The organism is Leclercia sp. GLN_9 (assembly GCF_043105735.1).
GTDB classification, from domain to species: domain Bacteria; phylum Pseudomonadota; class Gammaproteobacteria; order Enterobacterales; family Enterobacteriaceae; genus Enterobacter; species Enterobacter adecarboxylatus.
In genome coordinates this window covers 230,687-341,217 of sequence record NZ_JBICLV010000017.1, presented here as the reverse complement: position 1 = coordinate 341,217, position 110,531 = coordinate 230,687, and the positions used below count along the sequence as shown (strand labels likewise).

Below are 110,531 nucleotides of genomic sequence, written 5' to 3'. Positions count from 1 at the left end.
CAGCGTCAGCGGCAGCAGGATACGGATAGTGGTACCGGAACCCTGCTTCGACTTGATCTCAACGTGGCCGCCCATCTCCTGGATGTTACGTTTTACCACGTCCATGCCCACGCCACGCCCGGAGACATCCGTCACCTGCTCGGCAGTGGAGAAGCCCGGCGCAAAGATCAGCATGCCCACTTCTTCGTCGGTCATGTTTTCGTTGACCGCCATCCCCTGGGAGATGGCTTTCGCCAGGATGCGCTCACGGTTCAGGCCTGCGCCATCGTCGGTCACTTCGATACAGATGTTCCCGCCCTGGTGCTCCGCAGACAGGATCAGGTTCCCGACCGGGGATTTCCCTGCGGCCACGCGGTTTTCCGGCAGCTCGATCCCGTGGTCGAGGCTGTTACGTACCAGGTGCGTTAAAGGGTCGATAATGCGTTCAATCAGGCTCTTATCCAGCTCGGTGGAGCTGCCCATCAGCGTCAGTTCAATCTGCTTATTGAGCTTGCCCGCCAGGTCGCGCACCAGGCGCGGGAAGCGGCTGAAGACGTACTCCATCGGCATCATACGGATGGACATCACCGATTCCTGCAGGTCACGGGCGTTGCGCTGCAGCTGGCCCATGCTGGTGATCAGATCCCCGTGGTTTACCGGATCCAGTTCGTTAGAACGCTGGGCCAGCATCGACTGGGTGATCACCAGTTCGCCGACCAGGTTAATCAGCTGATCCACCTTCTCAACGGCCACACGGATACTGGTTGATTCACTGGAACGGGCGGCCGGTTTTTCGCGCTCGGCGCGGTTTGGCGCAGCCGTTTCGCCCGGCACCGCCTTCAGCGCTGGCGCAGCAGGTGCCACTGCGGGTACGGCAGGCGCGGCTTCAACGACTTCCGCCACTTCAGCAGCCGGCGCATCCGTAACCGCTTCAAAGTCGATCTGTTCAGGTTCAATCACGAAACAGAGTACGGCGACCACGTCATCTTTGCTGATGCCGCCGTCGAGGGTAGCTGCCAGTGTGCCCTGACCTTTCACGACGTTGCTCAGCGTGGCAAGATTGCTCAGCTCCTCTTCCAGCAGATTCACTTCACTCTCTTTCAGACCAGACAGCACCACGCGCACGCGGTCGTCAGCGGCCGGTGCCGCCGCCGGAGCGGCGTCCACGACGCTCAGTTTCGCCGGGCTGACGGCAACGGCTGCCGTTTCACCTTTGGCTTCCAGCGCGAGCTGACGCAAAGCCTGGCAGATATATTCGAAGCTGGCTGCATCCGGCTCTTGCGAGCTTTTATAGGCATCGAGCTGTTCCTGCATAATATCTTTCGTTTCCAAAAACAGGTTAATAATGTCGGTATTGAGCTGCATCTCACCGCGTCGGGCCTCATCCAGCAGGTTCTCCATCAGATGGGTGGTCTCCTGCAGAATGGTAAAGCCAAACGTACCGGCGCCCCCTTTTATGGAGTGGGCAGCACGAAATATGGCGTTGAGCTGCTCTGAATCCGGTGCCTCAGGCACCAGGTCCAGCAGGTGTTGCTCCATATCCGCCAACAGTTCGTCGGCTTCATCAAAAAACGTCTGGTAAAAATCGCTAATATCCATGCTCACGCTATCACCTCGGATTGGCTGGTGGCGATGTTGGAACGGCAGCCGACGGCACAGGGCCTGGCTGTTTTAAATCATCCAGTGACTCATTCTGGCTTTCGGCGTTTTCGTGCAGGATGGCCTGCTCCGCCTGCTTGTTGAGCACTAAAAGACTAATACGACGGTTGATGGCATCATCCGGTCCGCGGTCGGTCATGCGCATGGTTGCAGCCATGCCCACCACCCGCAGCACCTTGCCATCGTCCAGCCCACCGATCACCAGCTCACGACGGGATGCGTTAGCACGATCCGCAGAAAGCTCCCAGTTGCTGTACCCTTTTTCGCCACCGGCGTAAGGGAAGTCATCGGTGTGACCGGAAAGACTGATTCGGTTGGGGATCCCGTTCAGCACCGGGGCAATCCCGCGCAGAATATCGCGCATATAGGGTTCCACGTCGGCGCTGCCGGTTTTAAACATAGGACGGTTCTGGCTGTCGATAATCTGAATGCGCAGACCCTCCTGAACAAGATCGATCTTCAGGTGTGGACGCAGGGCGCGCAGCTTCGGATCCGCTTCGATCAGCTGATCCAGATCGCCGCGCAGTTTCTTCAGGCGCGCCTGTTCCATGCGTTTTTTGAGCTCGTCAATGTTCGGCTCGCGCTTCACTTCACCCTGCTTCTGGGTGTAATCATCCCCACCGCCCGGGATCGGGCTGTCGCTGTTGGAGATTCGCGGCCCGGTCGAAACGGCGGTCGCCAGCGGAGTACGGAAATATTCAGCTATCTGAATCAGCTCTTTCGGGCTGGAGATAGAGATCAGCCACATCACCAGGAAGAATGCCATCATCGCGGTCATAAAGTCCGCATAGGCAATTTTCCAGGAGCCACCATGATGACCCCCGTGGCCTTTGTGCTTGCGCTTTTTGACTATGACGATGGGATGGGCCTGATTTTTCATGCGTCCTCAGTGCTCGTCTGCTGGTTTGGGTTCTTCACCGCGCGCACGTGCTCTTCGAGTTCGATAAACGACGGACGCTCGCTGGAGTACAGGGTCTTACGGCCAAACTCTACCGCGATTGGCGGGGCATAACCGTTCAGGTTGGAGAGCAGCGTGATTTTGACGCACTGCATCATTTTGGTGGTTTCAGCACTCTTCTGACGTAAAACGGTCGCCAGCGGAGAGATAAAACCATACGCCAGCAGGATCCCGAGGAAGGTCCCCACCATGGCGTGGGCAATAAGCGCCCCCAGCTCAGCCGCCGGACGATCCGCAGAGGCCAGCGCGTGGACTACCCCCATCACCGCCGCCACGATACCGAAAGCGGGCAAGGAGTCCCCGACCATCGCCAGGCTGTTCGCCGGGACTTCCGCTTCGTTTTCGTGGGTTTCGATCTCTTCGTCCATCAGCGCTTCGATTTCGAAGGTGTTCATGTTGCCGCTGATGATCAGACGCAGATAGTCGACGATAAATTCGAGCATCATCGAATCCGCAAGGATCCGCGGATAGCTGGCGAAGATCTCGCTCTCTTTCGGATTTTCAATATCGCGTTCCAGGGAGAACATCCCCTGTTGACGCGACTTGGCCATCAGGCGATAGAGCAGCGCCAGCAGGTCCATATACATACTTTTGGTGTATTTCGAACGACGGAACAGTAACGGCAACGCTTTTAACGTTCCCTTGATCGCCTTGCCGTTGTTGCCAACGATAAATGCACCCACCCCTGCACCGCCGATTATAACCAGCTCGGCCGGTTGATAGAGTGCCCCAAGGTGCCCGCCGGTCATCATGTAACCGCCGAAAACTGTACCGAGAACTACCAGGTAACCTAATACGATAAGCACGACATCATCCTTCCGCTAGTGACTTTAGCCAGGAGACACAGGTCGAGGGTTTACCTGACCGCGGGGCAAAAAAAAGCAGCGGTAATTGCTTACCGCTGCTGGAGTCTTGCCCGTACGTTCGGGTTAAACAGCCTGTTCGATCTGTTCATCCAGCAGTTGTGGATTACTATCGGCAACATCCCGGGAAAGTTTACGTCTTTTTACCGCGCGAGATGGTGGTTGGCACAAACTGCAGGCAAAGCTGCCGGCCGGCTGATGAGCGTGGGTGATAAAGTTACCGCCGCAGGAGTTGCAACGGGACAACTCAAGCAATCCGCTCTCAACAAAACGCACCAGCGTCCATGCCCGGGTCAATGCCAGCAAAGGTCCCTCTTCAGGCTGCGGGCACTGCTCGAGATAAAGTTTGTACGCTTTAATCACTGCATCAACACCGCTGCATAAGCCGGTTTTGAGCAGGTACTGCCAGGCATTACAGAACATGGAAGCATGAATATTCTGCTCCCACGTCATAAACCAGTCAGTGGAAAACGGCAGCATGCCTTTTGGCGGCGGGCTACCGCGTAATTCTTTATACAGTTTGATAAGACGACCACGGCTCAGCTGTGTCTCGCTTTCAAGCATCTGCAAACGAGCACCAAGCGTAATCAGTTCCATGGCCAGTTGAATGTCACGCGCTTCCTGAACAATGCTCTTCTCACTCATTGTCAGGCTCTTTTCTTACGGGCTGCGTCATCAGGCTGACTGATGTCGTTAAGCAAACGGGTGGAAAGCAAAATACCGGTGTGAACCTGCTGCAGATCGTCCACGCGGGATTCCTGCGTCAGTTGGGTCACGGTCTGGTGATTATCGAAACGGAACTGACAGACTAACTGGTTAGTTTCAGCCAGCTTAACCATCTGCGGCAGCGTTAACGCGCCAAGTGTTGTCGCCATCTCTTCATGAATACCCAGACGAAACATCGCAGAGGCTTTGTCCTGGCTAATCAAACGTTGTGCAAGCAATAAATATGACAGGTTGATGTCATAAATGTGTTTTAGCAATTCGGATGTGTTCATTTATCCCTTCCCGAATAACACTATATTCTTGTGCGGTAGACCGCACCCCGTGATGTCGCCGGGAAAACCCCGGTAAAAAAAAGAAGAAAAGGCTTAAACGCATAGTTGAATTAAGTTCTGTATTGAAGAATCACGTAATGAAAAACAATAATTGCTTCCTGACAGTTATCACTTTTTACAATTAACTAAGATTTTTCCTAATTCGGTGCAACTCTACCCGTCCGCTGTAGGACATACAATGTGGCCTCGCCTGAAATTTAAAATAAATGTGATCCAGGTCACATAATTTAGGTGAATTTGAACCAAAAATCCATCAGTATCACTTCTAAATTGTCCATTTAATGAACAAATAACACTCAGATATATTCTGTATTGCCGAATAATCATGCACAAGTATGAACTAACCCGGCACGTTACTTGCCGGGGGTTGACAAGTTACAAATTTCAAAAACACTCAACATATCTAAGATAGAAACACCCAAATAAATCATTGAAAAACAAAGAATATTATCAAGGTCAATACGTAAGTATTTTCTTACGTTTTCGGCGGGGTAATTGTTGCGAAGGGGTAAAAACCCTTGTTTTTGAGGGGGATATATTTGTATGATTTCCGTTAAGATAGCGCTTTCACTCACCTTATGCGGGTTTAGCGCGATTCATTACATAAGAATATTTAATGAATAATTATGATAAGCATCACATGAATGTCATCTTCCCCCCTTGCGCGTGCTAAAAAATCGCGCTAATGCTGAGGAAAAGCTAATGTACAGATACGTTCGGAGGGTACCATGAGTTACTCCCATATCCTTGTTTCTGTTTCTGTTTCTCCCGAAAGCCATCAACTGGTCGCCAAAGCGGTTGCCATCGCCCGACCGACCCAAGCACGCATTACTCTCGTCACGCTGTCTGCTGACCCTGAAATGTACAATCAACTGGCTGCGCCAATGCTGGAAGATATTCGTGATGTGATTCAGGAGGAAACCCAACAATTTCTGGATGAACTTATCGCTCGGGCAGAATATCCCATCGCACAAACACTTTGCGCGTCCGGCGAATTAAGCGCGAGGATACTTGATATATGTCACAAACAGAATGTGGATCTGGTGATTTGCGGAAACCATAACCACAGTTTTTTCTCTCGGACAGCCTGTTCCGCTAAAACAATTGTTAGCAACAGTAAAGTAGATGTGCTGTTAATTTCACTCAGCGCAGCGTAATGCGCTGAGTGAAATTATATTCAGGCAAGTTTAGGGAAAGTTGCGACCTTTTTTTGCAGGTTGCTCTCCACACTGCGAGGCGTGATATGGTTCAGGTCTTCAATAAAGCGCGCCTGCCAGTGGTCGATATCGTTCTCGCGGATGACTTTCATCATATCCGCATGGCGTGAGATACGCTCCGTGAGCGGCATATTCAGCGCCCGGTGCAAGGCGTTAGCCACGTCATCCCGATCGTATGGATTGACGATCAGCGCAGAGGTCAGCTCATTAGCGGCACCGGCAAACTGCGACAGCACCAGCACGCCAGGGTCAGCCGGATCCTGTGCGGCAACGTACTCTTTCGCCACCAGGTTCATGCCGTCACGCAGCGGCGTGACCAGCCCGACATCCGCATAGCGGAACACTTTCATCAGGATTTTGCGTTCAAAGTGCTGGTTGAGGTAGAACAGCGGCGTCCAGCCCAACTGACCGTAACGGCCATTAATGCGCCCGGCTTCGGTTTCCAGCTGGTGACGAATATCCTGATAAGCCTGCACCTCACCACGTGAGGTTGGCGCGATCTGGGTATAGCGGATCTTACCGTGATGCTCGGGATATTTTTCCAGCAGGGTCTCGTAAGCCAGGAAGCGTTCCGGCAACCCTTTTGAATAATCGAGACGCTCTACGGAAAAGATGTTTTTTACGTTCTTCAGCTCTTCTTTAAGCTGCGCAAGCTTAGGCGGCAGCGGCCCGGATGCCTGTCCGGCAATCTCTTCCGGCTCAATACCAATCGGATAGACCTCGGTGCGGAAGCGCTTGCCCCATGCAGAGTGAGAGTCATCGTCATGAGCCGTCAGCCGCGTTTTGCTGGCCACGCTTTCAAGGAAGGCCAGACGGTCGTTTTCGGTCTGGAAGCCCAGCAGATCATAATCACAGAGATCTTCGAGCAGCTCGTCCCCTGGCGGCAGCGCGTTGAAAATTTCAGGCGTCGGGAACGGGATATGCAGGAAGAAACCGATGCGGTTGTTGACGCCGCGTTTGCGTAGCTCGCTGGCAAACGGCAGCAGGTGGTAATCGTGGATCCATACGACATCGTCCTCCTGCACTAACGGCTGCAGTTTGTCGGCCAGCAGGCTGTTGACCCGCGAGTACCCTTCCCAGGCCTCACGCTTAAACTTCACCAGGTCGAGGCGATAGTGGAAGGCTGGCCAGAGTACGGCATTGGAGAACTGGCAGTAATACTCATCATAATCCTGTTCACTGAGATTAAACGAGGCCCAGGTGATGTTCCCGCGTGTCACCTTTTTTAGCGGTTTATCCTCGTTGCCAATCTCTCCACTCCAGCCAAACCAGAGTCCACCCGTATTTTTTAACGCCCCCAGCACCCCTACAGCCAGGCCACCTGCGCTGGCTTTTTTGTCGTCCGGGGGAGCGATGCGGTTAGAAACTACGATCAAGCGACCCATAAGGTTTTCTCCTGTTAATTTGCGCTATTTCTTTTTCTTGTTGATGATTAGCGGCTTTTATTACCCATTGCCAGACGTCGGATACCGTTGCCAGCCGCCAGCTGGCTTTGGTCTCACCCGCGCCGACTTTCACTGATACCCCTTTAAGCTGATTAACCACTTCAAAGCCATGCTCATCGGTCAGGTCATCGCCAAAGAACACCGGCGTTCTGCCGAGGAAAGGCGCTTCATGCATAAAGGCAGAGATAGCTTCGCCCTTGTGGATGCCCCTCGGCTTAATTTCAACAACACATTTACCCGGCTGCAGTGACAGTTGCGGATTGTCACGCACTATCTGCTCCGCCAGGTTAAGGACTTCCTGCTGATACTCGGGCGCCCGGCGATAGTGGATCGCAAAGGCCATACCTTTGGCTTCAAGTTCGGTGCCAGGCAGCCATAAAAGCGCCGTCGTCAGCTGCGCATGCAGCGTCTGGACCAGATCCGGGGGAAGGGAAACGGATTGCGAATGACCATGGATGTCGCGGCGCTCCGCTCCGTGTACACCGGCAAGCGGGAAACGGTAGGGTTCGGCGAGCTGATCCAGCTCGGCCATTGAACGCCCTGAAATCAATGCCAGTGCTCCCTGATTCATATCTGCAAGCTTCTTCAGCGCCTGTAACACCTCTGCGGGAACTTCTACCTCATCAGGATGCGGCTTGATGGTTGCCAGTGTCCCGTCGAGGTCAAAAAAGTACGCATAGTTTTCAGCAAGTAATGGCGGTGAAGTTAACGTATCGGCCACCCTGATCCTCCTTACAGTTGGCGAGATGAAAAACTGTTAACATCTCAGTAGCCATGTAAGTATAGACAGTGTGACGGCGCTCGCCATTTGACATCCCCCTTCCCGCTGCGGCTGGAAAGGGGGTGAAGGTCGCGACTACACTTAAAAGTTAAGTCGCGGAAGGCAGGAAAAACCTTAAACAGTACGCTTCGCTTTTTGTTTGTAACGGTCGAAGATCACCGCTGCAAGCAGGATCAGGCCACGTACCACATACTGCGAGAACGGGGAGATGTTCAGCAGGTTCATCGCGTTCTCAACCGTGCCCAGGATCAGGATACCTGCCACCACATATGAGATTTTTCCGATGCCGCCTTTCAGCGATACCCCACCCAAAACGCAGGCAGAGATAACAATCAGCTCATAACCGATGGAGGTCATCGGCTGGCCGCTGGTCATACGCGAGGCCAGAATAATCCCCGCCGCCGCCGACACCAGGCCAGAGAGCACGAAGATAATGATTTTGGTGCGTACCACCGGCACACCCGCCAGACGCGCTGCCTCTTCATTACCGCCAATCGCCAGCGTGTTACGGCCAAAGGTGGTTCTGTTCAGCAGGAAGCCAAAAATAATCAGACAGCCCACCGTCAGCCAGATAGGTGCTGGCAGACCGAGCCAGTTTGCATAGCCGAGGGTGAAGAAGCGCTCGTCTTCAATCCCTACCGCTTTACCGTCAGAGATGATATAGGCCAGCCCGCGTACAATCTGCATGGTGGCGAGGGTGGTGATCAGGGCGTTGATTTTCAGCCGCGCAATCACGAAGCCGTTGACCAGCCCGCTCAGCACACCGAGCAGCAACCCGGCCGCCACGCCAATCCACAGGCTTTCGGTCATATTAATGACCACCGCCGTGGTGACCCCGGCACAGGCGATGACCGAGGCCACCGACAGGTCGAAGTCGCCGGACGCCAGACAGAACAGCATCCCGCAGGCGACCATCCCGGACATCGAGATAGCCAGGCCCAGCCCCTTCATATTAATGAAGGTGGCAAAGTTAGGTACAAAGATGGCGCAGCCGAGGAACAGCACGGCGAAGACCACCAGCATGCCGTATTGATCCCAGATCCGCCCAAAGCTGAAGGCCGTTTTCGGCGCTCTGGTTGTAGTGACAGAGGACATCTTATTCTCCTTGCTCAGGCGACAGCCTGGCTGACTTTAGGCATGGCGAGGCTTAACGCCTGTTGTTCATTCGCCTGTTCATGAAGCAATTCACCGGCAATGGCTCCTTCACGCATCACCACGATGCGGTCGGCCACACCCAGCACTTCCGGCAGATCGCTGGAGGCGAAGAGCACCGCCACGCCACGTTTTGCCAGTGCGTAAATCACGTTATAAATTTCGTGCTTCGCCCCCACGTCGATACCGCGGGTCGGTTCATCAAGCAGGATCACCTTCATCTCTTCCGACAGCCAGCGACCCAGGATTGCCTTCTGTTGGTTCCCGCCGGAGAGGTTCATGATCAGCTGCTCAGCGCCCGGCGTTTTGATGTTGAGCGAACGAATGTGGTGATCGGCATTGTCGACCTCCCACGTATCGTTAATCAGACACCCCGCACGGATGGTCTTGCGCCGCGCCGAGATATTGATGTTGTCCCGCACCGAGTGCACCGGGATGATCCCTTCGGCTTTACGGTCTTCCGGGCAGAGCATCATCCCCGCGCGAATGGCGTGCGCCGGTTTTTGAATATCGACCGGTTGCCCGTCGATAAATACCTGGCCGCCGGTAATGCGGGTGCCGCCAAACAGCCCTTTCATCAGTTCGCTGCGCCCTGCCCCCACCAGCCCGAACAGGCCGACGATTTCACCGCTGCGCACGGTAAGGCTGATGGGCGTGCGTACGCCAGGGGCTTTCACCTCTTCCAGACGCAGCAGCTCGCCGCCGTACTGACGCGGTTCCCAGTGGTAAATATCGCCCAGCTCGCGGCCTACCATCGCCTGCACCAGCTGGTCGTGGTTGACCTGCTGCATATCGGTGAAGGTGCGAACATAACGGCCATCTTTAAATACGGTAATGGCATCGCTGAGGGCGAAGATCTCTTCCATACGGTGCGACACATACAGAATGATGCGCCCCTCTTTACGCAGCTCGCGGATTACCCGGAACAGGTTTTCGATTTCGCGCGCCGACAGCGAGCTGGTTGGTTCATCAAAGGCAATGACTTTGGCATTACGCGCCAGCGCTTTGGCAATCTCTACCATCTGCCACTGGCCGATGGAGAGGTATTTCAGCGGGGTCTGCGGGTCAATATCCAACCCGAGATGTTTCAGCTGCAGACCGGCTTCATAGTTGAGCAGCGAACGGTTCACAAACCCGCCCTTATGCGGAAGCTGCCCAAGATAGATGTTTTCCGCCACCGTCATCTCCGGGACCAGGTGCAGTTCCTGGTAGATGATGGCGACGCCCGCGTTCAGCGCGGCGGTGGTGTCGGCAAACGCGACTTCCCGGCCCTGTAGCGCCAGGGTGCCCGTCGTGGGGGCATAGTTACCGCTGAGGATCTTCAGCAGCGTGGATTTTCCGGCGCCGTTCTCCCCCATCAGGGCATGAACCTGACCCGGGTAGCAGTCAAAGCTGATGTCGGTCAGCGCGTTGACACCGGGAAAGGTTTTGCCGATGCCGCGAAATGAGAGATACGGTTCAGACTGTTGCATAACGTCTCCGAGGATCGAGTAGTGAACGTCTGGCCCCCCGCGACTGCCGGGGGGCGCAATCACAGTAAATTACTTATCGCCCAGTCCTTTTTTCTCCAGCTCAGCTTTGAAGTTGTCGCGGGTGATCAGCACCACGTCGGTCACTTCGGTAAATTTCGCTGGCTCTTCGCCTTTGGTTACCCAGTTGTAGAGCATTTCGCTGGATTTGTAGCCGTGTACGTCCGGGCTTGGCAGCAGGGAGCCGTAGAAGCCGGTCGCCTGTGCTTTAGAGAGTTCGCTCACCGCGTCCACGCCGTTGATGCCGATACCGATCACGTCTGCCGCTTTAAAGCCCTGGCCTTCGGTGGCGCGCACGCCGCCGAGCACGGTGTTGTCGTTCATCCCGACCACCAGCCAGTGTTTCACTTCAGAGTGCTGAACCAGCATGGAGTTGGCCGCATCGAAGGCACCCGGGATATCGTTAGATTTGGTTGGCACTTTGTAGATCTGTTTTTCCGGGAAGCCGGCCGCTTTCAGAGCATCCATCGAGCCGGAGGTACGACGGCGCGCGGTATCCAGCTCATCAGCAGTGATGGCCATCACGGCGGTGTCTTTCACATCCCAGCCGCGTTTTTGCATCTCTTTGTACAGCTCCTGACCCTGGCGCTCACCGATTTTGGTCGCGGCCATCATCACCAGCGGCACGGTATCCATTGGCTTGCCTTTGGCGTTAACGAACTGATCGTCTACCGCGATGACTTTCATGTCATAACCACGCGCTTTCGCCACGATGGCGGAGCCGAGCTTCGGATCGGGCGTACAGATAACAAACCCTTTCGCGCCGCTGGCCGCCAGGCTGTCGATAGCGTTAAGCGTTTTTTCACCGTCCGGTACGGCAATTTTGATCACTTCGAAGCCCAAATCTTTCCCGGCTTTGTCAGCGAATTTCCACTCCGTCTGGAACCACGGCTCTTCCGGCTGTTTCACCAGAAAACCGAGCTTTAAGTTCTCAGCCATAGCGGATTGTGACATAACGGCAGCCAGACCGATGGCCGCCAGCGCTTTAGTAAATTTGTGCATGGTTAACTCCAGCTTTAGCGTTCTAATTTGTAGGGGAAACAACATCTCAATTCTATTTAATCGGACTTAAAACAAGGCATTAGCGCCAACCGTGTTTAAAGCGCATTTGCTTGAGATAGTTTTAGCGGGAAATTAATCATCCATAAGAGAGCGCCATCACAACGCAGAATTACAGTAATTGCGTACATACATTCAGCGAAAAATGACATAAATAGAGCGGGATTTGTCAGACAATTAGAAAGAGGGGAAGCAGATTAGTCCATAAGATCAGCTAAGATATCCTTGTGAGCCGGGCGCAGGCGCGCCCGACCATATTACCAGGGATAGTAGATGTGTTCGGCGTGGTCGCGAACCGGTGCGTCATCGCCCAACAGCCGCGCCGAGAGGGTCAGCGCGAAGTCGAAGGCATGGCCCAGACCTTTGCCGCTGATGAGGTTGCCATCTTCCACCACCGGGGCATCGACATACACGCCATCCTGGATCGGCTGCCAGAGATCGCCCGAACAGACGTAGCGACGGCCTTTGAGTAAGCCGTTCCCGCCCAGCACGCGCGCAGCGGCAGAACAGATGGGCGCGATAATCTTGCCCGCTTCGTCATGCGCGGCGACAAAACGCAGGACTTCTGCGCTGGCCGCCAGGTTGACGCTGCCCTGCGGGCCGCCTGGTAATACCACGGCGTCGTAGTACGTTTCGATTTTGTCGCTCAGGGTATGGTCTGCGACCATCGGGATATTGTGGTAGCTCACCACCGCACGCGAATCGGCGCAGGCCAGGGTTTCGACATGAATATTGAGACGGCGCAGGATATCGATAGTGATGATCGCTTCTGCCTCTTCAAATCCGGGTGCCAACAGCACCGCCACGTTTGCCATAAATAACTCCATGAGATAAAAGATAAAACAATGTTTCATTTTCACAGAGTGGAGGACGGCAAACTCCCTGCGGGATCACAAATCGCACTATTTCGGGCAAAAATGATCCGGCGCAAGTTGCGTCGGGTGTAAAAATTGATTAATTATAAGAATTATCTTTATTCCATCTGGCAGGAATAATTTTCCATTATCTTGCTATGCGCATATATCATCGCAACGCTGAAAAACATGAAATACGCCCCTTCATCGAAACGCTTTAATTTTATACAAAAACATGTATAACATAGGGTTAGCTATTACTTACCTTCGCTTCGGTCACGGCAGATGCTTCATTTGTTTTAATTTCTCGTGGTGAGTAAGCTTTAGTAAGAATATATTCATAAGGATTTTCTTATAAACAGTTCGCTGTTATTATTATTTTTACCCGATGCCTGCAATGAATATGGGCTCACATACAGGGAAAACAGAATGCTTTTATTCTGTAGTGAACTATCGTTAATGATGATTATTTTTTAGGTTGCATAAACGAAGAAAAGGGAATGGATATGGCTATCTCGGACATGATTAACAAGCTCAACACGCAAATGAACCTTGAGTTCCAGGCGTCAAATCTCTCTTTGCACCTCAGCGAGTGGTGCTCAGAACATCAGCTAACCGGTTCCGCGACCTTTCTGCGCACCCAGGCACAGAGCAACGTCACCCAGATGATGCGCGTTTTCGATATTCTGAAAGCGTCTGGCGCCATGCCGGTACTTAAGCCGGTGGAGATGACTGATGAAGACTGTAGCTGCCTGGAAGCAGTTTTCCAGCGCTCGCTGGAGGAGTATGAACAACGCTGCCTGACGCTGAATCAATTAACGGATGAAGCGCGTAAAATGCAGGACATCTCCACGCTCAACTTCCTGCACGATATTGAAAAAGAACAGCAGCACGATGGGGTATTACTGAAAACCGTTCTCGATGAAATTCGCCAGGCGCATCGCACCGGTTTGGGTCTGGAACAGACCGATCGTCACCTGCTCAACATTGTTCACTCTCAGCACCACTGATCCTCTGCTTTACGTCACTTACCCGGCCTGCGCCGGGTAATGTTGTTACAGGCTTGTAACCAACTCCTTGCTTTTATTAATCTTTAACAAATCCGATCTGGCTCCCACCCAATAACCCTACTCCGTGTAATGATTTGCGAAAATTTCATTTTCACAGACGAGGGATACGCATGATTACCGTTGAATTTATTGTCATTATTGTGTGCCTGTTAATCGGCACCCGGTTCGGAGGGATGGGACTGGGCCTGATCAGCGGCATAGGCCTGTTTATTCTCACTTTTGTCTTTGGGCTCCAGCCCGGTAAACCCCCGGTGGACGTCATGCTGACGATCCTTGCCGTCATTGGCTGCGCCGCCACGCTCCAGAGCGCCGGGGGACTGAATGTGATGATGCAGCTTGCCGAACGGCTGCTGCGGCGGCATCCGCAACATATCACCCTGCTCGCCCCTTTCACCACCTGGATGCTGACCTTTCTGTGCGGCACAGGCCATGTGGTCTATACCATGTTCCCCATCATTGCCGACATTGCGTTGAAAAAAGGCATCCGCCCCGAGCGCCCGATGGCAGTGGCCTCCATTGCTTCGCAGATGGCCATCACCGCCTCTCCGGTGTCGGTTGCCGTCGTCTCTCTGGTGTCAATTCTTGCTGCGCAGCACGGCGTCGGTCAGGCGTTTGGCATTCTGCAGATCCTCGCGATTTCAGTCCCGGCCTCGCTGGCGGGCGTAGCCATTGCCGCCCTCTGGAGCTTACGCCGCGGCAAGGATCTGGCCGACGACGAGGCGTTTCAGGCCAGGCTAAAAGATCCTGAGCAGCGGAAATTCATTTATGGCAGCACCGACACCTTAATGAATCAGCGTTTCCCGAAGCAGGCCTACTGGTCAACCTGGATCTTCTTCGCCGGGATTGCCGTGGTGGTACTGCTGGGTGCCCTGCCCGAGCTGCGTCCGGCCTTTGAGGTGAAAGGCAAGCTGACGGCGCTGTCGATGAACCTGGTGATCCAGATGATGATGCTGATCGCCGGGGCCGTGATGTTAATGGTGTGCAAAGTGAATGCCGCTGCGATCTCAAACGGCGCGGTGTTTAAGGCCGGGATGGTGGCGATTTTCTCGGTGTTTGGCGTGGCATGGATGAGCGATACCTTTTTCCAGGCGCATCTGGATGAACTGAAGATGGCCCTCGAGGGCGTGGTGAAAAGCCATCCCTGGACCTACGCTATCGTGCTGTTCCTGGTCTCGAAACTGGTTAATAGCCAGGCGGCAGCGTTGACGGCGGTCGCGCCGATGGGGTTAATGCTGGGGGTTGATCCGAAGATGCTGATTGCCTTCTTCCCGGCGTCGTATGGCTATTTTGTTCTGCCGACCTACCCCAGCGACCTCGCCTGCATTGGCTTTGACCGCTCGGGCACCACGCGCATTGGCAGGTTTATCATCAACCACAGCTTTATTATGCCCGGTCTTATCGGAGTAAGCTGTGCCTGTGCGGTGAGCTATCTGCTGGTGCAAACCTTCATGTAACCTGCATTCCGGGCGACCCTGGGTCGCCCGTTCACATTATTCTCACAAAACCATTTCTAAATTCAAAACGTCGGTTTATTTTAGTGAGACTCGCCCTGCGGCGTGAACTTCAGTTCAATCAGCGCAATGGCTTTCTGGATGGCGCGTAGCGTGACCGGGTCGGCTGACGCGGGATTGCTGGCGAAATCGATATTTTTGAGCTGGCTGGACATCTTCTCGCGCACCTCAGCCGGGGCGAGGATTTCAATCACATCAAGGATTTGTTTGATAACCAGCTGACACGCAACAACGTCAGAGATCAGTTCCTGGTCGGCACTCAGGTTTTGAGACATAGGCTTCTCCTGTTTTAAAGGCCGCCATAGTAGCAAAACGCCCGCCCTGATGCGGCCTGCAGGCATAAAAAAACCTGCCGAAGCAGGTTTTTTTATCAGAACATCGCGCCTGGCGGTACGTCCTTGAAGGTCTTGCAGTAGGATTCGAACATGCTTTTAAGGATTTTGCGCAATTTCATTGTTTTACTCCGGCTCTTTGTTATGCAGGTGTTATCGTTGATGCGCCTATAATATGACCGCCATCACAAAAATCAATTATTTTGTGATATTCATCACGGCAGTTTATTTAAAATAAAACAGTGTTCCTGTTAAAAATAAAATCAAATCAGGCAATTAGCAGCGTGCTTGTTCCTGTAAATTTTTAAAAAAATTTTGAAGTGGCAGAGGAAAAATGACCGAAAACATCTCCGGTAAAGCGGCCAGCGGGATCTCCCCCGCTGCGCTGTTAGTCGCGGGCGCGTTCTTTATGGAGTTTCTCGATGGCACGGTGATCGCCACCGCGCTGCCCGATATGGCGAAAAGCTTTGGCGTGCAGGCGGTGGATCTCAATATCGGGATCAGCGCATATCTCATCACCCTGGCGGTGTTGATCCCGGCCAGCGGCTGGATCGCCGACCGGTTTGGCGCGCGCAAAGTCTTTACCCTGGCGCTGGCGATCTTCACCCTCGCCTCGGTGCTGTGCGGCCTCGCCACCAGCGTCGATCAGTTCGTCGCCATGCGCGTGTTGCAGGGAATGGGGGGCGCGCTGATGGTACCGGTTGGCCGACTGGCGGTGCTACGCACCACCCCGAAGCATCTGCTGATCACTGCCATCGCCACTTTGACCTGGCCCGCGCTGGTGGCTCCCATTATCGGCCCGCCGCTGGGCGGGTTTATCACCAGCTATGCCAACTGGCGCTGGATCTTCTTTATTAACGTGCCGCTGGGGCTGATTGCCATCGTGCTGGCGCTGCGCATTATCCCCGATATCAGTGAAGAGACTCGTCGTCCATTCGATACCCCGGGCTTTATCGCCACCTCGGTGGCAATGGTCAGCCTGGTTTGTGCCATGGAGATGATGGGGGCGCAGCAGGTGAATACCACGCTGACCCTTGCTCTGTTGGCGACGGGCGTGGTCACTTTGATGTATGCGCTGCGGCATTTCAGGCGCGCCCGGTGGCCGATGATCCGCCTCGATGCCCTCCAGGTGCCCACCTTTCGCGTGACCATGTACGGCGGCTCGCTGTTTCGCGCCTCCATCAGCGCCGTCCCTTTTTTGCTGCCGCTGCTGTTCCAGGTGGGATTCGGCATGGATGCGTTCCACTCCGGTTTGCTGGTGCTGGCGGTGTTTGTTGGCAACCTGACCATTAAACCGGCGACCACCCCTCTGCTGCGTGGGCTGGGGTTTAAAAAACTGCTGCTGATCAACGGCGCGCTGAACGTGCTGGCTCTGCTGGCCTGTGCGTTCCTGACGCCGCAGACCCCGGTGTGGGTCATTATGCTGGTGCTCTATCTGGGCGGCGTGTTTCGTTCCATACAGTTTACCGCCATCAGCACCCTCGCCTTTGCCGATGTCCCTTCCCCGCAGATGAGCTATGCCAACACCCTGTTCTCTACTGCCACTCAGCTGGCGGTAGGGCTGGGGATCACCCTTGGTGCTATCGGGATCCGTATTGGCGAACTGTGCAGCGAGATGCTGGGGATAGACGCGCTACCGGGGATCAGCTTCCGGCTGGCCTTTGTGGCGATTGCGCTGGTCTGTCTGCTGGGGATGTTCGATACCCTGCGGCTGGTGAAAGATGCCGGCAGTGCGGTATCCAGCAAGCGGGCATAAAAAAAGCCAGCATAAGCTGGCTTTTCCTGGCGTTGGCAACTTAGCCAATAATACCGCGGACAAAAGCTTCGATCTCTTTATCCTGGCAGTTCTCGAAGAAGCACTGCTGGAAACGCTGGCCGGTTACTGCCGTTTTCACCAGCTCTGGATCGATAGCGCGCAGGGTATCGAGATAGTTCTCTTTAACAACCGCGGCTTTCACCTGATTCAGAATACCGGCGTTGCGAACCTGAGGCTCTTTACGCTCTGGCGGATAACCTTCGCCGTTACGGCCAGTGAAGGCTTTTTCAAAGATGAAGCGAACGTTCAGCTCTGCGCCCCAGCCGAAGCCTTTGGCGAACGGCAGGGACAGCGCGTTACCGTTGTTGATCTGGGCGAACAGGAAGGCATCCGCTGGATCGATGCAGTAGCCGCATACCACACCCGGGTGGATGTTCAGGGACATCAGCGCGCCCTGGCCTGTGCCGCAACCGGTCACAACGAAATCAACCGCTTTCGAGTTCAGCAGAATGCTCGCCATGATCCCCAGATGGATGTAGGTCAGGTGGTGATCGTTTTCGTCGCTCATCCCAACGTTGTAGACCGGGAAACCTTTCTCTTCAGCAACGGCGTTCAATTCCTTGAGGATGATGGCGTTTTTTGGCGCCTGGCTGTTTTCCATCATCAATGCAATTTTCATTCTTCGTCTCCTGAATGCGATGCGGGGCATCCCGCTGTGAATAGCTTACCTGTCCAACCTTACTACTAAGCAAACACACTTTCAAATTAAGTGAAAAATAGTTTCAAAAAACAAAGATGCGCTCACAATTTTGTGCTCAGAAGCGTTTTAACCGCCGACCGTTGGGCGGATGGCATAGAATTGAAAGAGCCGGGGGTCGTGGCAAAGAGAAGGGGCAGAACAGGCGTTTAATCCTGGCATTGCGGCACACGTCTGGCGGTAGTATAGATTATTTCAACGCATTCAGAGTGTTCTATGAAGAGATTATGCACTGGCGGCCTGCTCCTGTTGCTGGCGGGCTGTAGCGTTACCCGGCAAGCAGAGGTTAGCAGCGTCGATGTCACCTCAGGCGTCGTCATGCTCAATTACGATCAGGCCATGTTGCAGAACGCCCGCTATGACGATTACGTTACCAGCGGCACGGCGACCCGTGAATGCCAGGCGATGGGATACAGCACGGCCATGGCTTACGGCCAGCCAGTCAAAACCTGTAGTCTCATCAGCGGCTCGCTGTGCCTTAATGAAACCATGACCATTCAATATCAGTGTCATGGCTATGCCCCCCGGCCCATCGTTACCACCTATTATTAATTCCGTTGCCAGCGATCTCGCTGGCAATAATATGTTTAAACACGAAACAGAATAATTCTCATTAATAATGTTGAATTACCCGCAATGCGTTTTATTCCCATTCGTATTGTGATTAATTAAATAATAATTTTACTTTTTGCAAATATATAAATAACAAATTATAGTGTCGCTCTCGTTGGCCAGTGAATAATAAAACGGAGCTACACCATGCTTAAAACCGAAATGATCGACAAGCTCAATGAGCAAATGAATCTGGAACTTTATTCCTCCCTGCTCTATCAACAGATGAGCGCCTGGTGTAGCTATCACAGTTTTGAAGGCGCAGCGGCATTTATGCGCCGTCACGCGCAGGAAGAGATGACCCACATGCAGCGTCTCTTTGATTATCTTACCGATACCGGCAGCCTGCCGCGCATTACCCCGGTGGCATCGCCTTTTGCAGAGTACGCATCGCTGGACGAATTGTTCCGCGCCACCTACGAGCACGAGCAGCTGATCACCCAGAAAATTAACGAACTGGTTCATGCGGCCATGACCAGCCAGGATTACGGCACCTTTAATTTCCTGCAATGGTATGTGGCAGAACAGCACGAAGAAGAGAAGCTGTTTAAATCTGTTCTCGATAAATTGTCGCTGGCCGGGAAATCAGGTGAAGGGCTGTACTTTATTGATAAAGAGCTGTCTACACTCGATGCACAAAATTAATATTACAGCGGCGCCTTCTGGCGCCGCGTTATTATTAATGGCGACAAATTTTACTTTCGTGCGTTGAAAAGCCCGCCGCTGACGGAATAAATTTCCCGCGTGCGGCCAGAAATGCCACCAGCTCTGCCGCCGTCATGTCCGACGCCGAACAGGTGTGAAAACGCGCCGCCTCACCAAACCGCGCGGTGATGGCCGCCACCAGACTCTCTTCGGTGTACTCTTCACCGGAATCAATCATCATCGTCAGCACGTCGTGCCCGTGAATGGATGTCATAAAGCCTCCAGAATAAAAGGCGCAGCCTACCCCTTTGCCCCCCTGCCCGCCTTGCGCTGGCGCAGGTTTACATGCAGCCCGCACAGCTGGTGCAGCGCCAGTCCTGTTTATTGACTGCCTGATAAAACTGGCGATAGCTGTCGGTTTCCAGCGGGATGGCGTGATCGAAAAAGAGATCGGTCAGCCAGTCGACGTTGTCGATAATCCAGTCGTCTTCCGGTAAGCCCTGGGCAAAGGTTTCATCCTCGGGATCAATAATCGAGTAAATCGCCCAGGTCCCCATATCCTTTTCCTGCCGCGCCTCCGGCAAGGTTACGGCCTGCCCCTGCCAGGTGATGATCCAGTGTCCATGACACAATAAATTGCCTGAGCGACTCCATGTTGCACAAAAGGGGTTTTCGCCGGTCATCGCTATCTCACTTTTTTTGATTATTTATAAGAAACGTTTACGTTACGCCTGATTATCGAACGAAAACATTGCTCTTATGTAGTAGACGAATACCCCCACTTTCATGGGCATACGACCAGGCCATCGAAGCCATCAACTTCCGTAAAGATGGATTTACAGCTGTTGTAACGCCGGTTTGACGACGCTGCATTTTTCCCTTACGCTGCGCGGCAGATTTTGTCGCGATAGTGCAAGGCCGTAGAGGAAAACGTGAAGAACAGAACGCTGGGAAGTATTTTTATCGTCGCCGGAACGACGATTGGCGCAGGAATGCTGGCGATGCCGCTGGCCGCAGCGGGCGTCGGGTTTGGCGTGACGCTGGTATTGTTAGGCGTGCTCTGGGCGCTGATGTGTTACACCGCCCTGCTGCTGCTCGAAGTGTATCAGCACGTTCCCGCCGATACCGGGCTGGGAACTCTGGCCGGGCGCTATCTGGGCCGCTTCGGCCAGTGGATTACCGGATTCAGCATGATGTTCCTGATGTATGCCCTGACTGCGGCCTATATCAGCGGCGCGGGCGAGCTTATCGCCTCCAGCATTAACGACTGGTTTAACGCGGATATTTCACCGACCACCGGGGTGATCTTCTTTACCCTGATCGGCGGGGGCGTGATATGCGTGGGCACCTCGCTGGTGGATCTGTTCAACCGTTTCCTGTTCTCGGCAAAAATCCTCTTCCTGGTGGTGATGCTGGTGCTGCTGGCACCGCACATTCATAAGGTCAACTTACTGACCCTGCCGCTGGAGAAAGGGCTGGCGCTGTCGGCTATTCCGGTCATTTTTACCTCGTTTGGCTTCCACGGTAGCGTGCCGAGTATTGTCAGCTATATGAATGGCAACGTGCGCAAGCTGCGCTGGATCTTCATCACCGGCAGCGCCATTCCGCTGGTGGCGTACATCTTCTGGCAGATGGTGACCCTGGGCAGCATCAACTCGTCCACCTTTATGGGGATGCTGGCCAGCCATACCGGTCTGAACGGACTGCTACAGGCCCTGCGGGAAGTGGTTGCCTCGCCGCATGTGGAGCTGGCGGTGCATCTGTTTGCGGATCTCGCTCTGGCGACGTCGTTCCTTGGCGTGGCGCTGGGCCTGTTTGATTACCTTGCCGACCTGTTCCAGCGCAGCCGCACTGTTAGCGGGCGTTTACAGACCGGGGCGATCACCTTCCTGCCGCCGCTGGCTTTCGCTCTGTTCTATCCGCGCGGGTTTGTGATGGCGCTAGGGTATGCGGGTGTGGCGCTGGCGGTGCTGGCGCTGCTGCTGCCGTCGCTGCTGGTCTGGCAGAGCCGTAAGCACCATGCCACCGGCGACTACCGGGTACCTGGCGGCAAACCGGCGCTGTGCCTGGTCTTCGCCTGCGGGATAGCGATAATTCTGGTGCAATTCGGGATTGCGGCGGGGCTGCTGCCGGAAGTGGGATAATAAACGCAGTAACGCCGGGTGGCGCTGTGCTTACCCGGCCTACAGGCATCGTAGGCCCAGGCAAGCGCAGCGCCGCCGGATATGATTAATGCAGACAGCAGTTCTTGAATTTTTTACCGCTGCCGCACGGGCACGGATCGTTACGACCGACTTTGGTACCGTTGATCACCGGCTGCTGGGTGACAGTCGCTTGCGGGTTGGCAATCCAGTAGTTATAGAGGCGCAATGCCGCCGGACGAATATTTTCAATGCTCTGCTGGAACTCCTCTTCGCTGAAGGTATCCAGGCGCTCAAAGTTCTCTTCAGAACCGTGCAGGGCAATAAGATCCAGATCGGCACGCAGCGATTCCGGCAGGGATGACCAGTCGGTCAAGGCCACGCCGCGCATATAGCCGAAGCACCACTCTTCCACCACGGTATAGGTTTCACCGTCGACGTCGTTCATGCCGAACATCGGTTCAAACTGATCCGGGTAATCGCTCAGGCGCTCGGCGATATCGTTCAGATGCTTGAAGCAGAGATCGATAAAGCGGTTCATCTCGCGATCGTTCTTCCAGCGCGGAATGTTTTTCTCGCCGCCCCAGACCGCCACCAGCCAGCGATCCGGCTCCACCACCACCGGGCCGGACAGCACCGCGGTCATCATCCCGTCGAGTTCGGAGACGTCCATAATGGACTCGCCGTCATGACCGTAGGTCATTAAGGTCTCTTCCAGCCATTCCATTTCGGTTTCGTTTAACGGGCCTTCGGTCATGGGTAAATCTCCTGCAGAATAGAATTGCGTGCAGGGTAACACAGAAACCCCGCTAAACGGTGCCCTTCCCCTGCTTATCCCCGGCGCTTTATTGGTGCAAATCTGTCCAAATCGTGACCGCTGCACAACTTATGTGCTTTGTTGTTAATGAGATGTGATCCCCGCTGTAATTTCACTGCATGGTGCCGGGTGGCTTAAAACGGCGCTCTATACTGAAAATTGTCGAAACACAGGCAATACGCTGCCGTTCTGGCAACCATTTTGCTTACTGTTGTACTGAGGATCATCATCCTCAGGCAATCTCGCCTGTTTCTGCGGTATGTCGTCCGTTTTGTGTAATACGTTTTGGATTGGGTACGCCTCCGGCGTTCGACTACACAGGGTTCGTGCAAAAAACCACTCAGAAAAGGTACATAATAATGTCGCTGAAATTGATCAGAAGTCCTCTCTCTCTTGTGCTGGCAGGGTGTCTGGTGACGGCGTTTTCCGCCCAGGCTGATATCGTGATTGGCGTGGCGGGCCCCTTCACCGGGCCGAACGCAACCTACGGGGATCAATACTGGCACGGCGCGACGCAGGCCGCGGAAGACATTAACGCCGCGGGCGGCATTAATGGCGAGAAGATCAAACTGGTGCAGGGCGATGACGCCTGTGAACCGAAACAGGCGGTCTCGGTCGCGAACCGTCTGGTTGACCAGGATAAGGTCAAAGCCGTGGTCGGGCACTTCTGCTCCTCCTCTACCATGCCGGCCTCCGAAGTCTATAACGACGCGGGCGTACTGGCGATCACCCCCGGCTCCACCAACCCGCAGATCACCGAGCGCGGCATGAGCGATATGTTCCGCATGTGCGGTCGCGATGACCAGCAGGGTCAGGTCGCCAGCGATTTCATTATTGATAAGCTGAAAGCCAAACGGGTGGTGATCATTCACGATAAAGACACCTACGGCCAGGGGCTGGCCGATGCCACCAAAGCCGCCCTGGCGAAACGCGGCGTGAAGGATGTGATGTACGAAGGCCTGTCGCGTGGGGAGAAAGACTTTAACGCGCTGGTGACCAAAATCGGTGCCCAAAAGCCGGACGTGGTCTTCTTCGGCGGCTGCCACCCGGAAGCCGGCCCACTGGTGCGCCAGATGCGTGAGCAGGGCGTGCAGGCGAAATTCTTCTCCGGGGACTGCATCGTCAACGAAGAGATGGTCACTGCCGCCGGGGGTGCGCAATACACCAACGGCATCTATATGACCTTCGGTAAAGACCCACGCCTGATCCCGGAAGGCAAAGCGGTCATCGACAAATTCCGCGCCAGTAAATTTGAGCCGGAAGGCTACACCCTCTACGCCTACGCCTCCATTCAGGCCATTGCTGCGGCATTTAAAGGCGCGGGCGGTGCCGATCCGGCTAAGGCCAGCGAATGGCTGAAGGCCAATGCGGTGGATACCGTTATGGGCAAAAAATCCTGGGACAATAAAGGCGACCTGAAAGTCTCTGACTACGTGGTGTATGAGTGGGACGACAAGGGTAAATATAAGGAAGTGCAGTAACGGGACGGAATCACGCTCAACGTCGGTATGGCGACATACCGACGCACTAAAACCAGCGGGCCGCGCCAGCGGCCTAAAACACGAGCGCGCGATGATGGAAACTTTCTTTCTGCAGCAGTTAATAAATGGCTTAACGCTGGGGTCGGTCTACGGATTGATAGCCATCGGCTACACCATGGTTTACGGTATTATCGGCATGATTAACTTCGCCCACGGCGAAGTGTATATGATCTCCGCCTATCTCTGCGCTATCGGCCTGGCGCTCCTCTCCTTCTTCGGGCTGGAATCTTTTCCACTGCTGATCCTCGGCACGCTGGTCTTCACCATCGTGGTGACGGGGGTGTATGGCTGGACCATCGAGCGCATCGCTTATAAACCGCTGCGTAACTCCACGCGCCTGGCACCGCTGATCTCAGCCATCGGCATGTCGCTGATCCTGCAAAACTACGCCCAAATCAGTCAGGGGCCGCGCCAGCAGGGCGTGCCTACCATGCTCGACGGCGTGCTGCGATTCCATATTGGCGAAGGCTTTGTTCAGATCACCTACACCAAAGTCTTTATCCTGATCGCCTCGTTCACCGGGATGCTGTTGCTCACCTGGATCATCAGCAATACCCGACTCGGACGGATGTGTCGCGCCGTGCAGCAGGATCGCAAAATGGCGTCGATTCTGGGGATTAATACCGACAGGATCATCTCCCTGGTGTTCGTGATTGGCGCGGCAATGGCCGGGCTGGCAGGGGTGCTGATCACCATGAACTACGGCACTTTCGATTTTTACGCCGGGTTTATCATCGGGATTAAAGCCTTCACCGCCGCCGTCCTCGGGGGGATCGGCTCCCTGCCCGGCGCGATGCTGGGCGGCTTGATCCTCGGTATCGCCGAGGCGCAATTCTCCGGCGTGGTGAACTCCGACTACAAAGATGTGTTCTCCTTTGGCTTGCTGGTGGTGATCCTGATTTTCCGTCCGCAGGGACTGCTTGGCCGCCCTGTCGTGGCCAAGGTGTGAGGAAAAAAGATGACTGCACAAATCGTTTCGCACACCGTTTCCCAGGACGGTTTTTCGCTTAAACGCTGCCTTCTCGACGCCATTTTTGCAGGCATGGTGGCGTTGATCATTTTTGGTCCGGTGGCAGGCGTGGTCCTGGATGGCTACAGCTTTAACTTCGAAGGGCGTCGGCTGGCTTGGATCATCGCCACGGTGATGACCGGGCGTTTTTTACTGAGCGCCTTTTTATCTACCGCCCCGGGCCGCCGTGTGATGGCCCGTTTCGACAACGATAACGCCGGGGTTTACGTCCGTCCGCCGGAATACAAAAGTCGGATGCGCTGGATCCTTCCGCTGATTATCACCCTGGCAATCTGTTTTCCGTTCGTCGCCACCAAGTACGTGCTGACGGTGGCGATCCTCGGCCTGATCTACGTCCTGCTCGGCCTCGGGCTGAACATTGTGGTCGGGCTTGCGGGGCTGCTGGACCTCGGCTATGTCGCCTTTTACGCCATCGGTGCCTACGGCCTGGCGCTGGGGTATCAATATCTGGGGCTAGGCTTCTGGACCATGCTGCCGCTGGCGGCGCTGATGGCCGCCGCGGCCGGGGCGGTGCTTGGCTTCCCGGTGCTGCGCATGCACGGTGACTATCTGGCGATTGTGACCCTCGGCTTCGGGGAGATCATTCGCCTGGTGCTGAACAACTGGCTGACCTTTACCGGCGGGCCGAACGGTATCTCCGCCCCGCCGCCGACGTTTTTCGGGCTGGAGTTTGGGCGGCGAGCCAAAGAGGGCGGCGTGCCGTTCCATGAGTTCTTCAACCTGACCTTTAACCCGAATCTGAAGTTTATCTTCATCTATGTCGTTCTGCTGCTGGTGGTACTGCTGGTGCTGTACATCAAGCATCGTCTGACGCGGATGCCAATTGGCCGCGCCTGGGAGGCGCTGCGCGAGGACGAAATCGCCTGTCGCTCCATGGGCCTCAACCATGTGCTGGTCAAGCTGTCGGCCTTTACCCTCGGGGCCTCGACCGCGGGGATTGCCGGGGTGTTCTTCGCCACCTATCAGGGGTTTGTTAACCCCACCTCCTTTACCTTCTTTGAGTCGGCTCTGATCCTCGCCATTGTGGTGTTAGGCGGGATGGGGTCTACCCTCGGGGTAGTGCTGGCGGCCTTTGTACTCACTGTCACCCCCGAACTGCTGCGCACCTTCGCAGAGTATCGGGTACTGCTGTTTGGCGTCTTAATGGTGGTGATGATGATCTGGCGACCGCGCGGGCTGATCCGCATCAACCGCAGCGGCTTTGCGGTACGCAAAGGAGTGGCGCCATGAACGGGACCATCTTAAGCGTCGAGCATCTGATGATGCATTTTGGCGGTATCAAGGCGTTAAACGACGTTAATCTCGAGGTGCAGCGCGGCTCTATCACCGCCCTTATCGGGCCGAACGGCGCGGGGAAAACCACGGTCTTCAACTGCCTGACCGGATTTTATAAAGCCTCCGGCGGCAATATTCTGTTCAACACCCGGAGTAAAACCACCAATGTCATCCAGATCCTCGGGCAGAAATTCCAGCCGGGGGACTGGATCAACCCGGCGCAGTTTGGCCAGCGGTTGTTCTACAAGATGTTTGGTGGCACCCATCTGGTCAACCGCGCCGGGCTGGCCCGCACTTTCCAGAACATCCGCCTGTTTCGTGAGATGTCGGTGGTGGAGAATTTACTCGTGGCACAGCACATGCGGGTGAACCGCAACCTGCTGGCGGGCGTGCTCAACACCCCGGCCTACCGGCGGGCAGAAAGCGATGCACTCGACCGGGCCTTTTACTGGCTGGAGGTGGTGGATCTGGTGGATTGCGCCAACCGCCTGGCGGGTGAGATGTCTTACGGCCAGCAGCGTCGGCTCGAAATTGCCCGGGCCATGTGTACCGGGCCGGAGATGATCTGCCTTGACGAACCGGCCGCCGGGCTTAACCCGGTAGAAACCCACACGCTGAGTAACATCATCCGTTTCCTGCGCGACCATCACGACATTACCGTTCTGCTGATCGAACACGATATGGGGATGGTGATGGAGATATCGGATCACATCATCGTGCTCGACCACGGGGATGTGATTGCCCAGGGCAAACCGGCGGAGATCCAGCACGATGAAAAAGTCATTGCCGCCTATCTGGGCACCGATGAGAGCGAGGTCAGTGTATGAGTGAGGCAATGCTGGAGTTTCGTCAGGTGGATGTCTATTACGGTGTGATCCAGGCGCTGAAGCAGGTGTCGTTGCAGGTGAACCCCGGTGAAACCGTGGCGCTGATCGGCGCTAACGGGGCGGGGAAATCGACCCTGCTGATGTCGATTTTCGGCCAGCCGCGGGTGCGCAATGGCCAAATCCTGTTTTGCGGCGAAGACATTAGCCATAAATCGACCCACTATGTCGCGTCGGGCGGCATTGCCCAGGCCCCGGAAGGACGGCGTATCTTTCCTGATATGACCGTGGAAGAGAACCTGCTGATGGGCACGATCCCCATCGGCAACCAGTATGCCGCAGAGGATCTGCAGAGCATGTTTGACCTCTTTCCCCGCCTGAAAGAGCGGCGCAAACAGCGGGCGATGACCATGTCCGGCGGCGAGCAACAGATGTTGGCCATCGCCCGTGCCTTGATGAGTCGGCCCAAACTGTTGCTGCTGGATGAGCCGAGCCTGGGGTTAGCGCCCATCGTGGTGAAGCAGATCTTCCAGACCCTGCGCGAGCTGGCGCGCAACGGGATGACGATTTTCCTCGTGGAGCAGAACGCGCACCATGCGCTGAAGCTTTCCGATCGCGGGTATGTGATGGTCAATGGCCAGATCCGCCTGAGCGGCAGCGGCGAGGAGCTGCTTGGCAATCAGGATGTCAGAAAAGCCTATCTGGGGGGCGTGTAGCCGGGCGCTTCCCGCCAGTCAGGAGACCCTGACTGGCGTTACGGGTGGAGATCGTCAGGAAGCTGGGCGTAATTCACCTTTTCGAGCTTAAAGTTCATCACCCAGGGGGCAGCCGCCGCCTGTTCCGAGACAAAGGGGTATGTTGGATTAAGCTCTTTGGTCTTGATCCCGGTCCAGACGGAGAAGAAATCGAGGAAATCATTGGCAGACCGCCGGGCTTTGATCAGGCGATGCGCTTTGTCGTCGCTCGATATGATCATAAAGGGCACCTGATAGTTTTGCTGGAAGGCATCGCCATGGGCCATATATTGCCCCCCGGTCAGACGGGCTTTATAGGTCAGGCCATGGTCAGAAAAATAGACCATCGAAAAGCTGTCGCCGGTGTTCCTGAGCTGCTGATAGAGCTGTTTTAACAGGCTATCGGTCTGGGTCATGCTGTAGATGTAGCAGGAGGTCTCTTTCGATTGCACAAACTCGACGTATTTCCCCTGGGTGCGCTCACAGGCCTGCGGGTGTGACCCCATCAGATGCAGGACGATCAGCCGCGGTTCGGTACGCGGGGCCGACAAGACCTGCTCCGTCATCTGCAGCAGGGCTTCATCCCGCGGGTTATTTTCATCTTCGTAATACCCTTTACGCAAAAACTGGACGTCATCGGCGCGCTTCGCAACGCTGGCGATGGCGGTATCGTTTTCACCAATTTGCCCCTGATTGGAGAACCACCAGGTGTGGAACCCGGCGCGCTTCGCCAGGGTAACGAAGTTATTCTGATATTCCGGGCGATCCCCGCTCACCCGGCTAAGGGAGAGGCCCAGCGAGGTTTGGGTGGACGCGCTGGAGGAGACAAAATCTGTAAACAGCGTGCCGTTAACGGCGCTGGCGAAAGGCGTATTGTTCCACTGCCCGCCAAAGGCCCCTAAGGCGTCCCGCCGCGCGCTTTCACCGATCACCACCACGTAGTTGTGATAGCGGGGCTTCACCCCCAGCACGGTCCAGCTGTCCTTCATTTTAGCCAACTCCAGCATGTGGGCCTTCTCCTGGACCACCTCCTGGTTATTGATCACCACGTCCTTCACGAAGCGGAACACCGGATAGCCCACGTCCAGCAGCGTGAAGCTGTTCCAGTGAACCAGGTTTTTCACCGGAGTCATAAAGAAACAGGCCACGCTGAAGGCCAGACAGAGTATGTCGAGACGGCGCCAGGGCTGTTTTGGCCCAATTTTGCGTCTCAGCGCCACCCCGCCTAACGCCAGAATGACCAGAGAAACCAGATAGCTGTGCCACGGGAATATCGTCAGGATCTCGACAGATTCCTTGAAGTTGGTGGAGTGTAGCGCCAGCAGGGTATTGAAATTCGGTGCGCCATAGGCCTGCTGAAAGGGGAAGTAGATGGCCGCCAGCAGGCTGCAGAGAAAAATAAACCCTTTTTGCACCCGGGGGGCAAAGCGCCAGAGGACATACAATACGCAGCTGAATGCCACCGAATAGAGCAGGTTAAATGAATATCCAAACGAGTAATTAATCAGCACCGACTGAAGGAAATAAAATGCCACCCATGGATTAAGGGTAATATCGCGGATCCAGAGGGTATATTTACTCGCGGTTATATTCATATTTATCATAATCCACAATAAGCCGCAGCAAAATGCGGACACCAGGGATCAACAAACCGCCGGGAAAGGCGATACAGGGATAAAAAGAGAACGTTACAGGGTGGAACTTATCAAAAGATAGGGCGCGCAGGCGGGAAAATCAACGTTTTGTCATGTAATATTGATTAAACTGAAGCAATATCATAATAATTTATTAATAATTTTGTGGTAGCGCGTCTTTCCCACACGGTGAGAGAGACGCGACGCCAGAAATAATAATTAAGCCATCATGCTTTATTATTATTTTTACGGTTTTTCGATACGGTTCACTGTTGCCGAATAGCCCGTTTTAGCCACCGCCTGTAATAACGTCTCGGTCGGGAAACCTTCCGGGACAATAACGTCGGTTTGTCGTGTCTTTAACGACGCTTTCGCTTTCACCACCCCTTCCGTTTCACGCAGAGCCTGGTTAACCGAAATCACGCACAGCGAGCAGGTCATGCCCTGTACATCCAGCACCACTTTTTCATTCGCGGCCTGCGCGCATAGCGGCAGTAACAGGCTCGCGGTTATCAGCAGTCGTTTCATTCCATCACCTCAAAATACCAGGCCACCACCGTGGGGTAGAACAGCACCAGCAACAGTACCGGCAGTGAGAGCCAGAACAGCAAACGCATGTGCCCCAGCGTCATCCGCCCGGTACACCACGGGCGCGTTGAAAAATAGAGCCGCCAGAACACCCGCAGCATCAGCCCTGACGAGAGCAGGATCATCGGCACCCGCAGGAATTCAAGCTGGCTCAGCCCGGCAAAACCGGCAGCCGAGATACCAAACAGCAGATAGAGCAGCGGCCCGACGCAGCACAGCCCGGCGGTGACGGCCGCTGCGGCCGCCGTCAGCAGGGTCAGCCCCGCCCCTTTAGCGTTGTTCTGTTGAGACATAGTGGTAAGTGAACACCTTTGGATCGTAAAAATTGAGCGGGTCGCCGTCCACTTCGGCATACGGGTAGCCAAAATTATTCACCGCCCCCTGCTCCGTCGCCGGGTACAGCTCAAAATCGCGCCCGTAGTTGAAGCCCACCCAGTTCATCTCCCAGTTGCCAAACAGGTAGGTATTCACCGCCTGTACATCGGGATCCTGATGGGCTTTTTTCTCTGCCAGACGCATTTTGGTGACGTCGGCCGGATCGCACGGCAGCCAGCCGTAGCCCGCCAGATAGAACTCTGCCCGGCAGTGTTGCCCGCCGCTGACGTCAGACACACCTGCGTTGTCGGCCTTGCCGAAGGCGCTGGCGGAGTAACGCTCCAGTTTGTTGGCGCGGCCCAGACGAATACCGAACAGTTCCCGTGCCGGGATGCCGCTGGCTCGCGCCAGGGCGACAAACACCGAGCTGATATCGGTGCATTTGCCGCTGAGCTTGCCGCTTTGCAGAATGGTCGCCACATCGCCGGTGCCACAGCCGATCACGTCGTTATCGCGCTCCATATGGCTGCTCACCCACTCGTAGATCAGGCGCGCTTTCTTCAGCGGATCGGTTTCACCCGCAGTGATTTTTTGCGCCGTTTCGCGCACCAGGCCATCAACCGGGGTGTGCGTTGTCGGCAGCAGGTACGGTTTGACGGCCAGAGGATAGACAATCTGCTCCGGTGCCTGCCAGTTTTTCAGGTCATCATGTTTCAGCGGCTCCCAGTCTGCCGTTTCGATCTCCAGATCGAGCTGCAGCAGCAGATCGCCGTCGGATTTCGGCCAGGTCGCGAACAGCGTTTTTGCCCCGTAGGCGTTGTTGGTGGTGATGTACGCCTGCTGGTAGTTACCGCTGAACGACAGGCCCGTCATCTGCTGAAAAGCCGTATCTTCCGGTAACGGGATCCAGAGCTTGACCACGCCGCTGGAGCCTTGCGGCGGCGCCAGTTTATAGGTTTGCGACAGGACAAAACGACGGCGCATCACCGGTGCGGCGAACGGAGCGCTGTTTTGTACCGTCTGGCTGGCGACGGCCGGGCCGACGATACCTGCGGCAGAAAGAAGAACACTGGTTTTAAGAAATTGGCGACGCTGCATGGCTATCTGTCCCTTGAAAATGAGTTGGGCGACGGCAAGCGCCGACACCACAGAAGAGTGTCACAGCAGACAGGGACTGACGCGGATAGATGGCGTTTATTCATCAATAACAGACCTGTTAACTGTGAATGAAAGAGTTAGCGCCGTTATTAGGCGGCATTCTGGCAGGGTTGTACAGGCATGAGGGCAAAAAATCCAGAATAACCGCAACATTTGCAGGGCTGGGCTGTCAGGGTTGGCTAAAGCGTGTGCGGCCTGCCCTCACCTCAGCCCTCTCTCTCGAGGGAGTGGGGTCGTGGGTGCCGTTTATTTTATTAACCGCCGTATAATTGTGATAACAATCTCAAAATAGAGTATTGGCATAATAGTCCATGCCAAGAGCCGGTAGTTCCATAACATTATAAATATGAAAACCCTACTGTTTATTCATTAAGGAAAGAATATAAAAAATATATATTCCCCTTGCGCGCTCAGGGTTTTCTGGCATGAGGGAATGATTATTCTCACCTAATATTAAAAATGTATACCGCTATCTCAAAACAACACATCCACCCTTCCCTTTAATTTTTTGTCACCCTACAGAGGTATGAGATGAATAAAACAGGCTTAACAAAATTATTCTCCGCGAGTTTGCTCGGGCTGATGATTTTCTCCACCGCTGCGATGGCGAAAGAAATTGAAGTGGTCAATATTTCAAAGATCGATGGCATGCCCTGGTTTAATCGCATGGGTGAAGGCGTGACTAAAGCGGGCAGCGATCTCGGCATTAAGGCCTCTCAGGTTGGGCCATCCAGTACCGATGCGCCGCAGCAGGTTAAAATCATTGAAGACTTAATTGCGAAAAAAGTTTCCGCGATCGGTATTGTCCCCAATGACGCCGATGTTCTCGAGCCGGTATTTAAAAAGGCGCGTGAGGCGGGCATCGTGGTATTAACCAATGAATCCCCGGGACAACCCAGCGCCAACTGGGATGTGGAAATCATCGATAACCAGAAATTTGCCGCCGACAACGTCGAAGAGATGGCGAAAGCCATGGGCGGTAAAGGCGGGTATGTCATTTATGTCGGCAGCCTGACCGTGCCGCAGCATAACCTGTGGGCTGATTTATTCGTGAAATACCAGAAAGAGCACTATCCGGAGATGCACGAAGTGACCAACCGGATGCCGGTAGCCGAGAATATCGACGACGCCCGCCGCACCACCATTGACCTGATGAAAGCCCATCCAGACATGAAAGGGATTGTCTCATTTGGTTCTCAGGGGCCTATCGGCGCGGGCCGCGCGGTCAAAGAGAAACGGGCGAAAGGCAAAGTGTTTGTCTACGGCATGATGATCCCATCCCAGGCTGCCTCGCTGATTAAAAGCGGCGATATCGCCATGGGCATCACCTACGATCCGGCCTCGGCGGGTTATGCCATCACGGCCATTGCCGACAAGGTTCTGAAAGGGGAAGAGATCGCTCAGGGTCTGGAGATCCCGAGCCTCGGTAAAGCTGACGTAGATACCGAAAAACGGATCATCAAATTCCACAAAGTTTTGCGCGTGACGAAAGAGAATATCGATAGCCTGTATTAATCCGTTCAATCTGCATGCCCCTGTTGCGTACATCACGCCAGGGGCATGTTGTCTCAGCCCCTGAGAGGTAGTCATGGAGCCGTTTATTTCACTGGGTAAGATCAGCAAAACGTTTTACGGTGTGAAAGCCCTGGATAACATCAGCCTGACGCTGTTTCCCGGGGAAGTTCACTGTCTGGCCGGGCAGAACGGCTGCGGTAAATCGACGCTGATTAAAATCATCTCCGGTGTCTATAAACCCGATCCCGGATTTGAGATCACCATTGCGGGGAAGCCCTACTCCCACCTTTCGCCCATCGACTCCGTTAAAGCCGGGGTTCAGGTTATTTATCAGGATCTCTCCTTATTCCCCAATTTAACCGTCGCGGAAAATATCGGTATCCACCAGCACCACCACAATCTGCTGGTCAACAAGCGGGAGATTCGCCGCATCGCAGAGCTGACGGTGAAAAGTATTGAGGCCAGACTGGATCTGGATGCAACCGTTGAATCCCTGCCCATCGCCCAGCGTCAGATTGTCGCCATCTGCCGGGCACTGGCGCAGGAAGCAAAGCTCATCATTATGGATGAGCCCACCGCCTCGCTGACCATGCAGGAGGTCAAGGGGCTACTGCGGGTTATCGGCGATCTGAAAAAAAGAAATATCTGCGTCGTTTTTGTCAGTCACCGGCTGGATGAAGTGCTGGAGATCTCCGACCGTATCAGCGTGCTCAAAAACGGTAACCTGATCGGCACTTACCCCGCCAGCGAGATCACCAATAAAAAACTCGCGTTCCTGATGACCGGCAAAGAGTACTCTTATGCTGTCCTGCCGCCGATTGAGAAAATTGGCGAGGTGGCACTCAGGGTAAAAAACCTGACTAAAAAGCAGCAATATAAGGACATCTCTTTTCAAATCCATCAGGGGGAGATCCTGGCCATTACCGGACTGCTGGGTGCCGGACGCACGGAGCTCTGCCTGAGCCTGTTCGGGCTGACCAAACCTGATTCCGGCGAGATATTACTCGAGGGCAAGGCGGTTCAGTTTGCCAGTAACCGGGACGCTATAAAAGCCGGGATAGGCTATGTCTCTGAAGATCGGATGAGCACTGGGCTGGTGATGGATCAGTCGATTAACGACAATATCATCTCTACCGTGCTGCGGCGGCTGAAAACGCCCTTTCGGCTGCTGGACACGGCAAAATCGGACCGCGTCGTTACGGAGCTGGTCGAGCAGCTCAGCATTAAGATTGGCAGCGTGAATCTGCCCGTCAATACCCTGTCCGGCGGCAATGCCCAGCGCGTGGCAATTGCCAAATGGCTGGCCATCAATCCTAAAGTGCTGATCCTCGACTCTCCTACCGTCGGCGTCGATATCGCCAATAAGGCGGGGATCTACCAGATCATCTCTGCCCTGTCACGCAAGGGGATCGCAGTGCTGATGATCACCGATGAGATCGACGAGGCGTTCTTTAACAGCCATCGAATTTTAGTGATGCGCAAGGGCGAGATCGTCGCGGAGATCCTCCCGGAAAAGACCACAGAAGCCGCGCTGGCGGAGGTGGTCAATGGTTAATAAAATCGGGCTGAAAACCCATGAGCTGTTCCTCGGGCTGACCATTATTGTGATTGGCGGCTATCTGTCGTTTGCCAGCGCCGATTTTATGACCCTCGGCAATATCTACGACCTGATCAACAACTACGCCATGTTAACTATCCTGGCCTGCGGCCTGTTTATCGTGCTGATCTCCGGGGGGATCGATATCTCGTTCCCGGCCATGACCATCATCTCCCAGTACGTTATGGTCACCCTGATTCAGGGCACCAGCGGCAATTTTGCCCTGGCGTTTGCGCTCTCCGGGGGGCTGGGTTTATTGCTCGGGTTGGTCAATGCCACGCTGGTTAACCGGCTAAAAGTCCCCTCTATCATCATTACCATTTCAACTCTGAATATTTTTTACGGGCTGCTGCTCTACCTGACCAAAGGGGTCTGGCTCTATAGCTATCCAGAGTGGTTTGAACAGGGGGTGATGCTGTTTAGCTTCACGGCCGCGGATGGTTATGACTATGGTTTGAGCCTGCCGATCATCACCCTGCTGGTGGTCGTTACGTTAACCGGTTTTATCATGAATAAAACCAGCATTGGCCGCATGATTTACGCCATGGGCGGTAACCGCGAAGCGGCCTCTCGCATGGGATTCGGCATTTTTAAAATGCAGCTGTTTGTCTATGGCTATATGGGTCTGATGTCCGGTGTGGCCGGCGTGGTTCAGTCTGCAACCGTATTAACCGTCGCCCCCGATTCCCTGCTGGGTTATGAGCTAACGGTGCTTGCAGCGGTCGTATTAGGCGGAACCAGTATTGTCGGCGGGCGCGGCACCTTACTGGGCACCCTGCTGGGGGTCATCTTACTGGCCATGATACAAAATGGTCTCAATCTGTTAGGGATCTCCTCTTACTGGCATACGGTCGTTACCGGTGTGGTGATCGTCACCAGCATCAGTATGACGGCATGGAGTCAACGCAAAGGTCAGGGAGCATTAGCATGAACGCCAGAAAAACCCAGGATCGTGTTGAGATTTACCTGAGTTTGTTAATCGCCGTCGTCGTGATCGCGTTTAGCTTTCTCATCCCCTCTGTTTTCTGGTCTTCAGCCAACTTCCAGTCCATTGCCTCGCAGATGCCCATCCTCGGCGTGCTGGCGCTCGCCATGGCGGTCACCATTCTCACCGGCGGGATCAACCTGTCGATCATCGCCACCATGAACGCCTGCGGGCTGGTGATGGCCTGGGTTGCCACGCACTATCCCCCAGGCATCAGCACCATGCTGCTGGTGCTGGCCGCCGGGTTAGCCATGGCCATCGTGATAGGGTCGGTCATTGGATTTTTGATTGCCGTGGTGCGGGTCTCCCCCATTTTAGCCACGCTCGGGATCATGACCCTGCTGAAAGGGATTAATATTCTGATCTCCAAAGGCTCGTCGATCTCCAACTTCCCGGACACCATTCTGGTGATTAACAGCACCAATATCCTCGGCGTCCCCCTGCCGTTACTGGTGTTTCTGGCGGTGGTAGCGGTGCTGTGGGTGATCCTCGAAAAATCGGCCTTCGGGCGCACCATTTACCTGATTGGCTCTAACGCACAGGCGACCCACTACTCCGGCATCAACACCCGTAAGACCCTTATGTGGGTCTATATTCTCTCATCGGTATTGTGCGTGATTGCCGCGCTGCTGATGATGTCCAAGCTGAACTCCGCCAAAGCCTCTTACGGGGAATCTTATCTGCTGGTGTCGATTCTGGCAGCGGTGCTGGGCGGGGTAAACCCGGACGGCGGCTTTGGCAAAGTCTTTGGCATGGTGATGGCGCTGATACTTTTGCAGATGCTGGAGAGTGGTCTGAATATTCTCGGGGTGAGCAGTTATATCACCATGGCGTTGTGGGGCGGTCTGTTGCTGGCGTTTATTTTCCTTAAAGGGGCTAATCTCTCCCACCTGTTCAACAGATCCTGATGGTCAGCGGAGGCAGTCAGATGGCGTTAAACCTTTTTTCCAACCTTCCCCTGGCGGGTGTACGCCTGGATGCTGAAATCGTTGATCAGTTACTCAGTGCGCCGGGGATTAAAATTGAGCGTATTCTCTCCACCGGCCAGGCCAGCCCGCCGGGGTTCTGGTACTGCCAGGCGGAAAACGAATGGGTGGTAGTGCTGCGTGGCTCGGCGGGGGTGAAATTCGAAGCGGAAGATGAAGTCCGGGTACTGCATGCGGGAGATGCGTTGAATATTCCCGCGCAATGTCGGCATCGTGTGGAGTGGACGGATCCTGAAGAGCCAACGGTGTGGCTGGCGGTGTTTTATGGTGACGTAAATAAAGAGAGGAATGACGGGAAGGACAGACCTTAGCGCAAAACCAGGCAGTAACCCGTCATGAATTTCAGGCACAAAAAAACCACCTTTCGGTGGTTTCACGACACTGCTTATTGCTTTGATTATTCTTTGCTTTCCCATGGTAGCCGGAGTGGGACTTGAACCCACACAGCGCGAACGCCGAGGGATTTTAAATCCCTTGTGTCTACCGATTCCACCATCCGGCCTCGGGAAGAAAGTGGAGGCGCGTTCCGGAGTCGAACCGGACTAGACGGATTTGCAATCCGCTACATAACCGCTTTGCTAACGCGCCTTAAATCTTTTGTCTTTCGACTGACACCCGCTAGTGCGACTGTCTTAAATTTGGAGCGGGAAACGAGACTCGAACTCGCGACCCCGACCTTGGCAAGGTCGTGCTCTACCAACTGAGCTATTCCCGCAATCATCAAGTCATTGTGCTAATCACTTGATTTTGCTATCGACTAACGAACCGTGCCGTCGTTCGATGCGTTGCATTCTACTTACCTGACGCTTTGAGTCAACGTTATTTTTCTTAACTCAGGATCGTTTGCTGAAAATTACGGCGAAACGATCACTGATCAAGCAAATCGCCGCGAGCCGCGTTCAAATATTGCAACATTGACCAGAGCGTCAGCACTGCAGCAACCATAAACAGGCCAATACCGGCCCACTCTACCCACTCGTTCGGACGCCACAGCATCCACACCAGCGCGGCCATCTGCGCGGTGGTTTTTACCTTGCCAATCCAGGAGACCGCCACGCTGCTGCGTTTACCCAGTTCGGCCATCCACTCACGCAGGGCGGAGATAATAATTTCACGGGCGATCATGGTGGCGGCAGGCAGTGTCACCCACCAGCTGTGGTAGTGCTCTACCACCAGCACCATGGCGATGGCGACCATTACCTTGTCTGCTACCGGATCGAGGAAAGCGCCAAAACGGGTGCTCTGGTTCCAGCGACGCGCCAGATAACCGTCAAACCAGTCGGTCACGGCCGCAACAAAAAAGATCAGTGCACACGCGAAAGGTGCCCAGACGAAGGGCAAGTAAAACGCCAACACAAAGAAAGGGATAAGGACGACGCGGAAAAGCGTTAACAACGTAGGGATGTTTAATCGCATAGTGACGGTAACTGTTTGTTGTCAGTAATTATTAGCCCTATGTTGCTACAGAGCCTTCAATGTTTCAACGAGTAGTAGATCTTTTCTGCCAGCCCTTGCGAAATACCTGGCACTTTTGCAATTTCCTCCACGCTGGCGTTGAGGAGTCCTTGCAAACCGCCCATGTATTTCAGCAGCATCTGGCGACGTTTTGGCCCGACCCCTTCGATCGTTTCCAGCGAACTGGTATTTTTAACTTTTGCCCGTTTTTTACGATGGCCGCTGATAGCGTGATCGTGCGACTCGTCGCGGATATGCTGGATCACATGCAGCGCGGGTGAATCCGGCGGCAGGCTAAAGCCCTCTCCTTCTGGCTCAAGGAATAGCGTCTCCAGCCCGGCTTTACGATCGGTGCCTTTCGCCACACCCAACAACAGAGGATGGTGCTTATCCCAGGGAACGTCCAGTTCGGCAAATACCGCTTTTGCCTGGCCGAGCTGCCCTTTGCCGCCGTCAATGACAATAACGTCAGGGATTTTACTCTCTTCGATAGCTTTACCGTAGCGACGGCGTAACACCTGGTTCATGGCGGCGTAATCATCGCCGGGAGTGATGTCGGTGATGTTGTAGCGGCGATATTCCGCACGCAGCGGCCCGTTGGCATCAAAGACCACGCAGGAGGCAACGGTCTGTTCCCCCATTGTGTGGCTGATGTCGAAACACTCCATCCGCTTCACTTCAGGCAGTTGCAGCGTCGTTGCCAGCGCGGCAAGGCGCTGATGAATGGTCGACTGCTGCGACAGTTTAGTACTCAGCGCCGTCGCCGCGTTGGTGCGCGCCAGCTTCAGGTAACGGGCACGATCGCCGCGCGGTTTGGTCTGAACGTTCACCCGGCGCCCTGCCAGCTCCGACAGCGAATCGGCCAGCAACGTTTTATCGCTCAGATTAAAATCGAGCAATATTTCCGACGGCAGGGTTCGCATCTGGCTACCCTGCAGATAGAACTGGCCGACAAATGTCTCCACCACTTCCCCCAACTCGGTGCCGCCCGGCACTTTTGGGAAGTAACTGCGGCTGCCCAGCACCTTGCCCTGGCGGATAAACAGCACATGCACGCAGGCCATACCCGCATCAAACGACACGCCAATTACGTCCAGGTCATCGCCATTATTGGAAACAAACTGTTTTTCCGTAACCCGACGTACAGCCTGGATCTGATCGCGGATCCGCGCCGCCTCTTCGAAGTTCAGCGCCTGGCTGGCCTTCTCCATGCGGGCAATCAGCTGGGTCAGGACCTGATCGTCTTTACCTGCGAGGAACAGGCGCACATATTCCACCTGCTGCGCATACTCCTCTTCGCTGACCAGCCCTTCTACGCAGGGGCCAAGACAGCGACCAATTTGGTACTGCAGACAAGGACGGGAGCGGTTGCGATAGACGCTATTTTCGCACTGGCGAATCGGGAAGATCTTTTGCAGCAGGGCCAGCGTTTCCCGCACGGCATAGCCGTTAGGGAACGGACCGAAATACTCGCCTTTTGCATGCTTAGCGCCACGGTGCGTCGCCAGACGCGGGTGAGCATCGCTGCTGAGAAAAATGAACGGATAGGATTTGTCATCGCGCAGCAGCACGTTGTAACGCGGCTGATACAGCTTGATGTAGTTATGCTCCAGCAACAGCGCTTCGGTCTCTGTGTGGGTCACAGTAACATCGATCTGCTGGATCTGGGCGACCAGCGCCTCTGTTTTGCGGGAAGCAAGATTGCTGCGGAAATAGCTCGAAAGTCGCTTTTTGAGATCTTTCGCTTTTCCGACATAGATAACCGTCCCGCCAGCGTCATACATCCGGTAGACGCCAGGCTGGCTGGTAACGGTTTTCAGGAAAGCACTGGATTCAAACACATCACTCACTGACTAATTAGGGTCTCGGCATTGCACAGACCATGACGGATGGCCAGGTGAGTGAGTTCAACGTCGCCATGGATGTTCAGTTTACTGAACATACGGTAGCGGTAGCTGTTCACCGTTTTAGGGCTGAGATTAAGCTGCTCAGAGATCTCATTCACCTTCTGGCCTTTGGTAATCATCAGCATAATCTGCAATTCGCGCTCAGACAAACTCGCAAACGGTGATTCGGTCTTTTCTGGCTCAATCTGGCTGAGTGCCATCTGCTGCGCAATATCGGAAGCGATATAGCGCTGCCCGGCATACACGGAGCGGATCGCATTGACCATCTCCTGGGGAGCTGCGCCTTTGCTTAAATAACCGGCAGCACCCGCCTGCATGACTTTTGCAGGAAGGGGATTTTCCGTGTGTACGGTCAGCATGATCACTTTGGTATCAACCCAGGTACGCGCAATTTTACGCGTTGCTTCCAGGCCACCAATACCAGGCATGTTCATGTCCATCAGAACAACATCAGCGGTATTCGACCGGCACCATTTTACGGCGTCTTCACCGCAGCAGGCCTCACCAGCAACTTTAATACCTTTAATATCTTCGAGAATGCGTCGTATCCCTGCGCGCACCAGTTCGTGGTCATCAACAAGAAGGACGTTGATCAAAGGAAATTCTCCAGAATAGGGATAACGGCAACAGACAGTTATTTCGGTATATATTAACGGTTTTTATCCGAAACTGAAAACGCTAAAAAAGGCATACCGTCGATATTGTTCCTTTTTTGGAAATTAACTTGTACATCAACTGGAAACAGACTCCTTGCGGAATGCTCCATGGCCGGTTTCCTTGGCCGAATGTTTTCAAAAACATACAAATCTTAAGCGCTGCATTAATGCTATTAAAATACACCTTATAATTTTGTAACAATAATTAACCTCTTTTCTACTCTGGTTAAACAATTAACCCGTACTAAAGCCTTAGAAAACTCAGCGTTAATGCCCTGTTCATTTGAATAAACAAAACGGGAAAGTACAAAAAACAAGCACTGCGTTTTTCCTGACGGCTTGTGATATACTCCGCCGCCATAACTTTGGCCTATGCGCAAAAGCGCTGTTTTTATCATGAGGAAAATAAATGAGCACACCTGATTTTGCCACTGCGGAGAATAATCAAGAACTGGCACAGGAAGTCTCCTGTTTGAAATCCCTGCTGACCCTGATGCTACAGGCGATGGGCCAGGCAGATGCCGGTCGTGTGATCCTTAAGATGGAACGCCAGATTGCGCAGATGGAAGACCAGGCTCAGGCCGACGTGTTTTCCAGCACCGTTAAGCAGATCAAACAAGCTTACCGTCAATAAAACAAAAACGGCTGAACGCAGTGCCTTCAGCCGTTTCATCGCCTGCAACGCAGAACAGAAGTGTAGTCAGATAATCCCCGTCGCTGCGGCATAGCACGCGATCTGCGTCTTGTTCGGCGCATTGAATTTCTTCTGCATATTTTTCTGATGGAAGTTAACCGTATTTTCAGAAATAGAAAGAATGATGGCTATTTCTGCCGAGGTTTTTCCTTCCGCCGTCCATTTAAGAATCTCTTTCTCGCGCTTGCTGAATTTCATCTCAGGCGGCATCACCATTTCGTGTTCCAGCCGAAGCAGCGTGGTCAACGCCAGCTGCACCAAAATTTGCAGACGTAATTCAACCACTTCATTCGCCATAAGGTTTACTGGCAAACTGGTGCTGGAAACCGACAGGAAGCCCATCGCATGATTGGGCAGCATCAGGCATTGGGTGATCCCTTTACGCAACCCATGGTCGCGTGCGCCATCCCATAGAGGCTGCGCCTCTGCGAATAAGGCATCGTTCCAGGGTAAATGTCCGTGAACGAAATTCTCGGGTTTCAGTACCGGGTCAATGACAAAATAATTTTCTGCGTGATACTGCGCCATCCACTGTTGCGGATAGGTTGAATGCACCGAGACTTTAGGCCGAGTGAAAGGCACCGGATGACGAACGCAGAGTGAAAAGAAATCGTATCCCAGATTCTGTGTTTGTCGTTGTAGTTCGGGATAAACTTCATCGGCAGAAGTCATCCCCTGAAAACGGAGGAAGCATTCCCGTCGCCATGTGAAAAAATCTAAATCCTTCATACTGACTGAATTAAGCCCCTGTAAAAGATAATCATTATTATGAAATCTTAAACTAACACATAAATCTTATTTATATGTATAAAATATCGACCCAACGATAATTATCTACGCATTTTATGCACTTAGAGCGGTTATGACGAGATAAAATCAGGGGGGCATTCATATGAAGGGTGAATATATTGCTCCGGCGATTGTTACCGGAGCAATTAAGAACAAATATGCTACTGCATCAGAAATTTTTCGAGGAATTGCCGGGTCCGGGGCTGCTGAGGATCGGCAAACAACGATTTAGCCGGCCCTTGCTCAACGATGCGTCCCTGATCCATGAAAATAGCCCTGTCTGCGACATCACGGGCAAAACTCATCTCATGGGTAACGATCACCAGCGTGCGCTTTTCCTGGGCCAGCTGACGAATGGTATTCAGCACCTCCCCCACCAGCTCGGGATCCAACGCAGACGTCGGTTCATCAAACAGAATCACGTCAGGGCGCATAGCCAGCGCGCGGGCAATGGCCACACGCTGCTGCTGCCCACCGGAAAGACGGCGCGGATAGCTGCTTTCTTTGCCGGAAAGCCCCACTTTCGCCAACAGTTCACGGGCGCGGGCGGTGGCTTCATCCTTCGGCTCACCTTTGACAATGACCGGCCCTTCAATAATGTTTTCCAGCACCGTGCGATGGGGAAACAAATTAAAGCTCTGGAAGACGAAGCCGACATGCTGACGTAGACGGCGAATTAACCCTTTTTGCTGGCTCAGCGATTTGCCGGTATCAATGGTGATCTCACCCACGCGAATGGTACCGCCTTCTGGATGCTCCAGCAGATTAATACTGCGCAGCAGCGTGGTTTTACCGGACCCGCTCGGCCCGATGATCGCCACCACTTCGCCTTCCTGCACTTCCAGGTCAATGCCATGCAGCACCGTCTGACCATGAAATTTCTTCACCAGGTTTTTAACGTCGATAGCACTCATTTCGGATCACGCTCCTGGCGGTTAAGCTGGTTTTCAAAATAGTTTTGCAGCGCCGACAGCACCGTCGCCATTACCCAGTAGATCAGCGAGGCGGCCAGGTACATGGTGAAGACCTCCAGCGTGCGCGAGGTAATCAGCTGCGCCTGGCGGAACAGCTCCGGCACCTGAATGGTGGCCGCCAGAGAAGTATCTTTCACCAGGCTGATAAAGCTGTTGCTCAGCGGCGGCAGGGCTACGCGTGCGGCCTGAGGCAGGATCGCCCGGCGCAAGGTTTGCCACGGAGTCATACCGATACTGGCTGCGGCCTCCCACTGCCCTTTTTCAATGGAGGAGATCGCCGCGCGCAGGGTTTCCGAGGTATAGGCCGCGGTGTTGAGCGACAAGCCAATCATTGCCGCCGGAATAGGATCAAGTTCGATACCAAACTGCGGCAGACCGTAATAGATCATAAACAGCTGGGCAATGAGCGGCGTGCCGCGAAAAATGGAGATATAACAGCGCGCCAGCCAGCGCACCGGCAGCACCGACGACATGCGCATCAACGCCAGAATAAAGCCCAGCAGCAGGCCAAAGAACATCCCGCCGATACTCAGTTGCAGCGTAAACACCGCACCTTTCAGCAGGTATGGCAGCGAATCAATCACCAGTTGAATACTTTCTTGCATTATGATTTTTCTGCCTGTGATTTAAACGTGAGGATGATAGGCAAAGAGAGCGGGCGCCCCGCCAGTATGAACAAACAGAATCGGCCCTTCATCCTTGAAACGCTTCTGGCTGATACCGTCGATGAGGCCAGCCATCGCTTTGCCGGTATAGACCGGGTCCAGCAGGATCCCTTCCAGACGCGCCAGCAGCTTGACGGCTTCCTTACCTTCATCATTCGGCGTGCCGTAGCCCGGCGCGAAATAGTCATCCCACAAGATGATATCGGCGCTGGCGCTCACCTCAAGTTGCTGCGCCACCGCCTGCTGCAGCGTGACCACTTTCGGTTTCTGGTCAGCAACGCTGCGCGACACGGTAACACCAATCAGCTCGACGTCCGGCATAAGCTGCTCCAGCCCCACTGCCAGCCCGGCATGGGTGCCTGCGCTACCGGAAGCGACCACAACCGAGGAGATACCCACGGCCCCTTCGCACTGCTGGGCGATCTCCAGCGCGCTTTCGACGTAACCCAGCGCACCCAGCGCGTTCGAGCCGCCTACCGGGATCACATAAGGACGGAAGCCCTGGGCTTCGACGCGGGTGGCCAGCTCTTGCAGCTGCGCCGCAGGGTCGGTCAGCGCATCGCACATTTCTATCTGCACATTAAACAGATCCAGCAGCAGACGGTTGCCATTGCTGAGGTAGTTTTCGGCCTGGGTGCCAATCGGGTTTTCCAGCAAGGCGATGCAGTGCAGGCCCAGCTTTGCCGCAACGGCTGCGGTCTGGCGTACGTGGTTGGACTGGATCGCCCCTGCGGTAATCAGCGTATCGGCCCCTTCACGCAGGGCATCTGCCGCGAGGAACTCCAGCTTGCGCAGTTTGTTGCCGCCCATCGCCATGGGCGTCACGTCATCACGTTTGATAAGGATGTCGCGCCCGAGGTAGTCCGATAAGCGCGGCAAATACTCCAGTGGCGTCGGCGCGCCAATAAATTCGAGGCGCGGAAAACGCGTTAGATTCTGTAATGACATGAAAACCTCCGTAACCCTGTCTAAGTCTGTCTTTTTTTATTATGCACGTTGCTGGCGAGGAAATAAAAAAGGCGCTTATCAAAGCGCCTTTTTTTGCATTCAACTGCTTACTTTGTGACGTCTGCCCCGAACCATTTCTCGGAGAGCGCCTTCAGGCTGCCGTCTTTCTGCATCTCGGCAATGGCCTCGTCGACAGCTTTCACCAGATCGTCGTTGTCTTTGCGGATGGCAACGCCAGCTTCCTGACGGGAGAAGGCATCACCGGCAACCGCCAGGGTGTCTTTGGTCTTTTTCACCAGGTCCAGTGCCGCCAGACGGTCAACCAGAATGGCGTCGATACGGCCTACGCGCAGATCCTGATATTTGGTCGGGTCATCATCATAGGTACGGATGTCCACGCCCTGCACGTTCTGGCGCAGCCACTCTTCGTAGTTAGTCCCCAGACCAACACCGACTTTTTTACCTTTCAGGTCCGCGGCTGATTTAATCGAGCCTTCGTTCCCTTTTTTCACCAGCGCCTGGATACCGGACACGGTATACGGGGTGGAGAAGTCATATTTTTTCTTACGTTCGTCAGAGATGGTGACCTGGTTAATCACCACATCAATGCGTTTGGAGTCCAGCGAGGCCAGAATACCGTCCCATTTGGTCGGTTTCAGCGAGGCTTTCACGCCGAGGTGTTTCGCCAGCGCTTCGGCAAACTCCACTTCAAACCCGGTCAGTTTGCCGTCATCGCCCTGGAAGCTGAACGGAGGATACGTGCCTTCCAGCCCAACCAGCAGCGTGCCGCGCTCTTTCACTTTATTCAACAGACCTTCTGCCGCGAACGTTTTCACGCTCATACCGGCAACCAGCGCAACGGCCATTACACCCATCAGCGCCTGACGACCCAGAAGTGCAAATTTCATACGTACCCCGATATCATTGGAATTTTGAGTGTAGTGTAGGGTGTTTGGCCTTAAGGTCAAACACGACTGCGCTACATGTTATTCATTTTTAATATATATCAGAAGTTGTTTCGCGGTGGACTTTCTGCTTCGGCGTCACCGGCATCTGCGTTTTAAATTGTGCATACTTGCGCAGCGCAATCCGGTAGTTGTTGGTGCTGGTCGCAGGCAGCCATGGCTCAAGATTTTCATCCAGATAGCCGTTGGTGAGTAACTCAGGAGAAATACGCTGCGTGGTCAAATGCTGGCCCAGGCGACGCAGACGCACAACATATTCGCGCACCGTGCCATGGCTCATCTCTGTTTGCTCAAACAGGAATTGCTTAAAGCCGATGATATCGAAAAAGTCGCTCTGCTCCTTGCAGTGCAGATCGCCACAGAAACGACACAACGCCACCCACTCCTGTTGCTCCAGCTGCCATCCGGCCTCATCCAGCAGCGTATCGAGGCGGGAAATCGCGATTTTATTGACGATTTCGCCGCGACGAACCAGCGTGATGCGATCGAGCAGCTTATGGCAATGGGCGCAATGCGTCTGGCTGTGTTTAAAGTCTTTCAGGTAGCGGCTTAATGGCCGTCTTTTAGATTGCTGCACCGTCATGATAACTCCTGGTTGTCAATACGTTGTGCGGCACTTAACGGGTGATTGGAATCACCTATAACTTACCCAGTTTGGTACGTAAGCGTTTAATGGCCTGGCTGTGCAGCTGGCTTACCCGCGACTCCCCTACTTCCAGTACGGCACCAATCTCTTTGAGATTAAGCTCCTCCTGGTAATAAAGGGTCAGCACCAGCTGCTCGCGTTCCGGTAAAGCTTCAATCGCTTCCATTACGCGCTGGCGGACATTGCCTTCCATTAACTGGTGCAACGGGTTTTCCTGCTGATGATCGTCCGTCACCAGTTCAATGCTATCGCCATGCTCTTCGCGCCACTCGTCATAAGAGAAGAGTTGGCTATTGTTGGTATCGAGCAACATCTGGCGATAGTCAGCCGTAGAAATCCCCAGACGCTCTGAAACTTCAGTTTCCGTCGCGTTGCGTCCAAGTTCTTGCTCCAGCTGCCCCATTGCTTGCGCCACTTCGCGTGCATTGCGTCGAACGCTGCGCGGCACCCAATCCCGGCTGCGCAGTTCGTCGAGCATCGCACCACGAATACGCTGTACTGCGTAAGTCGTAAATGCCGTTCCTTGCAGAGCGTCGTATCGGTCAACTGCGTTCAATAACCCGATACCGCCCGCTTGTAGCAGATCGTCCAGTTCCACACTCGCCGGTAGCCGCACCTGAAGCCGCAATGCTTCATGTCGCACCAGCGGAACATAACGCTGCCACAGCGAGTGTTTATCCATTACACCTTCAGCGGTATAGAGTGAATTCACGATAAACAGCCCTGCGTTAGTTGAGTTATCGGCATGATTATCCGTTTCTGGAGGGGTTTTAATCGTGTGAAAAGGGGGGGAAATGGGGGGTTATTCTGAGGTTGCCACGAAACGTGGCAACGAGCAGTAACTAGATGAGTAATTGTAAGAGAGAGAGGTCGTCGCCACAACGCACTTTTTCAATATGCTGATGGAATATTTGTTGTATAGTCTGATTGTGTTGGCTCGTAGAATGAAAGCTGTAAATCACATCAATTATATCATCTTGTTCAATACTTCCGTTCACTAGCTCATGAGTGCTAAGCAAAATCTTAATAAAATAAAATTCAGCAACAATTAAATATAAATTATTCAGCATACTTCGGCCATTTCTTTGCGGGAAACCTTGCTGCCAAAATTTATATTTGAAATAATTCTTAAACACATAATAATCGTGATCAAAGCATTTTTCGGACACATTCAACCAGCTAGACTCGATATCTTGAATAATTTCATTAAATGAACACAATTCATTTTCACCAATTAATTGCTGCTGAAGTTGTTCTATATACTTTTGGAGCACCCCGCCGCCGCGCGTATGTGATTTCTCCTTAAAAAAGGTTTGCATTAATGAAATAATAGAACTTTTTAAATTATAATTTTGATTAATGCCAGCCAATTCAGTTTGCAACTTACCATTAACAATTTCATCCGCTAATATGTGATAGGCGTTTTCAAGCCGACCAATACCAGACTCTATATTTTCTATTTTTTCCACAACCATTAGGAATTTAACTATGGCGTAAATATGGATTTCCACACTCCCTGCGGGGATGGAAAATATATTTTGGCAAAAGAGATTAATGATTTTATCTTTCAACGGTAACGCAGGTGCGTTATTAAAATTTTTTTGAATGTCCGTAATCTGATTTAAAGCCATAGCATCTTTATTGCTTACAAGCATTCGCGTTACTTCAGGACAGGAAAGATTAAGAGATCTCTCTATTTCATTCTTATAGATTCTGCTGGTACGTGGAAAGGTTGAACAGGTAGTGCTTAACGCTTCAGCCCCTAGAATTCCGTGTATAGAGCATAGTTTCGCCGCATCCATAAATGGACAATTACTATTTTTGGTACTAAAGATTACTTCCCCCCAATTTGCAGGGCTCTTTTTAGTTATTTTTATCGCAGCTTTTGCTGTCGTACGGATTTGAAGCTGTTTACTATTCAAATAACGATTAACTGAGGGTTTGTCAAAAGTAATATTCCATCCTTGACAGCAATGCTCACGGCAAGCCTCTCCAATGCATTTAAAGTCTGTCACGAATTGTGGTTGGGTTATAGTAATATTTTTCATAAGCAGATTCTAAATAGTTTCGAAAAAAACCCCCGCCGAAGCGGGGGTTTTATATCTAGTTTAACGCAACAGTGACAGCATACCCTGTGGCACTTGGTTCGCCTGAGACAGTACAGAGGTACCCGCTTGTTGCAGAATTTGTGCACGGGACATGTTAGAAACTTCTGTCGCGTAATCAGCATCCTGAATACGGGACTGAGCCGCAGACAGATTACTTACAGAATTATTCAGGTTATTGATAGTGGAATCCAGACGGTTCTGAATCGCACCTAAATTACTACGTGCTGTGTCAACATTTTTCAATGCGTCGTCAACAGCAGCAATGAAGGCCTGAGCTTTAGTATTATCGCTTAAGTCGATTGAGCCATCTGATTTCAAAGCTGTATTAAGATCAGAAGATGTTGCTTTAATCAAAGCATCTTTCGAGATGGTAATTGTATCATCAGTAGTATTGCCAGCCCCAACCTGAATTACTACGTCTTTATCATCGAACAGTTTCTTACCGTTGAAGCTAGCAGAATTACCGAGACGATCAATTTCTTCTAAACGTTGAGTAATTTCAGCCTCAATGGAGTCAATGTCAGTGGTATCATTAGTGCCGTTTGCAGCTTGGACGCTAAGTTCACGAACGCGTTGTAAGTTGGTGTTGATTTCGTTCAGGTTACCTTCAGCCGTCTGAATCAAAGAGATACCGTCGTTGGCATTACGCGCAGCCTGGTTCATCCCTTTAATCTGTGCGTTCATACGGTTGGCAATCGCCTGACCGGCAGCATCATCTTTTGCGCTGTTGATACGCAGGCCGGAGGACAGACGTTCGATAGCAGTGCCCAGGGAAGACTGAGATTTGTTCAGGTTGTTCTGAGTGGTCAGGGACAACAGGTTAGTATTGATAACGGCCATAATTTTAATTCCTTAAACAAAAATGGTTTCTAGGTCGGTGCCTAACACTCACGGCGTCTCTCACCGTCAACAAGGTTATCGACGCCCTGGCAGCAGACTTTAGAAAATATCTAATAAAAAATTTAATGCATTGTTTTTAAATGTGTTTTTTTGAATTTATTTCTTAAAGTGCTTTGCCAGTGCCTAGGATTAAAGCAAAAAACGAAGATTCCCCACGCTACTACAGCCCGCAAAACGATGTGATGCCGCAAGAGTCCTTACGCTCATAAAAGCGCCTATAAGAGGGGGTTATTGCGCGATTTATTTTTTTCCTTATAGCGTAAACTTTTCTCTGTTTTGGCCGATATAGGTCTGAAACAACCATTGGAAAGGAATTAATTATGGCGACTATCAGCAACCTTGGGGTGGGGATGCCGGGTTTATCAGATCTGTACGATAAGTTACAGGCTGCGGAAGAGACGAAGCTTACAGCTATCGCCACTCAGAAAACCAAATATGACGCGCAGATCACCGGCTACGGAAAGCTGCAAAGCGCCCTGACCACTCTGCAAACGGCTGCAGCTAAACTGGCAAAGACAGACACATGGAACTCAACGTCTGTTACCAGCACCAATACCGCGTTCGCCGCCACCACTTCAACGAATGCGAACGTTGGCGAATTTACAATTAATGTCAATAAAATTGCTAAAGGCCAGGTTCTCACTACCGCCCCAGGCACAATCGACAGCAATACCAAACAGCTGGGTGAAACCACTGGCACAAGCCGCACCATTACGATTACCCAGGCCGGTGCCGACAGCAAACCCTTGACGGTGACCCTCGCCGACGGCGATACATCCCTGAACGGTATTGCCAAAGCCATCAACGCCGCTAACGGCAACGTTTCCGCTAGCATTGTCAAAGCTGATAACGGTGATTACCGTCTGATGCTGTCCTCAAAAACCACCGGTACCGATTCAGACATGACGGTGACGGTGACAGGCGATGATACGCTGAACGCGGTCATCGGCAGCGCTGCGCTCAAAGAGCAGGTGAAATCTCAGAATGCCGTCATCAACGTTAACGGCATTGATATTATCCGCCAGAGTAATACCGTGACAGATGCGTTGCCGGGCGTCACCCTGACCCTAAAAGCGCCGAGCACCGCTGATGAAACGCTTTCAGTGACGCGTTCTACCGACGATAACAAGAAAGCGGTTACTGAGTGGGTTAATGCATATAACGCCCTGCAATCGACGATTACTTCCCTGACCAAATATGAACCGCCTGCAACAGGGGCAACCGCACAGAACTCCAGCAATGGTGTCCTGATGGGCGACAGCACTATCAGGGGAGTACAATCAGATCTGCGTGCTTTATTAACCAATGTCCAGACCGGCTCTTATGCGATCATGGCTCAGTTAGGGATTACCCAAGACCCGCTGAAGGGCGCAGGCGCCACGTTAGGCAATCTTAAGATTGACGATAAGAAGTTAACCCAGGCGCTGACAGATAACCCGGCTGGCGTACAGGCCTACTTTGTCGGGGACGGTAAAACCACCGGTTTCGCGACCCAAATGAATAACAAACTGACGGATATGCTGAGCACCTCTGTAGGTAAAGAAGGTGTTATTCAGAATGCGAAAGACGGTATTAATGCCTCGCTGAAAACCATCGCCAAACGTTACGACGCGATGGAGCTGTCCATTGAAGCCACAATGGCCCGGTATAAAAAGCAGTTTAGCGATTTAGATGCGCTTGTTACCAAATTCAACGGTACTGCGTCTTACCTAACATCACAGTTTAGTAGCAAATAAGAAAGGAACCGATATGTATAACAATTCTGGTGTACAGGCCTATCAAAAGGTAGGTCTTGAATCTGCCGTGTTGAGCGCCAGCCCACACCAGTTGGTTGTCATGCTGTTTGACGGTGCCCATAGCGCGCTGGTAAGAGCGCGCCTTTTCCTTGAGCAGGGGAATATCTCTGCTAAAGGAGAAGCCCTGTCTAAAGCCATCAACATCATCGACAATGGCTTAAAGGCTGGCCTGAACATGGAGGTCGAAAGTGATTTGCCGGAAAACCTCGCTGCACTGTATGACTATATGGTTCGTCGGTTATTACACGCGAACTTACGTAATGATGCAGAGGCGATCGTCGAGGTTGAGGTTTTATTGAATAACATTGCGGATGCCTGGAAACAAATCGGCCCCAATGCTACCTCCATTTCAGGATAATTTTGATGAACAACCCTAGCACTGCTCTTAACAACTGGCATGCTCTGCATGCCCTGAGTATTGCCATGCTGAAACTCGCTCATTCCGGCCAGTGGGATGAGCTTGTTGAAAAAGAGACGGAGTACGTGAAGTTAGTCGAAAGTATCGGACAAAACGCCATCTCAGCCTGCCCTCCTGCGCAAATTGAGCAGGCACGCTTTCTGCTGGAAAAAGTGCTGCAGAATGAAACGGAGCTGAAAGCGTTGTTGACGGACAGAATGAATGAGCTGCGCCAGTTGATCACCCAGACAGGTAAACAACAATCGGTAACTTCTACTTATGGCAAACTGTCAGGCAATATTCTTTATCCGGAAAATTTAACCCGCGACCTCCCGTTATGATTCAAATCATCCATACTCCAGAGGTCCGCCGAAACGGCTTCTGGAGCAAGGAAGATGAAAAACCCCACCCTCTTGCAGTTCTTCCACTGGTATTACCCTGACGGCAGTCAACTCTGGCCTGAAGTGGCCGAGCGCGCTGACGATTTAAACGACATCGGCATCAACATGGTCTGGCTGCCCCCAGCCTATAAAGGCGCATCCGGTGGGTACTCCGTCGGTTACGACTGCTACGATCTCTTCGATCTCGGTGAGTTCGATCAAAAAGGATCCGTTCCCACCAAATACGGTGACAAAGACCAGCTGCTGTCCGCTATCGGGGCGTTAAAACGCAATGACATTGCGGTGCTCATGGACGTGGTGGTCAACCACAAAATGGGGGCCGATGAGAAAGAGGCCATCCGCGTCCAGCGGGTGAATGCGGACGATCGCAATCAGATCGACGATGAGATCATCGAATGTGAAGCCTGGACCCGCTACACCTTCCCGGTTCGAAACGGACAGTACTCGGCGTTTGTCTGGGATTACAAATGTTTCAGCGGCATCGATCACATCGAAAACCCTACTGAAGATGGCATCTTCAAGATCGTTAACGACTACACCGGCGAAGGCTGGAACGATCAGGTCGATAACGAGATGGGGAACTTTGATTACCTGATGGGCGAGAATATCGATTTTCGTAACCGTGCGGTGACGGAGGAGATCAAATACTGGGCGCGCTGGGTGATGGAGCAGACCCAGTGTGACGGCTTCCGTCTGGATGCGGTAAAACATATTCCGGCATGGTTCTATAAAGAGTGGATCGAGCACGTACAGGAAGTGGCACCGAAGCCGCTGTTTATCGTGGCGGAATACTGGTCGCCGGATGTCGATAAACTGCAGCAGTACATTGATCAGGTGGACGGGAAAACCATGCTGTTCGACGCACCGCTGCACATGAAGTTTCACGAAGCCTCTTTGCAGGGACGTGATTACGACATGAGCCAGATCTTTACCGGCACACTGGTGGAGGCCGATCCCTTCCATGCGGTAACGCTGGTGGCTAACCACGACACCCAGCCATTACAGGCGCTGGAGGCGCCGGTCGAGGCCTGGTTCAAACCGCTGGCTTACGCCTTGATTTTACTGCGTGAGAATGGTGTGCCGAGCGTCTTCTATCCCGATCTGTACGGTGCCAGCTATGATGATACCGGCGGCGACGGTGAGATGTACCATATCGACATGCCGGTGATTGAGCAGCTCGACCAGCTGATCCTCGCCCGCCAGCGGTTTGCCCACGGCGTGCAGACTCTGTGGTTCGATCACCCTAACTGCATTGCCTTCAGCCGCAGCGGCACCGAAGAAGATCCGGGCTGCGTGGTGGTGCTCTCTAACGGCGACGAGGGCGAAAAGACAATTACGCTGGGCGAGAACTACGGCAACAGAAACTGGAAAGATTTTCTCGGCAATCGGGAAGAAACCGTCACGACCGATGAAACCGGCACCGGGGTGTTTACCTGCAACGGCGGCAGCGTCAGCGTGTGGGTCATAGAGGATGCGTTGTAAAAAGTGAGAAACCGGGCAGCGCTACGCTTGCCCGGCCACCCGATCTCTTACGGGAGCTTACTGTCGAGCGGATTTTTGCTGAGGTATGTCGCGCACTCGACGGTCGGGCGATCGACGCGATGCAGGATCATCCCATCATATTCAATGGCGCTGCCTTCACGATCCAGCGGGTAGATATCCAGTTTGCTGGTCACGTTATAAAAATCATCTGAACGCAGCATAATCTTTCCTTTTACCGCAATCACGCGCTGCCACTGGCGGCAGTCGAGGGTATCCCCCTCTTGCGTCACTACCAGCGAGGCGATCGCTTCCGGGCTGACCATTTTGCTTTGCGGCCCTTTCGACTGCCAGTACCCGGCCAGTTCAGCCGGAGCGGGATGCTTGACCACATCCTGGTAACTGTCAACCTGCACACATCCGGTTAATGCCAACAGACCCGCGATAATTGCTATTTTTTTCATCATGTTCCGTCTATACCCTAAATAATTCGAGTTGCATGAAGGCGGCAACGCAGCGAATCCCCGGGAGCTTACCGAAGTAAGTGTCTGGGGTGAGCGAGGAAAGCCAACGCGCAGGCAACTTGAAGTATGACGGGTATACGGCGAAAAAAATAGTGTGGCATTTCCGCCGTCGGGTCGCCAGCACCAGAGGGACTAAACCTGCATAGACATAACATCCTGGTACGCCTGCATCAGTTTATTACGTACCTGGATACCCATCTGCATCGACACTGATGCTTTTTGCAAATCGGTCATCACATCATTTAGACCAATGCCCGGCACACCCATAGTGAATTTTTCGCCCTGCACGCGTGCGGCGGTTTGGGTATCGCTAATCCGGTCCAGTGCCGCATGCAGCTGGCCCGCGAAGCTGACGGTTGACTGCACGTCAGCCACGTTCTGATGACGGGCGGTCATTGCCGTTGCCTGCAACTGGCTGATGACGCTTTCAATCCCCTGTATTGCCATGACGTTCCCCTGATGGATTTTTACGCGCTCAAGAGTACCAGCCTGTCAATAAGATAAAGGCGCTAAATAGCGTGAAAAAACCAGGTTATTTGACGAATAGAAATTCCCGTTTCATCAAATAATGGCACAGCCATGATTATGGAATTTTTGTTGTGTTTGCCGACCCGGGAGCCTGTTTTGTTTCTCCACACGAATAATGAAATCCACGATGAGTCACGAGGTGCGCTATGAGTGCGACAGCAACATCCAGCCCTCAAACTAAATCTCTCGAATGGATGAGCCGCCTGCGCGCGAACCCTAAAGTGCCGTTGATCGTGGCAGGTGCTGCCGCTATCGCTATCGTTGTCGCTATGGTCTTATGGGCCAAACAGCCAGACTACCGCACCCTTTTCAGCAACCTCTCGGACCAGGATGGCGGTGCTATCGTCACCCAGTTAACCCAGATGAACGTCCCCTACCGTTTCTCGGATAATGGTGGCGCGCTGGAAGTCCCTGCCGATAAAGTGCATGAACTCCGCTTACGACTTGCCCAGCAAGGTCTGCCGAAAGGCGGCGCGGTGGGCTTTGAACTCCTGGACCAGGAAAAATTCGGCATCAGCCAGTTCAGCGAGCAGGTTAACTACCAGCGCGCGCTGGAAGGCGAGCTGGCCCGCACCATCGAAACCCTCGGCCCGCTGAAAAGCGCCCGCGTGCACCTGGCCATGCCAAAACCAACGCTGTTTGTCCGTGAACAGAAAGCGCCGTCGGCGTCCGTCACCGTTAATCTGCAACCCGGCCGTGCGCTGGATGAAGGGCAGATCAGCGCCGTGGTCCATCTGGTCTCCAGTGCCGTGGCCGGTTTACCGCCGGGTAACGTGACCCTGGTGGACCAGATGGGTCGCCTGTTAACCAAATCCAATACCAGCGCTCGCGATCTGAATGATGCGCAGCTGAAGTATGCCACCGACGTGGAAAATCGCGTTCAGAGCCGCATCGAAGCCATTCTTGGTCCAATCGTCGGCACCAGCAACGTCCATGCCCAGGTCACCGCGCAGATCGATTTTGCGGATAAAGAGCAGACCGAAGAGCAGTATCGTCCAAACGGCGATGCTGCTCAGGCCGTGATGCGCTCGCGTCAGGTAAATGAAAACTTGCAGGTCGGTGGACCTAACCCTGGCGGTGTGCCGGGTGCGCTCTCCAACCAGCCAGCCCCTGCCAATACCGCGCCAATCACCACCCCGGCACAGAACCAGCAGAACGGTCAGCAGGGTGCGCAGCAGCAGCAAACGACCACTGCAGCCAACTCAGGTCCGCGCACCAGCAGCCGTAACGAAACCACTAACTACGAAGTCGATCGCACCATTCGCCACACCAAAATGAACACCGGTGACGTGCAGCGTCTCTCCGTGGCGGTGGTCGTCAACTACAAAACCCTGCCGGACGGTAAGCCCCTGCCGCTGACCGCCGAGCAGATGAAGCAGATCGAAGACCTGACCCGTGAAGCCATGGGTTATTCCGAGAAGCGTGGCGATACCCTCAACGTAGTGAACTCACCGTTCAGCGCCGTGGACGATACCAGCGGTGAACTGCCGTTCTGGCAGAAGCAGGCCTTTATGGATCTGCTGATTGAAATCGGTCGCTGGTTACTGGTGGTGATTGTTGCCTGGCTGCTGTGGCGTAAAGCAGTACGCCCACAACTGGTTCGCCGTGCCGAAGAGGCCAAAGCGCTGAAAGAGCAAAGCCTGCTGCGCGAAGAGACCCATGAAGCCGTGGAAGTGCGTCTCAGCAAAGACGAACAAATGCAGCAACGCCGTGCTAACCAGCGCATGGGCGCTGAGGTCATGAGCCAGCGTATTCGCGAAATGTCAGATAACGATCCGCGCGTCGTGGCGCTGGTCATTCGCCAGTGGATGAGTACAGAAAATGAGTAACCTTACCGGAACGGATAAAAGCGTCATCCTGCTGATGACCATTGGCGAGGACCGGGCGGCAGAGGTGTTCAAACACCTCTCCCAGCGCGAAGTGCAGGTTCTCAGTGCGGCGATGGCCAACGTGCGTCAGATCTCCAACAAACAGCTGACCGACGTGCTGGCCGAGTTTGAGCAGGAAGCCGAACAGTTTGCGGCGCTCAACGTCAACGCCAACGAATACCTGCGTTCAGTGCTGGTCAAAGCGCTCGGCGAAGAGCGCGCTGCCAGCCTGCTGGAAGATATTCTCGAAACCCGCGATACCGCCAGCGGCATCGAAACGCTCAACTTTATGGAGCCGCAAACCGCTGCCGACCTTATTCGCGACGAGCATCCGCAGATCATCGCCACTATCCTGGTCCACCTCAAACGTGGCCAGGCGGCGGATATTCTGGCGCTGTTCGACGAACGTCTGCGTCATGATGTCATGCTGCGTATCGCCACCTTCGGCGGCGTCCAGCCAGCGGCGCTGGCGGAACTGACCGAAGTGCTGAATGGCCTGCTCGACGGCCAGAACCTCAAGCGCAGCAAAATGGGCGGCGTGAGAACCGCGGCCGAAATTATCAACCTGATGAAAACGCAGCAGGAAGAGGCGGTTATTACCGCTGTGCGCGAATTCGACGGCGAACTGGCGCAGAAAATCATCGACGAGATGTTCCTGTTCGAAAACCTGGTGGACGTGGACGACCGCAGTATCCAGCGCCTGCTGCAGGAAGTGGACTCCGAATCGCTGCTTATCGCCCTCAAAGGCGCCGAACAGCCGCTGCGCGAGAAGTTCCTGCGCAATATGTCCCAGCGTGCAGCGGATATCCTGCGCGACGACCTTGCCAACCGTGGCCCGGTGCGTCTGTCTCAGGTGGAAAACGAACAGAAAGCCATCCTCCTTATTGTGCGTCGTCTGGCCGAAACCGGCGAGATGGTGGTAGGCAGCGGCGAGGATACCTATGTCTGATGAACTGCCGTGGAAGATCTGGACACCGGACGATCTCTCCCCTCCTCGCGCGGAGTTTGTGCCTGCGACCCCGACACCTGCCGAGGCAGATGAGGATGACGAAGAGCCTGAACTGAGCGAAGAAGAGCAGCGCGCGCAGCAGCTGGCGAAGATCCAGCTTCAGGCACACGATCAGGGCTACGCCGCCGGCATGAACGAAGGGCGGCAAAAAGGCCAGGAACAGGGCTATCAGGAAGGGTTGGCCCAGGGGCTGGCACAAGGCTTAGAGCAGGCGCGAACACAGCAGGCGCCGATCCACGCCCGGATGCAGCAGCTGGTCAGCGAATTCCAGAATACGCTGGACGCACTGGACAGCGTTATCGCCTCTCGCCTGATGCAGATGGCGCTCGAGGCGGCACGTCAGGTGATTGGTCATACCCCGCCGGTGGATAATAGCTCGCTGATTAAGCAGATCCAGGGTCTGTTGCAGCAGGAGCCGCTGTTCAGCGGCAAACCGCAGCTGCGCGTTCACCCGGACGATTTGCAGCGGGTGGAAGAGATGCTCGGCGCGACCCTGAGCCTGCACGGGTGGCGTCTGCGTGGCGATCCGACCCTGCATCACGGCGGCTGCAAAGTCTCTGCCGATGAAGGCGATCTGGATGCCAGCGTGGCAACCCGCTGGCAGGAACTGTGCCGTCTGGCAGCACCGGGAGTCATCTGATGACCGCACGCCTGACCCGCTGGCTCAACACGCTCGACAATTTTGAAACCAAAATGGCGCAACTGCCCGCGCTTCGCCGCTACGGGCGCTTAACCCGTGCCACCGGTCTGGTGCTGGAGGCGACCGGTCTACAGCTGCCGCTGGGGGCCACCTGCATTATCGAACGCCAGGACGGGAACGAGATCCACGAAGTCGAGAGCGAAGTGGTTGGCTTTAACGGCCAGCGTCTGTTCCTGATGCCACTGGAAGAGGTCGAAGGCGTCCTGCCCGGCGCACGCGTCTACGCGAAAAATTTCTCTGCCGACGGGCTGCACAGCGGCAAGCAGTTGCCGCTCGGCCCGGCGCTGCTCGGACGGGTGCTGGACGGTGGCGGTAAGCCGCTGGATGGCCTGCCCTCCCCCGATACCACCGAAACCGGGGCGCTGATTACCCAACCCTTTAACCCGCTACAACGAACGCCGATCGAGCATGTGCTGGATACCGGTGTACGCCCGATCAACGCCCTGCTGACCGTGGGTCGCGGCCAGCGTATGGGTCTGTTTGCTGGCTCCGGCGTCGGGAAATCGGTCCTGCTCGGGATGATGGCTCGCTACACCCAGGCCGACGTCATTGTGGTGGGACTGATTGGCGAGCGTGGCCGTGAAGTAAAAGATTTTATCGAGAACATCCTCGGTCCCGAAGGGCGCGCCCGGTCGGTGGTGATTGCCGCCCCGGCGGATGTGTCTCCCCTGCTGCGTATGCAGGGTGCCGCCTACGCCACGCGCATCGCGGAAGATTTCCGCGATCGGGGTAAGCATGTCCTGTTGATCATGGACTCCCTGACCCGTTACGCCATGGCGCAGCGAGAAATCGCCCTGGCGATCGGCGAGCCGCCGGCCACCAAAGGCTATCCGCCATCGGTATTTGCGAAGTTACCGGCACTGGTTGAACGCGCCGGTAATGGCATCAGCGGCGGTGGCTCCATCACCGCGTTTTATACGGTGCTGACCGAAGGCGATGACCAGCAGGATCCGATTGCCGACTCGGCGCGAGCGATCCTCGACGGCCATATCGTTCTGTCGCGCCGCCTGGCCGAAGCGGGTCACTACCCGGCGATCGATATCGAAGCCTCGATCAGCCGTGCAATGACGGCATTGATTACCGAGAAGCATTACGCCCGCGTGCGTAACTTCAAGCAGTTACTCTCCAGCTTCCAGCGCAACCGCGATCTGGTGAGCGTCGGGGCCTATGCCAAAGGCAGCGACCCCATGCTCGACAAGGCGATCGCCCTGTGGCCGCATCTGGAAGCGTATCTGCAACAGGGTATTTTTGAAAAAGCCGACTGGGAAAGCTCTATCCAGGCTCTGGAGATGATTTTCCCGCAGGTGTAACCGAATAGAGGGCGAATGTCATGGCACAACACGGCGCGTTAACCACGCTGAAAGATCTGGCCGAGAAAGATGTTGATAATGCCGCACAGCAGCTTGGCGCGATGCGCCGCGGATGTCAGCAGGCAGAAGAACAGCTGAAAATGTTGATCGACTACCAGCATGAGTATCGCACCAACCTCAACACGGATATGGCACAGGGCATCGGCAGCCAGCGCTGGATCAACTATCAACAGTTCATCCAGACGCTGGAGAAAGCCATAGAACAGCATCGCCAGCAGGTGCTTCAGTGGACCGAGAAGGTTGACCGGGCCCTGAACTTCTGGCGAGAGAAGAAACAGCGTTTACAGGCGTGGCAAACCTTGCAGGATCGCCAACTTGCCGCCGCAACCCTGGCGGAAAACCGTCTCGATCAGAAAAAAATGGATGAGTTTGCCCAGCGCGCAACAATGAGGACACCGGAATGATCACCCTTCAACAACTGCTTTCGAGCGACACCGACCTTACGGCTGGCGTTCGGGGCGGAAAAGCGGCCGACGGCGCGCAGGACTTTCTTGCCCTGCTGGCGGGCGCGTTAAGCGACGTTAAAGGCCAGGGGAAAGAGGCCGGGCTGACGCTGAACGACCTGCAAACCGCGGGCGGTAAGCGGGCCAGCGTGGCGCTGAAAGCCGATGCTACTGATATTGATGCGGATACCGATGCCGGGAAACTGGCCGAACTGCTGGCGCATCAGGATCTCACCGTTACCGAAGAAAGCACCACTCAGCCGGGCCTGACCTCCGGGCTGTTGCCTGCGGTTAAAGGCGACGTGCTGAAGAGCCTGACCCAGGCAGCCAAAGAGGCCGACAGCAAAACCGAGCTTAGCGATGAAGAGCTGGCAGGGTTAAGCGCCCTGATGGCGATGCTGCCCCATCAGCAGACCGTCACTGCCGCCGCACCCCAGCCGGTGAGCACCGGCGCCATTGACGCTGACGTCTCCCTGACCAGCGATCGTGGCCGCCAGCCTGTACTGGATACCGATGCCCTGCGTAGCGCCAAAGCCGTCGTTCAGGATAAAAATGCGGGGATGGCTGCCGACACCCAACTGACACCAGCCGTTGCCGCGACGACACCAAAGCAGGCGGCAGAGAGCACGCCGTCCCCGACCGGGCCAACCGCCACCATGGGGCCGATTGTCAGCACCCCGTCTACGGTGCAGCCGACCTTCGCTGCCGCGCCGGTGGTCAGCGCCCAGTTGGGCAGCAATGAATGGCAGCAGACCGTCAGCCAGCACATCACGCTGTTTACCCGTCAGGGCCAGCAGAGCGCCGAGCTGCGTCTGCACCCGGAAGATCTGGGCCAGGTACAAATTACGCTTAAGCTGGATGATAACCAGGCGCAGCTGCAGATGGTCTCAGGCCATAGCCACGTTCGTGCAGCGCTGGAAGCGGCACTGCCGGTGCTGCGTACCCAGCTCGCAGAAAACGGCATTGAGCTGACGCAAAGCAACATCAGCAGTGAAAATTTCAATGGCCAGCAGCAGGCTTCTTCTCAGCATCAGCAGCAGACTGCCCGCTCCGGCAACGCGGGCGGATTCGATGAAGAGAACGATGAGCTGCTCGCGGTGCCTGCCTCCCTGCAGTCCGCGGCACGTGGAAACAACGCTGTCGATATCTTCGCCTAAACCTAAACGCCAGAGGTAGCGTGATTATCCCCCTCTTTTCGACTCTTTGACGGCGAGAGGACACGGGATAATCACCCCATTAGCAGTCCCGAAACAGGAAGCACGAATCAGATGACTGACTCCGCCATCACCAAGAAAAGTAAGCGTTCCATCTGGATCCCGCTTCTGGTGTTAATTACGCTCGCTGCCTGCGCTACCGCAGGTTACAGCTACTGGCGCATGAATAAAGCACCGTCAGCCGCAGCCAAAGCGGAGCTACCGCCGCCGCCGGCCCCGGTCTTTTTCGCGCTGGATACTTTTACCGTTAACCTGGGCGATGCTGAGCACGTGTTTTACGTGGGCATTACGCTGCGTCTGAAAGACGATGCTACCCGTACCCGCCTGAGTGAATACCTGCCGGAAGTGCGCAGCCGTCTGCTGCTGCTGTTCTCGCGCCAGGATGCCGCACAGTTGTCTACCGATGAAGGTAAACAAAAACTGGTGGCAGACATTAAGCAAACGCTGGCCGCGCCTCTGATTAGCGGTCAACCTAAGCAGGAAGTCACTGACGTTCTGTATACAGCTTTCATTCTGCGGTAACGACATGGGCGACAGTATTCTTTCTCAGGCGGAAATCGATGCGCTGCTGAACGGCGACAGCGACAAAACCGACGATCCAAAACCGGGTGCGGCTGGCGATAGCGACATTCGCCCCTACGATCCCAATACCCAGCGTCGCGTGGTGCGCGAGCGTCTACAGGCGCTGGAGATCATCAACGAACGTTTTGCCCGTCAGTTCCGTATGGGGCTGTTCAACCTGCTGCGTCGTAGCCCGGATATTACCGTCGGTGCGATCCGCATTCAGCCGTATCATGAGTTCGCCCGTAACCTGCCGGTGCCGACGAACCTCAACCTGATCCATCTGAAACCGCTGCGCGGCACGGGCCTGTTTGTCTTCTCGCCAAGCCTGGTCTTTATCGCCGTGGATAACCTCTTCGGCGGCGACGGACGTTTCCCCACGAAAGTGGAAGGCCGCGAATTTACCCATACCGAACAACGCGTCATCAACCGCATGCTGAAGCTGGCGCTTGAAGGCTACAGCGACGCGTGGAAAGCGATTCACCCGCTGGAAGTGGAGTATGTCCGTTCGGAGATGCAGGTGAAGTTCACCAACATCACCACCTCGCCAAACGATATCGTGGTTAACACCCCGTTCCACGTGGAGATCGGCAACCTGACCGGTGAGTTCAACATCTGCCTGCCGTTCAGCATGATTGAACCGCTGCGCGAAGTGCTGGTGAACCCACCGCTGGAAAACTCCCGCCATGAAGATCAGAACTGGCGCGAGAACCTGGTGCGTCAGGTTCAGCACTCCCAGCTGGAACTGGTGGCAAACTTTGCCGATGTCCCGCTGCGGTTGTCGCAGATTTTAAAATTAAAACCCGGTGATGTGCTGCCGATCGAAAAACCCGACCGCATCATCGCCCACGTGGATGGCGTGCCTGTGCTGACCAGCCAGTATGGCACCGTAAACAATCAATACGCGTTACGCGTTGAGCACCTGATTAACCCGATTTTGAATTCTCTGAATGAGGAACAGCCCAAATGAGTGATATGAACAATCCGTCCGATGACAACAACGGAGCACTGGACGATCTGTGGGCTGAGGCGTTAAACGAGCAAAAAGCACCCGCCAGCAAAAGCGTGGCCGATGCGGTGTTCCAGCAGCTGGGCGGCGGTGACGTCAGCGGTACGCTGCAGGATATCGATCTGATTATGGATATCCCGGTCAAGCTGACCGTGGAGCTGGGCCGTACCCGGATGACCATCAAAGAGCTGCTGCGCCTGACGCAGGGGTCCGTGGTGGCGCTGGATGGCCTGGCCGGGGAGCCGCTGGATATTCTGATCAACGGCTACCTGATTGCCCAGGGTGAAGTCGTGGTTGTCGCCGATAAGTACGGCGTGCGTATCACCGACATTATTACGCCGTCCGAACGTATGCGTCGTCTGAGCCGTTAAAGATGAAAACCCAGGCCACTGTCTCTCAACCCTCTGCAGTGCCCGGTTCGCCGCTGCTGCAGGTCAGCGGTGCGCTGCTGGGGATTATTGCCTTTATTTTGATCGTCGCCTGGCTGGCAAAACGTGTCGGTCTGGCAGGTAAAACAGCGGGGGGACGCGGGTTGAAGCTAGCGGCCAGCACCTCGCTGGGGCCACGCGAACGCGTGGTGATCGTGGAAGTGGAAGACGCCCGGCTGGTGCTGGGTGTGACCGCCTCGCAAATTTCACTCCTGCATACATTGCCGCCTGCGCCGGTCTCTGAAGAGAGTCGTGCAGAGGTTCCACCGGATTTTCAGTCCGTGATGAAGAGTTTGCTTAAGCGTTCCGGGAGATCGTGATGCGTCCTTTGTTGTCCCTTACGCTTGCAGGCCTTGGCCTGTTTGCTCCCGCCGTGTACGCCCAGTTGCCAGGCCTGATCTCCACCCCAATGGCCGGGGGTGGCCAGAGCTGGACCCTGCCGGTACAGACGCTGGTATTTATCACCTCGCTGACCTTTATCCCGGCGATCCTGCTGATGATGACCAGCTTCACCCGCATTATCATCGTCTTTGGTCTGCTGCGTAACGCCCTGGGTACTCCTTCTGCGCCGCCGAACCAGGTTCTGCTCGGTCTGTCCCTGTTTCTGACCTTCTTCATTATGTCGCCGGTGATCGACAAGATTTATGTCGATGCCTATCAACCGTTCAGTGAAGACAAGATCTCAATGCAGGTGGCGCTGGAGAAAGGAGCGCAACCGCTGCGCGAATTTATGCTGCGTCAGACCCGCGAAGCCGACCTGGCGCTGTTTGCCCGTCTGGCCAACGCCGGGCCGATCCAGGGGCCGGAAGCGGTGCCGATGCGCATTCTGCTGCCTGCCTACGTTACCAGCGAGCTGAAAACCGCCTTCCAGATTGGTTTTACGATCTTCATTCCGTTCCTGATTATCGACCTGGTGATCGCCAGCGTGCTGATGGCGCTGGGGATGATGATGGTGCCGCCGGCGACCATTGCCCTGCCCTTCAAGCTGATGCTGTTTGTCCTGGTGGATGGCTGGCAACTGCTGGTCGGTTCGCTGGCGCAAAGTTTCTACAGTTGAGGAGCGCGCAATGACGCCAGAATCGGTCATGATGATGGGCACGGAGGCGATGAAAGTCGCGATCTCCGTTGCCGCTCCCCTGCTGCTGGTGGCCCTGGTCACCGGTCTGATTATCAGTATTTTGCAGGCCGCGACCCAGATTAACGAAATGACCCTGTCATTTATCCCGAAAATTATCGCGGTGTTCGTGGCGATCATTATTGCCGGGCCGTGGATGCTGAACCTGCTGCTGGATTACATGCGTAATCTGTTTACCAACCTGCCGTACATCATCGGCTAAGCCGGGCCATGATCCATTTCACCAGCGATCAATGGCTTGAGTGGCTCGGCCTCTACTTCTGGCCCCTGCTGCGCATTCTGGCGTTGATCTCCACCGCGCCGATCCTCAGCGAGCGATCGATCCCGAAGCGGGTGAAAATTGGCCTCGCCATACTGATTACGATTATCGTTGCCCCGACGCTGCCGCCGGTCAATGTGCCGATTTTCTCGGCTCCGGCGCTGTGGGTGGGGCTTCAGCAGATCCTGATTGGCGTGGCTATCGGCTTTACCATGCAGTTCGCCTTTGCCGCCGTCCGTATGGCGGGGGAGCTGATTGGTTTACAGATGGGTCTGTCGTTCGCCACCTTCTTCGACCCGGGCAGTCGCCTGAACATGCCCATCATCGCCCGTATTATCGACCTGCTGGCGATGCTGCTGTTTATGGCTTTTGATGGTCATCTGTGGCTGATTTCGATGCTGGTGGACACCTTCCACACCCTGCCGATTGGCGGTGATGCGGTGAACAGCAATGCCTTTATGGCCCTGACCCGCGCGGCTGGTCTGATTTTCATCAGCGGCCTGATGCTGGCACTGCCGCTTATCACCCTGCTGCTTACCGTCAACCTGGCGCTGGGTTTACTGAACCGTATGGCACCCCAGCTCTCGGTGTTTGTTATTGGCTTTCCGATCACCCTTACCGTGGGCATGTTGCTTATTTCCCTGTTAATGCCCCTTATTGCCCCCTTCTGCGAGCACTTATTCAGTGAGGTATTTAATCTGCTGAGCAATATCGTGCGCGAGCTTTCAGCGAAATAATAACCCTTGTGTTCTATATTGTCTTTCTGAGGATATTCCTAAAATAAAAACTGCGGAACATCTACCAGGATATATCTGGCGCGGCCTGAATGTTTTTATCCATCTCACAATATTAAACATTTACTTTACTTTAAGAAGTTTCCTGGCAAATTATACGTAACTTTACGGGATAGTGAGTTCGCCTGAAAGTCCTTGTAATGCTCACAGGTAATTTTGTTTTTCCATCCCGTATGGCTGTTATAGAGCTCTCAGGCAGATGGTAAATTATCGTTATGCATTGAGTGAGGGTATGCCATGTCAACGATCATTATGGATTTATGCAGTTACACCCGGCTAGGGTTAACCGGGTATCTGGCAAGCAGAGGGGTAAAGAAAAAAGACATCAACGACGTACATAACGTTGACGAACTTGCCGCCGCATGTGAGACCTTAACGCCAGGTGTGGTGTTTATTAATGAGGACTGTTTCATACATGATCCTGCCAACAGTCAGCAAATAAAGCAGATCATTAATCAACATCCCGGCACCCTGTTTATTGTATTTATGGCGATTGCTAATCTACATTTTGACGAATATTTACGGGTCCGTCAGAATCTTCTGATTAGTTCTAAATCCATTAAGCCCGAGTCACTGGATGACCTGGTGGGGGATTATTTAAGCAAAGAAATAAAAAATGTAGCAGAAATTAAATTTCCGACTTTATCATTAAGCCGAACTGAATCCAGTATGCTGCGAATGTGGATGGCAGGACAGGGAACGATTCAGATTTCTGACCAGATGAATATCAAAGCCAAGACTGTTTCGTCACATAAAGGAAATATTAAAAGGAAGATAAAAACGCATAATAAGCAAGTGATCTATCATGTTGTGCGACTGACAGACAATGTGACCAACGGAATTTTCGTTAACCTGCGTTAATCGCTCCCTTCCCTTTTCAATTGTTGCCCGATCTCTGGCTATGCCAGAGATTTTTCCTCGTTCTGTTCGGGTCGGGCCAGCCCGCGCTACCCGACATGCATGTTACTCCTCGCTTTCGACAAAAATGCCGTCAGGGTGGCCCATCTCGTTAAAGAACCAGATCCCAAGCGGGTAATCTTCCAGCGAAACCAGATACATCGTGCCTTCATTAAATGGCTCAACCGCCAGTACAACACCCGGGCGGCGCGCCCCGCCATCCGTTTTGACTGTAACCCGATCGTTGACCTTCATAAAATCCTCCTCTGGTTTTTGAGCCAGTGTAGAACAAAACAGGAAAACTGGCAGCGTGTTGCCGCGCGACTGACGCTTTTATCAACGGTCTATGCCCTCAAGCTGCCTGACAAAACGCTTACCCCTTTTGCACGGCGCTTTTGCTGGCCCTAATGGGGCGAGGTAACGGGGCGACGCCGCAACTCACCAAGAGCTTATGGGAGGGAGTGACAGGAGTGAGCAAGGACACTGGTGCTGGCCCTAAAGGGGCAAGACCATCAGTCAAGCCGACGCACAGGCATCCTGTAAGTATGACGGGTCTATACTTACGGGTGGACACCGTGTAATCAGGAGTGCGTGATGAAGACCGTAAAAGAGTACAGCGAAACGGCAAAACGGGAAGTGAATGTTGACGTCGATGCCCTGCTCGCCGCAATCAACGAAATCAGCGAGAGCGAGGTAAAACGAATTGAGGATGACCCCACCCGGGTAAGAGTTAACGACAGGGATTATCACACCTGGCGCGAGCTGGCTGAGGCCTTTGAACTCGATATCCATGATTTTAGCGTGACGGAAGTGAATCGCTAAGACGAAAAAAATCCCGGTCATGGGGTGACCGGGATCAAGCTTGCTCATGCAAGAAGCACTTGTAAATTCGTTACATCAGGAAATCTGATGTCGCGTGCAACCTTATCTGCAATTTTTTTGCATGACAAGGAAATATTCTTCATATTTATAGTTGCCACGCGAAATTAAAATGCTACTTATGGTTGCCAACGGGCACCGGATGCGGCTTGAACGGGATCGGTTCCATAATCACCCTTTTTACCGGCCTGTTTTTTTAAGATAATTCTTATCCGCGACCTTCATCTGTCAGGGGAGATGCTATGCCTTCACTTAAGGACCCGCTGCTCATCTATAGCGATCTGGATGGTACGCTGCTGGATATTCATACCTACGACTGGCAGCCCGCCGCTGGCTGGCTGGAGAGGTTACAGGACCACCAAATCCCGGTTATTCTTTGCAGCAGCAAAACCGCGGCGGAAATGCTGCAGATTCAGAGCGATCTCGGGCTGGATGGCCTGCCTTTCATCGCTGAAAACGGCGCCGTGGTCCAACTGGATGTACGCTGGAACGATCATCCCAACTCCCCGCGGCTTATCAACGGCGTTCCCCATGCCGATATCGTCCAGGTCATTAATCAGCTACGCGCCGACGCGGGGTACAAGTTCACCACCTTCGATGATGTTGATGACAAGGTGCTCAGCGAGTGGACGGGGCTGAGCCGCGAACGCGCGGCGCTGGCGCGGCTGCATGAAGCCTCGGTTACGCTCATCTGGCGCGACAGCGACGAACAAATGGCGGCGTTTGAAACCGCACTGGAGACGCTGGGGCTGAAGTTTGTTCAGGGGGCGCGTTTCTGGCATATCCTCGATGCCCGGGGCGGCAAGGACCAGGCCGTCAGTTGGCTCAACGAGCAGTACCTGCAGCGCGACGGCATGTTGCCCACCACCTTAGGGCTGGGTGACGGGCCAAACGATGCGCCGCTGCTGGACAACGTTGACCTGGCGGTGGTGATTAAAGGCATTAACCGCCAGGGCATCCAGTTGAAAAACGACGACCCGGAACGGGTTTACCACACCCAACAGCCCGGCCCTGCGGGCTGGCGTGAAGGGTTGGATCACTTCGTATCGTCCTGACCGACCACCTGATTGCGTCCTCGCTGCTTCGTCTGGTAGAGACGGGCATCAGCGATGGACTGCAACTGTTCAAAGTCATAATTATTGCTTTCCTGAGCGCTGCTCACGCCAATCGACACGCTGATGCGTGCCGTCTGGCTCTTTTTCACCAGAATTTCGCGATCGTTGATGCGCAGGCGGATCCGCTCGGCAATCTGCATTGCCTCCTCAGGGCCGGCCCCCGGCAGGACGACACAAAACTCTTCGCCGCCCACGCGCCCGGCGACGTCGACTTTCCGTATCGTGCTGGTGATTAACCTGGCCGCATGGGTGAGCACCTTATCACCCGCCTGGTGGCCGTAGCGGTCATTAATATTTTTAAAATGGTCGAGATCCATCTGCATCACCGAGTAAGGCTGCTGCTGCTGTTCGCATCGTTTCGCCAGCACTTTCGCCCGTTCAAACAGCGCCCCGCGGTTATTGATCCGCGTCAGGGGGTCGTGCCACGCCTGCCACTGGAGCGAGCTCTGCAGCCGGTACATGTTGCTGACCATCCGGCGGATGACAAACCACGAGACCACCAGCATGCCGGTGAAAAGCAGCCACAGCAGCGTCAGGGCAATCGTAATACTGCCAAAATCGCCTTGCGCCCCTTCCCTGAGGGTGTGGATGCGCAGCAGAACGCCGTTAAAGTGGTCCAGATGCTGCCAGTTAACATAACGGCTCCCCAGCCGTAGCTCCCCTTCTTTATCCTTTTCCATCGCACCGGCAATTTGCGCTCGTTCCCGCTCGTCAAAACGGTTGGCGTGACTGACGACACTCTCCGAGGTGGCGAGCAGCGTAAAGCTCTCGTCGTAGAGCTGGAACTCGCCTTCACCATTACCGTCGACCGCGTCCTGCAGCAGCTTCTTCATCCCCTGAAGGGTAAAATCAATCGCCAGCACGCCGTACCAGTAACGCTGGTAATCGACCGGCACGCTGACCGTGACGATTTGCTCGTTTTGATAATCAGACAGCACAGCGTGGGTAAACCAGCGGACGCTGCGGTCACGGTTATCACGCTGTGACTGCCCGGTAAACCACGGACTGGTCACCAGCTGATAGTAGCGGCCGATAATGTCCCGCTCCGCGTCATGGGGATCGGTTGAGACGTAAAACCCCGCCCGTGAGACGTAAACGACGCGCCTGGCATGCGCCGCCGGGGAGTTGATGCGCAGCAAATAGCCCATTTCGAAGGCGGCGCTCATCTCCTTTTCGAGCCGTTCATCTTCGCGGATCAGACTGTTTGTTTGCTGGACAAAGGCATCCGAAACGCCATGTAGGGTTAAGGTGCGCCGCTCGTCAAAGGTCAGTTGCCACGAGGATTTTGTCCGCAGGTCGCTAATGCGGGAGACGGTATCGTGGAGCACGCTAGAGGCCAGCGGTGTCTCAAGGGCATCCTGCATCCCGTTGCGGAAGAAGAGCAGCTTTTCAACGCTGAACTGTAGCTGGCGATCCAGTGAGTTGACCACGTTCTCCAGATGCGTGTGTTGCGTGGCGGAGTAGGCGTCTTCCAGCACCACAGCTTCGCGCCAGGTCAGTAACGTGGAGAAGATGAGGACAGTAATAAAATAAATATTAACAACCCGGCTCGGATGAAAACGATGACGTGCCGAAGAAAACTCTTTTCTTACAATATCGTCGGGCTGCACACAGACTCCCTGAAAGCCACTTGCGCTATCCGCATGGGCAAATATTACTGCCTGTTAGCGATTATAGCGCACAAAAACGCCCGGCAATGCCGGGCGTAGCGTGACTTAAGCCTTGTCCTGCCGCCGGATGCCATCACCATGCTGAAGCTCCTCTTCACGAAACGCTTCCTGCTTGATGCCGTAACCGTCGTACCAGCGACACTCCACCATTCCGCTTGCATAGCCGGTTACGACCATACGTGGACCGCCGTTTTTAGGCTTAACTTCATCGCTGACCAGAAAGACCATAACCGCCTCCTTTATCAGTGTGAAACTGTATCAATTTAGTCGAGGAATAGCAGTTATGCCTGGTATAGCCAGAAGTTATTAATGTGAGCGACCTCGCATTTTTTCCACGAGTTTTACTATCGCCACCACAATCAGGCCGATGATCAGACCGATCACCAGATTCAGTAAGGTAGGTAAAGTGGCTGAAATAACAGCACCTTGTGCCTGCGCGAAGTGCTCAATGGCATGATGCAGCGGCGCAATGCCATGCACCACAATCCCGCCACCGACGAGGAACATGGCCAGAGTGCCGATCACCGACAGGGATTTCATCAGCCAGGGGGCAACCACCAGCAGGGCTTTACCGGTCATCTTCGCCAGCGCGCTGGTTTTATCACTCAGCCAGTAGCCCATATCATCGAGCTTAACGATGATCCCTACAATGCCGTAGACCCCAATGGTGACCACAATAGCGATCCCGGATAGCACCAGCACCTGGTTCAACAGCGGCGCATCCGCCACGATGCCCAGGGTGATGGCCACGATCTCAGCCGAAAGAATAAAGTCGGTGCGGATTGCGCCCTTAATTTTATCCCGCTCAAAGGTAACAGGATCCTGTGCTGCCAGCGCTTCCAGCCGCTGTTGTCGCGCCGCCGGGCTTTCCTTGTCTTTCTCTTTACGCGATTCCAGCGTGTGCAATATTTTCTCTGCCCCTTCAAAACAGAGAAACGCCCCGCCAATCATCAGCAATGGGGTAATGGCCCACGGGATAAAGGCGCTGATCAGCAGTGCCAGCGGCACGAGGATCACTTTATTGAGTAAGGACCCCTTTGCGACAGCCCAGACCACGGGCAGCTCCCGATTGGCGCGTACCCCGGTGACCTGTTGCGCATTGAGAGAGAGATCGTCGCCCAGTACGCCCGCGGTCTTTTTCGCTGCCAGTTTTCCCATCATCGAAATATCGTCCAGCAGCGTGGCGATATCATCCAGCAGTGTTAATAAGCTACTTCCCGCCAAAATTACGTTCCTTCTTTTTTGTTAATAACCTGAACAGTATGGAGTAAAACCCGCAACCCCGAAACCATCCCGTTTATGTCAACAAATAATTCACAACTGACACACAATTAAAGGACTCGCCAGCATGATAGTTTTCACGTTAACTATATGCGTCCTTTTTATTACGCCGTGAGGGAGTATGCGTTTCAGGCAAGTTTTACCATTAGCAGGCGCGCTGTTTGCGCTCTATATCATCTGGGGATCCACCTACTTTGTGATCCGTATCGGCGTGGAGAGCTGGCCACCTCTGATGATGGCGGGGGTGCGTTTCCTCTCTGCGGGGGTGCTCCTGCTAGCGTTTTTATTCCTGCGCGGCCACAGGCTTCCGCCGCTGCGCCCGCTTCTTAACGCCACCCTGATTGGCATCCTGTTGCTGGCGGTCGGAAATGGCTTTGTCACCGTTGCGGAACACCAGAATGTCCCCTCCGGGATTGCGGCGGTAGTGGTGGCGACAGTTCCTCTGTTTACCCTCTGCTTCAGCCGCATGTTTGGCATTAAAACGCGCAAGCTGGAGTGGCTGGGGATCGCCATCGGGATGGCGGGCATTATTCTGCTCAACAGCGGCGGTAATCTGAGCGGGAATCCTTGGGGGGCGCTGCTGATCCTGATGGGGTCGATGAGCTGGGCATTTGGGTCCGTGTATGGCTCACGCATTGAACTCCCTTCAGGGATGATGGCCGGTGCCATTGAGATGGTCACTGCCGGGATCGTGTTGCTGGCGGCATCGATGCTCTCAGGGGAGAAGCTGACCGCCCTGCCCGATACCTCAGGCTTCCTGGCGGTGGGTTATCTGGTTATTTTCGGCTCGGTGATTGCGATTAATGCCTATATGTTCCTGATCCGCAATGTTTCTCCAGCGGTCGCCACCAGCTATGCGTACGTCAACCCGGTGGTGGCTGTTCTGTTGGGGACGGGTCTCGGCGGGGAGTCGCTCTCTGCGGTAGAGTGGATGGCGCTGGGGATCATTATTATGGCGGTGGTGCTGGTGACGTTAGGCAAGTACCTGTTCCCGGCCAAACCGGTGGTTACGCCGTATCAGGCGGAGAAACCTTAAGCGGGCGAATGCCCTGGGTGTCGATCTGGGCGGTCTCTCCACCGCCGCAGATCCACTCCTCCAGCCGCTCCGTCAGCGCGGTATCATCCAGCTTCAACCTGCCGCGCAGCGCGCACTCCCACACCACCAGTACCCGCCAGCCCTGCTGCTGTAGCAGGGCAATATCGCGGTTGTCGCGAATGACATTTTTGCCAATCTTTTCCAGCCAGAAATCGGTGCGGGTCGCCGGGACTTTAAACAGATAGCAGTCGTGGCGATGCCAGAAACAGCCATGGGTGAAGATCACGCACTGGTCGCTATCAATCACGAAATCAGGCCGCCCGGCCAGGCTGGCATCCTGCACGCGAAATTCAAAACCGATATGCGTCAGCAGGCCAGCCAGCCGTTTTTCGATGGCCGTATCCCGCGTGCCGATGGCGCGCATGTTTTTACTGCGGGTGGCCTTATTATGAACGTCCGCCATCAACTACTCCGGCTTTGCGTAGCGCTACCGCCTGCAAAATACGGGACTCCAGCAGCCGGGCGACGGCGGCAAACGCCGGAACCACCACCGAATTACCAAACTGGCGGTAAGCCTGGGTGTCAGACACCGGGATGCGGAAGTGGTAGCCCTGCGGGGTTTCAAACCCCATCAGGCGGGCGCACTCACGCGGCGTCAGGCGGCGAGGACGGTGGCGCTGGTTCTCTGGATCGTCAAAATCACGCTCGCCGAGTGCTTTGTCCCAGCCCCGGTCAATGAGGATCTCGGCTCCGTCTTTGTAATAGCGCGCCGACAGGGTGCGGGCGATGCTATGGGGATTAGTGGGATCGACCATCCCGAAGCCAAACCCGTTGCCCTTCGCCTGATGCTTCTGCGCATAGCGATACAGGTATTTCCACAGCACCGGGGTAAGAATAAATTTCGCGTCTACCACCGGCTCCAGCAGATCGGCAATCGTGGGTCGGCGTGTCGGCCACAGTCCCGGGAGATCGCGCAGCGTGAAGTTGCCCCCCAGGTTGAGATCGCGACGAAAACCCACCAGCACAATGCGCTCGCGATGCTGGGGCAGGAAGTGTTTGCCATCAATGATCTTCGGATCGTCAGGCCCGCTCTCCGCGGCATCTGCCACGTCATACCCCAGGTCGTCCAGGGTCTGCATGATGATGCGGAATGTTTTGCCCCCATCATGGCTCTTCAGGTTTTTAACGTTTTCCAGCACGAAGATCGCCGGACGGCGGGCGTCAATAATACGCGCCACGTCGAAGAACAGCGTTCCCTGTGTGTCGCAGGCAAAACCGTGCGCGCGGCCAAGGGCGTTTTTCTTTGATACGCCCGCCAGGGAAAACGGCTGACAGGGGAAACCCGCCAGCAACACGTCATGCGCCGGAATGGCGTCACGGATGTGCTGCGCCGCCTCGTCGTCGGTCACGCCGCTCTGGTGGCTGAGCGTCACTTCGCGGATGTCATCGTTGAACTGGTGCGCGTCGGGATCGCAATACCAGTTGGCTTTATAGGTGCGCACCGCGTGTTTATTCCACTCGCTGGTGAACACGCACTGGCCGCCAATCGCCTCAAAGCCATGGCGGATGCCGCCAATTCCGGCGAACAGATCGACAAAGCGGAACGCATAGTGAGGATGACAGGCCGGAGGGCGCGGCAGCAGGTTTTGCAGCATGCCATATTCACCGTCGCTGAGGCGATGGCCTGCCCGCTCGCTGGTGACCAGTCGCTTGAGGATCGCCGGGCTCCAGTGGCTATCACCCTGAGCATTCAGAAGATGCGCCAACGTTCTGGCATCATAAATTTCCAGCAGCTGGCTCAATAACGCCTGGACTGACGCCGTTGATTTCTTTGCCAGCTCAAGCGCGGACTCCATCACTGATACATTTTCCTGCATAGATTTAACCGGGCCAAATGAGACTGAAGAGAGAGTAACACAGAAAGACATTACAGACTGTCGCGGAAACGCTGCAGGACGGCGGTGTCGATGCCGTCGTAATCACCGCGTAGCTCTGCACTGAGCCGGGCCATAAACTGGATCAGAACATCGGCACTCTGTCGCGCAAGCTGCCGACCGGCGTCGGTCTGCATGGTTTCGGGCAGGCGAAGCAGTTTGGTCTGGAAATGGTCCAGCGCATAGGCCCGGTCGTTCAGCTCACGCGCATCGGCAAAAGGGTCCTCCGGGTCGAAGAGCGGCACTCCCAGCGCGCCGGACACGGCAAAGACGCGCGCCAGGCCAATCGCCCCGAGGGCCTCCAGCCGGTCGGCATCCTGCACAATTTTCGCTTCAACGGTGAGCGGCGTAATGCCCGCGCTGAAGCTGTGCGCCTCGATAGCATGCTGGATGGCGGCATAGTGATGGGCGGGAAAATCGGCAAACGCTTCCCGCAGAATGGCTATCGCTTTTGCGGAGGCCAACTGCGACGAGCGGCCCCGCTGTGGATGATTTTTCGGCAGGCTGACAATATCGTGAAAATAACAGGCCGTCAGGATGACCAGCGCATCGCCACCCTGATCTTTCATCAGCCGTTGTGAGGTGTGCCAGACACGACGAAAATGAGAAATATCATGAGCGGTATCATCGGTGGCATGATGCGCCTTCAGCCAGCGTTCAAAACGTTCCTGCCATTGCACGAGTTCCATAGTGCTGTCCCTACTGTGAAAAACCGTACAATAGCAATTATTTACTCCTCTGACACATCACGTGGCCGGGTGTACCAGGCAATGGCGCCGAGGATCGCCCCCACCGCGCTTAACAGCAGAAAACCGAACAGGGCACTCAGCCATTTACCCGACGTCGAGCCGAGATCGCCCTCAATCAGCGGCCCCGGTCCCGAGGTGACCTTACTGACGATCCAAAAATAGCGTGCCATCGCCCAGATGAAATAGCCGCAAAAGGCGTAAAATACCCACAAAGCCAGCTTGCCTCCCAGGCTGCGATCGTGTTTCTGTTCCATGTAGTCCTTTTTCCTTTTCGCGGCAGGGGTTCGCCGCATTCACATCGCCAATCTGACCCCGGCAATAAATCACATTTTTCAATTAAACGCACTCCCCCGGTGCAGTTTTTCCGCCGATGACCGCGTCAGGCTGAGCTTTCGCCACTAAAGATAGACCAGATTTATTATTCGCTCATATTTATGAGCCTGAAAAATATCTTGAGCGAGAAGGCAGGGATAAATGGATTTATCGCGCATTTTTATCCGGGAAAGGATATTTGTTTAAACGCGCAACTGTGCAATGATGAGAGCGTTAAAGCATTTTTAGCGTTACATCCTCAGAAAATCTTCATTATCGCCTTCATTTTTCGCCCGATATTATTATCGGGCTTTTTTATTACCTGTCTTCCCCGCCCAAAGCATACACGCAATAAATCAAACCAATTCAATCCATAACCAACTGCTATGAAAATCTATACACCAGAAATATACCATCAAAAAACCCATAGAAATAAAATATAATGACATCTATATTAATATTTTGAAATAATCTAAAGGATTTAGTTACATTTATTTTTAAAGAGTAAAATCCCACCCTGAAATAGTATTACCCCGTGCCCTGGAAAGGGTTACGTATATTCATTAAGAAAATACATTAAAGGGAATATATAATGAAAAGAAAAGTTCTGGCAGTCCTCGTTCCTGTTTTATTAAGCGCTGGCACAGTCAATGCCGCGGAAATCTATAACAAGGACAGCAATAAACTCGACCTGTACGGAAAGATGGTCGGAAAGCGCGTCTGGAACAACACTGATGATAGCAATAGCGAAAACTTTGATGACTCCTACGCCCGTTTCGGCTTTAAAGGCGAAACACAAATCAACAACGAACTGACCGGTTACGGCCAGCTTGAGTTCAACCTGGGCGCCAGCGCGCCGGAAGGCCAACAGAATGAAGACACCCGTCTGGCGTTCGCGGGCCTGAAGTTCGGTAACTACGGTTCATTTGACTATGGCCGTAACTACGGCGTGGCGTATGACGCGGGCGCATACACCGATATGCTGGTGGAATGGGGTGGCGATTCCTGGGTTCATACCGATAACTTTATGACCGGCCGTACCACCGGTGTGGCGACTTATCGCAACGCCGATTTCTTCGGCATGGTTGACGGGCTGGATTTTGCACTGCAGTACCAGGGCAAAAACCACGACAGCCAGGTTAAAAAAGGCAACGGTGATGGTTACAGCACCTCCCTCGCCTATAACGTCGATGGCTTCGGCTTCGTTGGTGTGTACGGCAAGTCCGATCGTACTGACAACCAGTCTGTTGACGGCTATGGCGATACCGCTGAAGTCTGGTCTCTGGCGGCAAAATATGACGCCAACAACCTTTACGCTGCCGTCATGTACGGTGAAACCCGTAACATGACCTGGGTTAACGATAACGGTTTTGCCAACAAAACGCAGAACGTTGAAGCCGTGGTGCAGTATCAGTTTGATTTCGGCCTGCGTCCTTCCCTGGGTTATGTTTACTCCAAAGGCAAGGACCTGGGTGCGCGTAACGGCCAACGCGGCGTAGATGCCGATCTGGTCAACTATGTTGAACTGGGTACCTGGTACTACTTTAACAAGAACATGAACGTTTATACCGCGTACAAGTTCAACCTGCTGGATGAAGACGACGCGGCTATTACTGGCATGCCTGCTGACGACCAGTTTGCAATGGGTATCGTTTACCAGTTCTGATTGCCTGTTACACCTCTTTCAAGCCCGCTGCGAAGCGGGCTTTTTGCTTTCTGCCGCCACCAGCTTTACATAGCTTTAACAAATTAACGCCATCAGCGATAATGCCTGCTTTTCCGCATGTCCTGGAGTTTCAATGCGCGATTTGCCGCCCCTTCCCCCCACGCACACGCGCCCAATGAAACTGAATACCCTGGTCACGCTGATGGTCTACAGCGTGACGGGCGCGATCTTGCTGGTGATTTTTGTCCTCTATTTTGCGCAAATTACCCGGGCCACGCGGGATGGTGTGCGGGATACTGCCCTCGCGGTGGCCAGAACCCTGGCCGATAGCCCGACGGTGATCCGGGGCTTAGCCTTGCCACCGGACAGCAACATCATTCAGCCTGTCGCCCTGACGGTCATGCAGCGCAACAACCTGCTGTTCGCCGTCGTCACCGACATGCACGGGCGCCGTTATTCACATCCCAACGGCGCCCTGCTCGGCAAAGCCTTTATTGGCGACGATCTCCGGCCTGCGCTGGAGGATAAAGAGAATGTCGCCATCAACCACGGTGTGCTGGGCGAGGCACTGCGCGTGTTTACGCCGGTCTATAACGCTCAGCATCAGCAGATTGGGGTGGTGGCGGTAGGGATCTCCCTGGATAAAGTGGAGCAGCAGATCGCCCGCAACCGCTGGGACGCCATCTGGCTGGTTCTGTTCAGTGCCCTGCTCGGTGCGCTTGGTGCCTGGGGGCTGGTGCGGATGCTCAAACGGGTGCTGTTTGGCCTGGAGCCTTATCAGATTTCGGCTCTGCTGGAGCAGCGCCAGGCCATGCTGCAATCCCTGCGCGAAGGGGTAATCGCAGTGGATCAGCAGGGGCATGTGACGATAATCAACCATGCCGCCCGGCAGATTTTGAATACCAGTACCAGCGGCCATGCCCTGCACGAGACACCACTGCTGGCGAACCTGCGTGAGGTATTGCAAACCGGGCTGCCGCGTCAGGATCAGGAAATCAACTGCCACGGTCGGCTATTGCTCTGCAACACCCTGCCCGTCAAAAGTGATACTCAGTTGATGGGCGCTATTACTACCTTTCGCGATAAGACCGAGATCAGCCAGCTGCTACAGCGGCTGGACGGAATGGTGAGCTATCTGGATGTACTGCGCAGCCACTCCCACGAGTTTATGAACAAGCTGCATGTGATCCTTGGCCTGCTGCATATGAAGCACTATGCCAAACTGGAAGAGTATGTCCTGCTGACGGCCAATGCCTGGCAGAACGATGTCGGCACACTGCAGCGTAACGTGAAATCGCCAGTGGTGGCGGGCTTTCTGCTGGGCAAGATCAACCGCGCCAGAGAGCGGGGATTCAGCCTGACGCTTTCCGACGCCAGTCAGGTGCCGGACAACCCGAATGAACAACAGGTCGCGGGGCTTATCACCGTGCTTGGCAACTTGATCGAGAATGCGCTGGATGCACAGCCTGAAGGGGAGATCGGCCTGCTACTTCACTATCAGCGGGGCTGGCTCAGCGCGGAAGTCAGTGACGATGGTCCGGGCATCGCCCCCGAGCATCTGCAGGACATTTTTAGCAAAGGGTTTTCCACCAAAGGGGAAAACCGGGGCGTGGGGCTTTATCTCGCCCGTCAGCAGATTGAAAACCTGGGCGGGGAGATCGCCGTTGAATCTGAGCCGGGCGTGTTTACCCAGTTTTTTGTTCAGCTCCCCTGGGACAGTGAAAGGAAAAGCGCGTGATACATGTTTTGATTGTCGATGATGATGCCATGGTGGCCGATCTTAATTGTCAGTACGTTAACCGGGTGAACGGTTTTTGCTGCTGCGGCGTGGCCACCACCCTGGCTGAGGCCGGGGCGGTGCTGAACGCGCCCGCCAGGCAGGTGGACCTGATTCTGCTGGATGTCTATATGCAGCGTGAAAACGGCCTGAGCCTGCTGCCGGTTATCCGCGCATCCGGGCGTAACACTGATGTCATCATGATCACCTCGGCGTCCGATGCCGCAACCATTCAGACCGCCATGCACTACGGGGTGGTAGACTACCTGATCAAACCGTTCCAGTTCCCGCGCTTCGAAGAGGCCCTGAACGGCTGGCGTGAGAAAAAAGCCCTGATGGCGTCGCATCAGTATCATGACCAGGCGGATGTCGATCGGCTGATGCGCGGCGGTGCGCCAGGGCTGGCAGACAGTCGCCGCCTGCCGAAAGGACTCACCCCACAGACGCTGCGCACGCTGTGCCTGTGGATTGATGCCCATCCGGGTATCGAGTTTTCCACCGATGATCTGGCACATGCGGTCAATATCTCGCGCGTCTCTTGTCGCAAATATCTGATTTGGCTGGCACAGGTCAACATTTTGCACACCAGTATTCATTATGGTGCCACCGGACGACCCGTGTATCGCTATCGTCTGCGTGCCGAGCAGGTTGCCCTGCTCAGGCAATATTGCCATCAGGAGTAACGCCCGTAATACAACCGATTCGGGTAAACATCCTGATTTAGCTCACATATATTGTTTTGCAGCGGTAAAGGTCTGTTACTTCCCGTAAATGGGATGATAATGTACCCGGCGCACAGGATGTCTGACGAGAAAGCTAGCGGAAAGCGTGACTGAAGAGATAAAGTGGCGGAGAGAGGGGGATTTGAACCCCCGGTAGAGTTACCCCTACTCCGGTTTTCGAGACCGTCCCTTACGCCTTTACTTTTAAGTAGTTACCTTCAATTATGAGAAAAAAGGATATTTTGGTGATGTAATTCTTTCAATAACTTGCACCCAAAGATGATTGCGTTTTCTCAGTCAATGCAGGGTTAACTGACTGGCGGGGGCGGAGGTTCAAACCCCTTGTGCCAGTCAAAACTCTAAAGAATATCTAGCTATTAGGTTGTATTTCGCGAACCAGGTGCAACTGCCAAAGCCGGCTTTGTGCCAGGAACGGACGTTACTGCAGACAAGTTGTATTGATTAACGGTGAGCAGGTCAATTTGCTGTATAAGATTATTGGTGTTCGCAGTACACAGTTTAATTTTGGTGATCCTCCCCCTTGAGTTTCGACCAGTATGTACCTTCTCATCAGTGCTTTGGCTTTCAATCATATTGGGAGCTTGTTATTGTACTGTTGAAAGATTTTTAATTTTCTAACAGACAACGAGAGATAATATGAAATATCCGCTATTGGCACTTTTATTACTGGCAAGCACAGCCCACGCTTCGTATGAATCTAACGCAGAAGATGCAAAAGTTGAGATGGGACAAGCATTTTATAAGATGGGCGTTCTCACTCAGTCCTTCACAGAGCAGGGAAAATCACAAGGTGAAGCTGTGGGTTATGAGTTCGCCAATAAAGTCGCTTACAAGATGGATGATTTTATAAGTAATGGTATCAATGCAGGAGCCTCCTGTACTGAAATTGCGCAGAAACTAGATGAGCGACTAATTACCCCATTCTCAGAACATATGAAAAACCAGAGTGACACAGTCACGCCGAAAGTTTCTCCCACTTTAATTGACAAATTTATGACGAAGTTCAGAGTCGCTTCTCTCAAGTACGCAAACAACCGCTGCGAGTTTCTCAATGAATAAAATCGCCGATGTGGCTGTAGTCATTCCGAGCCCTGGTCAGGTGCCAATGCTGGAATATGAAACACCATTGTTTCTGTAGTCACTTTTATGGCGGGGCTGGAGCGCCAACTTCAGCTCCTCGCTCATAGCGGACCTTAGACTTTTAGGCAAGGCCATCATGTCTTTATTTCGAATGCGTACAGATGCAGACCGGTTTGATCATCGTTAATCCTGGCGAAGTTTCGAGGCCGCGGGTTCAACTCCCGCCAGCTCCACCAATCATGATTGGACAGTGATAGGACATCACTAGATATAACAGGAAGTTAGCAGTCTCAGCAGGACACCGACCAGACGGTGAGGGGACAAAAAAGGATACGCAAAGGAGCCGCGGCTCCCGAGTGATAAGAAGCCCGCTGATGCGGGCTTTTTTATTGGCGCCGTGTTGCTGATGCAGCAGCTGCTACACGGCATTTGTTACACCGGAATATCATCAGCGTATGTACTGTTGATGAAGAATGTTACACGCCCCATCACTTCGACCTCTTCCGCGGCCTCACCTTCTATTGCTTCGCCATCATCCGTGATTAATGCCCTCCCCCTGAGTTTCGCAAACTGCGTTCGACCGCCAATGAGGATCAGCAGAGTCTGACCCTGTACCAACCGGGTAACTGGTTCGATTAATGCGAACCCGGATGATGTTTCAAGAATGCGGGTATCGATGCCGACGCCGCAGATGAGTTCTGGCGTCATCCGTTGAGACACGTAATCAGCAGCTGGGGATGGAAAGCCCATTACAGACCTCCGTTCGGGTTGTAGAGCATGAAGGTGCGCGCCTGGCCCTCACAGGTCGAAACATCCTTAAAGGTAGAAACGTGGCTCTCGATCCAGTCGTTCGCCTCTTTAAGCGACCAGTTCCAGTTAGCGCGGGCCAGGTGCTTCACGAAGTCCTCAGTAGTCACCGTACGGCGCCCGTTGGACTCGTGTTTAATGGCTGTGTGAAAAGCACCCTCAATATCAATTCTGCGTGGCATAACCCCTCCTTCTTATTTTACTGTTTATATATACAGTAGTTTTAAAGGGGTTGCAGATCAATGCGGCGGCGCCTATCAATTCGCTTTACTGAGCAGGGTTTCAAGCTTGTCAATGCGCGCGGCCATTGCTTTCTGCTCGGCTGACAATCTCGCATAGTTTCTCCGCTGGAGAGCTGCCTCAAGCATGAGCAATTCTTCATAGCGAACACCCAATCGGATCCCTTCTTCCTGTTCGGGCTCAATCACCAGGCCAGTTTTTTCATCAATCACTGCTGGCTTGTACATGACGTAATCTTCACAGAAGAATGCAAATCGCCTTACATCAAGTCCGTGACGGGCAAAGGCATCCTCCAGTCTTTCAGCAATCGTGCCGAAGTGCCAGCGAGCTCCATCGGGGCCTTTTGCAGCAACCCGATCCAGCAATTGATATTGAATTGGAGGACATTCATCGGCGGCATCAAGCATGGCATCCGTTATGTCTAGCGGTTCTGTTTTAAACTTGGCGCCTGATGTGATCGTGAATGCAGTCTGCGTGAATCCACCGGCCCAAGGCAGGGAGTTAGAGCCAAGATAACGGGTATTTGCAGAGTCAGGGCGAATGTCAGCGTTCACGCCGACAAAACTATTGCCTTTTACAGACAGGCGCACGGCAATATCTGGAGCTGTTCCTTTGGCTGTAAAGGATACCGATGCGTCATTCTGTCGCTCAGCAACAGGCCAACTTCCGCCGAACCGACATCCGGACTGCTGGAAAGTGGGCAGCGCCCCAGATGAAACTGACAGAGAGCCACCCACGCACGCGGTAGCGTTGCAGTTGTCACCTTCAATCCTGAATCCGGCAGTCGCAGCTCCAACATCCACACATCCGATGTAACTGATACCCTGCGTGCCTGCGACAGCGCGGAACCCGTACTGACGGGAGTTGACGGATGTAACGTTGGATACGGTACCGCGAATAGCAGATCCGTTCGTATTGCCAGAATGGATAATGCCGTGGTGTGCATCTTCAACATACCCATCGTTGATATGAGTGTCATCAGATCCGCACTCAATCCCAGCAATTGACAATGCGGCCGCACCGTTCGTTGGGCGAATGGTAAACCCGGATAGGGTGGTCTTATCTGCAACCTGCTGTTGTTCGTTAACTGGCGGCTTGGTGCGGAAACGAATGCCGACATACGTTTTGGTGGCATCCCCACCAAAATCAGTCACCGTAATCCCGCGAAGATGCCAGATGCCGCGAACATCCACACCAGCTGAACCGTCAACGCGCTGATTATAGCGGGAGACCCACACATCACTGACAGAGTTACCTTGGGCAGGGATAGACAGATCACCGCGCGCTTTCAGGTCAAGCCCATCAGCGCCAATATTATCAACACGAACACTTTCAATTTTGCAGAATCTCGGATTGCCGTTCTGCAGCGCCAGTCCATAGGACGCGACGTTGTGAATAAATAGCTCAGAAAAAGTCACACGATAGCAAGAAATATCCGCCCCGCCCTGGGTTCCCAGCGTGAAAATGCCGTTATTTCCGCCGACATCGCCCGGGTTCCAGCCGCCATAAATTTCTATGCCATGCACTACGTTACCTACAGGGGCGATCATGTAGAGAGGCGTTGCAAGCTTATTGTCTGTATAAAGCTTAGTCCTGCCTGGCTTACCAATCAGTGATACGCCTTTACGCAAGATGATACAGCCGGTATTTGCAGGAACGGCCACGCCGTAGTTATCGTATGTTTCATTCAGCGTTGAGGCGGCCACTTTCCATGAGAACGGACCGAGGTCAACAACTCCGCCACCATTGGCATAAACGTATTCGATCGCCGTCTGTATAGTAGTTGTGGCAATGTCAGGATGCGCGGCGTCAGGGATATCACCGAAATCCACTGCATAGACTCGTTTACGCAGCAACTCCTGGCGAAGTGCACCATCTCCGACACTGATGAAATGCGCGGAGTCGTTCAACCATGACGCAGCGTCATTCCCGGTTGTCGTAAAAGGGATGCTGGTCGAGGCGGTCAGCTTCCATAGTTCGCCGTCATAACGGATCACCTGGTTAAATTCGCTAATCGTCAGCGGACCATCGGTGTATTCACCGATGACATCATAACCGGAGTTCTGGATAAACGTATTAAAACGCAGTTGCTGCCTCATCAATTGCGCCGCAGACTCCTGCTCCATCCCCCAGAATGACTTCCTGGATCTGCCAAAACGATCCTTCCAGAACGCTTGGGCAATGTCGTTCAGCGCAAAATCCAGATTCTGGGAGTTATCAAAAAGATCACGCGGGTCCGTAGAACCCGGCGGGTTATTAGTGGCGTATGTGGTCATGCTCGCTCCGGGCATAAAAAACCCGCCGAAGCGGGTCAGATAATTTTGATTTGGTTTTAAGCGGCGTCGCCGGGGTAAGTGGCGTCATCGTAGGCATATTTGCCGGGGTGATACTGAATAGCCGTCACCTGGCTGATCCCGTCATTGCCCGGAGATATTTCCCCCACCAGCGCGTCATACGGCACACGAACTGATGAGCAGAACAGCAGACGCGGCGGTTCAATGTACGCGTCATTCATCGCCCACAGTTCTGGCTCCAGCGCGGCGCTGTACGGTACCGAAATGGTGAAGTCGTTAATGCGTGTCGGCACAACCATTGCCGATGCCCTGCCGTCCTGGTGGCGGATGATCACGCGTGGGCTTTGGAACGACCAGTCCGGCGCCTCACTGAGCGTCAGGGTGATTATGCTGCTGTCATACGTCATATCGGTAATCAGGCAACTCAGCTGCTGACCACCAGGGATGTCGTCAGCCAGCACGATGCGATCCATGAACTCATAGCAGAGCGCATCCATTTCAGTCGAGGTGGTGTGCTGCAGGCGCTGCAGCTGATAGCCCAGTAACCGGCGCATGCCGATGCGGTAGGCGCGGTCCTCATCCAGAACACCATCCAGCGTGTAGCTCTCAATTTTCAGCGGGGTTGGGTTGCCGGGCTGGCGGCACTGCACGGTTTCCTCTGCCCAGGTGGTGCCGTTGATGTATGTTACGTCCACGCCGTCGTAATCGTCCTGTGACGGAGCTTTGAACGCGGTCTGCAATTCCTCGGTAGTTTCCTGCGGGGTGATCATTCCTACCCAGGGTTTAATCCCTTCCCTGCCGGCAGAAGCCAGTCCGTCAGACAGCAGGAAATATCCCATCCCGGCGTTGGTGATTTTCTGCAGCACCTCAAGCGCTGACTTGCTCTCCCCGCTCGCCCAGTCAAACTTCTCACCGCGCGGCGTCCAGTAGGTTTGTTCCAGCGCATCAATCGCCGCCGTGTCAATCTGGCTGGCCGTGAACCCCAGCGACTCTAGCACGTGGTAAAGCGCGCCGCTGATGCTCCGCGCCGTTCTGCCACCACTGTAAATGCGGGTTGGCGTGACGCTTATCCGGCGATCGGACATGGCCGCCAGGCGATTCCCTGTGCGCACAGTCAGGGCCATAGTGGTGACACCATCATACTTCGTTGGCCGTTTGCTGAGCCGTGATCGCAGCGCCTGCCAGAACACCTGATCTCGAGTGCTGCCACCCTTAACCGGTTCGGTGCGGCGCATCCGGATCTCATATTGCCCCGGAGACACGCTGTAGCGATGCGTAAAACCAATCTGGTTTTCGGTGCTGCGTGAATAAAACGGAGACTGCTGCTGCCAGGCGGTGGTGCCAACCTTGCGATACTGGATCACCAGGCGTACCGGCATTGAACGCTTATTCCCCTGGTCGGTGTAACGCACCAGGCCGCTCTGGAAGTTGATGTTCACCTCGAATGCGTCCAGCGTTTCGCCGTCGGGGCAGGCCAGGAACGGGCCAACCCATTCGTAATCGTCGCTAACACCCGTAACGGTCGCATCCAGCAGCGTGCGCTCAGTGAAGCCAGGCCATGATGGATCCGGCGTGGTGATGGTTTCACCGCCCGGGCCGGTAGTGACTGTAAGCCGCTCAACGGTAATGGTCTGACTGTCCACATCGGTAATCCGGAACTGGTTCCCGGCCAGACCCAGGGAAAAGCGCTGAATGCCCTCCGGTAGTCCGGTGAATGGGGTGCCGGTGGCGCTGTTGTAGGCCAGGGTGATGTGCGCCCTGACCTCCGCCGTGCCGCCCGTTGATTTCACGCCAACCGTATTAACCGGAGCATCGCCGAACACAGCAACGGGCAACGGGCTATTCGTAATGGCCCCGCCAGCATAAGGACTGCTGGCCTCGCCGATTTCAAGCCGACCGCTGTTATCGCGCGCGACCAGGCCGGAGCCTGAAAGCTGTGAAGTGATCGAGGAAACAAGACCTGACATGGTCACGTAGTTGGTCACCAGTGATACCGGGTAGGTTGTGCCCTGCCAGCTGATGCTGAACGTCACAGGCGTGCTGCTGAAATCGTATGTCGTCGGCGCTGCACTGGCGGTTATTCTGGCGGCGCTACCGCCTACCCCCGGTACTGCCGGAACGCCCGGGGCATAGCTGGCGATCACCAAGTCATAGTCGTTGCCGTTATAGTTCAGGGATACCGGCAGACCAACGGAAGGAGCCAGTTCCTCTACCCCGCCATAAATCACGCTGTAACCGCCGGACGACACCACGGTATAAGAGTTTGGCGCCAGCACGGTGATCACCGTTCCGACAGCCCACGACGGCGGGATCTCCTCATCGCCGCCAGATGCTGATACGTCCACCAGTGTGATGGAGTTCCCGGATACCACCAGCGCATCAGCGATAATGCTGACCGTCTCCGGGCCGCTTGAGCCCAGATCCAACCCGGCGGTACCGGAACCGGTATTCCCGACCTCTGGTGAGTTGAACCAGTTTTCAGTGCGCGTGTCGCCGGACACCGTGGCGCCAGGCGGATAGAGGGTGTAGCGCACGTCTGTACCGAACGCGGAAATTGGCGTATTACCGATCCGGATATCGGACTGGTTAATCACCATGTCGCCGACGCCCACGCACAGGAACATGCTGGTTTCCATGCTGGTCTCGTTAACGAACCGGCTCACCGGCTGCACAACGTAATCAGGCCAGACGCGATATTTGCCGAAGATTTCCCGGATGGGGTCACCCAGTTTCGCCGCGTTGGCCTTGGCCGTGTTGAGGTCAATCTGGTCGCCGCTGGCCGCCTGGGCACCGCCGCCATCCTGAGACATTGTGCTCATCATGTAGAGGCTGTATGCAGCTGAGGCAACAGCTACACTGACAGCGACCCATAATGCGATCTCTGCCCCCGTTCCGTAGGGCACTGGATACATCCTTACGTCTGTTTCTCGCTTGATAACGCACAGTGGCCAGTCTGACGCCGGGACGGGAACACCGTCGATTTCAACCGCAACCGGGTGCTGCTGATCCGGCTTCCAGTCCTTCACGTTCTGCGTAAACCAGGCGCTGAGGGGCATCGTTTCGTGTTCGTGCTTTTCCAGCGGTTCGCCCGGAAAGCGGGAGGGATAAATTCGGATCGTCACTGGTAATACTCCACGCGGACAAAGCGGCGCACAAACCGCGCCAGCGGCAAAAAGGTTACGTTAGTGCGGGGATTGCACTCTGCTGCGCGCAGCTGGCCGTTAATCTCGACAACGATTGCAACATGTGTCACTACTGAGCCGGAATAACAGGCGATACCCGCTCCCGGGGCCGGTTCACATCGCGACAGACCAGCCATCAGCCCGCGCGCTTCCCGGTCAAGGCCGTTATCATCCTTCGTGACTCCGGCGAAATCAGGCCACGGCGTCAGGCCAAGATCGCGCCTGATTTCATTGACGATGCCAAAGCAGTCCAGCGCGGGGTAAGCGCGCCCGCCCTTCTGCCACTCGACAGAACGGTATTTATCAGGATTGAACATGGTGATTCCCTATTGCAGGTAACGTAGTCCGGGGAATAGTGGGAGCGTATAGCGAAATCTGGGCCATGCCGTATCGAGGATGTTCATGTAGCCCGCGGTGATTTGCACTTCCGTTGCTGTCCATGAGCCCTCTTTAATCGCCAGGGTGAATGGCGGAGAGGCAGGTGCCGACAAATCGGTGGAAATATAACGTCGAAACGTCAAAGAGGCATTGCTGAGGTTGTCGAGTGCATTACGGATTGCAGTCGATACCACACCGTCGATATTGCTGATGGCGAACTTGAGATCCTGAGTTCCATCGGAATTGCGTGCCGGCAGCGCTACATCAATGGCAGAGCCGATGAAAGAGGCCTGCGCTCCGGTTTCAAGGGTAACAGTAATATCATCCCATCCGCGGGTCAGCCAGTAGCTCTGGCCGCCAACATTAATCTGCAGGGTATCAAGTATGACCTCTTCGCCAGAGGATGCATAAAGTCGGTTCAGCACGGAACTGGTCATGCTTCTGGCCACTCCTCATTTAACGCAAAATCGATGATGTCAGATCCGGCCACCAACTCAGGAAAGAATCCCCAACCAGGCGGTAGCAAAGGTCGCTCCCACAATTCCAGCTGTGCACTGAAGCGCCAGTATTTAGGTGGCACCAGGGTCGGGCCCTCATAGGCATCATCGGTAAACCGACATTTATACGTTTGCTGGCAACCAAGTGGCGTCTGCAGCCTCATCAGAAACCACGCAGCACCATCCGTAAGCACATCGCGAAACCAAGATTCAAACAGCTGCGCCTGGTTATTTTTCGTGAAAATCCAGTTCACGGTGGCGATCGTTGGCGTTGACGTGTACTTGCGCCGTTGTCGTGAACGGCCTGAAGTTGCTTGCGTTCTCTGTAGAGGGCTGACAGGTTTAAAACCATAGCCATCCTGAAGTGGCATCGGCAGATAATCGTGCGGGTACGATGCTAAATCCGCCATTATGATTGCCTCCTGTTCGGATACATGGATTTCAAGGCTCGGCCAAAGTCATTGTCAGGTTTGACAACCTGGGCGGCCATTTCTTTACGGATTGAAACTGCCAACTGTCGGTTTCGCTGGTCAATCGCCATCAGCGTTGCGTCGTCAGGTTTGCCTGTGAAAGAATTTTGGATGTGAAAGGTCCCACCAGCAGAAGCCTGCCGGGACTGCTGAACCCTCTCCAGGGTTGCGTCCAGTTTGGCCGACGTGCTGGCAGTAACTACTCGCTCCCCTTTTTGCAGCAACCAGGTTCCAGTTTCCGGCACACGGTCAATCCCATCATGCGCCATGCCAGCGAGCGATTGCCCGGCGATCATCGCTACTGATGCGTAGCCGACAGCGCGGATTGCTGTTGCCGCAGGTATCCCCATAATAAGGCCGCCCTCCGCCATAGCTTTAGTTGCTGCAAGCTCGGTGTTGATCACGGCCTGTGCCATAGCGGCCGCCTTGCTGGCGATGAATAGCGTTTTATAGGCGATACTGCCTTCCTGTCCGATGCTCTGTAGCAGCTGCGCTGACTGACCCGCGAGGTCAGAGAACATGGCCAAGCTGGCAGATGTGTATCCCGCCTGGATGCTCTCTAATTGCGAAGCATTCTTCTTATTGATTTCAGCGACACGGTCTGCATAAGTTTGCTCGTTGATCTCCTTCTGATCGAGCAACTCCTTTTGCATTTCCAATTGAGTGTCGTACCATTTTGCCAGTTCCTTCTGCGCATCAGCGACGCGTATAAGTTCGCCGCTGGCACCGCCGACGGAAGAATCGATACCGCCAAACTTCGGCGCTTCCTGAACTGAAGCTTTCGAGATGCGCTCCATGGTCTTACGGTATTCTTCGGTCGCTGGAGCTGCCTCCCGCAGCAACTTAATACGTTCCCGGGTGGTGTTTAGCAGCGCCTCCTCTGGTTTCAGCAGATCTTCATTCAGGGATTTCAGGCGCTCAACCGCTTTGAGATGATCAAGCGCAGCGGAGCCACGTAGCAGTTCTGCCTTTTGGCTTTCAGTTAAAGCGGCTAACTCCCCTCGGGTAACTTGATATTTGGTTTTGGCGAGATCGGTGCTTTGCCCGGAGAGCGCGATCTGTTCCTGCTGCTGGCTGATGAGACGCTTGTAAGTTTCCTCCAGCTTCTCAGATGCTTTTTGCTCGTCAGATTTGGGCGTTTTTTTCTGCGGTTTGCTGGCCTCGTTGTTGCGCCAGGCTTCCAGGCTTGTGCCGATATAATTCTGTCGAGCAGTCTGGAACTCGGGATCGTTGGTGAGGCCAAGAGCATCAGCAGAAAACCCAAGGCGCGCTCGCTCGCGCGCTTCGCCTTTGAGTTTTGACAGCTCCAGGTCCTGCCTTGCCTTCTCTAAAGCATCAGCCTGCTTGCCGCTAATTTCAGCCTGTGGCATTCGCATCGGAACGGCGGCAAGCCCCTGTCGCGCTATCAGTAAACTATTGCCCAGCCCCAGCAGGCGGTTAAATTCCGTGTGCTGGCCATTCATCATCAGCAGTGACTGATAGGCTGCATTCTGCTCGGCGGCCTGCTGGCGAATTAGAACAACCCTGCGGTTTTCAAGTCCCTCAAGCACATTTTGAATGTCCTGATATTTTGCCTGCATCTGGCCCAACCGCTCTTGCTCGACTGCCAGAGCCGCGGTGGCATTTTCTAACCCCCGTGTGGCCGTCTCTACAGAAGTTAAGTGGTTGATCATGAAGCCACCGCTGGTCGTCGGTCCAGGGTTGGCTAACACATACTGATAACCAGCAATTTCTTCCTTAAGGCTTTTCACCTTAGATGACTGAACATCAACCAAACGGTTTTGCTCATCCAGAGCCTGCCGGGTTTTGGCCTGATTGTCGGTGGTTTCAGAAAGGCTGAGGTTCTTTGTGCTGGCGCGAACCTCTTCGATGGTGGATGCGTATTCCTGTGCGGATCTACGAGCCTGCTCCTGGTTTTGGTACATGGTGTACCATGCACCAGCGCCAAGCATGACCAGACCCGGCACTCCACCGATCAGACCCAGCGCGCCCCCCATCAGCCGCGATCCAACGGCTGTCACGTTATTCAAAGCCCCTTGCGCGGCAGTCCTGGCGGCAATATTACGCCCCAAAGATTGCTGAGCTGCTGAAAGACGCTTTTCCGCTGCAGCTTGAGCATCAGTACCGCGTGCGGCAACCACCGCCTGTTGTGCGCGATACACAGCCGCGCGAGCTCGCGCCGTAGAAATCTGAGTACCGCGCACTTGGGCTTCGGCCAAAGCAACTTCGCTTTTTGCTGCGTTCAACACGCCAGCAGTGGCTGATGCGGTGCCGGATACAATGCCACCAAGATATCTCGCCAGACCAACGGCAACCAATGCACCTGCTGCAGTTGCCACTGAATCAATATTTTCGGCCAGGGAGTCGAGTCCGCCAGCCAGGGAGCTGGTCGCACCGCTCGCCTGGTTGGCGCCGCCAACCCAGGCCATAAAGGCGTTTTCCACACGTTGCGCTGAAGCCGCGACGGTCGCGCCCATCTGGGCACCCTCAGTTCGTACCCTGGATAGCTGACCGAGCAAAGCTGGCATTACAGTGTTTGCCGTAAGTTGCCCCGCTTCTGCCATCGCGCGCAACTGCCCGACATTAACGCCAAGGCCATCAGCCAGCGCCTGAGCGAACCTCCCTCCGTTTTCCATGATGGAGTTGAACTCATCCCCGCGCAGCACACCTGATGCCATAGACTGGCCGAACTGGGTGATCACAGCAGAGGCTTCACTCGCACCGGCCCCAGAAAGTCGGAGTGTTGTGGCCACCAGCTCCGTAACCTTTGCAGTATCGGATGCTGTATAGCCCAACTGCTTAAGCGACGATGACATGCGCGAGAACATGTTGGTATTTGCCTCTACGCTTGTTCCCGTGCGCTGGCTAATATCCATCAGTACACGCTGGTTCTGAGTGAATTCTTCGGCGCTGCCCGAGGCAAGTTTCAGGCGGCTATTGAGCTGAGTCCAGGTATCGGCATAGTTGATCAGCTGTTGGGTTGCGAACGCACCAGCAAAAGCCCCACCCAAACCCATTGCTGCAGATTTTGTTTCATTGAGTTGAGCCGACACCTCGGCCAGGGCTGTGCGGGTATCTCGCGAAGCGGCCGCAGCCTGCCGTCCGCCGTTCTGCATGGTTTTGTAGTAGTCACTTCCCATGCGTGAGGCGCGGGCAATCTCTGACTGAAACGACTGGGAGTTTGCTGAGATTTTTATAATCAGTTCACGCAGAGTTGCCATTCAACTATCCCCAGAAATAAAAAAGCCCCGTTTTGAGAGGCATGAGTTGCTACGTGAAGAAAAAAGTCATCTGGCTGCTTCCAAAAATGCAGCCTCTAAACCGGCAAACGGATCTTTTTGACTCACATCTTGCGCATCGCCTGTCCACTGAATGACTGCTTCATCTATCGGCACTTTGACGCCTTGCGCCCCATAGATTGCCGAAACGAGCTGGGCATTATGAATGTCGCCCCGGACATCCCCGACCGGGCTGGTACGATCGTATTCAGCCCACATCAGTAATTCACTGGGAGCCATGGTTTGGCGCAACTCCGCCAGGGTACGCCCCATCCTCAGAGCCAGCGCCATCAGAAACTTCATGCCCGGCGTTGCTACTTTTTTTTGGCGTCGTCACTGCTGGTTATCAGATCCAGAGCCTGCTTCAGCAGTCGGGAGTGAACCGGGCCGTATACGCCCTGCACCTCTTCGGCATCTTCAGGCGTAAAAACAGGCTCCTGATTTTCGTCACAGACCACATCGATAAACAGCGTCACGTCGGCGCGCAGGTTACGCATGGCCTTTTCAGAGACGGAAAGCTCTTCATCGCTTTCTTTAACGATCTCTTGCCAGCGAAGCCATGCTTCTGCTGATGGCTCACGCAGAATTACCTTGGCACCGCCCCACTCTTTGACGGCTTCAGTTTTATTGCGGAAGCCGGACAAACGAGCCAGTGCCAGCTCACGAATGTTTTTACCCATGTAATTTCTTCGCCGGTTTCCCGGCGCTCCGGTTAACTAATTTCTACGTCACAAACAGTTGAAACAATGGTCGCGCCCACCGCATCGGTTACGATCACCTGACGATGGCCGCTTTCGTTCGCCTGCGCGTTATTGAAATCAATGGTCGTAGTAGTGTTGCCCAGGCCGGAATGCGCGCCATTTTTGTACCAGTCGAGCCGGTACGGCGGTACGCCACCGGTAACCACTACTCCAATAGAAAAGTTGTCGCCTACTGCGGCGGTTTTTGTTGCAGGCAGATCGGTAGTAAACGCCAGGGCAACAGCCGGCGGTGCCGTGATACGAGTCGGCTTGCCTTTCAGGCGTAACGCGAACGTAGCGGCGACAACACCGTTTGTACCAGTTGACCAGGTGTGCTGGCGAACCTCCGCAAAGAACTGGAAACCAACACCTGAAGGAAAGATGATTTTGAAGCCATAAACGGTGTCATTGTCATAGGCGTCACGCAGCGCTGCCTGGCCAGGGTTTTCTTTAAAGTTACCTGATAGGGATACTTCAGAAGCTGCCGCCAGCCCGTTAATATTCTCCTGCTCATCGGAACAAAGCGTGGTGACGTCAATATCCTGCTTCTGACCCGCGGTGAACTGCGCCTCTTTTAGCGAGCATTCCAGCGGCAGGAACACGGCAGCATCGATCGTAGTGGGAGTTGCCGGCACTGAAGTGATCTGAATCTTCGTGCCCTGCGATTTTTCAAACTGAGCGCTCATTCGCTGTCTCCTGAAAATAAGAAACCCGCCGAAGCGGGCGGTTGTGAGTCTGTGGGATCACCAGGTTACGCTCGCCTCAAATGTGGAGCGATAAAGTCGGGAGTCTGGCTCGTAATCCTGATATTTACGGATCTCGGTGATGCCGAGAGGAGTAAGCGCTTCAATGGCAAGGCGACGGATTTCCCGCGCGCCGTCCACAGTTGACGCATAAACATCGATCTGAATGGTGGTCATTGACTCTGCGACGCCACAGAACACATCAGCAGAATTTTCCTGCGGCAGTGAGAAAACCAGCCAGGGAGGTGAGATCGAGACATTCCCATCTGGCGATAAAGGTGCGACGTATGGGTAAACCTGTCCGCCAGCCAGGCCGGAGAGCGGAAGATAAATATCTGCTTCAGTCATTTGCTCAGCACCTTATCGATCGCCTGATTCATGCGCTGAACAGCAGCTGCATAAGCTTCATCCTCCCGGGCATCATAAGCGGGCCTGACGAATGGATGAGGTGCCAGTTTGGACGTGCCGAGTTCCACAAAGCGCCAGTAAAAAGCGTTGCGCGGGTTGGACGCCTTCATCGTATTGTCGCTTCCACCGGTTCGGGGATTAACGCCTCTTATATGGACACCAGAAGTGATCTCCCCGCTTCGACCACGCTGTGTTACCACCACTACATTTCGTCGTAGTTTTCCGGTATCCACCGGAGCCCGGTCAATAACCTCCTCACGCAATATGCCAGCGCCAGCCCGAGTAGCATCACGAAGCACTTTGTTGTTCTCAGCTTTGCTCAGCCGGGTGAGGTCGCGGGCGATATCCTCAAGCCCTGAGAAGTCCAGATTCAGATCGATCACTTTTCAGTACCTCTCTTGCAAAGAATTTCCAGCCGGGCGCCCTTCCTGTCAGGAATTGGTTGGCCAACAACGTTAAGCAGCGCGCCGGCAAGCGGCCCAGTTAGTATCTTTAGCCGTGAAGCAGCCGATATGTCCTTACGAAAACGCATCCATACCCTGACTGTTGCCTCAGGCGACTCAGCGCCGGAGGAAAGTTGTTCGCGGCCGCTGACCGCCAGAACCTCACCCCATACTGTTTCCCCATCAGACCACTGCTCAACGGGCTGACCGGAGGGAGATCGGGTGGTTACATAATTCTGAATGGTGACGCGGTGCCGCAGCCTGCCTGCCTGCATATCACCTCCTACAGCGCAATGAACCGGTAAGGTTCAAGAAGAGACTCAAAGCCAAATGGCAGTGTCGACACGATGTTGCCGATGTTCACCGGCTCCCTGTTTTCATACCAGTGTCCGACCAGCAGCATTAGCGCCAGTTTGACGTCATCTTTGATAACCAGCCCGTCCGGATCGTTTGTCGGAAGCGCGTCATCATAGAGCTGGCGATTTGTATAGCTCTCAGCCTTACGACGCGCCGCACCGATGTAGATCTCCAGAAGCTGTTTATCCCCCGGGTCATCACCATCAATCCTGCACTGCACTTTGCACTCGTCGATCGTTAGCGCCATTGTCAGTCTCCAGCCCGCAACGGTCTGGTTGCGGGCATAAAAAAACCGCTTACGCGGCATTCGTTTTCGCAGTGCTATGAATTACGGCGCTTTACCCACCAGCGCTTTAATGGCTGCGGTGTCTTCCAGCACGCAGTCGAAGCGGTGGAAAGCCAGGAACGCGGTCTGATCGTATTCGGCGTAGCGTTCAACCAGACGCTTCAGCGTCATGTAAGCAACGCGGCGCACCACGAAGCGGTTGAAGTCCCCCAGATAAATGAATTTTTTGCTGGCGGCAGCATTGTCGATGGCCTGATCGATAACATACGGAATACCCAGAACGGTCGCTGGGGATCCGCCGGTGATATCTGGCAGCCACAGTGGACGGCCCTGTGTATCTTCCATTTGCTCGATGCTCTGCAGCGTCGCGTCATTGAAAGCCCAGCGGAAAGAAGGACCGCCACGATACGCCGGATCGAGGGAGTGAATCAGGGAATTCATATCCTTCCAGTTGAACGCCGCCGCCGCTGAAGACTGAGTAGTGCCTGTTACTGAAGCGGCCAGGCCCTTAGGCTGAAGTGGCGTGCCGGCACCGCTTCCCTGAACGAGATATTTAGCCTCACCGCGCCCGATGCGCTGTGCAATACGGCCTGCCAGATATGCCTCGATATCAACGCCGCTGTCCTGCAGCAGTTCGTTAGAGACGCGAATGATTTTGGATGAAAGCTTTTTGGCACCCAGGGTCGCCGTGCCGAACGTCACGTCACCTTCAGTGGCTGCGCTGTTTTCAGCGAGCAGCTCGCCCTCTTCAGCGGTACCGTCAGAAGTGGACCAGGTAATATCCTGACCGTTTGATGTATTGAGAATCTGGGCAACGCTCGCGATCCCGCCGTAAGCCTTCATCGCATCGATGATGGTATTGCGCATCTGGGTAGGTACGGTATAGCCGCCCTTATCATCAGGGGTGGTGCCCTGAGCACGCAGCTCTTTGACGGCCTGGCGTTCTTCGGCTGTCAGTTCGCTGAAGCCGTGGCGCAGAAGGCGATCAAATGCAGCAGCGCGGCGCCCTTCGGCCTGCATCTCCGGGTTTTCCTGACGCTGGCGCTGTTCAGGCTCCTGCTCATTAACAAAAGTCTGGTCGTGACGGCGCAGCTCTTCCTCACGGGTGATTCGCTCATCGAGCGAGTCCAGTTCAGATTTTGAAGCGTTCCACTGGGTACGCTGTTCATCAGTCCAGTTGGCATCACCAATCTTGTCGTGCAGGGCACGCATGTCGGTAGCGATGGTGTTACGTTTCTGCTTCAGTTCGTGCAATTTCATGGTTTTTCCTTACGCGTTAAGAAGAGTCAGCAGGCGCTCGCGCGCCATTCGTTGGTTAATGGCTTGCGCCAGCGCGCCGCTGTCGCGCGCCTCCTGCCAGGCTTTCATGGAGCGAACTCCGGAATCGGCATCCTGATACGCCGGGTAGGTCACCGGGCTTACATCAAAGAGCCGGGAAAAGCGGTTAATTTCGCGAATGACGATCCCCTCATCGTCCTGGTACCAGTGCTCACCATCGTGGGCGATCCGGAATGCGAAAGACGACTGGGTGATATCGCCTCGCATCATCGGCGCCAGCACCAGATCACGAATGGTCTGTGTGTCAGGTGCTGCGATGTCGTAGCTCAGTCCTTTATCATCGACGCCAACGCTCAGGGTGCCAGAAGCGCTGCGGCCGAGGATAAAGTTCGGGTCATGGTTAAACAGTCCGCGGATATCGTCGCCCAGTACGTCATCGAAAGCGCCGGGCTTAATGATCTCGCGGAATCCCCAGAGGGGTTCGGAACGGCTGTTAAACACCGAGCCGTAACCGATAATGCGCGTGGGCTTCTCCCCCTGCTGTTCGGCACGGACCTCACCGCTGTAACAGCGAGTCTCGCGATCACTCATCGGTTTTTTCCTTTTCGGTTTTGGTGGTTTTGAAATCGTCCGCCGGGTTGGCAGCGTTGACGCTGACGAGCATTTCGTCCAGGCCATCGACCGGGTTCATATCCTCGAAAGCGCGGGCTTCGTTGCGGCTCATCCACCCATCGGTGATCGCGAAGTGGTAGAACTGCGCGCGTTCCTGCGGGGTGCCGCGTAACAGGCCAGTAAGGTTAAACCGGACGTAATACCCGGCGGCCAGCTCGGCGCGGGTAAACAGGCGGCGGTTAAGCTCCTGCTCCCAGTTCGTCACCCAGGGCATCATCGAGTAGCGGACAAACTGAATGGCCTGCTGCGTGATGTTGCTGAAGGTGGCTTTCTCCAGGTCGTTGATCATGTGCGCCGGCACGTTAAAGATCCCGGCAATCATCGAGCGGTTGAGCTTTGACATGTCGATGATCTGGGCGTCAATCGGCGACACAGTGAGTGCCTTGTAATCCAGATCCGCAGGCAGCAGCATGGTTTTGTTTTCCTGGCTGCGTAACGCCTGGACTGCCTTTTTCCATTGGTCTTTTAGCCTGCCCCAGCTTGTGTTATCCAGTGCTGTTTTTACTGACACGATTCCCGCCGGACGGGCATTACCGCTGAAGAAACTTTCCGTATACTTCTGCCCGCTCATGCCCATGCCGATTGTTTCGGCGTGCTGCATCACCGGGCTGAGGCCCATTTTCTGGTTATTCCCCAGCGCCCGGATGTGGATCATGTCGTCAGGGCTGATGGCGAAGGCTCCCTCTTCGTTATAAACGCCGTAGGTGTAGCGTCCTCCAGTATTAATCAGGGTCGTTTCCCAGGGCATACAGCAGTCCAGGGAGGTGACTTCTCCGCGGCGGCTGCGCTTGACCCAGGTGTAGCCGTTGCCCCAGCCGAGGATGTGGCGTTGCTTCAGTTCGCGCCACTTATAGCTGGTCTGCCAGGTGTTCGGCTCATCATGAACCAGATAAAACGCTGGGTGATCCCGCGCTGGCTCGACCTTGCCGTTGTGCTTTCGCATGACATGCAGCGGCATCTGGGCGAGGTTCGAGGACAGGACGTAAATGCAGGCATATACCGCCGCGAGCTTCATCGCCGTCTCAGGGCTGACATATACGTCTGCTGCAAACAACCCGTCGGCATCTACCAGTTCACCGCTGATTGGCGTGGCCGGATTCTCAAGAGATTCACTTCTGAACAGAGAGTCAAACAGCACGCTTCCTCCTTCTGGCCATCGCCAGGGCGCCCACCAGCAGGAGCCCGCCGGAGAACATCAGTGCCGGAGCCAACCCGAACTGCAGGTAAAATCCGGCGGTGAGCAGGCCGTACCCGGCCAGCCCGATAACATCAGTAATGAGTGATTTCATAAAATTAGAAGGTCATCGTCCGGATCAAGGGATGAGAGGAAATTGCCAGGCTCTTTGAGCATTGCCCGCCCGATAGTCATAATCAGCGCAACCGCGCCGTCAATTTTGTTTTCGTTCTGCTCTTTGATGGGTTTAACCACATCGTCGTTACCAGGCAGATACTTCCCCACGACGTTGCTAATACACCAGCTCATGATGGGGTTGCCGTCGTGATGAAAGCGGCCCGACTCAATGGCGGCTTCCAGCTCCTTCATCGGGTCAGACATGTTGGTGTAGTTCTGGATGATGGTGACGGGATTCAGCTCTTCATCGGCCAGATCGTGTGAAAGGCCGGTAGCGCCAAACGGGTCAATCGGTGACTCACTGACCGGGTTCAGTCTATTTGCCGCTTTCGCCTCTTCAAGGATGTAGCGGTAATCCACCTCCGCCCCGTCAGTTACCGTCAGTAACCCCATCTCAACCCATTTCTGAAAGCGCTCAGCTGTACGGCGATCCTCGTTTTTCTCGACGCTGTATACCGTGTCATACGGCACCCAGAAGCGCGGTGCCACGCAGTAGTAATGCGTTTTCCCGTCGATTTCCCGGGTAAACAGGCGTGCCATGCTGTTCATATCCAGTTTGCGCGCCAGGTCGAACGCCAGCACACAGGGTTGCCCCTCGAATTGTTCCAGGGTCAGCGTCTTATCTTCGCAGTTCTGCCAGGACACCAGGTTGAAGAACGCGGCCCGGGCAGCGACCCAGATATTGAGGTGCTTCGTTTTGAACACGCCCGCCTGGCGGGCATTGTTGATAGCGCGCTGTTGCTGGCTCAGCAGAAAATCGCGGTAGACCGACACCCCCATATTCGGATTTGCCTTCTCCAGCACCTTCGGGTCGGTCCAGTCGTCACCTTCATCGACTGTATAAACCACGCCGAACAGCTCCTCGTTGGGCACTGAGCCATTCAGCATCTCAATTACTTCGCGGCGTTTGTCGTAGCAAGGCCCCTCGATGTTGTAGCCCGCTGTGGTGATCGCCCACATCAGCGGCTGCCGGCGCGCACCCATGCCCGTCAGCATCGTGGTGTACAACGCATCGGTTGGGTGTTCGTGATATTCGTCGACTATCGCGCAGTGTGGCGAGGCCCCGTCGCCAGGGTTGCCGATCAGCGGCTCGAAACGGGCCCCGTCTTCCGGCCGGTTCAGGTTTGAAGCGTTGACCTCGATGCCGAACGCCTCCACCAGCAGCGGGGTGCGTTTGCACATCAGGCGCGCAGGCCGGAATACTTCCCACGCCTGCTTTTCCGTTGTGGCGCCAGAGTAGACCTCAGCGCCGAACTCGTTATCACAGGTGAAGCAGTACAGCGCCACGCCGGCAGAGATCGCAGACTTTCCATTCTTGCGGGGGATCTCAGTGTAAACCTCCCGGAAACGGCGAAGCCTTGTCCCCTTCTGGACCCAGCCAAAGGCACAGCAGATGATAAAAAGTTGCCAGGGCTCTAGGGTAATCGGCATCCGCTTGAATGCCCACTCCCCCTTGGTGTGCGGCAGCAACTGAATAAACTTCGCGGCCTTCTCCGCAATGTCTTTGTCAAAGCGGTACCGGAATTTACGGCTCTTCTCCTGAGCCATATCGTCGATATGGCGCTGGCAGGCCTGAATGACATACTGGCACGCCGGGATCTTCCCCCGCACAACGTTGCGGGCGTACTGATTCGCGGCGTTAACGTTGGGATACGATTTCCGGCTCATGAGCTGATCATCTTCAGGAATGGGTTGGAGGTTTTCTTCTGGCCTGCAAGGCCGACCAGACGCTGGCGGCTGCTGGGGTCGAGGCCCAGCATTGAACCGGTAGAACTCATCTCCGATTCCTGTTCTTTCTTCGCGGTCAGCTCAGGGTTCTTTATCTTGCCGCCCATCGCACCGGTTATGGACAGGCCTTCCACGGCGATATTCTTTACCGCCCGGCGCCAGAATTCGTACGCGACACACCAGCGCTCGAGCACGGCGAGATCGGTAACGCAGATCAGTCCCTGCCCGCATAATTCTTTTGTGGTCAGTTCCCACATGATCGCCGCGAGCGGCAGATTCTCTTCCTCAAACCAGTCCGGCGGCTCCACGCCCTTGATGGGGGTGAACACCGGCTCTTCTTTGTTCAGGGCTCGCTTACCGGGGTTCCCGGCCAGCTCCTTGCGCGCCGTTGGCTTTGGGCGGCGCCCGGAACGCCCCGCCGTTCCAGCCATAAGCGACACTCCTGGTTAAATTTGATTTTTCGCGGGTATAAAAAAACGAGGAGGCGGGCAGTCCGGAAGGCGGTCGGGCGCAGGGATTTTACCCCCCTCCCCCGCCTCGATGCAATCGAGAATTACTCTCATTTGAGGCGTTCGCGCGCGGTCTTCTTGGCATGGCAGGACCAGCACAGGCTCTGCAGGTTGGAGTCCTCGTCTGTGCCGCCGTGCGCCTTCGGGATGATGTGGTCAACGCATGACGCCGACTTGGCAACGCCCTGCTTCAGATGATCCTGACACAGTCCTTTGTCACGCTTCAGGATTCGCGGGCGGATGGCCTCCCATTTCGTACCGTAGCCGCGCTGGTGTCGTGTCTGGCCGGGCTTATACTGCTTCCAGCCTTCGCCCTTATGACCCTCGCAGTAGCCTGAGGGGTCTGTTGTGGTCGAGCGGCAGCCGCGAACGCGACAGGCCTTAGGTGTGCGTGGCGGCATTACAACCTCTCCTTAAGCCATTACGATGGACCTACCAATAGTGATGGCAATAAAAAACCGCCGGGAGGCGGTTGTTATTTCAAATAATCAAGCTATACCTATCAAAGTTTTAAATTTTAACAACTCGGCAGCTTTTATAACTATACCTAAATTCATCATTATATCCGTTCTGGAGATGGCAACCGTTGATGTAGGCACTTCAACAATATCGATACTGCCATCAACCCGAAATTGAGGGCCTGCAAAAAGAACCCCTAAAAAAACAAACCTCTTGCCAATTGCAATTCCATCACCAGATGAAAAACTCCCTTCAGTCATCACATACACTGGAGAGCCACTGGAACCGCCAAAACAAGCCATATCTATCATGAATTGTTTCTTGCCATTCCAGTCTAAATTAACATCCGATGCAGTGATTCCTTTTCGTGTAATCGGCTTGTTATTAACCTCATCCCATAATCCGTTAGGATAGCCTGTCATGTAAATATCCTCGACAGGTGTCAGGTTTCTGGTTCCAGATATACTTGCGTCACAAAAGAAAAACGGATCAAGTTCAAGGCCTCTTTTCGATAATTCTGCATAACTACTGCTAAGTGGGAAAATAGTTAAGTCTACATTAGGATCTGGGTGTCCTATAAAAGTATTAGAAAGATTTTGAATGCTTAAGTCAAAATAATCAATCCCTTGATCGTTTGGCTTCAATTTTAGCCTTAAACGAGCTTCTTTCGCGCCTTCGATAACATGCTTGTTGGTGACAATGAAGGGATGAAATTGATCTGGAATATCTTTATTAACAAAGCAAAAATAAAATCCAGTTCCTGTTCCATTGTCACAGACGATTCTTACTGTAGATTTGTTTATGTTTTGGCTGATAGAATTCATGATGAGTTTTCCCTTAGAGAAAAACCACTATTTATCATCTTTAGCCATGAAATTCCACTACCATATTAAACTGTATATTATGAAAAAATTGAAATTGTTAACTCTGCAAGTATTTTTCAGCAAGTTGTATAAGGTCAGTTCTCGCAACCTCGCCAAAAACACTTACCCCACATTTCATAAAATCATCAATTGAACCTGAGTCTTCAGCAACCTTAATGATATTCGATCTGCTAATATAACAACTTTTTGAGAGAGCACTATCACTTTTTTTATTAATCATCATAGAAATTGATGCTTCTTTATTTTCCTGAATCATATAACAACCCTCATAAGTAATAAGTTTAATTTATGAAACGCATCCAGTTAAATTCATTTAGAAAGGCTTATTTCACCGCGCTGTACCAGGCCTGCCAGCGGTACTTATCGAGGCGCAGCTGGCGCAGACATTCCGCAGTTTCGATATCAGCCTGCAGATCGTCATCGCTATTGGTGCCAGCATCACTTGCCCGGCACGGCTCCTGCATCAAATCCGCTGATGGAGTTGGCAGCGTCGATGGCACGCTGGCGCAGCTGCACAACATCATCGTCAAACTGACACACAGTACGATCCGGAGACTGAACATATTTCACCACGTCGCGGGTAATGGTTCGGTAAATCACTTTGCCCTCGGCGGTGGCCACGGCGGCTTTCTCTTCAACCGGCTGGATGGCCTTCTCGGCTTTTTCCTTCTTCTTGGCCGCCAGCGCGTTGATATGGTCAGCGTGCGCGCTCCAGCCGGAACGCCAGGCGATTGCGCCAGTGAAAGAGATGGTGACCACCAGCGCCAAGAGAACGTATCGCAGCTTCATGAGAGCACCGCCTGCGCACGGCTGAAACGCACCTTCCGGTCAGCCAGTCCATTCTGCCCACCGTTGATGATCTGCGTAACGCGCACGATATCGCCGGAGTACAGCAGGCAACCGCGTAACGCGAAGAACCAGGCCGCCGACCGCGTAGCGTACCGTTCCTGCAGCAGCAGTTCCGGCGTATCGACCAGATCCACCTTCAGGGCGGTACCGCATTTGGTGTAGTTCTCCCGCCCGGTGATCTGCAACAGGCCACGGCCACGATACTTCCAGCCGTCACCCTCGGCGATGTTGCCCATGCGGCCGCCATATACCAGGTTGGCAATTTGCGGCTGGTGGGCGTTCTGCTTACCGTCAACCCGGCCCAGCATCTCGCACTGATACGGCGTCAGGCGCTTACCGAAAGTTTTCTTCAGGCCGTCGACCGAATAGTTGAAGCTCTCCACCAGCGAGGTAAAGCCTGCCGATTCGTGGCCCAGCTGCGCGATGAACATAGCCTGATCGTTAACTGCGGTGATGCCGAACTCTTTCATAGCCGCGTCGATATGCGGATACCAGCGCGCAGCCAATTCGGCGCTTAGCCCAGCCGCCTTTTGAAATTGTGCCTGATTCATAGGGTTCCTTACTTGGTGTCGCCACCAAAGCGGACGTTGATAACTCGGTTTGCCACCGAACGGACCTGCTCTACGCCGACAAAACCGAGCGCCCCGCCGATCGCAATAGAGAGGGATTGAGGAAGATTGACGTAATCCAGAGCGGATACAGCCGTTAACGTCATGGCGCCGCACATCAGGCCTTCCAGCAGCATCTTTTTCCATCCACCGCCGCCGTAGGCAATTCTCAGCACTGCCATCACAACCGACAGCAGCACAGCGCCTATGGGTGTTTCACCACGCCACCAGCTATGGAGTAGATCGATTAACTCCGTCCAGGAGTGAGGGTCGTTGTTCATTTTCATGTCTCTCACCTCGCTGGTTCGCGGGTGTCAGTTGGGAAGGTTCAGGATCTCAGGATGAATTAACGACAAGGCGAGTGATCGGGGTTCCGAGAGCCTGAAAAAGAAAAGGCCGCCTGGTGGCAGCCCTAGGATGTAATAGTCTGAAGTGAATCCACTAGTGGATCTTGACGCATAAAAAAACGCCCTCAAGGGGCGTTTCTAGAATTCGATTTTTCAGCAGCAAGCTCGTCTCTTGCCGTCATCAGGTGCTAGTTTGATAACGATCCCTGGATTTTTACGTTCTAACATCTGAGTTTGGCTCCATGTAATGCCAAATGTTTCCATTGGAGAAGCGTTATCAGCAAAGAGTTCAGCAACAAGACGTGCTGCTTCCATCTCGATCTGCTCATGATGTTTCATTACAGTCCCCTTCGTCAGCGCCAGGCTGTATACCGTAGTTAAAGCGTGTGCAAGTAATTAAGTCAATTACTTGAAAAATGAGTAAATTTAAGCGTAGTTCATTTTTAGATACTTTGTAGTGAGCCCAGATTGCATCAACTAAAAGTTGTTTACAACAGTTTTGTACTAATCCAGTACAAAATTAGGAACATCACTCACACTACTAATCAGCCTGGATACGGTTCTTCAGAATCATAGCGCTACCACCGTGATCGTAGTCGGCTACATACTCAAAACCACTATCAGTATAGTACCTCATGGCACCATCGACGGGGCTGATTAAAGCTATCGTACCAATAGTCTCACCACGACGTTGCAGAAATTGTGCGTATGTGGCGAAACAATCTAAAACGATGCCAAGCATCTGATGGTCCAGATCCTCATGAGCATCATTCCGTTTTTCCATCCAGCAAATATGAACCGCTTGCTTTTCTTTGGAGTAGCAACCGAAAGCAAAACCAATCGGTTCGCCTCGATAGTAAACAACCAGCTTGATGGGGTGCTCTTCCATCATGTCGATAAATGTTCTGGACTTTAAACCCGGATCCCAACGGAGTTTGTTATGAGTTTTTAGAAACTCCATATCCTTCAAAACCAGTTCGTCCGCGAAGACAAGCCCCAGCGATTTATGAGGAAACCGCTCTTTTAACTGCTCAGCAACGCTTTTGAATACTGCTGTTTGGAAAGCTTGGAACATTGTTGTCATCCAGACGAAACGGGAAGAGCGATTTTACCTTTTCCGCGCTGGTAGTTTCAATGTTGGTAAGGTTAATCCGAAAAAAAACCCCGCCAAAGCGAGGTTTAGGTTTTAAAGATTAACTGTGAACATACAATGCCCATCGTTAACGTCAAATTTACACAAAAACGGCAACATTGCAAGTAACGTGACGCTAAAATATGAGATTTAGGGCAAACTCTGCATCCTTGTTACTTTTTTGAGTTCCGCGTCTGCATTGCTCTCTTCCTGAAAACATTTCATCACCAGGCTTTCATAAAACGGCTTCCAGCTGTATCGCCAGGTGCGATCAGGAAGACTGTCCAGCTCGGCCAGAACGCCGCGATACGCCACTGATGATTTCGGCCTGCTGTATCCTCGACCCTCACAGCGTTTGCACTCCTTATAAACCGGCGCGCCCTGCAACTCAGTTTGCTTTCGGTCGAGGGTTTGACCAGAACCGCCGCACTGGCAGCGCTTACTGATCAGCCCCGTACCGTTGCACTTGCCACACAGCTGGTGGTCAACATCCTCTACCTGGCGGAAGACTTCAAAATCAGACGGGGACTGGCCCAGATCCTTAGCAAATTGAGGCAGGCGCATTGTGTAATGGCTTTTGGTGATCACACTGGTTTTGGTATTAAAGCCCTTGCCCCGGCATTTCGGGCAGTCGGTACTATCAGCTGCTGATGAGGCGTAATCCTTGAATGCGTATCTGGCGAGGATCCGCATGCAGAGAGAGAATTTTTTGCCTGCGGCTTTACGCACGGCCATTGGTGCGTGCTGCTTGGCGTACTCCGTCAGCCAGTTGATAGCGGCTTCTTTATCCTGTGGGCTGATGCCTGCCTTACCCAGATACATGGCAAGACCGATCCCAGCGTCGGCCTGGGTCATGCCCAGCGCCGCCATGATGTCGGTTACCGTTAACTGATCGCCCGCGGTTGCGCGCACGCTATCAGAGATGTGCATCCCTTTCGGTGCAAAAAACTTCAAAACTCCGTCCAGATTCATAGCGTTCTCCACTCCGTCTACGCCAGTGCGCCGATGGCCAGCGCCCGGTCTAATGTTTTCAACAGCAGCTCCGGCTGCGTGCCGTACTTCGCTTCAAATGCCACAGCGTCAGCGTGCAATTCGTCGTGATGCGCTCTGCACAGCGGAATCACGAACAAATCATGCGCTTTGGTGCCCATACCACCCATGCCGTGGCCGATCAGGTGGTGGGGGTCGTCTGCCGGGTTCTGGCAACATGCGCACTGCTGCGCCTTTACCCAGCGGGTGTATTTCTCGTTTTGCCAGCGTCGGCGCTTCGGCCTCAGCATGTAGGATTCCGGCGTCTCTGGATCCACCTGCAGCGCCAGCACCTTTTCAACGGCCTCCTCCACCATGCTGGTGGGCGGTACCGACGGCACAATGTCAGCCTCACGCGTCACCGACTGGAATTTCTCAGCCGGGATACGCAGGACCTTGCGTGCTACCGCCTCCGGGATGACGTGGGCCAGCTTATTGATCGTCAGCCACCAGCACAGTTCTGGAAGAGTCACCGGGTGGGCATCATCGAAACCCAGCCCGGCGCGAACAACCGACAATACCCAGGCTACCAGGTTCTTTCGTGCAATGCCCGACAGTTCGGCAGTAAATTGCTCTCGCACCCGGATATCACAGGCCCAGCACAACCGCAGCGCGCCGGGTGCATGCCGCATGGTAACCATTTCGTGATGGTGATAGTCGCTGTGGCGGTATTGGCAGCCAGATTCACGCATTAGCCAGGCCTCAAGGCATGACAGGCCACCAGCCCGCTGAATGACATCGGCATGCTCAAAGACAGGCACCATTAATGGGTCCTCTGCCAGCGGCTGGCCTGCCGCTGGAAGTTCGCCGGTTGGCAGGTTGGCCAGGCGCTCCGGTTCGTTCTCCAGCAGAATGCGCCCGCGATGGAAATGCGGCATGAGTTCAGGACCAGGCCGGAAAGCCACGATCCCGAACTCCTTCACGACGACAGGGGTAAGTAACGCTCTCACGCAGCATTCCCTTTAGCGATATGCTCTGCCCATAACCCACCAATCCACTTCACCCCTTTAGCCGTGAAGCGCGCCTGACTGAAGGCGTGGTTGGAAGTGTTAGAAGTCCCGGTTTTAACTTCAAAACGTCCGGCGTCGATATGCTGGTGCCGCGGCGTCAGCACACCGCCGAGCCGGTACATGATGTCGTTCTCGATCAGGAAAAGGCGGAATTCTGTTTCTTTGGCTTTAAGCAGCTTTGCCACCTGGCGGAATGAAAGTGAGCCGTTGGCGGTACAGTAGCGATCGACAAATTCAACTTTTGGTGCCGCAGCGGCCAGCTCCAGCGCCAGCCTCTCTTTTTGCTCGGCAAGATCAGCAGCAAGACGCAGCGCCTCTGGCAGGGTCTGAGGGACGCTCATCTGTTGGCCGCTCTCCAGTTCCTGCCAACGGTCAACCAGGCGGGCAGTAAATTCGGGGCAGAGCTGCGCAACAATCACATAGCTGTCACGCTTATTCACCTGATAGTGGTGATACTCCTGGCCGTTCTGCGGATGGGTGTACGGCAATGCCGTATACCCCTCGATTACTCCTTTACCCATCAGTCGCTCGATTGTAATGCACACATCAGGGTGACGTGAACCTACAAGCGCGGCGATATCCCGGCTGGACATAGTCATCGTCTGGCTTGCTGCTACAGCGTGATGTGTAGCGCAAAGAGTGAATATAGTTGTCTGGTTCATGCGTTTCTCCACTTATCAGGCGGCTGCACCCGCCAATGGTTCATGTTTGGTGATCGTGATTTCCACCTTTCCACCCGGCACCTGAGGCCCCCACTCCACCAGCATACGTTTTACCTGACAGTCATCCTCCCAGATGCCCGCATGAGTGAGAGCGTCGAACAGCGCCTTGTTGTAGTTGTCGATATCACGGCGGCGCGCGTCTGGTGGATAGAGGACGATCTCTACAGCTGCTGCGGCCGCTGATGGTTTCGGAAGGCGGCGAAGTTGTTCAATAATGGCGGCACATGCTGCGCTCTGGTATGCCCTGCCCTTTGCGCTGATAAGATGCCGACCTTTGAGCGGCCCGCTGTTCGGGGCGCGCCAGTAGGTGTTTACGCTCGGCGGGAAAGGTAGGATCAGCTTCATGGTTTAACCCTGCGTTCTTCCAGCCAGGCGACTGCCATCTCTCTAGCACCCTGTTCACCGTTAACAAGGGCCTTGATGATCGATGCAGCATCCATATCACATTCAGATTTGAGGACGGTTATTCCCCGCGCCGCGCCAGGCGCAACGGAGATGTAGCCCTTCTTCTGAAGTGATTTCACATGGCCTGCAGCGGTGTTTCCTGATGAGCATCCAATCAATCCGGTAAGCTCTGATATGGTTGGCGGAAACCCAGTACGCTCTTTGTAGAGGTTGATGGCATCCAGCACTTCACTCTGACGTGGTGTTAATCCGATCATGACTCCGCTCCATAGCGCCCGTTCAGGCGTCCAATTTCACTGTTAAACTTCACCAGGGTTACGCCCATCGGCTTCACCAGCTCGTGATACTTCTTCAGGATCGGCGGAACAGCAGTATTCCAGCTTGGTTTAGGCTTCTGTTTAAGCGCTTCTCTTATCTCCCGGATGCAGCGGCGCGCAACATCGCGGACTGCATTTTCCTGCTCGGCTGAAAGTTTCATGCTGCACGTTCCTCCAGTTTGCTGATCGACGCCACCCAGCCAGGCAAAAGCTCAACATCAGATGATTCGGCCTGATTACCCCAGTGGTGCCAGCCAGGTGCGCCGCAACGACTGAATAGCTCAATGCGTGGAACGTCACCGTAAAGCTTCTCCAGACGGAAGCGGGCTTCCTCTGGTTTCGCGCTATGCTCACCCAGTGGGCTGTAGATAACCTGCTTAACGCTGGCGCTCAGCCTTTCCAGACCCTTACCACGGGTGGCGATGAGAAGATCCTCGGTGTTGGCTCGGGTGTAGTTGCCGCCGTTCATCTTCGTCTGACCGTTAAGCAGATCGAGGAAGTCGTAAAAGTCCTCAACATTGCCGGATGCAAGTGCTTTGTTGATGTGTTGTTCTGCCAGAGGGTTGAACTTCACCCAGGTGAATCCCTTCATGGTTCGGACTTTAAAGCCCCACGCCTCAGCCAGTTCGATAGCCTCGCGGGTATGGGTGCCGGTGAACCACATAGCCAGAACAGCATCCTCGGCAGCCAGCTCCCAGACAGGCAGGCGCTTCATATCGATAAGCTTCATGGTCCCGTAGTGATTCGTGGCAGCGCCGTTGCTGATGTTGTTCCCGTATTCCCAGGCTGGATCAGCGTAAATCAGTGAGTATTTCATCAGTGGCCACCGTTGAACTGACCAGCCAGGAACCACTGGCCCTCTGGCTTTGAGGTTGACTTGGCCTGACGAAGACAGCGCTGGCGTTCTTTGAGGCAACGTTCGCGCTCGGTGATCAGGTCTGAACACTGGAAAGCTTCAAACCAAAGAGATGCGGCGCGACGGTACAGACCCTTTTCCTGCAGAGCTTTGGCGTTCTTCATCAAATCGGCGGCCCCGGTGTCTACGCGCTGAATCGGCTGACCACATCCAGCTGAAGCATTTACTGCGTAATAACGGTACTGGGAACCAACCAGTTCGCGGGTGGTGAAGTTGAAATCATGCAGGCGGCAGACAGTGCGCTGAACAGAGTCGATGCTGTAATTTGCGAAAGCGTCAGAAATCTCTCGGCTGGTTAAGCCAGGATTATCGGCGATGAACATTTCTAGTGTTTTCATCAGGCTCATTAATTTGCCCCCCTGAAACCTGCAGGAATTTGGCTGTAGTCGGTGTTTTTGAAGCTGGATTTAAATATTCCATCTTCTCGGGTCCATTCCCCGTTAACACGTTCAGGACGACCAGCGTTGTTCCAGTTGTTCGCTGACTTCAAATAACCAGGAAACTTTGACGGCTGGAACAGCGTCTGTGGACGGAGGTAGTCGGACATCTTCAGGTCGTCGCCCCACTTGGCGTTGCAGTAATCCACCACCAGCGACAGCTCTTCCACGGTGAATCCTTCGCCAATACGGGCACGGATGTTCTGCAACGAGGTGGTTGAAACCTGATAACGGGAGTTGGTTACGTGGTTCAGGTGAACCAAAACCTGTTTCGCCTGATCGGTGATCAACACATCACGGTCGGGTTGCGAGGCAACCGGACAAGAAGGGGTTTTATTCTCTGTAGTACTCTCTGTTGTATTCTCTGTAAGAACATCAGTGCATTTTGACCTGATGACATCGTTTCGTTTTGACCCGTTGGAGCGTTTCACACTGACCTGTTCCATTGGTTCATTTTGACCTGATGGAAGAGCGCATTTTGAACTCCTGGATTTAGTCACTTTGACCTCGTCTAAAAGCTCGCTTTCGTAGTTGATCGTGTAGTAGTTCGTCATGTCGCGCTGGGACTTGTTTAGCTGCTCAATTTTGAGCACGCCGAGGGTCTTCAGGCGGGTGAAGGTGCGCTTCAGAGTGGACTCAGACCAGAACGGGAACTGCTCCAGCCACTGCTCGTTGGTGTTATAAATCCAGCGTACGCCGTCGCGCTCCAGGCCGGAGTTGGTTTCTTTAAGCCAATAGTTCACCTGCTGCAAGGCAATCGCCTCATTGAGGCCAATGCTGTAAGCAAGGTCAGGGTTTATCACTATTGGCCGGGATGGCATTAACAGGCTCATGGCAGTCCTTTAACTCTGTAAATTTGCGCTGGAATTGCTCAAGAGGGCTGAAGCACTCATGGTCGTAGCCGTCGCGCAGGTATATAACGCGTCGAGTCTGCGGCTCCCATCTGATGACACGGACCGGGACGCCGTAGTGGTCTCTGAACCTGCGATCAAGCTCTGGCATAAGACCTCCGCTTTACGACGCCATACCCCCACGATTGCCATAGCCCGACTGTGGTTACACGGAACCCAGCGGCCTGATACCATGCGCTCATACCGAAACGACGATGCCCCATGCACTGGAACGCCACGTAGTTGCGGCAGACGGTGATTTACCGTTAAACTGTTCATGCGTTAGTTTCTCCACTGTTACGACACGCCACGACGCCCGGAGCTGCACACTCGCGGGCGTCATTCTTTTCAGCCGCACAAAAAACGCGATACAGCAGCGTTAAATGCTCCTGCCACTTCTGCATGACCTGATAACTGTTCTCTTCGATTTGCTCGCGTTCGGCCTGGTCAATCACGCCATCGGCAGTGGCCTTGCGAACATATGTCGAGTGTTTACCGATCCACTCGATAGACTCCATCAGGCGCTGATTGATATCGGCGTTATCCACGTCCTCAATCTCCACCAGCGGAACATTGACGCTGTTTGACTGGCGCGATACCGCATCAGCGATGTGCTTGGTGCCGCTGGCCTGCTGTAGAACCATCGCCCAGCCCATTGGGAATATCTGATCGCCACCAGTGCGCAGACGGTTAAAGAGCGCATCCTCTGTCACGCCCAGCCATTCAG

126 protein-coding genes, 3 tRNA genes and 1 pseudogene (2 of these 130 running past the window's edge) are annotated in these 110,531 nt (G+C 54.2%); 43 read left to right on the top strand and 87 right to left on the bottom strand.

The window, feature by feature from the left end; all coding sequences use genetic code 11:
* From cheA to flhD, 5 genes are all read right to left on the bottom strand, one after another.
* Positions 1–1,584, bottom strand: partial view of a chemotaxis protein CheA gene (cheA, locus tag ACF8PE_RS12360; protein ID WP_032611991.1) — the 5' portion only. Its footprint begins 438 nt before the window's first position; the window shows 1,584 of its 2,022 coding nt (coding positions 1–1,584); its start codon is at positions 1,582–1,584; its stop codon lies beyond the left edge, outside the window.
* Between the two features lie 4 nt (positions 1,585–1,588).
* Positions 1,589–2,518, bottom strand: coding sequence for a flagellar motor protein MotB (motB, locus tag ACF8PE_RS12355; protein ID WP_032611993.1), 930 nt, complete (start codon positions 2,516–2,518; stop codon positions 1,589–1,591).
* Entirely contained in the window at positions 2,515–3,402 is an 888-nt protein-coding gene (gene motA, locus ACF8PE_RS12350) for a flagellar motor stator protein MotA (RefSeq protein ID WP_032611994.1), read from the bottom strand. Before motA ends, motB begins: the two co-directional genes overlap by 4 nt.
* A 123-nt stretch (positions 3,403–3,525) precedes the next feature.
* On the bottom strand, positions 3,526–4,104 hold the full coding sequence (gene flhC, locus ACF8PE_RS12345) for a flagellar transcriptional regulator FlhC (protein ID WP_032611996.1): 579 nt from the start codon (positions 4,102–4,104) through the stop codon (positions 3,526–3,528).
* A gap of 2 nt (positions 4,105–4,106) precedes the next feature.
* The gene (flhD, locus tag ACF8PE_RS12340; RefSeq protein WP_032611998.1) at positions 4,107–4,457 is read right to left on the bottom strand and encodes a flagellar transcriptional regulator FlhD; all 351 of its coding nucleotides are present in this window, start codon (positions 4,455–4,457) and stop codon (positions 4,107–4,109) included.
* A gap of 788 nt (positions 4,458–5,245) precedes the next feature.
* Here flhD and uspC point away from each other — a divergent pair.
* Positions 5,246–5,674 carry a universal stress protein UspC gene (gene uspC, locus ACF8PE_RS12335; protein ID WP_059307626.1) on the top strand — a complete coding sequence of 143 codons (429 nt, stop codon included), beginning with the start codon at positions 5,246–5,248 and terminating at the stop codon, positions 5,672–5,674.
* A gap of 20 nt (positions 5,675–5,694) precedes the next feature.
* Here uspC and otsA read toward each other — a convergent pair whose 3' ends face one another.
* From otsA to ACF8PE_RS12305, 6 genes are all read right to left on the bottom strand, one after another.
* Positions 5,695–7,119: an alpha,alpha-trehalose-phosphate synthase gene (otsA, locus tag ACF8PE_RS12330; RefSeq protein WP_032612003.1), complete on the bottom strand. Its 1,425-nt coding sequence runs from the start codon at positions 7,117–7,119 to the stop codon at positions 5,695–5,697.
* A complete protein-coding gene (gene otsB / locus ACF8PE_RS12325) occupies positions 7,094–7,900 on the bottom strand; it encodes a trehalose-phosphatase (RefSeq protein ID WP_032612005.1) in 807 nt (268 codons plus the stop codon). Before otsB ends, otsA begins: the two co-directional genes overlap by 26 nt.
* Before the next feature lie 174 nt (positions 7,901–8,074).
* Positions 8,075–9,055, bottom strand: coding sequence for an L-arabinose ABC transporter permease AraH (gene araH / locus ACF8PE_RS12320; protein WP_032612007.1), 981 nt, complete (start codon positions 9,053–9,055; stop codon positions 8,075–8,077).
* Positions 9,056–9,069: 14 nt separating this feature from the next.
* Complete coding sequence (gene araG / locus ACF8PE_RS12315; protein ID WP_059307625.1) at positions 9,070–10,584, bottom strand: L-arabinose ABC transporter ATP-binding protein AraG; 1,515 nt, start codon at positions 10,582–10,584, stop codon at positions 9,070–9,072.
* 69 nt (positions 10,585–10,653) lie between these two features.
* On the bottom strand, positions 10,654–11,643 hold the full coding sequence (gene araF, locus ACF8PE_RS12310; RefSeq protein ID WP_392494930.1) for an arabinose ABC transporter substrate-binding protein AraF: 990 nt from the start codon (positions 11,641–11,643) through the stop codon (positions 10,654–10,656).
* Between the two features lie 314 nt (positions 11,644–11,957).
* Positions 11,958–12,515: a DJ-1 family glyoxalase III gene (locus tag ACF8PE_RS12305; RefSeq protein WP_032612014.1), complete on the bottom strand. Its 558-nt coding sequence runs from the start codon at positions 12,513–12,515 to the stop codon at positions 11,958–11,960.
* 545 nt (positions 12,516–13,060) lie between these two features.
* Between ACF8PE_RS12305 and ACF8PE_RS12300 the strand changes: the two genes are divergently transcribed.
* Positions 13,061–13,564 carry a non-heme ferritin-like protein gene (locus tag ACF8PE_RS12300; protein WP_392494929.1) on the top strand — a complete coding sequence of 168 codons (504 nt, stop codon included), beginning with the start codon at positions 13,061–13,063 and terminating at the stop codon, positions 13,562–13,564.
* 170 nt (positions 13,565–13,734) lie between these two features.
* Positions 13,735–15,078 carry an anaerobic C4-dicarboxylate transporter gene (locus ACF8PE_RS12295; RefSeq protein WP_077227034.1) on the top strand — a complete coding sequence of 448 codons (1,344 nt, stop codon included), beginning with the start codon at positions 13,735–13,737 and terminating at the stop codon, positions 15,076–15,078.
* A gap of 80 nt (positions 15,079–15,158) precedes the next feature.
* Here ACF8PE_RS12295 and ACF8PE_RS12290 read toward each other — a convergent pair whose 3' ends face one another.
* Both ACF8PE_RS12290 and azuC read right to left on the bottom strand, forming a co-directional pair.
* The gene (locus ACF8PE_RS12290; RefSeq protein WP_032612018.1) at positions 15,159–15,410 is read right to left on the bottom strand and encodes a DUF2766 family protein; all 252 of its coding nucleotides are present in this window, start codon (positions 15,408–15,410) and stop codon (positions 15,159–15,161) included.
* Between the two features lie 95 nt (positions 15,411–15,505).
* Positions 15,506–15,589, bottom strand: coding sequence for a stress response protein AzuC (gene azuC, locus ACF8PE_RS12285; RefSeq protein WP_098946254.1), 84 nt, complete (start codon positions 15,587–15,589; stop codon positions 15,506–15,508).
* Positions 15,590–15,801: 212 nt separating this feature from the next.
* On the opposite strand from azuC, the gene ACF8PE_RS12280 reads away from it, so the two are divergent.
* Positions 15,802–17,223: an MFS transporter gene (locus ACF8PE_RS12280; protein WP_392494928.1), complete on the top strand. Its 1,422-nt coding sequence runs from the start codon at positions 15,802–15,804 to the stop codon at positions 17,221–17,223.
* Positions 17,224–17,263: 40 nt separating this feature from the next.
* On the opposite strand, the gene ACF8PE_RS12275 is transcribed toward ACF8PE_RS12280, so the two are convergent.
* A complete protein-coding gene (locus ACF8PE_RS12275) occupies positions 17,264–17,902 on the bottom strand; it encodes an RpiB/LacA/LacB family sugar-phosphate isomerase (RefSeq protein WP_032612023.1) in 639 nt (212 codons plus the stop codon).
* 294 nt (positions 17,903–18,196) lie between these two features.
* Between ACF8PE_RS12275 and yecR the strand changes: the two genes are divergently transcribed.
* Positions 18,197–18,532 carry a YecR family lipoprotein gene (yecR, locus tag ACF8PE_RS12270; protein ID WP_032612025.1) on the top strand — a complete coding sequence of 112 codons (336 nt, stop codon included), beginning with the start codon at positions 18,197–18,199 and terminating at the stop codon, positions 18,530–18,532.
* 207 nt (positions 18,533–18,739) lie between these two features.
* Complete coding sequence (gene ftnA, locus ACF8PE_RS12265; RefSeq protein ID WP_032612027.1) at positions 18,740–19,237, top strand: non-heme ferritin; 498 nt, start codon at positions 18,740–18,742, stop codon at positions 19,235–19,237.
* A 34-nt stretch (positions 19,238–19,271) separates the two neighbouring features.
* Here ftnA and ACF8PE_RS12260 read toward each other — a convergent pair whose 3' ends face one another.
* Positions 19,272–19,511, bottom strand: coding sequence for a YecH family metal-binding protein (locus tag ACF8PE_RS12260; protein ID WP_032612030.1), 240 nt, complete (start codon positions 19,509–19,511; stop codon positions 19,272–19,274).
* A gap of 67 nt (positions 19,512–19,578) precedes the next feature.
* The gene (locus ACF8PE_RS12255; RefSeq protein ID WP_032612032.1) at positions 19,579–19,920 is read right to left on the bottom strand and encodes a hypothetical protein; all 342 of its coding nucleotides are present in this window, start codon (positions 19,918–19,920) and stop codon (positions 19,579–19,581) included.
* A 249-nt stretch (positions 19,921–20,169) separates the two neighbouring features.
* Between ACF8PE_RS12255 and tyrP the strand changes: the two genes are divergently transcribed.
* Positions 20,170–21,381 carry a tyrosine transporter TyrP gene (tyrP, locus tag ACF8PE_RS12250; RefSeq protein ID WP_059307622.1) on the top strand — a complete coding sequence of 404 codons (1,212 nt, stop codon included), beginning with the start codon at positions 20,170–20,172 and terminating at the stop codon, positions 21,379–21,381.
* Between the two features lie 85 nt (positions 21,382–21,466).
* Here tyrP and ACF8PE_RS12245 read toward each other — a convergent pair whose 3' ends face one another.
* Positions 21,467–22,135 carry a YecA family protein gene (locus ACF8PE_RS12245; RefSeq protein WP_032612036.1) on the bottom strand — a complete coding sequence of 223 codons (669 nt, stop codon included), beginning with the start codon at positions 22,133–22,135 and terminating at the stop codon, positions 21,467–21,469.
* Positions 22,136–22,554: 419 nt separating this feature from the next.
* Here ACF8PE_RS12245 and ACF8PE_RS12240 point away from each other — a divergent pair, with 419 nt between their 5' ends.
* The 5 genes from ACF8PE_RS12240 (at position 22,555) to ACF8PE_RS12220 (ending at position 27,581) form a co-directional block, all read left to right on the top strand.
* Positions 22,555–23,676: a branched-chain amino acid ABC transporter substrate-binding protein gene (locus ACF8PE_RS12240; RefSeq protein WP_032612038.1), complete on the top strand. Its 1,122-nt coding sequence runs from the start codon at positions 22,555–22,557 to the stop codon at positions 23,674–23,676.
* Between the two features lie 94 nt (positions 23,677–23,770).
* Positions 23,771–24,685, top strand: a complete 915-nt coding sequence (locus tag ACF8PE_RS12235; RefSeq protein WP_392495026.1) for a branched-chain amino acid ABC transporter permease LivH — start codon at positions 23,771–23,773, stop codon at positions 24,683–24,685.
* A gap of 9 nt (positions 24,686–24,694) precedes the next feature.
* Positions 24,695–25,996 (top strand): high-affinity branched-chain amino acid ABC transporter permease LivM, encoded by a 1,302-nt coding sequence (livM, locus tag ACF8PE_RS12230; RefSeq protein ID WP_072250872.1) that lies wholly within the window; start codon positions 24,695–24,697, stop codon positions 25,994–25,996.
* Positions 25,993–26,868 carry an ABC transporter ATP-binding protein gene (locus ACF8PE_RS12225; protein ID WP_117385393.1) on the top strand — a complete coding sequence of 292 codons (876 nt, stop codon included), beginning with the start codon at positions 25,993–25,995 and terminating at the stop codon, positions 26,866–26,868. The genes livM and ACF8PE_RS12225 overlap by 4 nt, the downstream gene beginning before the upstream one ends.
* Positions 26,865–27,581, top strand: coding sequence for an ABC transporter ATP-binding protein (locus tag ACF8PE_RS12220; RefSeq protein ID WP_117385392.1), 717 nt, complete (start codon positions 26,865–26,867; stop codon positions 27,579–27,581). Before ACF8PE_RS12225 ends, ACF8PE_RS12220 begins: the two co-directional genes overlap by 4 nt.
* Positions 27,582–27,619: 38 nt before the next feature.
* On the opposite strand, the gene ACF8PE_RS12215 is transcribed toward ACF8PE_RS12220, so the two are convergent.
* The 4 genes from ACF8PE_RS12215 to ACF8PE_RS12200 form a co-directional block, all read right to left on the bottom strand.
* On the bottom strand, positions 27,620–29,194 hold the full coding sequence (locus ACF8PE_RS12215) for a phosphoethanolamine transferase (RefSeq protein ID WP_392494927.1): 1,575 nt from the start codon (positions 29,192–29,194) through the stop codon (positions 27,620–27,622).
* A 285-nt stretch (positions 29,195–29,479) separates the two neighbouring features.
* Entirely contained in the window at positions 29,480–29,761 is a 282-nt protein-coding gene (locus ACF8PE_RS12210; RefSeq protein ID WP_059307619.1) for a heavy-metal-associated domain-containing protein, read from the bottom strand.
* Positions 29,758–30,114: a mercuric transporter MerT family protein gene (locus tag ACF8PE_RS12205; protein WP_032612050.1), complete on the bottom strand. Its 357-nt coding sequence runs from the start codon at positions 30,112–30,114 to the stop codon at positions 29,758–29,760. The genes ACF8PE_RS12210 and ACF8PE_RS12205 overlap by 4 nt, the downstream gene beginning before the upstream one ends.
* Positions 30,092–31,234 carry a transglutaminase-like domain-containing protein gene (locus ACF8PE_RS12200; RefSeq protein WP_077227828.1) on the bottom strand — a complete coding sequence of 381 codons (1,143 nt, stop codon included), beginning with the start codon at positions 31,232–31,234 and terminating at the stop codon, positions 30,092–30,094. Before ACF8PE_RS12200 ends, ACF8PE_RS12205 begins: the two co-directional genes overlap by 23 nt.
* A gap of 591 nt (positions 31,235–31,825) precedes the next feature.
* On the opposite strand from ACF8PE_RS12200, the gene ACF8PE_RS12195 reads away from it, so the two are divergent.
* The 5 genes from ACF8PE_RS12195 to ACF8PE_RS12175 all read left to right on the top strand — a co-directional run bounded on the left by ACF8PE_RS12195 (position 31,826) and on the right by ACF8PE_RS12175 (position 36,688).
* Positions 31,826–32,809 (top strand): autoinducer 2 ABC transporter substrate-binding protein, encoded by a 984-nt coding sequence (locus ACF8PE_RS12195; protein WP_059307617.1) that lies wholly within the window; start codon positions 31,826–31,828, stop codon positions 32,807–32,809.
* Positions 32,810–32,882: 73 nt separating this feature from the next.
* Complete coding sequence (locus tag ACF8PE_RS12190; RefSeq protein ID WP_392494926.1) at positions 32,883–34,364, top strand: sugar ABC transporter ATP-binding protein; 1,482 nt, start codon at positions 32,883–32,885, stop codon at positions 34,362–34,364.
* Complete coding sequence (locus ACF8PE_RS12185; RefSeq protein ID WP_032612060.1) at positions 34,357–35,337, top strand: ABC transporter permease; 981 nt, start codon at positions 34,357–34,359, stop codon at positions 35,335–35,337. The genes ACF8PE_RS12190 and ACF8PE_RS12185 overlap by 8 nt, the downstream gene beginning before the upstream one ends.
* Complete coding sequence (locus tag ACF8PE_RS12180) at positions 35,334–36,299, top strand: ABC transporter permease (RefSeq protein WP_392494925.1); 966 nt, start codon at positions 35,334–35,336, stop codon at positions 36,297–36,299. Before ACF8PE_RS12185 ends, ACF8PE_RS12180 begins: the two co-directional genes overlap by 4 nt.
* Before the next feature lie 20 nt (positions 36,300–36,319).
* Entirely contained in the window at positions 36,320–36,688 is a 369-nt protein-coding gene (locus tag ACF8PE_RS12175) for a cupin domain-containing protein (protein WP_392494924.1), read from the top strand.
* Positions 36,689–36,792: 104 nt separating this feature from the next.
* On the opposite strand, the gene ACF8PE_RS12170 is transcribed toward ACF8PE_RS12175, so the two are convergent.
* From ACF8PE_RS12170 to uvrY, 6 genes are all read right to left on the bottom strand, one after another.
* Positions 36,793–36,879 (bottom strand) — tRNA-Leu (locus tag ACF8PE_RS12170).
* Positions 36,880–36,891: 12 nt separating this feature from the next.
* A tRNA-Cys gene (locus tag ACF8PE_RS12165) sits at positions 36,892–36,965 on the bottom strand.
* A 51-nt stretch (positions 36,966–37,016) separates the two neighbouring features.
* Positions 37,017–37,092 (bottom strand) — tRNA-Gly (locus tag ACF8PE_RS12160).
* A 152-nt stretch (positions 37,093–37,244) separates the two neighbouring features.
* Positions 37,245–37,793: a CDP-diacylglycerol--glycerol-3-phosphate 3-phosphatidyltransferase gene (gene pgsA, locus ACF8PE_RS12155; RefSeq protein WP_032612063.1), complete on the bottom strand. Its 549-nt coding sequence runs from the start codon at positions 37,791–37,793 to the stop codon at positions 37,245–37,247.
* Between the two features lie 56 nt (positions 37,794–37,849).
* Positions 37,850–39,682: an excinuclease ABC subunit UvrC gene (gene uvrC, locus ACF8PE_RS12150; RefSeq protein ID WP_032612064.1), complete on the bottom strand. Its 1,833-nt coding sequence runs from the start codon at positions 39,680–39,682 to the stop codon at positions 37,850–37,852.
* Entirely contained in the window at positions 39,679–40,335 is a 657-nt protein-coding gene (uvrY, locus tag ACF8PE_RS12145) for a UvrY/SirA/GacA family response regulator transcription factor (RefSeq protein WP_032612065.1), read from the bottom strand. The genes uvrC and uvrY overlap by 4 nt, the downstream gene beginning before the upstream one ends.
* Positions 40,336–40,804: 469 nt before the next feature.
* Here uvrY and ACF8PE_RS12140 point away from each other — a divergent pair, with 469 nt between their 5' ends.
* Complete coding sequence (locus tag ACF8PE_RS12140; RefSeq protein ID WP_032612066.1) at positions 40,805–41,029, top strand: DUF2594 family protein; 225 nt, start codon at positions 40,805–40,807, stop codon at positions 41,027–41,029.
* A gap of 66 nt (positions 41,030–41,095) precedes the next feature.
* Here the strand turns inward: ACF8PE_RS12140 and sdiA are convergent, their stop codons facing one another.
* From sdiA to ACF8PE_RS12095, 9 genes are all read right to left on the bottom strand, one after another.
* A complete protein-coding gene (gene sdiA, locus ACF8PE_RS12135) occupies positions 41,096–41,818 on the bottom strand; it encodes a transcriptional regulator SdiA (protein ID WP_032612067.1) in 723 nt (240 codons plus the stop codon).
* Between the two features lie 221 nt (positions 41,819–42,039).
* Positions 42,040–42,792 (bottom strand): L-cystine ABC transporter ATP-binding protein TcyN, encoded by a 753-nt coding sequence (gene tcyN / locus ACF8PE_RS12130; protein ID WP_032612068.1) that lies wholly within the window; start codon positions 42,790–42,792, stop codon positions 42,040–42,042.
* Positions 42,789–43,457, bottom strand: coding sequence for a cystine ABC transporter permease (gene tcyL, locus ACF8PE_RS12125; protein ID WP_032612070.1), 669 nt, complete (start codon positions 43,455–43,457; stop codon positions 42,789–42,791). Before tcyL ends, tcyN begins: the two co-directional genes overlap by 4 nt.
* 21 nt (positions 43,458–43,478) lie before the next feature.
* Entirely contained in the window at positions 43,479–44,465 is a 987-nt protein-coding gene (gene dcyD / locus ACF8PE_RS12120; RefSeq protein ID WP_392494923.1) for a D-cysteine desulfhydrase, read from the bottom strand.
* A 107-nt stretch (positions 44,466–44,572) separates the two neighbouring features.
* Positions 44,573–45,373, bottom strand: a complete 801-nt coding sequence (gene tcyJ / locus ACF8PE_RS12115) for a cystine ABC transporter substrate-binding protein (protein ID WP_032612074.1) — start codon at positions 45,371–45,373, stop codon at positions 44,573–44,575.
* Between the two features lie 88 nt (positions 45,374–45,461).
* Complete coding sequence (gene fliZ, locus ACF8PE_RS12110) at positions 45,462–46,013, bottom strand: flagella biosynthesis regulatory protein FliZ (RefSeq protein ID WP_032612076.1); 552 nt, start codon at positions 46,011–46,013, stop codon at positions 45,462–45,464.
* Between the two features lie 55 nt (positions 46,014–46,068).
* Entirely contained in the window at positions 46,069–46,788 is a 720-nt protein-coding gene (gene fliA / locus ACF8PE_RS12105; RefSeq protein ID WP_032612078.1) for an RNA polymerase sigma factor FliA, read from the bottom strand.
* Between the two features lie 130 nt (positions 46,789–46,918).
* Positions 46,919–48,124, bottom strand: a complete 1,206-nt coding sequence (gene fliB / locus ACF8PE_RS12100; RefSeq protein ID WP_392494922.1) for a flagellin lysine-N-methylase — start codon at positions 48,122–48,124, stop codon at positions 46,919–46,921.
* Between the two features lie 60 nt (positions 48,125–48,184).
* Positions 48,185–49,024 carry a flagellin gene (locus tag ACF8PE_RS12095; RefSeq protein ID WP_392494921.1) on the bottom strand — a complete coding sequence of 280 codons (840 nt, stop codon included), beginning with the start codon at positions 49,022–49,024 and terminating at the stop codon, positions 48,185–48,187.
* Positions 49,025–49,404: 380 nt separating this feature from the next.
* Here ACF8PE_RS12095 and fliD point away from each other — a divergent pair, with 380 nt between their 5' ends.
* Genes fliD through amyA form a run of 4 tightly spaced genes read left to right on the top strand, consistent with a single transcriptional unit; the run spans position 49,405 to position 53,160 of the window.
* A complete protein-coding gene (fliD, locus tag ACF8PE_RS12090; RefSeq protein ID WP_392494920.1) occupies positions 49,405–50,820 on the top strand; it encodes a flagellar filament capping protein FliD in 1,416 nt (471 codons plus the stop codon).
* Between the two features lie 13 nt (positions 50,821–50,833).
* Entirely contained in the window at positions 50,834–51,238 is a 405-nt protein-coding gene (gene fliS / locus ACF8PE_RS12085; RefSeq protein WP_392494919.1) for a flagellar export chaperone FliS, read from the top strand.
* A 5-nt stretch (positions 51,239–51,243) separates the two neighbouring features.
* On the top strand, positions 51,244–51,618 hold the full coding sequence (gene fliT, locus ACF8PE_RS12080; protein ID WP_059307607.1) for a flagella biosynthesis regulatory protein FliT: 375 nt from the start codon (positions 51,244–51,246) through the stop codon (positions 51,616–51,618).
* Between the two features lie 54 nt (positions 51,619–51,672).
* On the top strand, positions 51,673–53,160 hold the full coding sequence (gene amyA, locus ACF8PE_RS12075) for an alpha-amylase (protein WP_155167045.1): 1,488 nt from the start codon (positions 51,673–51,675) through the stop codon (positions 53,158–53,160).
* 47 nt (positions 53,161–53,207) lie between these two features.
* On the opposite strand, the gene yedD is transcribed toward amyA, so the two are convergent.
* Together yedD and fliE are read right to left on the bottom strand one after the other, a co-directional pair.
* Complete coding sequence (gene yedD, locus ACF8PE_RS12070) at positions 53,208–53,621, bottom strand: lipoprotein YedD (RefSeq protein ID WP_155167046.1); 414 nt, start codon at positions 53,619–53,621, stop codon at positions 53,208–53,210.
* A 192-nt stretch (positions 53,622–53,813) separates the two neighbouring features.
* A complete protein-coding gene (fliE, locus tag ACF8PE_RS12065) occupies positions 53,814–54,128 on the bottom strand; it encodes a flagellar hook-basal body complex protein FliE (protein ID WP_032612250.1) in 315 nt (104 codons plus the stop codon).
* Between the two features lie 227 nt (positions 54,129–54,355).
* On the opposite strand from fliE, the gene fliF reads away from it, so the two are divergent.
* The 14 genes and pseudogenes from fliF to rcsA all read left to right on the top strand — a co-directional run bounded on the left by fliF (position 54,356) and on the right by rcsA (position 65,860).
* Entirely contained in the window at positions 54,356–56,038 is a 1,683-nt protein-coding gene (fliF, locus tag ACF8PE_RS12060) for a flagellar basal-body MS-ring/collar protein FliF (RefSeq protein WP_032612252.1), read from the top strand.
* Entirely contained in the window at positions 56,031–57,026 is a 996-nt protein-coding gene (gene fliG, locus ACF8PE_RS12055; RefSeq protein WP_032612254.1) for a flagellar motor switch protein FliG, read from the top strand. The genes fliF and fliG overlap by 8 nt, the downstream gene beginning before the upstream one ends.
* Positions 57,019–57,726, top strand: coding sequence for a flagellar assembly protein FliH (gene fliH / locus ACF8PE_RS12050; protein WP_032612256.1), 708 nt, complete (start codon positions 57,019–57,021; stop codon positions 57,724–57,726). Before fliG ends, fliH begins: the two co-directional genes overlap by 8 nt.
* Complete coding sequence (fliI, locus tag ACF8PE_RS12045) at positions 57,726–59,096, top strand: flagellar protein export ATPase FliI (protein WP_059307601.1); 1,371 nt, start codon at positions 57,726–57,728, stop codon at positions 59,094–59,096. Before fliH ends, fliI begins: the two co-directional genes overlap by 1 nt.
* A gap of 20 nt (positions 59,097–59,116) precedes the next feature.
* Entirely contained in the window at positions 59,117–59,560 is a 444-nt protein-coding gene (gene fliJ / locus ACF8PE_RS12040) for a flagellar export protein FliJ (RefSeq protein WP_032612259.1), read from the top strand.
* Positions 59,557–60,756, top strand: a complete 1,200-nt coding sequence (gene fliK, locus ACF8PE_RS12035; protein ID WP_223610276.1) for a flagellar hook length control protein FliK — start codon at positions 59,557–59,559, stop codon at positions 60,754–60,756. The genes fliJ and fliK overlap by 4 nt, the downstream gene beginning before the upstream one ends.
* A 111-nt stretch (positions 60,757–60,867) precedes the next feature.
* Complete coding sequence (fliL, locus tag ACF8PE_RS12030) at positions 60,868–61,335, top strand: flagellar basal body-associated protein FliL (RefSeq protein WP_059307599.1); 468 nt, start codon at positions 60,868–60,870, stop codon at positions 61,333–61,335.
* 4 nt (positions 61,336–61,339) lie between these two features.
* A complete protein-coding gene (fliM, locus tag ACF8PE_RS12025) occupies positions 61,340–62,344 on the top strand; it encodes a flagellar motor switch protein FliM (protein ID WP_032612266.1) in 1,005 nt (334 codons plus the stop codon).
* On the top strand, positions 62,341–62,754 hold the full coding sequence (gene fliN / locus ACF8PE_RS12020) for a flagellar motor switch protein FliN (protein WP_032612268.1): 414 nt from the start codon (positions 62,341–62,343) through the stop codon (positions 62,752–62,754). Before fliM ends, fliN begins: the two co-directional genes overlap by 4 nt.
* Before the next feature lie 2 nt (positions 62,755–62,756).
* Positions 62,757–63,131 (top strand): flagellar biosynthetic protein FliO, encoded by a 375-nt coding sequence (gene fliO / locus ACF8PE_RS12015; protein WP_059307598.1) that lies wholly within the window; start codon positions 62,757–62,759, stop codon positions 63,129–63,131.
* A complete protein-coding gene (fliP, locus tag ACF8PE_RS12010) occupies positions 63,131–63,868 on the top strand; it encodes a flagellar type III secretion system pore protein FliP (protein WP_032612270.1) in 738 nt (245 codons plus the stop codon). The genes fliO and fliP overlap by 1 nt, the downstream gene beginning before the upstream one ends.
* 10 nt (positions 63,869–63,878) lie before the next feature.
* Positions 63,879–64,148, top strand: coding sequence for a flagellar biosynthesis protein FliQ (fliQ, locus tag ACF8PE_RS12005; protein ID WP_032612271.1), 270 nt, complete (start codon positions 63,879–63,881; stop codon positions 64,146–64,148).
* Between the two features lie 8 nt (positions 64,149–64,156).
* Positions 64,157–64,949 (top strand): annotated as a pseudogene (gene fliR, locus ACF8PE_RS12000) (flagellar biosynthetic protein FliR); the annotation flags it as partial.
* A 287-nt stretch (positions 64,950–65,236) separates the two neighbouring features.
* Complete coding sequence (gene rcsA / locus ACF8PE_RS11995) at positions 65,237–65,860, top strand: transcriptional regulator RcsA (protein ID WP_059307596.1); 624 nt, start codon at positions 65,237–65,239, stop codon at positions 65,858–65,860.
* A 102-nt stretch (positions 65,861–65,962) separates the two neighbouring features.
* Here the strand turns inward: rcsA and dsrB are convergent, their stop codons facing one another.
* Complete coding sequence (gene dsrB / locus ACF8PE_RS11990) at positions 65,963–66,151, bottom strand: protein DsrB (RefSeq protein WP_032612274.1); 189 nt, start codon at positions 66,149–66,151, stop codon at positions 65,963–65,965.
* A gap of 339 nt (positions 66,152–66,490) precedes the next feature.
* On the opposite strand from dsrB, the gene yodD reads away from it, so the two are divergent.
* Together yodD and ACF8PE_RS11980 are read left to right on the top strand one after the other, a co-directional pair.
* On the top strand, positions 66,491–66,718 hold the full coding sequence (yodD, locus tag ACF8PE_RS11985) for a YodD family peroxide/acid resistance protein (protein ID WP_032612275.1): 228 nt from the start codon (positions 66,491–66,493) through the stop codon (positions 66,716–66,718).
* A 299-nt stretch (positions 66,719–67,017) separates the two neighbouring features.
* Positions 67,018–67,830, top strand: a complete 813-nt coding sequence (locus tag ACF8PE_RS11980; protein WP_130588587.1) for a mannosyl-3-phosphoglycerate phosphatase-related protein — start codon at positions 67,018–67,020, stop codon at positions 67,828–67,830.
* Here ACF8PE_RS11980 and dgcQ read toward each other — a convergent pair.
* The 3 genes from dgcQ to ACF8PE_RS11965 form a co-directional block, all read right to left on the bottom strand.
* Positions 67,812–69,500: a cellulose biosynthesis regulator diguanylate cyclase DgcQ gene (dgcQ, locus tag ACF8PE_RS11975; RefSeq protein ID WP_392494918.1), complete on the bottom strand. Its 1,689-nt coding sequence runs from the start codon at positions 69,498–69,500 to the stop codon at positions 67,812–67,814. The two genes, ACF8PE_RS11980 and dgcQ, sit on opposite strands and share 19 nt — an antisense overlap.
* Positions 69,501–69,605: 105 nt before the next feature.
* The gene (locus tag ACF8PE_RS11970) at positions 69,606–69,788 is read right to left on the bottom strand and encodes a YodC family protein (RefSeq protein WP_032612284.1); all 183 of its coding nucleotides are present in this window, start codon (positions 69,786–69,788) and stop codon (positions 69,606–69,608) included.
* Positions 69,789–69,866: 78 nt separating this feature from the next.
* Positions 69,867–70,784, bottom strand: coding sequence for a DUF808 domain-containing protein (locus ACF8PE_RS11965; protein WP_032612286.1), 918 nt, complete (start codon positions 70,782–70,784; stop codon positions 69,867–69,869).
* 178 nt (positions 70,785–70,962) lie between these two features.
* Between ACF8PE_RS11965 and yedA the strand changes: the two genes are divergently transcribed.
* The gene (gene yedA / locus ACF8PE_RS11960; RefSeq protein WP_077227887.1) at positions 70,963–71,877 is read left to right on the top strand and encodes a drug/metabolite exporter YedA; all 915 of its coding nucleotides are present in this window, start codon (positions 70,963–70,965) and stop codon (positions 71,875–71,877) included.
* Here the strand turns inward: yedA and ACF8PE_RS11955 are convergent.
* The 4 genes from ACF8PE_RS11955 to drpB are packed head-to-tail and all read right to left on the bottom strand — an operon-like array spanning position 71,849 to position 74,814.
* The gene (locus ACF8PE_RS11955) at positions 71,849–72,340 is read right to left on the bottom strand and encodes a very short patch repair endonuclease (RefSeq protein WP_032612290.1); all 492 of its coding nucleotides are present in this window, start codon (positions 72,338–72,340) and stop codon (positions 71,849–71,851) included. The genes yedA and ACF8PE_RS11955 overlap by 29 nt on opposite strands.
* A complete protein-coding gene (locus ACF8PE_RS11950) occupies positions 72,324–73,754 on the bottom strand; it encodes a DNA cytosine methyltransferase (protein ID WP_167347878.1) in 1,431 nt (476 codons plus the stop codon). The genes ACF8PE_RS11955 and ACF8PE_RS11950 overlap by 17 nt, the downstream gene beginning before the upstream one ends.
* A gap of 50 nt (positions 73,755–73,804) precedes the next feature.
* Entirely contained in the window at positions 73,805–74,500 is a 696-nt protein-coding gene (locus tag ACF8PE_RS11945; protein ID WP_032612294.1) for a phosphohydrolase, read from the bottom strand.
* A gap of 41 nt (positions 74,501–74,541) precedes the next feature.
* Complete coding sequence (gene drpB, locus ACF8PE_RS11940) at positions 74,542–74,814, bottom strand: cell division protein DrpB (protein ID WP_032612296.1); 273 nt, start codon at positions 74,812–74,814, stop codon at positions 74,542–74,544.
* A 650-nt stretch (positions 74,815–75,464) separates the two neighbouring features.
* On the opposite strand from drpB, the gene ACF8PE_RS11935 reads away from it, so the two are divergent.
* From ACF8PE_RS11935 to ACF8PE_RS11920, 4 genes are all read left to right on the top strand, one after another.
* Positions 75,465–76,538 carry a porin gene (locus tag ACF8PE_RS11935; RefSeq protein ID WP_150871720.1) on the top strand — a complete coding sequence of 358 codons (1,074 nt, stop codon included), beginning with the start codon at positions 75,465–75,467 and terminating at the stop codon, positions 76,536–76,538.
* Between the two features lie 133 nt (positions 76,539–76,671).
* Positions 76,672–78,276, top strand: coding sequence for a sensor histidine kinase (locus ACF8PE_RS11930; RefSeq protein ID WP_392494917.1), 1,605 nt, complete (start codon positions 76,672–76,674; stop codon positions 78,274–78,276).
* Entirely contained in the window at positions 78,273–78,998 is a 726-nt protein-coding gene (dcuR, locus tag ACF8PE_RS11925; RefSeq protein WP_117385328.1) for a two-component system response regulator DcuR, read from the top strand. The genes ACF8PE_RS11930 and dcuR overlap by 4 nt, the downstream gene beginning before the upstream one ends.
* A 696-nt stretch (positions 78,999–79,694) precedes the next feature.
* On the top strand, positions 79,695–80,117 hold the full coding sequence (locus tag ACF8PE_RS11920; RefSeq protein WP_392494916.1) for a hypothetical protein: 423 nt from the start codon (positions 79,695–79,697) through the stop codon (positions 80,115–80,117).
* 453 nt (positions 80,118–80,570) lie between these two features.
* Here ACF8PE_RS11920 and ACF8PE_RS11915 read toward each other — a convergent pair whose 3' ends face one another.
* The 41 genes from ACF8PE_RS11915 to ACF8PE_RS11715 all read right to left on the bottom strand — a co-directional run.
* A complete protein-coding gene (locus ACF8PE_RS11915) occupies positions 80,571–80,888 on the bottom strand; it encodes a hypothetical protein (RefSeq protein ID WP_392494915.1) in 318 nt (105 codons plus the stop codon).
* Positions 80,888–81,127 (bottom strand): hypothetical protein, encoded by a 240-nt coding sequence (locus ACF8PE_RS11910; protein WP_057107448.1) that lies wholly within the window; start codon positions 81,125–81,127, stop codon positions 80,888–80,890. The genes ACF8PE_RS11915 and ACF8PE_RS11910 overlap by 1 nt, the downstream gene beginning before the upstream one ends.
* Positions 81,128–81,202: 75 nt before the next feature.
* The gene (locus ACF8PE_RS11905) at positions 81,203–83,461 is read right to left on the bottom strand and encodes a tail fiber domain-containing protein (RefSeq protein ID WP_392494914.1); all 2,259 of its coding nucleotides are present in this window, start codon (positions 83,459–83,461) and stop codon (positions 81,203–81,205) included.
* A 56-nt stretch (positions 83,462–83,517) separates the two neighbouring features.
* Positions 83,518–86,601, bottom strand: a complete 3,084-nt coding sequence (locus ACF8PE_RS11900) for a host specificity factor TipJ family phage tail protein (RefSeq protein ID WP_392494913.1) — start codon at positions 86,599–86,601, stop codon at positions 83,518–83,520.
* A complete protein-coding gene (locus ACF8PE_RS11895) occupies positions 86,598–86,978 on the bottom strand; it encodes a nitrite transporter (protein ID WP_392494912.1) in 381 nt (126 codons plus the stop codon). Before ACF8PE_RS11895 ends, ACF8PE_RS11900 begins: the two co-directional genes overlap by 4 nt.
* 9 nt (positions 86,979–86,987) lie before the next feature.
* Complete coding sequence (locus tag ACF8PE_RS11890; RefSeq protein WP_392494911.1) at positions 86,988–87,476, bottom strand: DUF1833 family protein; 489 nt, start codon at positions 87,474–87,476, stop codon at positions 86,988–86,990.
* Positions 87,473–87,946 carry a hypothetical protein gene (locus ACF8PE_RS11885; protein WP_240296881.1) on the bottom strand — a complete coding sequence of 158 codons (474 nt, stop codon included), beginning with the start codon at positions 87,944–87,946 and terminating at the stop codon, positions 87,473–87,475. Before ACF8PE_RS11885 ends, ACF8PE_RS11890 begins: the two co-directional genes overlap by 4 nt.
* Entirely contained in the window at positions 87,946–91,227 is a 3,282-nt protein-coding gene (locus ACF8PE_RS11880) for a phage tail tape measure protein (RefSeq protein ID WP_392494910.1), read from the bottom strand. The genes ACF8PE_RS11885 and ACF8PE_RS11880 overlap by 1 nt, the downstream gene beginning before the upstream one ends.
* Positions 91,228–91,293: 66 nt before the next feature.
* A complete protein-coding gene (locus tag ACF8PE_RS11875) occupies positions 91,294–91,575 on the bottom strand; it encodes a DUF4035 domain-containing protein (RefSeq protein WP_392494909.1) in 282 nt (93 codons plus the stop codon).
* Positions 91,576–91,598: 23 nt separating this feature from the next.
* Complete coding sequence (locus ACF8PE_RS11870) at positions 91,599–91,964, bottom strand: phage tail assembly chaperone (RefSeq protein WP_392494908.1); 366 nt, start codon at positions 91,962–91,964, stop codon at positions 91,599–91,601.
* A gap of 32 nt (positions 91,965–91,996) precedes the next feature.
* Positions 91,997–92,710: a phage tail tube protein gene (locus ACF8PE_RS11865; RefSeq protein WP_392494907.1), complete on the bottom strand. Its 714-nt coding sequence runs from the start codon at positions 92,708–92,710 to the stop codon at positions 91,997–91,999.
* A 57-nt stretch (positions 92,711–92,767) separates the two neighbouring features.
* Positions 92,768–93,115: a hypothetical protein gene (locus ACF8PE_RS11860; RefSeq protein WP_392494906.1), complete on the bottom strand. Its 348-nt coding sequence runs from the start codon at positions 93,113–93,115 to the stop codon at positions 92,768–92,770.
* The gene (locus tag ACF8PE_RS11855) at positions 93,112–93,558 is read right to left on the bottom strand and encodes an HK97-gp10 family putative phage morphogenesis protein (RefSeq protein WP_392494905.1); all 447 of its coding nucleotides are present in this window, start codon (positions 93,556–93,558) and stop codon (positions 93,112–93,114) included. Before ACF8PE_RS11855 ends, ACF8PE_RS11860 begins: the two co-directional genes overlap by 4 nt.
* Positions 93,555–93,893 (bottom strand): phage head closure protein, encoded by a 339-nt coding sequence (locus ACF8PE_RS11850; protein ID WP_195319645.1) that lies wholly within the window; start codon positions 93,891–93,893, stop codon positions 93,555–93,557. Before ACF8PE_RS11850 ends, ACF8PE_RS11855 begins: the two co-directional genes overlap by 4 nt.
* An 8-nt stretch (positions 93,894–93,901) precedes the next feature.
* Positions 93,902–94,222: a head-tail connector protein gene (locus ACF8PE_RS11845; protein WP_114388399.1), complete on the bottom strand. Its 321-nt coding sequence runs from the start codon at positions 94,220–94,222 to the stop codon at positions 93,902–93,904.
* Positions 94,223–94,303: 81 nt separating this feature from the next.
* On the bottom strand, positions 94,304–95,521 hold the full coding sequence (locus tag ACF8PE_RS11840; protein ID WP_392494904.1) for a phage major capsid protein: 1,218 nt from the start codon (positions 95,519–95,521) through the stop codon (positions 94,304–94,306).
* Between the two features lie 9 nt (positions 95,522–95,530).
* Positions 95,531–96,130, bottom strand: coding sequence for an HK97 family phage prohead protease (locus ACF8PE_RS11835; RefSeq protein WP_392494903.1), 600 nt, complete (start codon positions 96,128–96,130; stop codon positions 95,531–95,533).
* Positions 96,123–97,349, bottom strand: coding sequence for a phage portal protein (locus ACF8PE_RS11830; RefSeq protein WP_392494902.1), 1,227 nt, complete (start codon positions 97,347–97,349; stop codon positions 96,123–96,125). The genes ACF8PE_RS11835 and ACF8PE_RS11830 overlap by 8 nt, the downstream gene beginning before the upstream one ends.
* Positions 97,339–97,500 carry a hypothetical protein gene (locus ACF8PE_RS11825; RefSeq protein ID WP_392494901.1) on the bottom strand — a complete coding sequence of 54 codons (162 nt, stop codon included), beginning with the start codon at positions 97,498–97,500 and terminating at the stop codon, positions 97,339–97,341. The genes ACF8PE_RS11830 and ACF8PE_RS11825 overlap by 11 nt, the downstream gene beginning before the upstream one ends.
* Entirely contained in the window at positions 97,497–99,230 is a 1,734-nt protein-coding gene (locus ACF8PE_RS11820; protein ID WP_392494900.1) for a terminase large subunit, read from the bottom strand. Before ACF8PE_RS11820 ends, ACF8PE_RS11825 begins: the two co-directional genes overlap by 4 nt.
* Positions 99,227–99,721, bottom strand: coding sequence for a phage terminase small subunit P27 family (locus tag ACF8PE_RS11815; RefSeq protein WP_392494899.1), 495 nt, complete (start codon positions 99,719–99,721; stop codon positions 99,227–99,229). Before ACF8PE_RS11815 ends, ACF8PE_RS11820 begins: the two co-directional genes overlap by 4 nt.
* A gap of 128 nt (positions 99,722–99,849) precedes the next feature.
* Positions 99,850–100,200, bottom strand: coding sequence for an HNH endonuclease (locus ACF8PE_RS11810; protein ID WP_392494898.1), 351 nt, complete (start codon positions 100,198–100,200; stop codon positions 99,850–99,852).
* A gap of 87 nt (positions 100,201–100,287) precedes the next feature.
* Positions 100,288–101,082, bottom strand: a complete 795-nt coding sequence (locus ACF8PE_RS11805) for a serine protease (RefSeq protein WP_392494897.1) — start codon at positions 101,080–101,082, stop codon at positions 100,288–100,290.
* Between the two features lie 97 nt (positions 101,083–101,179).
* Positions 101,180–101,398: a hypothetical protein gene (locus ACF8PE_RS11800; protein ID WP_392494896.1), complete on the bottom strand. Its 219-nt coding sequence runs from the start codon at positions 101,396–101,398 to the stop codon at positions 101,180–101,182.
* A gap of 67 nt (positions 101,399–101,465) precedes the next feature.
* On the bottom strand, positions 101,466–101,606 hold the full coding sequence (locus ACF8PE_RS11795; protein WP_392494895.1) for a hypothetical protein: 141 nt from the start codon (positions 101,604–101,606) through the stop codon (positions 101,466–101,468).
* Entirely contained in the window at positions 101,581–101,931 is a 351-nt protein-coding gene (locus tag ACF8PE_RS11790) for a hypothetical protein (RefSeq protein ID WP_392494894.1), read from the bottom strand. The genes ACF8PE_RS11795 and ACF8PE_RS11790 overlap by 26 nt, the downstream gene beginning before the upstream one ends.
* Entirely contained in the window at positions 101,928–102,542 is a 615-nt protein-coding gene (locus ACF8PE_RS11785; protein WP_392494893.1) for a glycoside hydrolase family 19 protein, read from the bottom strand. The genes ACF8PE_RS11790 and ACF8PE_RS11785 overlap by 4 nt, the downstream gene beginning before the upstream one ends.
* An 8-nt stretch (positions 102,543–102,550) precedes the next feature.
* Positions 102,551–102,886 (bottom strand): phage holin, lambda family, encoded by a 336-nt coding sequence (locus ACF8PE_RS11780; protein ID WP_039028981.1) that lies wholly within the window; start codon positions 102,884–102,886, stop codon positions 102,551–102,553.
* A gap of 213 nt (positions 102,887–103,099) precedes the next feature.
* The gene (locus tag ACF8PE_RS11775) at positions 103,100–103,285 is read right to left on the bottom strand and encodes a hypothetical protein (RefSeq protein ID WP_392494892.1); all 186 of its coding nucleotides are present in this window, start codon (positions 103,283–103,285) and stop codon (positions 103,100–103,102) included.
* A gap of 202 nt (positions 103,286–103,487) precedes the next feature.
* Positions 103,488–104,021, bottom strand: a complete 534-nt coding sequence (locus ACF8PE_RS11770; protein WP_392494891.1) for a hypothetical protein — start codon at positions 104,019–104,021, stop codon at positions 103,488–103,490.
* Positions 104,022–104,228: 207 nt separating this feature from the next.
* Positions 104,229–105,050, bottom strand: a complete 822-nt coding sequence (locus tag ACF8PE_RS11765; RefSeq protein ID WP_392494890.1) for an antitermination protein — start codon at positions 105,048–105,050, stop codon at positions 104,229–104,231.
* Positions 105,051–105,067: 17 nt separating this feature from the next.
* Positions 105,068–106,057, bottom strand: a complete 990-nt coding sequence (locus tag ACF8PE_RS11760; RefSeq protein WP_392494889.1) for a DUF968 domain-containing protein — start codon at positions 106,055–106,057, stop codon at positions 105,068–105,070.
* Complete coding sequence (locus ACF8PE_RS11755; RefSeq protein WP_392494888.1) at positions 106,054–106,779, bottom strand: phage antirepressor KilAC domain-containing protein; 726 nt, start codon at positions 106,777–106,779, stop codon at positions 106,054–106,056. The genes ACF8PE_RS11760 and ACF8PE_RS11755 overlap by 4 nt, the downstream gene beginning before the upstream one ends.
* A 15-nt stretch (positions 106,780–106,794) precedes the next feature.
* Positions 106,795–107,184 carry a RusA family crossover junction endodeoxyribonuclease gene (locus tag ACF8PE_RS11750; protein WP_392494887.1) on the bottom strand — a complete coding sequence of 130 codons (390 nt, stop codon included), beginning with the start codon at positions 107,182–107,184 and terminating at the stop codon, positions 106,795–106,797.
* Positions 107,181–107,501 (bottom strand): LexA family transcriptional regulator, encoded by a 321-nt coding sequence (locus ACF8PE_RS11745; protein ID WP_392494886.1) that lies wholly within the window; start codon positions 107,499–107,501, stop codon positions 107,181–107,183. The genes ACF8PE_RS11750 and ACF8PE_RS11745 overlap by 4 nt, the downstream gene beginning before the upstream one ends.
* A complete protein-coding gene (locus tag ACF8PE_RS11740; RefSeq protein WP_392494885.1) occupies positions 107,498–107,722 on the bottom strand; it encodes a hypothetical protein in 225 nt (74 codons plus the stop codon). Before ACF8PE_RS11740 ends, ACF8PE_RS11745 begins: the two co-directional genes overlap by 4 nt.
* On the bottom strand, positions 107,719–108,378 hold the full coding sequence (locus ACF8PE_RS11735) for an MT-A70 family methyltransferase (protein WP_392494884.1): 660 nt from the start codon (positions 108,376–108,378) through the stop codon (positions 107,719–107,721). The genes ACF8PE_RS11740 and ACF8PE_RS11735 overlap by 4 nt, the downstream gene beginning before the upstream one ends.
* A complete protein-coding gene (locus ACF8PE_RS11730; protein WP_392494883.1) occupies positions 108,378–108,824 on the bottom strand; it encodes a PerC family transcriptional regulator in 447 nt (148 codons plus the stop codon). The genes ACF8PE_RS11735 and ACF8PE_RS11730 overlap by 1 nt, the downstream gene beginning before the upstream one ends.
* On the bottom strand, positions 108,824–109,747 hold the full coding sequence (locus ACF8PE_RS11725) for a conserved phage C-terminal domain-containing protein (RefSeq protein ID WP_392494882.1): 924 nt from the start codon (positions 109,745–109,747) through the stop codon (positions 108,824–108,826). The genes ACF8PE_RS11730 and ACF8PE_RS11725 overlap by 1 nt, the downstream gene beginning before the upstream one ends.
* A complete protein-coding gene (locus ACF8PE_RS11720; RefSeq protein ID WP_392494881.1) occupies positions 109,704–109,916 on the bottom strand; it encodes a DUF4222 domain-containing protein in 213 nt (70 codons plus the stop codon). Before ACF8PE_RS11720 ends, ACF8PE_RS11725 begins: the two co-directional genes overlap by 44 nt.
* 163 nt (positions 109,917–110,079) lie before the next feature.
* Positions 110,080–110,531, bottom strand: the 3' portion of a protein-coding gene (locus tag ACF8PE_RS11715) for a YmfL family putative regulatory protein (protein WP_392494880.1). 103 nt of this gene lie beyond the right edge of the window; only the last 452 of its 555 coding nucleotides appear in the window; its start codon lies beyond the right edge, outside the window — the gene reads right to left on this strand; its stop codon occupies positions 110,080–110,082.

Bases quoted from the DNA above. Each gene is read 5' to 3' on its own strand.
- motB (WP_032611993.1), bottom strand. From the start codon at position 2,518: ATGAAAAATCAGGCCCATCCCATCGTCATAGTCAAAAAGCGCAAGCAC.
- flhC (WP_032611996.1), bottom strand. From the start codon at position 4,104: ATGAGTGAGAAGAGCATTGTTCAGGAAGCGCGTGACATTCAACTGGCC.
- flhD (WP_032611998.1), bottom strand. From the start codon at position 4,457: ATGAACACATCCGAATTGCTAAAACACATTTATGACATCAACCTGTCA.
- uspC (WP_059307626.1), top strand. From the start codon at position 5,246: ATGAGTTACTCCCATATCCTTGTTTCTGTTTCTGTTTCTCCCGAAAGC.
- otsA (WP_032612003.1), bottom strand. From the start codon at position 7,119: ATGGGTCGCTTGATCGTAGTTTCTAACCGCATCGCTCCCCCGGACGAC.
- araH (WP_032612007.1), bottom strand. From the start codon at position 9,055: ATGTCCTCTGTCACTACAACCAGAGCGCCGAAAACGGCCTTCAGCTTT.
- araG (WP_059307625.1), bottom strand. From the start codon at position 10,584: ATGCAACAGTCTGAACCGTATCTCTCATTTCGCGGCATCGGCAAAACC.
- araF (WP_392494930.1), bottom strand. From the start codon at position 11,643: ATGCACAAATTTACTAAAGCGCTGGCGGCCATCGGTCTGGCTGCCGTT.
- ACF8PE_RS12305 (WP_032612014.1), bottom strand. From the start codon at position 12,515: ATGGCAAACGTGGCGGTGCTGTTGGCACCCGGATTTGAAGAGGCAGAA.
- ACF8PE_RS12300 (WP_392494929.1), top strand. From the start codon at position 13,061: ATGGCTATCTCGGACATGATTAACAAGCTCAACACGCAAATGAACCTT.
- ACF8PE_RS12295 (WP_077227034.1), top strand. From the start codon at position 13,735: ATGATTACCGTTGAATTTATTGTCATTATTGTGTGCCTGTTAATCGGC.
- ACF8PE_RS12290 (WP_032612018.1), bottom strand. From the start codon at position 15,410: ATGTCTCAAAACCTGAGTGCCGACCAGGAACTGATCTCTGACGTTGTT.
- azuC (WP_098946254.1), bottom strand. From the start codon at position 15,589: ATGAAATTGCGCAAAATCCTTAAAAGCATGTTCGAATCCTACTGCAAG.
- ACF8PE_RS12280 (WP_392494928.1), top strand. From the start codon at position 15,802: ATGACCGAAAACATCTCCGGTAAAGCGGCCAGCGGGATCTCCCCCGCT.
- ACF8PE_RS12275 (WP_032612023.1), bottom strand. From the start codon at position 17,902: ATGAAAATTGCATTGATGATGGAAAACAGCCAGGCGCCAAAAAACGCC.
- yecR (WP_032612025.1), top strand. From the start codon at position 18,197: ATGAAGAGATTATGCACTGGCGGCCTGCTCCTGTTGCTGGCGGGCTGT.
- ftnA (WP_032612027.1), top strand. From the start codon at position 18,740: ATGCTTAAAACCGAAATGATCGACAAGCTCAATGAGCAAATGAATCTG.
- ACF8PE_RS12260 (WP_032612030.1), bottom strand. From the start codon at position 19,511: ATGACATCCATTCACGGGCACGACGTGCTGACGATGATGATTGATTCC.
- ACF8PE_RS12255 (WP_032612032.1), bottom strand. From the start codon at position 19,920: ATGACCGGCGAAAACCCCTTTTGTGCAACATGGAGTCGCTCAGGCAAT.
- ACF8PE_RS12245 (WP_032612036.1), bottom strand. From the start codon at position 22,135: ATGACCGAAGGCCCGTTAAACGAAACCGAAATGGAATGGCTGGAAGAG.
- ACF8PE_RS12240 (WP_032612038.1), top strand. From the start codon at position 22,555: ATGTCGCTGAAATTGATCAGAAGTCCTCTCTCTCTTGTGCTGGCAGGG.
- ACF8PE_RS12235 (WP_392495026.1), top strand. From the start codon at position 23,771: ATGGAAACTTTCTTTCTGCAGCAGTTAATAAATGGCTTAACGCTGGGG.
- livM (WP_072250872.1), top strand. From the start codon at position 24,695: ATGACTGCACAAATCGTTTCGCACACCGTTTCCCAGGACGGTTTTTCG.
- ACF8PE_RS12225 (WP_117385393.1), top strand. From the start codon at position 25,993: ATGAACGGGACCATCTTAAGCGTCGAGCATCTGATGATGCATTTTGGC.
- ACF8PE_RS12220 (WP_117385392.1), top strand. From the start codon at position 26,865: ATGAGTGAGGCAATGCTGGAGTTTCGTCAGGTGGATGTCTATTACGGT.
- ACF8PE_RS12215 (WP_392494927.1), bottom strand. From the start codon at position 29,194: ATGAATATAACCGCGAGTAAATATACCCTCTGGATCCGCGATATTACC.
- ACF8PE_RS12210 (WP_059307619.1), bottom strand. From the start codon at position 29,761: ATGAAACGACTGCTGATAACCGCGAGCCTGTTACTGCCGCTATGCGCG.
- ACF8PE_RS12205 (WP_032612050.1), bottom strand. From the start codon at position 30,114: ATGTCTCAACAGAACAACGCTAAAGGGGCGGGGCTGACCCTGCTGACG.
- ACF8PE_RS12200 (WP_077227828.1), bottom strand. From the start codon at position 31,234: ATGCAGCGTCGCCAATTTCTTAAAACCAGTGTTCTTCTTTCTGCCGCA.
- ACF8PE_RS12195 (WP_059307617.1), top strand. From the start codon at position 31,826: ATGAATAAAACAGGCTTAACAAAATTATTCTCCGCGAGTTTGCTCGGG.
- ACF8PE_RS12190 (WP_392494926.1), top strand. From the start codon at position 32,883: ATGGAGCCGTTTATTTCACTGGGTAAGATCAGCAAAACGTTTTACGGT.
- ACF8PE_RS12185 (WP_032612060.1), top strand. From the start codon at position 34,357: ATGGTTAATAAAATCGGGCTGAAAACCCATGAGCTGTTCCTCGGGCTG.
- ACF8PE_RS12180 (WP_392494925.1), top strand. From the start codon at position 35,334: ATGAACGCCAGAAAAACCCAGGATCGTGTTGAGATTTACCTGAGTTTG.
- ACF8PE_RS12175 (WP_392494924.1), top strand. From the start codon at position 36,320: ATGGCGTTAAACCTTTTTTCCAACCTTCCCCTGGCGGGTGTACGCCTG.
- pgsA (WP_032612063.1), bottom strand. From the start codon at position 37,793: ATGCGATTAAACATCCCTACGTTGTTAACGCTTTTCCGCGTCGTCCTT.
- ACF8PE_RS12140 (WP_032612066.1), top strand. From the start codon at position 40,805: ATGAGCACACCTGATTTTGCCACTGCGGAGAATAATCAAGAACTGGCA.
- sdiA (WP_032612067.1), bottom strand. From the start codon at position 41,818: ATGAAGGATTTAGATTTTTTCACATGGCGACGGGAATGCTTCCTCCGT.
- tcyN (WP_032612068.1), bottom strand. From the start codon at position 42,792: ATGAGTGCTATCGACGTTAAAAACCTGGTGAAGAAATTTCATGGTCAG.
- tcyL (WP_032612070.1), bottom strand. From the start codon at position 43,457: ATGCAAGAAAGTATTCAACTGGTGATTGATTCGCTGCCATACCTGCTG.
- dcyD (WP_392494923.1), bottom strand. From the start codon at position 44,465: ATGTCATTACAGAATCTAACGCGTTTTCCGCGCCTCGAATTTATTGGC.
- tcyJ (WP_032612074.1), bottom strand. From the start codon at position 45,373: ATGAAATTTGCACTTCTGGGTCGTCAGGCGCTGATGGGTGTAATGGCC.
- fliZ (WP_032612076.1), bottom strand. From the start codon at position 46,013: ATGACGGTGCAGCAATCTAAAAGACGGCCATTAAGCCGCTACCTGAAA.
- fliB (WP_392494922.1), bottom strand. From the start codon at position 48,124: ATGAAAAATATTACTATAACCCAACCACAATTCGTGACAGACTTTAAA.
- ACF8PE_RS12095 (WP_392494921.1), bottom strand. From the start codon at position 49,024: ATGGCCGTTATCAATACTAACCTGTTGTCCCTGACCACTCAGAACAAC.
- fliD (WP_392494920.1), top strand. From the start codon at position 49,405: ATGGCGACTATCAGCAACCTTGGGGTGGGGATGCCGGGTTTATCAGAT.
- fliS (WP_392494919.1), top strand. From the start codon at position 50,834: ATGTATAACAATTCTGGTGTACAGGCCTATCAAAAGGTAGGTCTTGAA.
- fliT (WP_059307607.1), top strand. From the start codon at position 51,244: ATGAACAACCCTAGCACTGCTCTTAACAACTGGCATGCTCTGCATGCC.
- amyA (WP_155167045.1), top strand. From the start codon at position 51,673: ATGAAAAACCCCACCCTCTTGCAGTTCTTCCACTGGTATTACCCTGAC.
- yedD (WP_155167046.1), bottom strand. From the start codon at position 53,621: ATGAAAAAAATAGCAATTATCGCGGGTCTGTTGGCATTAACCGGATGT.
- fliE (WP_032612250.1), bottom strand. From the start codon at position 54,128: ATGGCAATACAGGGGATTGAAAGCGTCATCAGCCAGTTGCAGGCAACG.
- fliF (WP_032612252.1), top strand. From the start codon at position 54,356: ATGAGTGCGACAGCAACATCCAGCCCTCAAACTAAATCTCTCGAATGG.
- fliG (WP_032612254.1), top strand. From the start codon at position 56,031: ATGAGTAACCTTACCGGAACGGATAAAAGCGTCATCCTGCTGATGACC.
- fliH (WP_032612256.1), top strand. From the start codon at position 57,019: ATGTCTGATGAACTGCCGTGGAAGATCTGGACACCGGACGATCTCTCC.
- fliI (WP_059307601.1), top strand. From the start codon at position 57,726: ATGACCGCACGCCTGACCCGCTGGCTCAACACGCTCGACAATTTTGAA.
- fliJ (WP_032612259.1), top strand. From the start codon at position 59,117: ATGGCACAACACGGCGCGTTAACCACGCTGAAAGATCTGGCCGAGAAA.
- fliK (WP_223610276.1), top strand. From the start codon at position 59,557: ATGATCACCCTTCAACAACTGCTTTCGAGCGACACCGACCTTACGGCT.
- fliL (WP_059307599.1), top strand. From the start codon at position 60,868: ATGACTGACTCCGCCATCACCAAGAAAAGTAAGCGTTCCATCTGGATC.
- fliM (WP_032612266.1), top strand. From the start codon at position 61,340: ATGGGCGACAGTATTCTTTCTCAGGCGGAAATCGATGCGCTGCTGAAC.
- fliN (WP_032612268.1), top strand. From the start codon at position 62,341: ATGAGTGATATGAACAATCCGTCCGATGACAACAACGGAGCACTGGAC.
- fliO (WP_059307598.1), top strand. From the start codon at position 62,757: ATGAAAACCCAGGCCACTGTCTCTCAACCCTCTGCAGTGCCCGGTTCG.
- fliP (WP_032612270.1), top strand. From the start codon at position 63,131: ATGCGTCCTTTGTTGTCCCTTACGCTTGCAGGCCTTGGCCTGTTTGCT.
- fliQ (WP_032612271.1), top strand. From the start codon at position 63,879: ATGACGCCAGAATCGGTCATGATGATGGGCACGGAGGCGATGAAAGTC.
- rcsA (WP_059307596.1), top strand. From the start codon at position 65,237: ATGTCAACGATCATTATGGATTTATGCAGTTACACCCGGCTAGGGTTA.
- dsrB (WP_032612274.1), bottom strand. From the start codon at position 66,151: ATGAAGGTCAACGATCGGGTTACAGTCAAAACGGATGGCGGGGCGCGC.
- yodD (WP_032612275.1), top strand. From the start codon at position 66,491: ATGAAGACCGTAAAAGAGTACAGCGAAACGGCAAAACGGGAAGTGAAT.
- ACF8PE_RS11980 (WP_130588587.1), top strand. From the start codon at position 67,018: ATGCCTTCACTTAAGGACCCGCTGCTCATCTATAGCGATCTGGATGGT.
- ACF8PE_RS11970 (WP_032612284.1), bottom strand. From the start codon at position 69,788: ATGGTCTTTCTGGTCAGCGATGAAGTTAAGCCTAAAAACGGCGGTCCA.
- yedA (WP_077227887.1), top strand. From the start codon at position 70,963: ATGCGTTTCAGGCAAGTTTTACCATTAGCAGGCGCGCTGTTTGCGCTC.
- ACF8PE_RS11955 (WP_032612290.1), bottom strand. From the start codon at position 72,340: ATGGCGGACGTTCATAATAAGGCCACCCGCAGTAAAAACATGCGCGCC.
- ACF8PE_RS11950 (WP_167347878.1), bottom strand. From the start codon at position 73,754: ATGCAGGAAAATGTATCAGTGATGGAGTCCGCGCTTGAGCTGGCAAAG.
- ACF8PE_RS11945 (WP_032612294.1), bottom strand. From the start codon at position 74,500: ATGGAACTCGTGCAATGGCAGGAACGTTTTGAACGCTGGCTGAAGGCG.
- drpB (WP_032612296.1), bottom strand. From the start codon at position 74,814: ATGGAACAGAAACACGATCGCAGCCTGGGAGGCAAGCTGGCTTTGTGG.
- ACF8PE_RS11935 (WP_150871720.1), top strand. From the start codon at position 75,465: ATGAAAAGAAAAGTTCTGGCAGTCCTCGTTCCTGTTTTATTAAGCGCT.
- ACF8PE_RS11930 (WP_392494917.1), top strand. From the start codon at position 76,672: ATGCGCGATTTGCCGCCCCTTCCCCCCACGCACACGCGCCCAATGAAA.
- ACF8PE_RS11920 (WP_392494916.1), top strand. From the start codon at position 79,695: ATGAAATATCCGCTATTGGCACTTTTATTACTGGCAAGCACAGCCCAC.
- ACF8PE_RS11915 (WP_392494915.1), bottom strand. From the start codon at position 80,888: ATGGGCTTTCCATCCCCAGCTGCTGATTACGTGTCTCAACGGATGACG.
- ACF8PE_RS11910 (WP_057107448.1), bottom strand. From the start codon at position 81,127: ATGCCACGCAGAATTGATATTGAGGGTGCTTTTCACACAGCCATTAAA.
- ACF8PE_RS11905 (WP_392494914.1), bottom strand. From the start codon at position 83,461: ATGACCACATACGCCACTAATAACCCGCCGGGTTCTACGGACCCGCGT.
- ACF8PE_RS11895 (WP_392494912.1), bottom strand. From the start codon at position 86,978: ATGTTCAATCCTGATAAATACCGTTCTGTCGAGTGGCAGAAGGGCGGG.
- ACF8PE_RS11890 (WP_392494911.1), bottom strand. From the start codon at position 87,476: ATGACCAGTTCCGTGCTGAACCGACTTTATGCATCCTCTGGCGAAGAG.
- ACF8PE_RS11885 (WP_240296881.1), bottom strand. From the start codon at position 87,946: ATGGCGGATTTAGCATCGTACCCGCACGATTATCTGCCGATGCCACTT.
- ACF8PE_RS11880 (WP_392494910.1), bottom strand. From the start codon at position 91,227: ATGGCAACTCTGCGTGAACTGATTATAAAAATCTCAGCAAACTCCCAG.
- ACF8PE_RS11875 (WP_392494909.1), bottom strand. From the start codon at position 91,575: ATGGCGCTGGCTCTGAGGATGGGGCGTACCCTGGCGGAGTTGCGCCAA.
- ACF8PE_RS11870 (WP_392494908.1), bottom strand. From the start codon at position 91,964: ATGGGTAAAAACATTCGTGAGCTGGCACTGGCTCGTTTGTCCGGCTTC.
- ACF8PE_RS11865 (WP_392494907.1), bottom strand. From the start codon at position 92,710: ATGAGCGCTCAGTTTGAAAAATCGCAGGGCACGAAGATTCAGATCACT.
- ACF8PE_RS11860 (WP_392494906.1), bottom strand. From the start codon at position 93,115: ATGACTGAAGCAGATATTTATCTTCCGCTCTCCGGCCTGGCTGGCGGA.
- ACF8PE_RS11850 (WP_195319645.1), bottom strand. From the start codon at position 93,893: ATGCAGGCAGGCAGGCTGCGGCACCGCGTCACCATTCAGAATTATGTA.
- ACF8PE_RS11845 (WP_114388399.1), bottom strand. From the start codon at position 94,222: ATGGCGCTAACGATCGACGAGTGCAAAGTGCAGTGCAGGATTGATGGT.
- ACF8PE_RS11840 (WP_392494904.1), bottom strand. From the start codon at position 95,521: ATGAAATTGCACGAACTGAAGCAGAAACGTAACACCATCGCTACCGAC.
- ACF8PE_RS11835 (WP_392494903.1), bottom strand. From the start codon at position 96,130: ATGAGTGATCGCGAGACTCGCTGTTACAGCGGTGAGGTCCGTGCCGAA.
- ACF8PE_RS11825 (WP_392494901.1), bottom strand. From the start codon at position 97,500: ATGAAATCACTCATTACTGATGTTATCGGGCTGGCCGGGTACGGCCTG.
- ACF8PE_RS11820 (WP_392494900.1), bottom strand. From the start codon at position 99,230: ATGAGCCGGAAATCGTATCCCAACGTTAACGCCGCGAATCAGTACGCC.
- ACF8PE_RS11815 (WP_392494899.1), bottom strand. From the start codon at position 99,721: ATGGCTGGAACGGCGGGGCGTTCCGGGCGCCGCCCAAAGCCAACGGCG.
- ACF8PE_RS11810 (WP_392494898.1), bottom strand. From the start codon at position 100,200: ATGCCGCCACGCACACCTAAGGCCTGTCGCGTTCGCGGCTGCCGCTCG.
- ACF8PE_RS11805 (WP_392494897.1), bottom strand. From the start codon at position 101,082: ATGAATTCTATCAGCCAAAACATAAACAAATCTACAGTAAGAATCGTC.
- ACF8PE_RS11800 (WP_392494896.1), bottom strand. From the start codon at position 101,398: ATGATTCAGGAAAATAAAGAAGCATCAATTTCTATGATGATTAATAAA.
- ACF8PE_RS11795 (WP_392494895.1), bottom strand. From the start codon at position 101,606: ATGCAGGAGCCGTGCCGGGCAAGTGATGCTGGCACCAATAGCGATGAC.
- ACF8PE_RS11790 (WP_392494894.1), bottom strand. From the start codon at position 101,931: ATGAAGCTGCGATACGTTCTCTTGGCGCTGGTGGTCACCATCTCTTTC.
- ACF8PE_RS11785 (WP_392494893.1), bottom strand. From the start codon at position 102,542: ATGAATCAGGCACAATTTCAAAAGGCGGCTGGGCTAAGCGCCGAATTG.
- ACF8PE_RS11780 (WP_039028981.1), bottom strand. From the start codon at position 102,886: ATGAAAATGAACAACGACCCTCACTCCTGGACGGAGTTAATCGATCTA.
- ACF8PE_RS11775 (WP_392494892.1), bottom strand. From the start codon at position 103,285: ATGAAACATCATGAGCAGATCGAGATGGAAGCAGCACGTCTTGTTGCT.
- ACF8PE_RS11770 (WP_392494891.1), bottom strand. From the start codon at position 104,021: ATGTTCCAAGCTTTCCAAACAGCAGTATTCAAAAGCGTTGCTGAGCAG.
- ACF8PE_RS11765 (WP_392494890.1), bottom strand. From the start codon at position 105,050: ATGAATCTGGACGGAGTTTTGAAGTTTTTTGCACCGAAAGGGATGCAC.
- ACF8PE_RS11755 (WP_392494888.1), bottom strand. From the start codon at position 106,779: ATGAACCAGACAACTATATTCACTCTTTGCGCTACACATCACGCTGTA.
- ACF8PE_RS11750 (WP_392494887.1), bottom strand. From the start codon at position 107,184: ATGAAGCTGATCCTACCTTTCCCGCCGAGCGTAAACACCTACTGGCGC.
- ACF8PE_RS11745 (WP_392494886.1), bottom strand. From the start codon at position 107,501: ATGATCGGATTAACACCACGTCAGAGTGAAGTGCTGGATGCCATCAAC.
- ACF8PE_RS11740 (WP_392494885.1), bottom strand. From the start codon at position 107,722: ATGAAACTTTCAGCCGAGCAGGAAAATGCAGTCCGCGATGTTGCGCGC.
- ACF8PE_RS11735 (WP_392494884.1), bottom strand. From the start codon at position 108,378: ATGAAATACTCACTGATTTACGCTGATCCAGCCTGGGAATACGGGAAC.
- ACF8PE_RS11730 (WP_392494883.1), bottom strand. From the start codon at position 108,824: ATGAGCCTGATGAAAACACTAGAAATGTTCATCGCCGATAATCCTGGC.
- ACF8PE_RS11725 (WP_392494882.1), bottom strand. From the start codon at position 109,747: ATGAGCCTGTTAATGCCATCCCGGCCAATAGTGATAAACCCTGACCTT.
- ACF8PE_RS11720 (WP_392494881.1), bottom strand. From the start codon at position 109,916: ATGCCAGAGCTTGATCGCAGGTTCAGAGACCACTACGGCGTCCCGGTC.